The 115,343-nt window shown below is 43.6% G+C and carries 113 protein-coding genes and 1 tRNA gene (1 of these 114 only partly in view); 91 read left to right on the forward strand and 23 right to left on the reverse strand.

What is annotated here, in order from left to right; translation table 11 throughout:
• The 11 genes from lytC to H7F27_RS03215 form a co-directional block, all read left to right on the forward strand.
• Positions 1–1,276, forward strand: the 3' portion of a protein-coding gene (gene lytC / locus H7F27_RS03165; RefSeq protein WP_185848553.1) for an N-acetylmuramoyl-L-alanine amidase LytC. Its footprint begins 215 nt before the window's first position; 1,276 of the gene's 1,491 nt are visible here — the last part of the coding sequence; its start codon lies beyond the left edge, outside the window; it ends in the stop codon at positions 1,274–1,276.
• 138 nt (positions 1,277–1,414) lie between these two features.
• Positions 1,415–2,767, forward strand: a complete 1,353-nt coding sequence (locus tag H7F27_RS03170) for an IS1182 family transposase (RefSeq protein ID WP_185847898.1) — start codon at positions 1,415–1,417, stop codon at positions 2,765–2,767.
• Positions 2,768–3,083: 316 nt separating this feature from the next.
• Positions 3,084–3,740 (forward strand): sugar transferase, encoded by a 657-nt coding sequence (locus H7F27_RS03175; RefSeq protein WP_024123040.1) that lies wholly within the window; start codon positions 3,084–3,086, stop codon positions 3,738–3,740.
• Between the two features lie 49 nt (positions 3,741–3,789).
• A complete protein-coding gene (gene tuaB / locus H7F27_RS03180; RefSeq protein ID WP_103671370.1) occupies positions 3,790–5,241 on the forward strand; it encodes a teichuronic acid biosynthesis protein TuaB in 1,452 nt (483 codons plus the stop codon).
• Entirely contained in the window at positions 5,238–6,407 is a 1,170-nt protein-coding gene (gene tuaC / locus H7F27_RS03185; protein WP_101859861.1) for a teichuronic acid biosynthesis protein TuaC, read from the forward strand. Before tuaB ends, tuaC begins: the two co-directional genes overlap by 4 nt.
• A gap of 61 nt (positions 6,408–6,468) precedes the next feature.
• Positions 6,469–7,854 carry a UDP-glucose 6-dehydrogenase TuaD gene (gene tuaD / locus H7F27_RS03190; RefSeq protein ID WP_095712900.1) on the forward strand — a complete coding sequence of 462 codons (1,386 nt, stop codon included), beginning with the start codon at positions 6,469–6,471 and terminating at the stop codon, positions 7,852–7,854.
• A gap of 84 nt (positions 7,855–7,938) precedes the next feature.
• Complete coding sequence (tuaE, locus tag H7F27_RS03195; RefSeq protein WP_185848554.1) at positions 7,939–9,405, forward strand: teichuronic acid biosynthesis protein TuaE; 1,467 nt, start codon at positions 7,939–7,941, stop codon at positions 9,403–9,405.
• 29 nt (positions 9,406–9,434) lie between these two features.
• The gene (tuaF, locus tag H7F27_RS03200) at positions 9,435–10,115 is read left to right on the forward strand and encodes a teichuronic acid biosynthesis protein TuaF (protein WP_024123035.1); all 681 of its coding nucleotides are present in this window, start codon (positions 9,435–9,437) and stop codon (positions 10,113–10,115) included.
• A 23-nt stretch (positions 10,116–10,138) separates the two neighbouring features.
• On the forward strand, positions 10,139–10,897 hold the full coding sequence (gene tuaG / locus H7F27_RS03205) for a teichuronic acid biosynthesis protein TuaG (protein ID WP_185848555.1): 759 nt from the start codon (positions 10,139–10,141) through the stop codon (positions 10,895–10,897).
• A gap of 28 nt (positions 10,898–10,925) precedes the next feature.
• The gene (gene tuaH / locus H7F27_RS03210) at positions 10,926–12,116 is read left to right on the forward strand and encodes a teichuronic acid biosynthesis protein TuaH (protein WP_101860058.1); all 1,191 of its coding nucleotides are present in this window, start codon (positions 10,926–10,928) and stop codon (positions 12,114–12,116) included.
• A gap of 143 nt (positions 12,117–12,259) precedes the next feature.
• Positions 12,260–13,336, forward strand: coding sequence for a glycosyltransferase family 4 protein (locus tag H7F27_RS03215; RefSeq protein ID WP_010332075.1), 1,077 nt, complete (start codon positions 12,260–12,262; stop codon positions 13,334–13,336).
• A gap of 75 nt (positions 13,337–13,411) precedes the next feature.
• Here the strand turns inward: H7F27_RS03215 and H7F27_RS03220 are convergent, their stop codons facing one another.
• Together H7F27_RS03220 and H7F27_RS03225 are read right to left on the reverse strand one after the other, a co-directional pair.
• Positions 13,412–14,590, reverse strand: a complete 1,179-nt coding sequence (locus H7F27_RS03220; RefSeq protein ID WP_185848556.1) for an LCP family protein — start codon at positions 14,588–14,590, stop codon at positions 13,412–13,414.
• The gene (locus tag H7F27_RS03225) at positions 14,590–15,243 is read right to left on the reverse strand and encodes a YigZ family protein (RefSeq protein ID WP_101859864.1); all 654 of its coding nucleotides are present in this window, start codon (positions 15,241–15,243) and stop codon (positions 14,590–14,592) included. Before H7F27_RS03225 ends, H7F27_RS03220 begins: the two co-directional genes overlap by 1 nt.
• A gap of 216 nt (positions 15,244–15,459) precedes the next feature.
• Between H7F27_RS03225 and degS the strand changes: the two genes are divergently transcribed.
• The 30 genes from degS (at position 15,460) to H7F27_RS03375 (ending at position 41,609) form a co-directional block, all read left to right on the forward strand.
• Complete coding sequence (gene degS / locus H7F27_RS03230; RefSeq protein WP_024123030.1) at positions 15,460–16,617, forward strand: two-component sensor histidine kinase DegS; 1,158 nt, start codon at positions 15,460–15,462, stop codon at positions 16,615–16,617.
• 82 nt (positions 16,618–16,699) lie between these two features.
• Positions 16,700–17,389 carry a two-component system response regulator DegU gene (degU, locus tag H7F27_RS03235; protein ID WP_003219701.1) on the forward strand — a complete coding sequence of 230 codons (690 nt, stop codon included), beginning with the start codon at positions 16,700–16,702 and terminating at the stop codon, positions 17,387–17,389.
• 96 nt (positions 17,390–17,485) lie between these two features.
• Positions 17,486–18,331, forward strand: a complete 846-nt coding sequence (locus H7F27_RS03240; protein ID WP_101859865.1) for a DegV family protein — start codon at positions 17,486–17,488, stop codon at positions 18,329–18,331.
• A gap of 106 nt (positions 18,332–18,437) precedes the next feature.
• Positions 18,438–19,832 (forward strand): ATP-dependent helicase ComFA, encoded by a 1,395-nt coding sequence (gene comFA, locus H7F27_RS03245; RefSeq protein WP_185848557.1) that lies wholly within the window; start codon positions 18,438–18,440, stop codon positions 19,830–19,832.
• A gap of 56 nt (positions 19,833–19,888) precedes the next feature.
• Positions 19,889–20,185: a late competence protein ComFB gene (locus tag H7F27_RS03250; RefSeq protein ID WP_103671256.1), complete on the forward strand. Its 297-nt coding sequence runs from the start codon at positions 19,889–19,891 to the stop codon at positions 20,183–20,185.
• Positions 20,149–20,871 (forward strand): amidophosphoribosyltransferase, encoded by a 723-nt coding sequence (locus H7F27_RS03255; protein WP_024123027.1) that lies wholly within the window; start codon positions 20,149–20,151, stop codon positions 20,869–20,871. The genes H7F27_RS03250 and H7F27_RS03255 overlap by 37 nt, the downstream gene beginning before the upstream one ends.
• Positions 20,872–20,944: 73 nt before the next feature.
• A complete protein-coding gene (locus H7F27_RS03260) occupies positions 20,945–21,364 on the forward strand; it encodes a TIGR03826 family flagellar region protein (protein ID WP_024123026.1) in 420 nt (139 codons plus the stop codon).
• Between the two features lie 79 nt (positions 21,365–21,443).
• Positions 21,444–21,710, forward strand: coding sequence for a flagellar biosynthesis anti-sigma factor FlgM (flgM, locus tag H7F27_RS03265; protein ID WP_185848558.1), 267 nt, complete (start codon positions 21,444–21,446; stop codon positions 21,708–21,710).
• A 15-nt stretch (positions 21,711–21,725) separates the two neighbouring features.
• Positions 21,726–22,208, forward strand: coding sequence for a flagellar protein FlgN (gene flgN / locus H7F27_RS03270; protein ID WP_185848559.1), 483 nt, complete (start codon positions 21,726–21,728; stop codon positions 22,206–22,208).
• A gap of 18 nt (positions 22,209–22,226) precedes the next feature.
• Positions 22,227–23,750: a flagellar hook-associated protein FlgK gene (gene flgK, locus H7F27_RS03275; RefSeq protein WP_101864690.1), complete on the forward strand. Its 1,524-nt coding sequence runs from the start codon at positions 22,227–22,229 to the stop codon at positions 23,748–23,750.
• Between the two features lie 9 nt (positions 23,751–23,759).
• The gene (gene flgL / locus H7F27_RS03280; protein ID WP_095712912.1) at positions 23,760–24,656 is read left to right on the forward strand and encodes a flagellar hook-associated protein FlgL; all 897 of its coding nucleotides are present in this window, start codon (positions 23,760–23,762) and stop codon (positions 24,654–24,656) included.
• A 46-nt stretch (positions 24,657–24,702) separates the two neighbouring features.
• The gene (locus H7F27_RS03285; RefSeq protein ID WP_185848560.1) at positions 24,703–25,278 is read left to right on the forward strand and encodes a DUF6470 family protein; all 576 of its coding nucleotides are present in this window, start codon (positions 24,703–24,705) and stop codon (positions 25,276–25,278) included.
• A gap of 20 nt (positions 25,279–25,298) precedes the next feature.
• A complete protein-coding gene (gene fliW, locus H7F27_RS03290) occupies positions 25,299–25,730 on the forward strand; it encodes a flagellar assembly protein FliW (protein ID WP_185848561.1) in 432 nt (143 codons plus the stop codon).
• The gene (gene csrA / locus H7F27_RS03295; RefSeq protein WP_095712915.1) at positions 25,724–25,948 is read left to right on the forward strand and encodes a carbon storage regulator CsrA; all 225 of its coding nucleotides are present in this window, start codon (positions 25,724–25,726) and stop codon (positions 25,946–25,948) included. The genes fliW and csrA overlap by 7 nt, the downstream gene beginning before the upstream one ends.
• 146 nt (positions 25,949–26,094) lie before the next feature.
• Positions 26,095–26,958, forward strand: a complete 864-nt coding sequence (gene hag, locus H7F27_RS03300) for a flagellin Hag (protein ID WP_024123018.1) — start codon at positions 26,095–26,097, stop codon at positions 26,956–26,958.
• 230 nt (positions 26,959–27,188) lie between these two features.
• Positions 27,189–27,518: a flagellar protein FlaG gene (flaG, locus tag H7F27_RS03305; RefSeq protein WP_101859871.1), complete on the forward strand. Its 330-nt coding sequence runs from the start codon at positions 27,189–27,191 to the stop codon at positions 27,516–27,518.
• Positions 27,519–27,535: 17 nt separating this feature from the next.
• The gene (locus tag H7F27_RS03310; RefSeq protein WP_101859872.1) at positions 27,536–29,032 is read left to right on the forward strand and encodes a flagellar hook-associated protein 2; all 1,497 of its coding nucleotides are present in this window, start codon (positions 27,536–27,538) and stop codon (positions 29,030–29,032) included.
• Positions 29,033–29,053: 21 nt separating this feature from the next.
• On the forward strand, positions 29,054–29,455 hold the full coding sequence (gene fliS, locus H7F27_RS03315) for a flagellar export chaperone FliS (RefSeq protein WP_185848562.1): 402 nt from the start codon (positions 29,054–29,056) through the stop codon (positions 29,453–29,455).
• Positions 29,452–29,793 carry a flagellar protein FliT gene (locus tag H7F27_RS03320; RefSeq protein ID WP_101859874.1) on the forward strand — a complete coding sequence of 114 codons (342 nt, stop codon included), beginning with the start codon at positions 29,452–29,454 and terminating at the stop codon, positions 29,791–29,793. The genes fliS and H7F27_RS03320 overlap by 4 nt, the downstream gene beginning before the upstream one ends.
• A 9-nt stretch (positions 29,794–29,802) precedes the next feature.
• Complete coding sequence (locus tag H7F27_RS03325; protein WP_024123013.1) at positions 29,803–30,180, forward strand: DUF8042 domain-containing protein; 378 nt, start codon at positions 29,803–29,805, stop codon at positions 30,178–30,180.
• A gap of 191 nt (positions 30,181–30,371) precedes the next feature.
• The gene (hpf, locus tag H7F27_RS03330) at positions 30,372–30,941 is read left to right on the forward strand and encodes a ribosome hibernation promotion factor (RefSeq protein ID WP_044159437.1); all 570 of its coding nucleotides are present in this window, start codon (positions 30,372–30,374) and stop codon (positions 30,939–30,941) included.
• 168 nt (positions 30,942–31,109) lie between these two features.
• Positions 31,110–33,635: a preprotein translocase subunit SecA gene (gene secA, locus H7F27_RS03335; protein ID WP_103671263.1), complete on the forward strand. Its 2,526-nt coding sequence runs from the start codon at positions 31,110–31,112 to the stop codon at positions 33,633–33,635.
• A 68-nt stretch (positions 33,636–33,703) separates the two neighbouring features.
• Positions 33,704–34,805 (forward strand): peptide chain release factor 2 gene (gene prfB / locus H7F27_RS03340; RefSeq protein ID WP_099043490.1). Its coding sequence is split into 2 segments (ribosomal slippage): positions 33,704–33,775 and positions 33,777–34,805, totalling 1,101 coding nucleotides; the frame shifts between segments, so codons are not numbered across the junction.
• A 171-nt stretch (positions 34,806–34,976) separates the two neighbouring features.
• Positions 34,977–35,822, forward strand: a complete 846-nt coding sequence (locus H7F27_RS03345; protein WP_185848922.1) for a YitT family protein — start codon at positions 34,977–34,979, stop codon at positions 35,820–35,822.
• Positions 35,823–35,870: 48 nt separating this feature from the next.
• Entirely contained in the window at positions 35,871–36,209 is a 339-nt protein-coding gene (cccB, locus tag H7F27_RS03350; RefSeq protein ID WP_024123008.1) for a cytochrome c551, read from the forward strand.
• Between the two features lie 232 nt (positions 36,210–36,441).
• Positions 36,442–37,128 carry a cell division ATP-binding protein FtsE gene (gene ftsE, locus H7F27_RS03355; RefSeq protein WP_010332047.1) on the forward strand — a complete coding sequence of 229 codons (687 nt, stop codon included), beginning with the start codon at positions 36,442–36,444 and terminating at the stop codon, positions 37,126–37,128.
• Positions 37,121–38,011: a permease-like cell division protein FtsX gene (gene ftsX, locus H7F27_RS03360; RefSeq protein ID WP_024123007.1), complete on the forward strand. Its 891-nt coding sequence runs from the start codon at positions 37,121–37,123 to the stop codon at positions 38,009–38,011. The genes ftsE and ftsX overlap by 8 nt, the downstream gene beginning before the upstream one ends.
• Before the next feature lie 142 nt (positions 38,012–38,153).
• Positions 38,154–39,596 carry a carboxy-terminal processing protease CtpB gene (locus H7F27_RS03365; RefSeq protein WP_185848563.1) on the forward strand — a complete coding sequence of 481 codons (1,443 nt, stop codon included), beginning with the start codon at positions 38,154–38,156 and terminating at the stop codon, positions 39,594–39,596.
• Between the two features lie 384 nt (positions 39,597–39,980).
• Entirely contained in the window at positions 39,981–40,334 is a 354-nt protein-coding gene (swrA, locus tag H7F27_RS03370) for a swarming motility protein SwrAA (protein WP_015251121.1), read from the forward strand.
• A 78-nt stretch (positions 40,335–40,412) separates the two neighbouring features.
• Entirely contained in the window at positions 40,413–41,609 is a 1,197-nt protein-coding gene (locus H7F27_RS03375) for a cell division topological determinant MinJ (RefSeq protein ID WP_101859875.1), read from the forward strand.
• A gap of 48 nt (positions 41,610–41,657) precedes the next feature.
• Here H7F27_RS03375 and H7F27_RS03380 read toward each other — a convergent pair whose 3' ends face one another.
• The 3 genes from H7F27_RS03380 to H7F27_RS03390 form a co-directional block, all read right to left on the reverse strand.
• Positions 41,658–42,992, reverse strand: coding sequence for an MFS transporter (locus H7F27_RS03380; RefSeq protein WP_101859876.1), 1,335 nt, complete (start codon positions 42,990–42,992; stop codon positions 41,658–41,660).
• Positions 42,993–43,021: 29 nt separating this feature from the next.
• Positions 43,022–43,591, reverse strand: coding sequence for a TetR/AcrR family transcriptional regulator (locus H7F27_RS03385; RefSeq protein ID WP_024123004.1), 570 nt, complete (start codon positions 43,589–43,591; stop codon positions 43,022–43,024).
• 76 nt (positions 43,592–43,667) lie between these two features.
• A complete protein-coding gene (locus H7F27_RS03390) occupies positions 43,668–46,163 on the reverse strand; it encodes a PEP/pyruvate-binding domain-containing protein (RefSeq protein WP_185848564.1) in 2,496 nt (831 codons plus the stop codon).
• Positions 46,164–46,792: 629 nt separating this feature from the next.
• Between H7F27_RS03390 and H7F27_RS03395 the strand changes: the two genes are divergently transcribed.
• The 3 genes from H7F27_RS03395 to uvrA all read left to right on the forward strand — a co-directional run bounded on the left by H7F27_RS03395 (position 46,793) and on the right by uvrA (position 52,072).
• The gene (locus tag H7F27_RS03395) at positions 46,793–47,023 is read left to right on the forward strand and encodes a CsbA family protein (RefSeq protein ID WP_003228053.1); all 231 of its coding nucleotides are present in this window, start codon (positions 46,793–46,795) and stop codon (positions 47,021–47,023) included.
• Positions 47,024–47,205: 182 nt separating this feature from the next.
• On the forward strand, positions 47,206–49,191 hold the full coding sequence (gene uvrB, locus H7F27_RS03400; RefSeq protein WP_010332039.1) for an excinuclease ABC subunit UvrB: 1,986 nt from the start codon (positions 47,206–47,208) through the stop codon (positions 49,189–49,191).
• A 7-nt stretch (positions 49,192–49,198) separates the two neighbouring features.
• Positions 49,199–52,072 (forward strand): excinuclease ABC subunit UvrA, encoded by a 2,874-nt coding sequence (gene uvrA, locus H7F27_RS03405; RefSeq protein WP_101859878.1) that lies wholly within the window; start codon positions 49,199–49,201, stop codon positions 52,070–52,072.
• A gap of 43 nt (positions 52,073–52,115) precedes the next feature.
• On the opposite strand, the gene H7F27_RS03410 is transcribed toward uvrA, so the two are convergent.
• Positions 52,116–52,346, reverse strand: a complete 231-nt coding sequence (locus H7F27_RS03410; protein ID WP_024123000.1) for a hypothetical protein — start codon at positions 52,344–52,346, stop codon at positions 52,116–52,118.
• A gap of 218 nt (positions 52,347–52,564) precedes the next feature.
• On the opposite strand from H7F27_RS03410, the gene H7F27_RS03415 reads away from it, so the two are divergent.
• Genes H7F27_RS03415 through H7F27_RS03430 form a run of 4 tightly spaced genes read left to right on the forward strand, consistent with a single transcriptional unit; the run spans position 52,565 to position 54,575 of the window.
• Entirely contained in the window at positions 52,565–52,891 is a 327-nt protein-coding gene (locus H7F27_RS03415) for a hypothetical protein (RefSeq protein WP_095712926.1), read from the forward strand.
• 23 nt (positions 52,892–52,914) lie between these two features.
• A complete protein-coding gene (locus tag H7F27_RS03420) occupies positions 52,915–54,012 on the forward strand; it encodes a DUF4097 family beta strand repeat-containing protein (RefSeq protein ID WP_103671268.1) in 1,098 nt (365 codons plus the stop codon).
• Between the two features lie 4 nt (positions 54,013–54,016).
• Positions 54,017–54,214: a PspC domain-containing protein gene (locus tag H7F27_RS03425; RefSeq protein ID WP_024122997.1), complete on the forward strand. Its 198-nt coding sequence runs from the start codon at positions 54,017–54,019 to the stop codon at positions 54,212–54,214.
• 1 nt (position 54,215) lies between these two features.
• Positions 54,216–54,575 carry a phage holin family protein gene (locus tag H7F27_RS03430; RefSeq protein WP_010332033.1) on the forward strand — a complete coding sequence of 120 codons (360 nt, stop codon included), beginning with the start codon at positions 54,216–54,218 and terminating at the stop codon, positions 54,573–54,575.
• 26 nt (positions 54,576–54,601) lie between these two features.
• Here H7F27_RS03430 and H7F27_RS03435 read toward each other — a convergent pair whose 3' ends face one another.
• Together H7F27_RS03435 and H7F27_RS03440 are read right to left on the reverse strand one after the other, a co-directional pair.
• Positions 54,602–55,816: an MFS transporter gene (locus H7F27_RS03435; RefSeq protein WP_185848565.1), complete on the reverse strand. Its 1,215-nt coding sequence runs from the start codon at positions 55,814–55,816 to the stop codon at positions 54,602–54,604.
• Between the two features lie 18 nt (positions 55,817–55,834).
• Positions 55,835–56,344, reverse strand: a complete 510-nt coding sequence (locus H7F27_RS03440) for a MarR family transcriptional regulator (RefSeq protein WP_103671270.1) — start codon at positions 56,342–56,344, stop codon at positions 55,835–55,837.
• 603 nt (positions 56,345–56,947) lie between these two features.
• Here H7F27_RS03440 and H7F27_RS03450 point away from each other — a divergent pair.
• Positions 56,948–60,823 carry a lamin tail domain-containing metallophosphoesterase family protein gene (locus H7F27_RS03450; RefSeq protein ID WP_185848566.1) on the forward strand — a complete coding sequence of 1,292 codons (3,876 nt, stop codon included), beginning with the start codon at positions 56,948–56,950 and terminating at the stop codon, positions 60,821–60,823.
• 18 nt (positions 60,824–60,841) lie between these two features.
• Here H7F27_RS03450 and H7F27_RS03455 read toward each other — a convergent pair whose 3' ends face one another.
• The 3 genes from H7F27_RS03455 to nagA are packed head-to-tail and all read right to left on the reverse strand — an operon-like array spanning position 60,842 to position 63,501.
• A complete protein-coding gene (locus H7F27_RS03455) occupies positions 60,842–61,573 on the reverse strand; it encodes a GntR family transcriptional regulator (RefSeq protein WP_185848567.1) in 732 nt (243 codons plus the stop codon).
• A 12-nt stretch (positions 61,574–61,585) separates the two neighbouring features.
• Entirely contained in the window at positions 61,586–62,314 is a 729-nt protein-coding gene (nagB, locus tag H7F27_RS03460) for a glucosamine-6-phosphate deaminase (RefSeq protein WP_185848568.1), read from the reverse strand.
• Positions 62,311–63,501 carry an N-acetylglucosamine-6-phosphate deacetylase gene (gene nagA, locus H7F27_RS03465; protein WP_185848569.1) on the reverse strand — a complete coding sequence of 397 codons (1,191 nt, stop codon included), beginning with the start codon at positions 63,499–63,501 and terminating at the stop codon, positions 62,311–62,313. Before nagA ends, nagB begins: the two co-directional genes overlap by 4 nt.
• A gap of 182 nt (positions 63,502–63,683) precedes the next feature.
• On the opposite strand from nagA, the gene hprK reads away from it, so the two are divergent.
• Genes hprK through hprF form a run of 5 tightly spaced genes read left to right on the forward strand, consistent with a single transcriptional unit; the run spans position 63,684 to position 67,573 of the window.
• The gene (gene hprK / locus H7F27_RS03470) at positions 63,684–64,616 is read left to right on the forward strand and encodes an HPr(Ser) kinase/phosphatase (protein WP_010332023.1); all 933 of its coding nucleotides are present in this window, start codon (positions 63,684–63,686) and stop codon (positions 64,614–64,616) included.
• Between the two features lie 13 nt (positions 64,617–64,629).
• Positions 64,630–65,439: a prolipoprotein diacylglyceryl transferase gene (gene lgt, locus H7F27_RS03475; RefSeq protein WP_103671274.1), complete on the forward strand. Its 810-nt coding sequence runs from the start codon at positions 64,630–64,632 to the stop codon at positions 65,437–65,439.
• 23 nt (positions 65,440–65,462) lie between these two features.
• Entirely contained in the window at positions 65,463–66,401 is a 939-nt protein-coding gene (locus H7F27_RS03480; RefSeq protein ID WP_095712934.1) for a nucleoside recognition domain-containing protein, read from the forward strand.
• Positions 66,398–67,048 (forward strand): pyrophosphatase PpaX, encoded by a 651-nt coding sequence (gene ppaX, locus H7F27_RS03485; RefSeq protein ID WP_185848570.1) that lies wholly within the window; start codon positions 66,398–66,400, stop codon positions 67,046–67,048. Before H7F27_RS03480 ends, ppaX begins: the two co-directional genes overlap by 4 nt.
• A 3-nt stretch (positions 67,049–67,051) precedes the next feature.
• Complete coding sequence (gene hprF / locus H7F27_RS03490) at positions 67,052–67,573, forward strand: heptaprenylglyceryl phosphate O-acetyltransferase (RefSeq protein ID WP_095712936.1); 522 nt, start codon at positions 67,052–67,054, stop codon at positions 67,571–67,573.
• Positions 67,574–67,592: 19 nt separating this feature from the next.
• Here the strand turns inward: hprF and pelC are convergent, their stop codons facing one another.
• Together pelC and H7F27_RS03500 are read right to left on the reverse strand one after the other, a co-directional pair.
• A complete protein-coding gene (gene pelC / locus H7F27_RS03495) occupies positions 67,593–68,258 on the reverse strand; it encodes a pectate/pectin lyase PelC (protein ID WP_185848571.1) in 666 nt (221 codons plus the stop codon).
• A gap of 249 nt (positions 68,259–68,507) precedes the next feature.
• Positions 68,508–69,254, reverse strand: coding sequence for a C39 family peptidase (locus H7F27_RS03500; RefSeq protein WP_010332017.1), 747 nt, complete (start codon positions 69,252–69,254; stop codon positions 68,508–68,510).
• 247 nt (positions 69,255–69,501) lie between these two features.
• Here H7F27_RS03500 and H7F27_RS03505 point away from each other — a divergent pair, with 247 nt between their 5' ends.
• The 21 genes from H7F27_RS03505 (at position 69,502) to H7F27_RS03605 (ending at position 90,346) form a co-directional block, all read left to right on the forward strand.
• A complete protein-coding gene (locus tag H7F27_RS03505) occupies positions 69,502–70,677 on the forward strand; it encodes an ATP phosphoribosyltransferase regulatory subunit (RefSeq protein ID WP_024122984.1) in 1,176 nt (391 codons plus the stop codon).
• Positions 70,670–71,311 (forward strand): ATP phosphoribosyltransferase, encoded by a 642-nt coding sequence (gene hisG, locus H7F27_RS03510; RefSeq protein ID WP_024122983.1) that lies wholly within the window; start codon positions 70,670–70,672, stop codon positions 71,309–71,311. Before H7F27_RS03505 ends, hisG begins: the two co-directional genes overlap by 8 nt.
• A complete protein-coding gene (gene hisD, locus H7F27_RS03515) occupies positions 71,308–72,591 on the forward strand; it encodes a histidinol dehydrogenase (protein ID WP_185848572.1) in 1,284 nt (427 codons plus the stop codon). The genes hisG and hisD overlap by 4 nt, the downstream gene beginning before the upstream one ends.
• On the forward strand, positions 72,588–73,172 hold the full coding sequence (hisB, locus tag H7F27_RS03520) for an imidazoleglycerol-phosphate dehydratase HisB (protein ID WP_101864712.1): 585 nt from the start codon (positions 72,588–72,590) through the stop codon (positions 73,170–73,172). Before hisD ends, hisB begins: the two co-directional genes overlap by 4 nt.
• Positions 73,173–73,811, forward strand: coding sequence for an imidazole glycerol phosphate synthase subunit HisH (gene hisH / locus H7F27_RS03525; protein ID WP_185848573.1), 639 nt, complete (start codon positions 73,173–73,175; stop codon positions 73,809–73,811).
• Positions 73,808–74,545, forward strand: coding sequence for a 1-(5-phosphoribosyl)-5-[(5-phosphoribosylamino)methylideneamino]imidazole-4-carboxamide isomerase (gene hisA / locus H7F27_RS03530; protein ID WP_185848574.1), 738 nt, complete (start codon positions 73,808–73,810; stop codon positions 74,543–74,545). The genes hisH and hisA overlap by 4 nt, the downstream gene beginning before the upstream one ends.
• Complete coding sequence (hisF, locus tag H7F27_RS03535) at positions 74,542–75,300, forward strand: imidazole glycerol phosphate synthase subunit HisF (protein ID WP_185848575.1); 759 nt, start codon at positions 74,542–74,544, stop codon at positions 75,298–75,300. The genes hisA and hisF overlap by 4 nt, the downstream gene beginning before the upstream one ends.
• Complete coding sequence (gene hisIE / locus H7F27_RS03540; protein ID WP_024122977.1) at positions 75,297–75,917, forward strand: bifunctional phosphoribosyl-AMP cyclohydrolase/phosphoribosyl-ATP diphosphatase HisIE; 621 nt, start codon at positions 75,297–75,299, stop codon at positions 75,915–75,917. Before hisF ends, hisIE begins: the two co-directional genes overlap by 4 nt.
• Before the next feature lie 251 nt (positions 75,918–76,168).
• Positions 76,169–76,891 carry a lipoprotein YvcA gene (locus H7F27_RS03545; RefSeq protein ID WP_185848576.1) on the forward strand — a complete coding sequence of 241 codons (723 nt, stop codon included), beginning with the start codon at positions 76,169–76,171 and terminating at the stop codon, positions 76,889–76,891.
• A 1-nt stretch (position 76,892) separates the two neighbouring features.
• Positions 76,893–78,803, forward strand: a complete 1,911-nt coding sequence (locus tag H7F27_RS03550) for a DUF6792 domain-containing protein (protein WP_185848577.1) — start codon at positions 76,893–76,895, stop codon at positions 78,801–78,803.
• Positions 78,804–78,817: 14 nt separating this feature from the next.
• Positions 78,818–79,177 (forward strand): hypothetical protein, encoded by a 360-nt coding sequence (locus tag H7F27_RS03555; protein ID WP_044159330.1) that lies wholly within the window; start codon positions 78,818–78,820, stop codon positions 79,175–79,177.
• A gap of 178 nt (positions 79,178–79,355) precedes the next feature.
• Positions 79,356–81,119: an ABC transporter ATP-binding protein gene (locus H7F27_RS03560; protein ID WP_185848578.1), complete on the forward strand. Its 1,764-nt coding sequence runs from the start codon at positions 79,356–79,358 to the stop codon at positions 81,117–81,119.
• 127 nt (positions 81,120–81,246) lie between these two features.
• Positions 81,247–82,701 (forward strand): tetratricopeptide repeat protein, encoded by a 1,455-nt coding sequence (locus H7F27_RS03565; RefSeq protein WP_185848579.1) that lies wholly within the window; start codon positions 81,247–81,249, stop codon positions 82,699–82,701.
• Positions 82,702–83,082: 381 nt separating this feature from the next.
• The gene (gene cwlO, locus H7F27_RS03570; RefSeq protein WP_185848580.1) at positions 83,083–84,495 is read left to right on the forward strand and encodes a peptidoglycan DL-endopeptidase CwlO; all 1,413 of its coding nucleotides are present in this window, start codon (positions 83,083–83,085) and stop codon (positions 84,493–84,495) included.
• Between the two features lie 218 nt (positions 84,496–84,713).
• A complete protein-coding gene (gene trxB / locus H7F27_RS03575) occupies positions 84,714–85,664 on the forward strand; it encodes a thioredoxin-disulfide reductase (protein WP_024122970.1) in 951 nt (316 codons plus the stop codon).
• A gap of 318 nt (positions 85,665–85,982) precedes the next feature.
• Complete coding sequence (locus H7F27_RS03580) at positions 85,983–86,459, forward strand: 8-oxo-dGTP diphosphatase (protein WP_081638370.1); 477 nt, start codon at positions 85,983–85,985, stop codon at positions 86,457–86,459.
• A 24-nt stretch (positions 86,460–86,483) separates the two neighbouring features.
• Positions 86,484–87,371, forward strand: a complete 888-nt coding sequence (rapZ, locus tag H7F27_RS03585) for an RNase adapter RapZ (RefSeq protein ID WP_059334990.1) — start codon at positions 86,484–86,486, stop codon at positions 87,369–87,371.
• A gap of 1 nt (position 87,372) precedes the next feature.
• Complete coding sequence (gene mgfK / locus H7F27_RS03590) at positions 87,373–88,326, forward strand: gluconeogenesis morphogenetic factor (protein ID WP_024122967.1); 954 nt, start codon at positions 87,373–87,375, stop codon at positions 88,324–88,326.
• Positions 88,327–88,348: 22 nt separating this feature from the next.
• Entirely contained in the window at positions 88,349–89,299 is a 951-nt protein-coding gene (gene whiA, locus H7F27_RS03595) for a DNA-binding protein WhiA (protein WP_024122966.1), read from the forward strand.
• A 23-nt stretch (positions 89,300–89,322) separates the two neighbouring features.
• Complete coding sequence (locus H7F27_RS03600) at positions 89,323–89,580, forward strand: HPr family phosphocarrier protein (protein WP_024122965.1); 258 nt, start codon at positions 89,323–89,325, stop codon at positions 89,578–89,580.
• Between the two features lie 10 nt (positions 89,581–89,590).
• Positions 89,591–90,346 (forward strand): arylamine N-acetyltransferase family protein, encoded by a 756-nt coding sequence (locus H7F27_RS03605; protein WP_024122964.1) that lies wholly within the window; start codon positions 89,591–89,593, stop codon positions 90,344–90,346.
• A gap of 35 nt (positions 90,347–90,381) precedes the next feature.
• On the opposite strand, the gene H7F27_RS03610 is transcribed toward H7F27_RS03605, so the two are convergent.
• Positions 90,382–90,591: a hypothetical protein gene (locus H7F27_RS03610; protein WP_185848581.1), complete on the reverse strand. Its 210-nt coding sequence runs from the start codon at positions 90,589–90,591 to the stop codon at positions 90,382–90,384.
• A 148-nt stretch (positions 90,592–90,739) separates the two neighbouring features.
• Between H7F27_RS03610 and H7F27_RS03615 the strand changes: the two genes are divergently transcribed.
• The 4 genes from H7F27_RS03615 (at position 90,740) to H7F27_RS03630 (ending at position 95,296) form a co-directional block, all read left to right on the forward strand.
• Entirely contained in the window at positions 90,740–91,453 is a 714-nt protein-coding gene (locus tag H7F27_RS03615) for a response regulator transcription factor (protein ID WP_024122963.1), read from the forward strand.
• Positions 91,447–92,517, forward strand: a complete 1,071-nt coding sequence (locus tag H7F27_RS03620) for a HAMP domain-containing histidine kinase (protein ID WP_103671279.1) — start codon at positions 91,447–91,449, stop codon at positions 92,515–92,517. The genes H7F27_RS03615 and H7F27_RS03620 overlap by 7 nt, the downstream gene beginning before the upstream one ends.
• An 84-nt stretch (positions 92,518–92,601) precedes the next feature.
• Complete coding sequence (gene psdA / locus H7F27_RS03625) at positions 92,602–93,381, forward strand: lantibiotic ABC transporter ATP-binding protein PsdA (protein ID WP_024122961.1); 780 nt, start codon at positions 92,602–92,604, stop codon at positions 93,379–93,381.
• Complete coding sequence (locus tag H7F27_RS03630) at positions 93,356–95,296, forward strand: FtsX-like permease family protein (RefSeq protein ID WP_185848582.1); 1,941 nt, start codon at positions 93,356–93,358, stop codon at positions 95,294–95,296. The genes psdA and H7F27_RS03630 overlap by 26 nt, the downstream gene beginning before the upstream one ends.
• Positions 95,297–95,333: 37 nt before the next feature.
• Here the strand turns inward: H7F27_RS03630 and H7F27_RS03635 are convergent, their stop codons facing one another.
• On the reverse strand, positions 95,334–96,311 hold the full coding sequence (locus H7F27_RS03635; RefSeq protein ID WP_095712950.1) for a 2-hydroxyacid dehydrogenase: 978 nt from the start codon (positions 96,309–96,311) through the stop codon (positions 95,334–95,336).
• A gap of 403 nt (positions 96,312–96,714) precedes the next feature.
• On the opposite strand from H7F27_RS03635, the gene H7F27_RS03640 reads away from it, so the two are divergent.
• Positions 96,715–97,299 (forward strand): beta-class carbonic anhydrase, encoded by a 585-nt coding sequence (locus H7F27_RS03640; protein WP_095712951.1) that lies wholly within the window; start codon positions 96,715–96,717, stop codon positions 97,297–97,299.
• 18 nt (positions 97,300–97,317) lie between these two features.
• Complete coding sequence (locus tag H7F27_RS03645; RefSeq protein WP_024122957.1) at positions 97,318–98,928, forward strand: SulP family inorganic anion transporter; 1,611 nt, start codon at positions 97,318–97,320, stop codon at positions 98,926–98,928.
• Positions 98,929–98,956: 28 nt separating this feature from the next.
• Here the strand turns inward: H7F27_RS03645 and H7F27_RS03650 are convergent, their stop codons facing one another.
• Entirely contained in the window at positions 98,957–99,277 is a 321-nt protein-coding gene (locus H7F27_RS03650) for a MazG nucleotide pyrophosphohydrolase domain-containing protein (protein WP_024122956.1), read from the reverse strand.
• 116 nt (positions 99,278–99,393) lie between these two features.
• Here H7F27_RS03650 and H7F27_RS03655 point away from each other — a divergent pair, with 116 nt between their 5' ends.
• A complete protein-coding gene (locus tag H7F27_RS03655; RefSeq protein ID WP_024122955.1) occupies positions 99,394–99,969 on the forward strand; it encodes an LOG family protein in 576 nt (191 codons plus the stop codon).
• Positions 99,970–100,003: 34 nt separating this feature from the next.
• Here the strand turns inward: H7F27_RS03655 and clpP are convergent, their stop codons facing one another.
• Positions 100,004–100,600 carry an ATP-dependent Clp endopeptidase proteolytic subunit ClpP gene (clpP, locus tag H7F27_RS03660; RefSeq protein WP_003219849.1) on the reverse strand — a complete coding sequence of 199 codons (597 nt, stop codon included), beginning with the start codon at positions 100,598–100,600 and terminating at the stop codon, positions 100,004–100,006.
• Between the two features lie 280 nt (positions 100,601–100,880).
• Between clpP and H7F27_RS03665 the strand changes: the two genes are divergently transcribed.
• The 3 genes from H7F27_RS03665 to H7F27_RS03675 all read left to right on the forward strand — a co-directional run bounded on the left by H7F27_RS03665 (position 100,881) and on the right by H7F27_RS03675 (position 103,257).
• Positions 100,881–100,956 (forward strand) — tRNA-Arg (locus H7F27_RS03665).
• 151 nt (positions 100,957–101,107) lie between these two features.
• The gene (locus H7F27_RS03670; protein ID WP_024122954.1) at positions 101,108–102,451 is read left to right on the forward strand and encodes an FAD-binding oxidoreductase; all 1,344 of its coding nucleotides are present in this window, start codon (positions 101,108–101,110) and stop codon (positions 102,449–102,451) included.
• A 290-nt stretch (positions 102,452–102,741) separates the two neighbouring features.
• Complete coding sequence (locus H7F27_RS03675; RefSeq protein ID WP_024122953.1) at positions 102,742–103,257, forward strand: DUF3231 family protein; 516 nt, start codon at positions 102,742–102,744, stop codon at positions 103,255–103,257.
• A 44-nt stretch (positions 103,258–103,301) separates the two neighbouring features.
• On the opposite strand, the gene H7F27_RS03680 is transcribed toward H7F27_RS03675, so the two are convergent.
• From H7F27_RS03680 to sacB, 6 genes are all read right to left on the reverse strand, one after another.
• On the reverse strand, positions 103,302–103,616 hold the full coding sequence (locus tag H7F27_RS03680) for a DMT family transporter (RefSeq protein ID WP_024122952.1): 315 nt from the start codon (positions 103,614–103,616) through the stop codon (positions 103,302–103,304).
• Entirely contained in the window at positions 103,616–103,951 is a 336-nt protein-coding gene (locus H7F27_RS03685) for a DMT family transporter (RefSeq protein ID WP_044160350.1), read from the reverse strand. The genes H7F27_RS03680 and H7F27_RS03685 overlap by 1 nt, the downstream gene beginning before the upstream one ends.
• Before the next feature lie 77 nt (positions 103,952–104,028).
• Positions 104,029–104,613, reverse strand: coding sequence for a TetR/AcrR family transcriptional regulator (locus H7F27_RS03690; RefSeq protein WP_024122950.1), 585 nt, complete (start codon positions 104,611–104,613; stop codon positions 104,029–104,031).
• Between the two features lie 95 nt (positions 104,614–104,708).
• The gene (gene aspP, locus H7F27_RS03695; RefSeq protein WP_024122949.1) at positions 104,709–106,271 is read right to left on the reverse strand and encodes an aspartate/proton symporter AspP; all 1,563 of its coding nucleotides are present in this window, start codon (positions 106,269–106,271) and stop codon (positions 104,709–104,711) included.
• Between the two features lie 128 nt (positions 106,272–106,399).
• Positions 106,400–107,950: a glycoside hydrolase family 32 protein gene (locus H7F27_RS03700; protein ID WP_185848583.1), complete on the reverse strand. Its 1,551-nt coding sequence runs from the start codon at positions 107,948–107,950 to the stop codon at positions 106,400–106,402.
• A 79-nt stretch (positions 107,951–108,029) separates the two neighbouring features.
• Entirely contained in the window at positions 108,030–109,451 is a 1,422-nt protein-coding gene (gene sacB, locus H7F27_RS03705) for a levansucrase (RefSeq protein WP_024122947.1), read from the reverse strand.
• A 598-nt stretch (positions 109,452–110,049) separates the two neighbouring features.
• Here sacB and H7F27_RS03710 point away from each other — a divergent pair.
• The 6 genes from H7F27_RS03710 to H7F27_RS03735 all read left to right on the forward strand — a co-directional run bounded on the left by H7F27_RS03710 (position 110,050) and on the right by H7F27_RS03735 (position 115,248).
• The gene (locus tag H7F27_RS03710; protein WP_105990931.1) at positions 110,050–110,391 is read left to right on the forward strand and encodes an ArsR/SmtB family transcription factor; all 342 of its coding nucleotides are present in this window, start codon (positions 110,050–110,052) and stop codon (positions 110,389–110,391) included.
• An 11-nt stretch (positions 110,392–110,402) separates the two neighbouring features.
• Positions 110,403–111,701, forward strand: coding sequence for an arsenic transporter (locus tag H7F27_RS03715; RefSeq protein WP_185848584.1), 1,299 nt, complete (start codon positions 110,403–110,405; stop codon positions 111,699–111,701).
• Positions 111,702–111,723: 22 nt separating this feature from the next.
• Positions 111,724–112,143, forward strand: a complete 420-nt coding sequence (gene arsC, locus H7F27_RS03720) for an arsenate reductase (thioredoxin) (protein ID WP_185848585.1) — start codon at positions 111,724–111,726, stop codon at positions 112,141–112,143.
• Positions 112,144–112,471: 328 nt separating this feature from the next.
• Positions 112,472–113,038, forward strand: coding sequence for a C1q-like domain-containing protein (locus H7F27_RS03725; RefSeq protein ID WP_024122943.1), 567 nt, complete (start codon positions 112,472–112,474; stop codon positions 113,036–113,038).
• 132 nt (positions 113,039–113,170) lie between these two features.
• Entirely contained in the window at positions 113,171–114,535 is a 1,365-nt protein-coding gene (locus tag H7F27_RS03730; protein WP_101859905.1) for a serine hydrolase, read from the forward strand.
• A 5-nt stretch (positions 114,536–114,540) separates the two neighbouring features.
• Positions 114,541–115,248 carry an aspartate/glutamate racemase family protein gene (locus H7F27_RS03735; protein ID WP_044159244.1) on the forward strand — a complete coding sequence of 236 codons (708 nt, stop codon included), beginning with the start codon at positions 114,541–114,543 and terminating at the stop codon, positions 115,246–115,248.
• Positions 115,249–115,343 lie beyond the last annotated feature (95 nt).

The following is a 115,343-nucleotide window of genomic DNA, read 5'->3' on the forward strand; positions in this document are numbered from 1 at the left end:
TTATCAGAAGAATGCACCGCTGCTTTACACAAATGCTGATAAGCTCTCTTCTGAGACGAAAACAAGGCTAAAAGAAATGCGAACAAAAAATGTGATTATTGTAGGTGGTACGCCAGCTGTTTCTTCTAATACTGCCAATCAGATCAAAAGCTTAGGCATTAGTATTAAACGAATTGCAGGAAGTAATCGCTATGATACAGCTGCACGGGTCGCAAGAGCAATGAACGCAACCTCAAAAGCTGTCATTTTAAATGGGTTTTTATATGCTGATGCTCCAGGGATCATCCCTTATGCAGCTAAAAATGGCTATCCTATTCTGTTTACAAACAAAACCTCTATAAATAGTGCGACAACAGCAGTGTTGAAAGATAAGAGAATTACAAGTACTGTGGTTGCAGGAGGTACCGGAAGTATTAATAATACGGTGTATAACAAGTTGCCTTCTCCTACAAGAATTAGCGGTTCAAACAGGTACGAGCTTGCCGCTAATATTGTACAAAAACTAAACCTGTCAACGAGCACAGTATATGTAAGTAATGGTTTTAGCTATCCAGATTCAATCGCAGGAGCCACTCTGGCAGCAAAGAACAAGCAATCTCTTATTTTGACTAATGGTGAAAATTTATCTGGCGGCGCACGAAAAATTATCGGCAGCAAAAACATGTCAAACTTTACGATAATCGGAAATACTCCAGCTATAAGCACTAAAGTAGCTAATCAGCTAAAGAATCCTGTTGTAGGTGAAACAATTTTTATTGATCCAGGCCATGGAGATCAAGACTCGGGAGCAGTAGGAAATGGACTGCTTGAGAAAGAGGTAAACCTTGATATAGCGAAAAGGGTCAATACGAAGCTAAATGCTTCTGGTGCTCTTCCGGTAATGTCGAGATCTAATGATACGTTTTATTCTTTACAGGAAAGAGTAAGTAAGGCAGCCTCTGCCCAAGCTGATTTGTTCATCAGTATTCATGCGAATGCCAACGATAGCTCATCTCCAAACGGCAGTGAGACCTATTACGACACAACATATCAGGCAGCAAAAAGCAAACGATTAGCAGACCAAATTCAGCCGAAACTTGCAGCTAATCTTGGGACAAGAGACCGTGGAGTCAAGCAAGCCGGATTCTATGTTATCAAATATTCTAAAATGCCAAGCGTTTTAGTTGAGACTGCTTTCATCACAAATGCAGCCGACGCAAGTAAACTGAAACAAGCAGTTTATAAAGATAAAGCCGCCCAAGCTATTCATGATGGTACAGTTTCATATTATAGATAAAAATAAAGAGACAAATCTAAATAACAGATTTGTCTCTTCAGGCTGTCGAGAAAATCTCGACAGCCTTTATTTTTTCTTAAAATATCCATTCTCATGTAATAAAATAAAAGAAAGACTTACAAGGACGGTGTCTTTCTCATGTTGCACACAAGAAATTCTTCTCAAAATGCAGCCGAATTTGTTCTGCTTGACCAACTCGTCGAAGAGGATCATCTGCTTCGTAAAATTGATAAACACATAGACTTCTCTTTCATCATTGAAAAGGTGAAACCCTACTACAGCGAAAACAAAGGCCGCCCCTCACTTGATCCGCTAATTTTATTCAAAATGATGTTTATCGGCTACCTCTACGGTATCCGTTCAGAAAGACAGCTCGAAAAAGAAATTTACTACAATATGGCGTACAGATGGTTTTTGGGACTGAATATCAATGACCCGGTTCCGCACCACTCCACCATCAGCTGGAACAGACGCACACGCTTTAAAGATACAACCATCTTCCAAGACATTTTTGATGAGATCGTTCTTCAGGCCATCAATCATGACATGGTGGGCGGACGTGTCCTATTCACCGATTCAACTCATCTGAAAGCCAATGCCAACAAGCATAAATACACAAGAAAAACAATTGCGCAGGATACCCAAAACTATATCAAAGATTTAAATGAAGCCATTCAAGAGGATCGGGAGGAACACGGAAAAAAGCCATTAACAATCAAAGAGGAGGTGAAAGCTGAAAAAGAGATCCGCCATAGTACAACAGATCCGGAAAGTGGATATCTGTATCGTGAAAACAAACCAGAAGGTTTTTTCTATTTAGATCACCGCACAACAGATATGAAATACAACATTATCACAGATACCTATGTCACACCTGGAAATGTCCATGATTCTGTGCCCTATCTTGACCGATTGGATCACCAAATCGCACGATTTGGGTTTCAAGTAGAAGCCGTCGCCCTTGATTCCGGATATTTAACGACTCCGATCTGTAAAGGATTATCTGACCGACAAATCTTTGGTGTCATCGCACATAGACTTTATCACCCTATCCGAGGCTTGTTTCCAAAATGGAAATTTCATTACGACAGTGAACAAGACAGATATATTTGCCCGAACCAGCAAACCCTTACGTACTCAACAACTGACCGAAAAGGCTACCGGACATATAAATCAAATCCTGAAATATGTTCCTCATGCCCGCTGCTTGAAAACTGTACAAAATCAAAGAATCGGCAGAAAGTGATTACTCGGCATGTATGGGAAGACCATAAAGAAAAGGTCAGACAAAATCGCTTGTCTGTTTCAGGAAAAAACCTCTACAAAAAAAGAAAAGAAAAAATAGAGCGAAGCTTTGCAGATTCAAAACAGCTGCATGGGCTTCGCTATTGCAGGTTGAGGGGACAACGAAATGTGAGCGAACAAGTTCTCCTCACAGCCGCATGCCAGAACATGAAGAAGATTGCCACATACCTATCCAAGCAGGGATAGATATGTGGGAGCCTTTTTCTGTATCTAAAATACAATAAGCATCTAAAGAAACAAAAAAGCTTGTAGAAAAAACATCGTTTTCTCTACAAGCTGAAGAGACAAATCTAAATAACAGATTTGTCTCTTTTTTTTATCATTTAAATGATTAAAACAAGGGCTTGTACATAAAATGATAAAGAACATTAATATAATTTATCAGAAAAAACACGTAATTCACACTTCTTAACAATCCATTTACAACCAATTAACATCCGTCTGCTAAACTGACTGGCATAGGTCATCATAACATCCCAAACAAATCGTGAGGTGTGTGTCAGTGGGTGCAGAAAAAAGCATGAATGTGAGTCGCGAATTCTCAGTGCAGCAAGCATCATTTGCATTATCAGAAAAAACGGCTCGTTATTTGGCAGTAAAGCGCGTGATGGATATTTGGTTTGCGCTGATTGGATTGGTGGTTGCTCTGCCAATGATTGCGGTATTTTCAATATTGATTTGTTTGGAGACGCCGGGGCCTGCCATCTATACGCAGGAGCGTGTAGGAAAAGGCGGGAAACCTTTTAAGCTTTATAAGCTTCGTTCCATGAAAATAGATGCCGAGAAGTCTGGGGCGGTTTGGGCGCAGAAGCAGGATCCGCGGGTGACACGAATTGGAGCATTTATCAGAAGAACGCGAATTGACGAGCTTCCTCAGCTGTTTAATGTGCTGAAAGGCGATATGAGCATGATTGGACCTCGCCCGGAACGTCCAGTGTTTACGGAAAAGTTCCAGAATGAGATTCCGGGGTTTACACAGCGTCTGGCTGTCAAACCGGGATTGAGCGGCTGGGCGCAGGTGAACGGCGGTTACGACATGACGCCGAAGGAAAAGCTTATATTTGATTTATATTACATTCGCAATCTGACTTTCATGTTGGAATTAAAAATTATGTTAAAAACTTGTAAAGTAGTCTTGACAGGTGATGGTGCAAGATAAACATCTGCATTCGCCATCAAACTGAGCTTAAAAAGAAGTAGGGAATATGATGCCAAGTATTACAAAACAAATCATGAGCGGCGCAAAGTGGACAAGTGTTTCAACAATCTGTATTACAATCATTCAAATCGTTCAGTTTGCCTTGCTTGGAAATATGATGACCTTAACGGAATTTGGACTCGTCGGCATGATCACAACGGTTACAATATTCGCCCAGATTGTGCTTGATATGGGATTTGGCGCCGCGTTAATTCAAAGAGATGACGCCACGGAGCGCCAGCTGTCAACATTGTATTGGCTGAACATTATGACCGGCATTTTGCTGTTTGTGCTTTTATATGTGTGCAGTCCCGTCATTGCGGGATTTTATCAAAGAGAAGAGCTTGTGTTTCTCATCAGGATTTTGGGGATTATGTTTTTGATAGCTCCGATCGGACAGCAGTACCAGTATATGCTGCAGAAGGAGCTGCAATTTAATACGTTAAGCAAAATAGAGATTTTTTCAAATGTATTGTCCTTCGGATATTTAGCGATAGCGGTTTTTATGACGGATGCGATTTTGGCGTACGTGGTTTCTCAGGTGCTGCTGCAGTCCAGTAAAGGGATTTTATTCTGGGCTGTATACCAAAAAAAATGGCGTCCATCCTTTGTTTTTGATCTAAGGGGAATGAAGGAGTTCTTCTCCTTTGGAGCCTTTCAGCTTTCATCCCGTCTTGTGAACAGGCTGGGAGCGAACATCGATATGATCTTAATCGGCCGGTTTATCGGTGCCGAAGCACTGGGCATTTATAATCTTGCCTACCAGATTGTCACCATTCCGGTTTTGAAAATTAATCCGATTGTGACGCGGGTCGCGTTTCCCATTTTCGCCAAAAACAAATACGAAAACAGCGTGATCAGAGAAGGCTTTCTGAATATGACAAAAATGCTTGCGCTTGTATCGTTCCCGCTGTTAATCGGGCTCGTATCCGTGTCAGACGCCTTTATCGCAGCTGTTTTCGGAGAAAAATGGCTTGCTGCTGTCCCTGTTCTGAATGTTCTTGCCATCGTCGGGATACTCAGGGTGCTGATGAATCCGAATGGTTCTGTGCTTCTTGCTAAAGGAAGAGCGGATTTGGCTTTTTATTGGGACTCCGGCGTCATGCTGCTGTATGGTTTGTCGCTGTTTGCAGCTGTTCAGACGGGCAATCTTCTGACTGTAGCTTGGGTATATGCCGTCATCAGCGTTTTCAATTTTCTAATCGGTCGCTGGCTGCTGGCATATGTCATTAAGCTCAATCTTTCAGCTTATTTTAAAGCCGTTATGAAGCCGTTTCTGATCACAGCGGGTATGGCCGTTATCGCGTTCGGCGCGAGTTTAGGAACAGAACGCTTCAGCTTGCAGGCGGAAATGAGGCTGGCAATTTCAGTGGCGGCCGGGGCGCTCTGCTATCTCTTTCTTTTGGGTAAAGCGTACCCTCAGATGAAAAGCAAACTACTAAGAAAAGGACGTTTGTCATGAAGATTTTGTGGATCACAAGCGTATATCCAAGCAGTCTGAAACCCGGCGAGGGTGTGTTTCATGAAACACAGGTGCAAGAGCTGCTGAAGCTCGGGCTGGATATCACCGTGATATGCCCAAGACCTTTTCACCCTGCGCCTGTCCGTATGCTGAAAAAGGCATACCGAAAAAAGGATGCCAGACCAGAATATGAGATACGGAAAGGAATCCCGGTTTACCGGCCTTTCTATCCCGCTGTTCCCGGCCAGCTGAAATGGGCTCAGCCGCACCGGCGCATTGGGGCAGCTGTTTTAAAAACCATTAAACAGCATGACTTGAACCCTGATCTGATCCATGCGCACTTTGCTATGCCGTCGGGCGGGGCTGCGGCAGTCGTGTCAAAGACAATCGGGATTCCGTATATTTTAACTTTGCATGGCAGTGATGTGAATGTCTATCCTCACTACAGCAAAGGCGCGTTTAAAGCCTTCAAAACTGCGGTTAGTTCCGCATCCGCAGTTCTTGCAGTCAGCGAAAAGCTTCAGGAAGAAACCAAAAAACTTTCCGGCTTTGACAGTACGGTTTTACCGATCGGCATACAGCTCAGCCGTTTTCAGGAAAATGATCAGACAAAAGAAGAAATCAGAAAAAACCTCGGACTCCCGCTTGACCAGCGCCTTGCTGTCTATGTGGGCAGGCTCGTTAAGGAAAAAGGCATTTTTGAATTGTCAGAAGCCATTGAGATGATGGAGGAAGCGCCTCGAGCTGTTTTTGTGGGAGACGGCCCCGCAAAATCTTTGCTGATGCAAAAGGGACATATTGTAACAGGCCAAGTGCCGAATCACAGGGTGAGAGAGTATTTGCTCGCCGCAGATATGTTTGTGCTCCCTTCTTATAGCGAAGGAATGCCGACTGTTGTGATCGAGGCGCTGGCACTGCGGGTTCCTGTCATCTGTACAGATGTCGGTGGAGTGGCTTCATTATTCGGAAAGCACCGGCATTTGCTGATTGAACCGAAATCAGCTCAAGCCTTAGCAAACACGATCTCTTTATACGCACAAGATCAAATATGGCAGCCGGAAGTGGCAGATGAATTATATCAAATCATTCACACTCAATATGACGCCGGGAAAAATGCCAGGGCGCTGTATGATCAGTATCAGATGGTTCTGAAAACACCTGTTTAATCGTAAGTAACTGCGACCAATATAAATAGGAAGATGAATTTACAGGAGAGGGATGAGGGCTGTGAAAAAAATTGCTGTCATTGGAACAGGATATGTAGGACTCGTATCAGGCACCTGCTTTGCGGAAATCGGAAATAAAGTGATTTGCTGTGATATCAACGAATCAAAAATCAGAAGTCTGAAAAACGGAGTAATCCCAATCTATGAACCAGGGCTTGCAGATTTAGTTGAAAAAAATGTGTTAGAACAGCGCCTGTCTTTTACTAACGATATTCCGTCTGCCATTCGGGCTTCAGACATTATTTATATTGCAGTCGGAACCCCGATGTCTAAAACAGGCGAAGCTGATTTAACGTACGTCAAAGCGGCTGCGAAAACGATTGGTGAACATCTCACCGGCTACAAAATCATTGTCAATAAAAGCACAGTCCCAGTCGGCACCGGAAAACTGGTTCAATCTATCATTCAAAAAGCTTCGAAGGGAAGATGCTCCTTTGATGTTGTATCCAACCCTGAATTTCTTCGGGAGGGCTCAGCGATTCATGACACGATGAATATGGAGCGTGCCGTCATTGGGTCAACCAGTCATAAAGCCGCTTCCATCATAGAGGAACTGCATCAGCCTTTTCATGCTCCTGTTATTAAAACGAATTTAGAAAGTGCAGAGATGATTAAATATGCTGCAAATGCATTTTTGGCTACAAAGATTTCGTTTATTAACGATATCGCGAACATTTGCGAGCGAGTCGGCGCGGACGTCTCAAAAGTTGCTGACGGCGTCGGGCTCGACAGCCGGATCGGCAGAAAGTTCTTGAAAGCGGGTATTGGGTTTGGCGGCTCCTGCTTTCCTAAGGATACAACCGCACTGCTTCAAATTGCCAAAACGGCCGGCTATCCATTTAAGCTCATAGAAGCCGTCATTGAGACAAATGAAAAGCAGCGCGTTCACATTGTAGATAAGCTCTTAACTGTGATGGGAAGCATAAAAGGGAGAACCATTTCCGTGCTCGGATTGGCCTTCAAACCGAATACAAACGATGTGAGGTCCGCTCCAGCTCTCGATATCATTCCAATGCTGCAGCAGCTGGGCGCACAAGTGAAAGCATATGATCCGATTGCCATTCCGGAGGCATCAGCAGTCCTTGGCGACCAGACCGAGTATTACACAGATGTGTATGCTGCGATGGAGGGAACCGACGCATGCCTTATTTTGACCGATTGGCCGGAAGTAAAAGAAATGGAGCTTGTAAAAGCAAAAATGCTTTTAAAACAGCCAATCATCATCGATGGCAGAAATATATTTTCACTCGAAGAAATGCAGGCTGCGGGATACATTTATCACTCCATCGGCCGTCCTGCGGTTCGGGGAACAGAACCTTCCGACCGCTACTTTCCGGCTTTGCCAATGGAAGAACTGGCTAAGGATTTGGGGAGTGTCAATTTATAAAAAGAAAAAGGGTTACTTGTTTGAAGTGCCGGCTGCTTAGGCTCGGCCGCCGGCTCCTGAAACATCAGGAAAGGGGTTAAGCATGTGAGTATCAAACGTTCAGCGGTTCATACGCTTGCGTTACTGGCCGCTGTCATATTGGGGATCGTCCTATTGCTGGGAGCCATCCGCACAGATACAGGTCTTACGCAGATGGCTGCCGTTCTCGCTGTATTGGCTATCGGCCTGTTTGCGCTGACGCTTGCAGCATCATTTACAACAAAAGAACAGCTGTTTATGGCCGTCATCTATATTTTGATTGCCTGCACTTTTTTAAATAATGCTTTTTTCGCGATTCATCTTGGATTCTTTAGTTTGTTTCTTTATCGGCTTTTGCTCATCGCCGCCGGCTGCCTCCATCTTGTGGGGGTACTGCGGAGCCGAACACATATTGAAAAGTGGAACGGGCTGCAAGTAAAAGGGATTTTGCTCTTTTTCGCCTTTTGGTTTTTATATGGCCTTGTTTCCTTGCTATGGGCCAAATCAGTTACAGACGGTCTGAAATATTTAGCACTGCTGGCGATGGGGATATTTTTTATTTATCTTATTGTGATGTATGTGCAAAAAATGGAACGTCTGATGATTATTTATTCCATCTGGCTGGTGATGACGGTATTTCTGATGATCATCGGTTTTTACAATCATATAACCCATCATCATCTCCCGAGTTCGACTTTGTACAGCGGACCGGAATATAAGCAGCATTATCCGACCTCAGTCTTTTTTAATCAAAATGATTTTGCGACATTTTTGTCGATCAGTTTCTTTTTTTACATCGCAATGGTGAAAAACATAAAGAACGGTTACTTAAAGGGAATTGGCCTTGTGCTCTCGCTTGGTGCATTGTATTTAATCTTTGCGACTGGTTCTAGAGCCAGCCTGCTGGGCGTTTTTGCGGGAATAGCCGTCTACATTTTTATTGTCTTGCCTCCTGTTCTGAAAAAAATCGCTATTTGGCTGTCGGCAGCAGGAATTGCGGTCTTTGCGGCTCTTTTTGCCAGCCGGATTTTCGCAGTGTTTTGGAAGCTGTTCCTGGCTCCTCAGACGTCTCATTCATTCCAAGAGACGCTTCCGTCCAATGTGGCCAGGGCCAATCTGTTAAAAAACGCATGGCACTTCTTCCTTGACTCATACGGATTCGGAGTGGGCGCAGGAAATGTGTCTTATTATCTTGAGCATCATGCTTTATATGATACTGATAATGTGACAGAGGTGCACAATTGGCTGGTAGAGATTCTGGCAAACTTCGGCTTGCTTATCATGCTCGGCTATCTGGCCATTTATTTATACCTGATATGGGTGCTTTACAAGTTTTATGAAAGAAAAATGGAAAATCAGTCAAGACTGATCACAGAAGGGCTCATCACAGCTATGGTCAGTTTTCTGGTATCCAGCATCAGCCCAAGCTCTGTCTCAAATTTATTTTTCCATTGGGTATTTCTGGCGTTCGTCATCGCCGCGGTGAATGTCTTAAGGCGATCCAGGCAGCAGCTTGAGCCCATATACCGGTAAACAGACTACAAAAAAGCAGGGAGACTTATATGAAGGATATAGTGATAAGATTAGCCCGGCGCATAAAGAAAAATATCATCTGGATTATATTAGTGCCGCTTATTTTAGGTGCGGCAGGATATATACTGCCGTCCCAAATCGCGGATAAAAAGAGTTACACAGCTGAGGTTACTTTAGCTGTGGGGAGCTATGATCATCCGGTTTATAACAGTACAGAAGAGATTCCGCTCCTGCTGAGGAGTGATGCTTTTTTGAAGGAGGCGCTTCCTGACGAAAAAGATGAAGATCTTGCGGAGATCAAAGAGAAGCTCACCGTGAAATCGGAGTCTAAGTCTTTACTGTCTTTGAGCTATGCCGACCAGGATCAGGAAAGAACCGAATCGGTGTTAAATGCTGTTTCCTCCACCTTTCTCAAAAACGACCAAAAGCTGTTTGAGGAAAGAGAAGCCGTCATCCGCCGCAGCATAGACGCGCTGGAAGGTGAATCGGTGAGCGAGGATTCCAAGGTGGATAAAGAAAGATTTTTGTATGAGCTGAAAAACACACAGCTTAATCTGAAAGCGGCCAGTGCCGTTGATTCTGAAACCGTAAGTGAGGCATCAGGCGGAGGAATGTCCCCGAAAAAGAAAGCGGTTCTGGGTGTTCTGATCGGCATAACGATTGCCTTTATGTTCGTTGTCATTCCTGAATTTTTCAGAGAGTCCTTTTAAAATCATACGATGGAGATGTGATCATGACCAACTGGAAACCTCTCGTATCTGTCATTACACCTTCTTATAATGCGCGTGACTATATTGAAGACACGATTCATTCAGTGTTAGATCAGAGCTACCCTCATTGGGAAATGATTATCGTGGATGATTGCTCAACGGACGGCACACGCGACATTTTAAAGCAGTATGAGAAGATAGATGAAAGAATTCATGTGATCTTTCTGGAAGAGAACAGCGGAGCCGCGATAGCAAGAAATAAAGCGCTGGAACATGCTCAAGGACGCTATGTGGCATTTTTGGACAGTGATGACAAATGGAAAAAAGACAAACTGAAAAGGCAGCTTGATTTTATGATGGAGCGGTCCTGCGCGTTTTCCTTTACAGGCTACAGTTTAATGTCGCAGGACGGGGTGCCGATGGATAAATTCATTCATGCTCCCGAAAGCCTGACATATGATGATGCTCTTAAAAATACCATTATCGGCTGTCTAACGGTGATGATTGACAGGGAACAGACGGGACAGATCCAAATGCCGAATATTAGAACGAGGCAAGACTTGGCAACATGGCTGTCTCTTTTAAAAAAGGGTTTTACAGCATACGGAATGAATGAGTGTTTAGCTGAATACCGGCTTGTCAATAATTCGATTTCAAGCAACAAATGGAAGGCTGCAAAAAAAACATGGTTTGTCTACAGAGAGATCGAACGGCTCCATTTAATGAAAGCGACATGGTGTTTTGTTCAATATGCGAAAAACGCGGTGAAAAAAAGACTATAACCGCAAACAGAGAGAAAAGGTGATGAAGGTGGAAACAAAAGCAATGATTCACGTCATCGTGGCTACTGCTGAATGGGGAAAAGATCAATTGAGGTACAGACGGCATCGATTGGCTGAATTTTTAGCTGCTCAGGAAGAAACAAAGGAAGTCATCTGGGTCTGCCCGGCTCCGCGCACCCAAAGGATGGAATTTCAGCAAGTTCACTCCGGCATCCGGCAGTTTGCCGTAAAGGACTTGCTGCAAAAGAAAATGTTTCGCTTCGGACGGTATACCGATGTGTTTTATAAGCATAAGCTCTCACCTTTATTAGAAGAGCTGAAATCCGCTTCAGCCAGAGGTGAACGCTGCTGCTTATGGTACACGTTTCCCGGATTCCCGCTGCTGTCTTCCCTGTATCCTTGGGATCAGGTGATTTATGATTGCAGTGACTTGTGGGCGGCGCCGATCAGCGGACGTTCCAATATGCTTTCCGAGTTCAGGCGGAAAGTCATCAAAACAGCGGAGCTGCGAATTATCGAGCGTGCCGATTCCATTACTTGTTCATCAGAGTACCTGCACAATGAAGTTGACAAAAAGCTGACAGCGGGACAAGAAAAGGTTCATACCGTTGAAAACGGTGTTGAATATGACCTGTTTTCAGAACATAAAGCGGTTCCCGATCGAAGCATCTTGCAGGGAAGAGAGGGGGCTGTACTGGGATTTATCGGCGGGATTAAACCAAAGCTGGATTTTAAATTGATTGAAGAAGCGGCTCTGAGAAAACCCGATTGGACATTTTTATGGGTCGGCCCGGACGCCACCAATGGTGACACAGCGTTTCAAGAGCTTCTGAAGCTTTCCAATGTGATATGGACGGGGCCGGCAGATCCGAAAGAAGTTCCGCACTTTATGGAACTGATTGATGTCGGTATTATGCCTTATAAAAAGTCATCCTATAACCAAGCGGTTTTCCCGCTTAAGCTATTTGAATTTTTAGCAGCAGGAAAGCCGGTCGTCGGCTCTAACCTTCCGTCAACTTCTAAAATGCAAAAGCCGTATATTTACGAATATATGGAAGGCAATGACCATAATGATTTTATAACTGCGTGCGAGAAAGTGCTTGAAAAAGACGGAGACGAGACATACAAAGAGATGCGGCGAAACATTGCCCGCACACAAGATTGGAATGTTTTATTCAAACAAATCATGAAATATACAGGTATTCAAAAACATGCGTAGTCCTTTAATTGGGATGCGCGTTTTTTGATTATACGTGTTTCTTTTTGATGAAGCTTGTTATAATAACTAAGGAGAAGGTATAATGGAAGGAACGGTTCTCTATATAAATAAAGACTTCATATAATTCCAAAGGAGACTTCTTTATGCTTGACGAACGCATGATTCGCATTGTTGTTGCGTTTATTGTCTCGCTGCTAACGGTTTTAATCATAACCCCAATCGTAAAAAGGATTGCGATTAAAATAGGTGCAGTTGATCAGCCCGGCAATCGAAAAGTACATGATAAAATCATGCCCCGAATGGGCGGGCTGGCCATATTTATCGGGGTGGTTACAGGTGTGCTTGTATCCGGTATATACACAGAAACAAGAATGACGGCTATCACAGTCGGGGCATTTATCATTATTGTGTTGGGAATTCTTGACGATAAATATCAATTAAGCGCAAAAGTTAAATTTATCATTCAATTAGCCGTAGCTATTATGATTGTAAGCACAGGCTTAAAAATGGACTTTTTCTCAGTACCTTTTTTAGCTGAGCGATTTGAATTGGGCTGGATGGCATATCCGCTGACTGTATTATGGATTGTCGGCATCACAAACGCGATGAACCTGATTGACGGATTGGACGGCCTTGCGGCAGGTCTTTCTGTTATCGGCCTGTCCACGATTGCAGTTATGGCGCTATCTGGCGGAAAAGTACTCATTCTGTCACTTTCATTAGTTGTTATCGCAAGTACGCTCGGATTTTTGTTCTACAATTTTCATCCGGCAAAAATCTTTATGGGGGATACGGGATCACTGTTTTTAGGGTATGTCATTTCCATTCTCTCATTGTTAGGGCTGTATAAAAGCGTAACATTGTTCAGTATTGTCATTCCGATTATTATATTAGGCGTGCCGATTTTTGACACAACATTTGCAATCATAAGACGGATACTAAACAAACAGCCGATTTCGGCGCCCGATAAATCACATATTCACCATAGGCTGATGGCCTTTGGCCTTTCACATCGGATGTCGGTCATTGTCATCTACCTGATTGGATTTATTTTCAGCATCAGTGCAATCGTGCTGAAAAGCGCTACAATTTGGCTTTCCCTGTTTATTATCTTTATCTTAATTATATTTATGCAAATAATAGCAGAAGTTACGGGACTCGTGAATGAACGTTTTAAGCCATTTACAAAATTCTATAAACGTCTTGTGAAAAGAAATTAAAAATACCGGTTCTACTATGAGCCGGTGTTTTTTCTGCGCAAAAAAGCCCGATCCGTTAAAGGACCGGGCTTTTTTTCAATATGATGAGTCAGTTGTTGAATTTGTTGTGCCGTTTGAGCTTGTGCTGCTGTCATTTGTGTAGCCGCTTCCGCTCGTAGTGCCGTCTGTTGCAGTGTTTCCGTCAGTGCTTGAACTGCCAGTGCTGTCTGATGTTGAGCCATCGGTACTGGAGCTGTCAGTGCTTGAACTGCTCGTATCAGGAACATAATCTAGATGTTCTTGAAGCGTTTTTCTGACGTTTTCCAGATTCGCAGCATCCGGTTCAAAATAATACGTGTTGTTAGGCCCTAAATACAAATCAGAACCAGTAATTGACAGCGTGTCAATTTTCTTGCTGGTAAAGCCGCTGTAAATTTGCTGTAAGGCTAAACCTTCAGTAATGCGAATATTGGTTTCTACGTTTTCACTGGCTGTTTCTGCGATTTTATCAATTTTTGCAATATTGCTTGCGCTGGACATCCGATCGATCAACGCGTTTAAAATTTGTTTCTGTCTGTCATTACGGCCGAAATCTCCGCGTTTATCCTGCTTTCTCATGCGGGCATACGCCAAGGCTTTTTCACCATTTAAATGCATCTCGCCTTTTTTGAAATAAATACGTTTGCTTTCGTCCACATCGCTTTTTTCATCAAAGTCGAAAGGTACATCTACATCAATACCGCCAACTTCATTAATAACATCTTTAAATCCGTCAAAATCGACTGTTACATATTTATCGATTGGGATTTGCAAGAAGTTTTCAACAGTTTCAACAGTCTCATCTTTTCCGCCTTTGCTGTAAGCGGAATTGATCTTTGTTTTGCTGCCGGTTGTGTCACTTGCTAATTGCACACGTGTATCGCGCGGAATGCTCAGCATTTTCATGGTTTTATTTTTTGGATCAAGGGTAACTACAATAAGAGAGTCAGATCTCCCTTTTTGTCCTTTTGTCGCGTAATCTTCGATTCCCATAAATAAAATAGAAAATGGTTTTTTCTTCATATCTACAACTTCACTGCGAAGATTTGATTTATCTCCGCGGGAAAGCGCATCGTATGAATCATCCGCAGCGTTAATGGTTTTATATAGTTTATATCCACCGAGACCTACAACTACCAATAATGCAAGGACGAACAACAACATAATCCTTTTTAAAATTTTTCTGCGTTTGCTCTTTTTCTTTTTGCGCACACGCACTCTAACGCGTTCAGCCATTATTCAGTCTCCTTTATGTGATTGACGGCTTTTTCAAGATACGTCAACTCTCCCTCTGTAATATCACTTTTTCCATTTGTTAACTCTGTCATCCACTCAGAAAACGATTGTGTTTCTTTTTCTTCTACATATGCTTCGAATTCTACGTTTTCTGCATAATGAATTTCTTTTAATAGAAAAGGTGATTCCCTTAATTCATTTTCAATCTTGCCAAGCCAAGTATAATCTGCGGAAGTATGCATAACCCTCATAAGCTTCCGTTCTACAACACCTATATGGTTTAATCCTTCAGACACTGACTTCCCATAAGCGCGGATTAAACCGCCTGCTCCCAGCTTTATGCCGCCGAAGTAACGCGTAACAACAGCACAAGTATCCTTAAGTCCGCGTTTTTTTAGCACCTCGAGCATAGGTACTCCTGCGGTGCCGCTCGGTTCTCCGTCATCATTGGCTTTTTGGATATGATCGTTTTCGCCAATTACGTAAGCTGAGCAATTATGAGTTGCGTTCCAGTGCTGTTTCTTTATTTTCTGTATAAATTCCTGTGCTTCTTGTTCGGTAGAAACACGGCTTAAATGACAGATAAAACGCGATTTTTCTATAACAATCTCGTGTTCTCCTGTTTCTTTCACAGTAAAATAGCTGTGCAGCATGCTTGCTGACCCCCTGCTAAGCATAAAAGACCGCCTATACAAATTCGTACAGTCTTTAGAATTTTTGTGCGTATTTTGTTATCATAAAGAGTAAGAAGGTACATAAAATTGTTTTTTTCTAGAATATACGCATTCTTTCATTATAATTCGACACAATTTGCAGATCAATTACATTTATAATAAAAATATATGACAACACCGTGACGGAGGGAAATTATGAATAAAACAAAGATGGATTCCAAAGTTCTGGACTCTATTTTGATGAAGATGCTGAAAACCGTTGACGGGAGCAAGGATGAGGTTTTTCAAATCGGGGAGCAGTCACGCCAGCAGTATGAACAGCTGGTCGAAGAACTGAAACAAATTAAACAGCAGGTTTATGAAGTCATCGAGCTTGGTGATAAACTTGAAGTGCAAACCCGCCATGCGCGAAACCGTTTATCCGAGGTCAGCCGCAATTTTCATAGATTCAGTGAAGAAGAAATCCGCAATGCTTATGAAAAAGCCCATAAGCTGCAAGTAGAACTGACGATGATCCAGCAGCGTGAAAAGCAACTGCGCGAACGCCGGGACGATTTGGAACGCAGACTGTTAGGACTTCAGGAAATCATCGAACGCTCAGAATCACTAGTGAGCCAGATTACGGTCGTACTGAACTATCTGAATCAGGATCTTCGGGAGGTTGGGCTGCTTCTTGCCGATGCGCAGGCAAAACAGGATTTTGGCTTGAGAATTATTGAAGCGCAGGAAGAAGAGAGAAAAAGAGTCTCGAGAGAAATTCACGACGGTCCTGCACAAATGCTGGCAAATGTTATGATGAGATCGGAATTAATTGAACGGATTTTTCGAGACCGAGGCGCTGAAGACGGATTCCAGGAAATCAAAAATCTCCGCCAAAATGTGCGGAATGCTCTTTACGAAGTGAGACGGATTATATATGATTTAAGACCGATGGCCCTTGATGACCTAGGCCTGATTCCAACTTTGCGGAAATATCTATATACAACCGAAGAATATAACGGTAAGGTGAAAATACATTTTCAGTGCATCGGCGATACGGAGGACAAACGACTCGCGCCTCAGTTTGAAGTTGCGCTCTTCAGACTCGCACAGGAAGCTGTATCCAATGCGTTAAAGCATTCTGGATCTGAAGAAATTACAGTCAAAGTTGAGATTACAAAGGATTTTGTGATTTTAATGATAAAAGATAACGGCAAAGGATTTGACCTGAAGGAAGCGAAAGAGAAGAAAAACAAATCATTCGGCTTGCTTGGAATGAAAGAAAGAGTAGATTTATTGGAAGGAACCATGACAATAGATTCAAAAATAGGTCTTGGGACATTTATCATGATTAAGGTTCCGTTATCTCTTTGACTATGATTTGTAAAATAGAGCCAAAAGGCATATTGACCGAATACCAGAGTATATAGAACAATAATACAAGGAGGCGTGGCTTGTGACTAAAGTAAACATTGTTATTATCGACGACCATCAGTTATTTCGTGAAGGTGTTAAGCGGATATTGGATTTTGAACCTACCTTTGAAGTGGTAGCGGAAGGAGACGACGGAGATGAAGCGGCTCGTATCGTTGAGCACTATCATCCTGATGTCGTGATCATGGATATCAATATGCCGAACGTAAATGGCGTGGAAGCTACAAAGCAGCTTGTAGAGCTGTATCCTGAATCTAAAGTAATTATTCTATCAATTCACGATGACGAGAATTATGTAACACATGCCCTGAAAACAGGTGCAAGAGGTTATCTGCTGAAAGAGATGGATGCTGATACACTAATTGAAGCGGTTAAAGTAGTTGCCGAGGGCGGTTCTTACCTTCACCCGAAGGTTACTCACAACCTCGTAAACGAATTCCGACGTCTTGCAACAAGCGGAGTTTCTGCTCATCCTCAGCATGAGGTCTATCCAGAGATTCGCAGACCATTACATATTTTAACAAGACGGGAATGTGAAGTGCTGCAAATGCTTGCAGACGGAAAAAGCAACCGCGGCATCGGTGAATCATTGTTTATCAGTGAAAAAACTGTTAAAAACCATGTCAGCAATATCTTACAAAAAATGAATGTAAACGACCGGACGCAAGCCGTGGTGGTCGCCATTAAAAATGGTTGGGTAGAAATGAGATAGCATGAAATTGGACTTGCCTTTTTGAGGCAGGTCTTTTTTTAGGCTTCTGTTTCCCTTACAATAGAGTCATAAAGTGATAAGGCAGGTAACGAAGCTATGAATATTGCAGTAGTAACAGATAGTACGGCATATATTCCAAAAGACATGCGTGAACAAAATCATATACACATGATTCCTCTCCAGGTTGTTTTTGGGGATGAAACATATCATGAAGAAACAGAAATGGACTGGAGAAGCTTTTACCAAGAAGTGAAAAAGCATACAGAGCTTCCATCCACTTCTCAGCCTGCGATCGGCGAGCTGGTTGCTTTGTATGAAGAACTCGGCAAGTCATATGATGCGGTGATCAGTATTCATCTTTCTAGCGGAATTAGCGGAACGTTCAGCAGTGCAGCTGCAGCGAATACAATGGTCGATAATATTGAAGTATACCCGTTTGACTCAGAGATCAGCTGTCTGGCTCAAGGTTTTTATGCTCTGAAAGCAGCTGAATTGATCAGAAATGGAGCGTCATCGCCGGAAGATATTATAAAAGAACTGGAAGAAATGAAAAAAACCGTTCGGGCATATTTTATGGTGGATGATTTAACACATCTTCAGCGAGGCGGACGATTAAGCAGTGCCCAAGCCTTTATTGGGAGTCTTCTCAAGGTAAAGCCTATTCTTCATTTTGACAATAAGGTAATTGTGCCTTTTGAGAAGATCCGTACACGCAAAAAAGCGATTTCGCGGATTTACGAGCTTTTAGATGAAGACGCGAGTAAGGGCATGCCGATGAAAGCTGCCGTTATTCACGCTAATCGAGAAGAAGAAGCATCGAGTATTATTGAAGAGCTCTCTGCAAAATATCCGCATGTTGAATTTTATAACAGCTACTTTGGTGCGGTTATAGGCACTCATCTTGGTGAAGGTGCAATAGGAATCTGCTGGTGTTTTAAATAAATGATGAAATCTCCGTTTTAGAAGCGGAGATTTTTTTATATTCTTTTTTTAGCTGTTAGACAGAATATTTTCATTCCGGCATAATATCTCGCAAGGAGGCCGTACTATGCAGACTAAGACATCAAAATCGAACAGCCTATTCTCTAAAGAACTGCAGCAGCAGCTTCAGGGCCGTCATCTGCTTAGAACAGAAATCCCATTTTCTGACGAGATCATTGATTGGCATATCGAGCATGGTTATATATCTGCCGAGGAGTCTATATCAAAAAATAAATGGGGATATAGATGCAATAGATGCGGTCAAAATGATCAACAGTATTTTTCTTCGTATCATTCATCAGGAGAAGATAAAGTATACTGCCGCTCTTGTGTCATGATGGGCAGAGTGAGTGAGGATATTTCTTTATATTCCTGGTGCAAGGAGGCAGAGGCAAACTGGAAGCCTATAAAACTGACTTGGGATGGAAAGCTGTCAAGCGGACAGCAAAAGGCCGCTGACGTCTTAATTGAAGCAATTTCGAAGCAAGAAGAGCTCCTTATTTGGGCTGTTTGCGGCGCAGGTAAAACTGAATTATTATTCCAAGGTATAGAATCGGCATTAAATCTAAGACTGCGTGTTTGTATTGCGACCCCGCGCACCGATGTTGTATTAGAGCTTGCTCCGAGACTGAAGGCTGCATTTCAGGGTGCTGATATTTCAGTTCTATACGGAGGAAGTGATGACAAAGGGCGTTTATCTCCGCTTATGATTTCCACAACCCATCAGCTTTTGCGCTATAAAGACGCATTCGACGTCATGATCGTTGATGAAGTGGATGCTTTTCCATATTCCGCTGATCAAACCCTTCAATTCGCTGTTCAAAAAGCGAGAAAGAAAAACAGTACGCTTGTTTATCTAAGCGCCACACCTCCTAAAGAATTAAAAAGAAAAACATATAAAGGTGAGTTGAAGTCCGTTCGCATACCGGCCAGATACCACCGGAAGCCGTTGCCTGAACCGCGCTTTCAATGGTGCGGAAACTGGAAAAAGAAATTAATCCGAAATAAGATCCCAAATGCGGTAAAAAGATGGATAGAACAGCATGTAAAAGAAGGAAGGCCCGTTTTTTTATTTGTTCCGTCCATTTCTATTCTGGAAAAGGCTGCTTCTTGTTTTAAAAATATGAATTATCGAACAGCGTCTGTACATGCGGAAGACAAGCTCAGAAAAGAAAAAGTGCAGCAATTTCGAGACGGTCAGTTTGATCTGTTAATCACAACAACAATATTGGAAAGAGGTGTCACAGTTCCTATGGTCCAAACAGGCATCTTAGGGGCAGAATCGCCCATCTTTACGGAAAGCGCGCTTGTGCAAATCGCGGGAAGGACAGGACGGCATAAAGAACATGCAGACGGCGATGTCATTTATTTTCACTTCGGAAAAACAAAGAGTATGATAGAGGCAAGAAAACATATAAAAATAATGAATGAATTGGCTTTAAAAAATAAATTGATAGACTAGTTAATATTTAAAAACATGTTACAGTATACTCATATAACTAATGAGGAGCTGTAAAAATGCTTGTCAATTCAAAAGAAATCATGATGGAAGAACTTCTTGACCGATATATGGATCAGCTTCATATGACCTGCACTTGCCAAGTATGCAAAAATGATGTACTTGCACTTTCTTTAAACCAAGTAAGACCAGCTTACGTCACTGATGTAAAAAAGATTGCATATACGAAAGCTGAGCTGGTAGATAAACAGAAAAACACGGCTATGCTTGTAATTTTGGCTGAATCAGCTGCTGTGGTATCGGAGAATCCGAGTGATCAATGCGAAACGAGACAGGAGGAGGCTCTAAAAAACTGATCTGTCTATTATGTGATTCACAATTTTCTCAAGCTGTTTCATGGTGCTCACTATTCTTATTAAAACCTGACGACAGGGTCTGTCAGTCCTGCAGAAACAAATTACAGATCATCAAAGGGGCCATCTGTCCGCTTTGCGGCAGGCCTCAAACCGCTCATGAAGTGTGTGCGGATTGCGAGGCATGGAAATCAAGAATAGATGACGGCTTAAGGCTCAGTCAAAACCGTTCTGTTTACTTATATAATGACATGATGAAAGAAACGCTCGCCCGAATGAAATTCAGGGGAGATGCAGCGATAATAAGCGCTTTTAAAAATGACTTTTCCTCAGAATTCTCTGCTGTCTATCCAGATAAACGCCTTGTGCTCGTTCCCATTCCGTTAAGCGAAGAACGGAAAGCAGAACGCGGCTTTAACCAGTCACAAATGCTTGCTGAATGCTTAAACCGGCCCATCCTCAATCCTCTCATCCGCCTGAATAATGAAAAGCAGTCTAAGAAAAAGAAAACGGAGCGCCTGCTTTCAGAGCATGTTTTTGAAACAAAAAACAGCTCGGTTGAGGGTATGGATATCGTTTTAATCGACGATCTTTATACTACGGGCGCCACTTTGCACTATGCTGCCCGCTGTTTATTGGAGAAAGGCAAAGCTGGTTCAGTGTCATCTTTTACCTTAGTGAGAAGCTAAATGATTCAATTTTTGTGCCGATATAATGTCTAGAAATTACTGCAGGCATATTAATGAATAAGGAGTAAAAATGATGGGTGAACTGGCGAATTGTCCGAAATGCAATGCTTTATTTTTAAAAACAAAGCTGCAAACCGTGTGTCAGGCGTGTATTAAGGAAGAAGAAAAATCATTTGAGACTGTGTATAAATTTTTAAGGAAACAGGAAAACAGGCAATCAACACTGAGCCGCATAACTGAGGAAACAGGTGTGGAGGAAGAGCTGATTTTAAAATTCATCAGGCAAAAGCGAATCCAAATCACTCATCTGCCGAATTTGGCATACCCTTGTGAAAGGTGCGGGACATCGATTAGGGAAGGCAAGTTCTGCAAGGCTTGCCAGTCCGATATAAAGGATCAAATAGATCATCTGAACCAAGAATCCGCATTGAAAACAGAACGGGAAAATAGTAAAAAAGACACATACTATGCCTATAATACCAAAAACAGCTGATTCCCTAAACTAACTGAAAACGCAGTCGATAAAAGGGTTAGATTGTTTAAAGACTGCAACGGAAAGCGAGAGGAATCCTATGAAAATCAATCAATTTGGAACACAATCCGTTAATCCATACCAAAAAAATTACGAAAAGCAAGCAGTGCAAAAAAATGCTGCACAGCCTAAAGATAAAATAGAAATTTCATCGCAGGCTAAAGAGCTGCAAAATGCATCCGACGCAGTCACTGGTTCACGCCAGGAAAAAATTGAGCAGCTTAAAGCGCAAATTGAAAACGGGTCATACAAAGTAGACGCAAATCATATAGCGAAAAATATGATTAATTTTTATAAAAAGCAATAAAAAAGGAGAAAGCCCATGTCAGCAAAGCCAATTATTGAACAATTGAAGCGACTTTGCGTTCTGCATGAGCATCTGCTCACGCTGTCTGAGGAAAAGACGGAAGCGCTCAAAGCCGGCAAAACAAAAGAGCTTTCTAACATTTTGACAAAGGAACAAAAGTATATTCAAGCTATCGGGCAGACAGAAGATGACCGGATCAAAGCGTCTTCCGCCTTTCTCGGATTCAGCGAAAATAACACCATTTCTGCTTGTATCGCCAAAACTTCAGGCCGTGAAAAGGAAGAGCTGGAACAACTATATGAAGCTCTTTCTAACGTTCTCGGACATCTGAAAGAAGTGAATGAGATGAATAGGCAGTTGACGAGAGACGCGCTGCAATTCATCTCTATTTCGTACGATATGCTGGTTCCTAAGGAAAATAATTTCAATTACAGCAAATCAATTAAAGCTGAGCTTCCAAAGAGCAGCCGGATGAAACTTTTTGATTCAAAAGCTTAGCAGAAAGGAATTCAGAATATGACATCTACCTTTATGGGTCTTGAAACTGCAAGGCGGGCGTTAAGCGCTCAGCAAGCAGCGTTAAGCACTACTGCAAATAATGTGGCAAATGCCAATACTGATGGTTATACAAGACAGCGAGTCTCATTAGAGGCAACGGACTATTTCCCTGCTGTATCAAAAAATGCAGAAAAAACTGCGGGACAAATGGGAACGGGTGTACAAGGCAAGTCAGTTGAAAGAATCAGAGACATCTTTCTTGACTACCAATACCGCCTCCAAAACAGCAGTTCTGGATATTATGACACGAAGGCTAAAGCCCTGTCCCAAATGGAAGGGATTATGAATGAGACTGGTGGCAGCGGATTAAACAGTGTGCTAAATTCATTTTGGAATTCTCTGCAAGAACTATCCAATAATGCAAATGAGGACAGTGCGCGTTCTGTTGTCTCTCAAAAAGGACAGGCTGTTGCTGATACGTTTAATCATATTTCTGAGTCCCTTACAAAAGTTCAATCAAATTTAAAAGCAGAACTAGATACTAGTGTACTAGATGTTAATTCACTGCTATCTCAATTAAACAGTCTCAATAAGCAAATTGCACAGGTAGAACCAGTCGGTCTGCTTCCGAATGGTTTATACGATCAACGTGATTTGCTGATTGATAAATTATCTTCAATTGTTGATGTCAAAGTGAGCTACAACAAATCAGGCGGGAATGCGCTTGCTTCTTCGGAAGGAACTGTATCGATCGAAATCCTGGATAAAAATAAACAGTCGCTGGGAACTGTTCTGGACGGAAAAAATTATGAGGTTTCAGAGCTGAAAGCTAACTATGATAATGAAACGGGCTTAGTGACAAGTATTTCAATTGGAGACACTGCGGTTCAAGCTGAGTCGTTCAGCAGCAATGGATCACTGTTAGGATTTATACAGTCTTATGGATATGTCACGGCAGACGGCAAAGAAAAGGGCATATATCCGGAGATGCTTTCAGATTTTGATAATATGGCGCTCGAATTTGCAAAAGCTTTCAATGAAGTACACCGAAATGGTCTGACAGAGAGCGGTGAACAAGGCGGGGACTTTTTTGATTTTACCGGAGGTGAAACTGAGCCGGCAAAAGGCGCAGCAGGTAAGATTAAAGTCACTGACAGCATAAAAGATTCAAAAGGCGCGAATATCGCTTTCTCACTTACTGGAGCAGCAAACGATAATTCAAACGCAACGAATTTAGCAAATGTGTTAACTGGGGACATCACCATTAACGGAAAAGAAACGAGTGTGCTAGATTATTATGCTGGTCTCATTGGCGAGCTGGGGATCAAAGCTCAAGAGGCGAATCGGCTGGCATCTAATACAGAAACACAGCTGAATGATGCAGACATAAACCGTCAGCAAATGAGCGCTGTTTCTTTAGATGAAGAAATGACCAATATGATTCAATTCCAACACGCATACAATGCTGCCGCAAGAATGGTAACGTTACAAGACGAAATCCTTGATAAAGTAATTAATGGCATGGGTGTCGGGGGAAGGTAGGTAGATCAAATGAGAGTAACACAAGGGATGATTCAGCAAAACTCATTGAGATATATCGGTTCAAGCTACTCAAAGCTGGATAAACTTCAATCACAGATTTCTTCCGGAAAAAAAATCTCAAAAGCTTCCGATGATCCAGTAGTAGCTATGAAAAGCTTAAAGTACAATACGCAATTATCTCAAGTTCAGCAATATCAAAGTAATGCTTCTCAAGCCTTTACTTGGCTTGAAAACACAGAAACAAACATTACTGAAGGAATTGACATTATGTCAAAGGTCAGAGAGTTAGCTGTTCAAGCTAAGAATGACACAAATGGTGGAGCAGAATTGCAAGCTATTGGTGTAGAAGTAAAACAATTAAAAGAACAGCTTTTAAATATTGCTAATACACAAGTGAACGGCAGATATATCTTCAATGGCACTAATTCAGATACACCTCCAGTTAAAGACAACGGTGACGGAACTTATACGATTTCTGATACGGCTGACGTTATTGTCAATATATCGGATAATATGTCATTAAAGGTAAACTCAGATCCGAAGGCAGCCTTTGGCGGTACTTCTGGAAGCGGACAAAATGTGTTTGAAATGCTAAATTCATTTGAGACAGCACTTAATTCAGGCTCTTTGGACGATGTGGACAGCGTTTTAGATGATATTGATCAATTTTCTGACGGTATGAGTGCAGAACGATCTGATATTGGAGCGAGATATAACCGTCTTGAACTGATTAATACAAGACTTTCAGCTCAAGAAGAAACAGCTACAAAAGTGTTGTCAGACAATGAAGACGTAGAACTGGAAGAAATAATAACTGAATTTATTGCGCAGCAAAGCGTGCACAGGGCTACTCTGGCTGTAAATGCGCAAATTGTTCAGCCTACATTGATCGACTTTTTAAAGTAAGCGGCTCTCAGGAGTTCGCTTTTTTTATAGTTTAGGAGGTAGAGTGATGCAAATTCCCAGATTGATTATGCATAGTGTTCAAGGGAAAATTGGTTTAACAACGACGCCTGCCAGCTTAAAAATGGAGCAGCCGCAAGCCGACTTGGAAATTGAACAGCCAAGCGCGGAAATGGAAATATCGGTGACCCCGGGAAAACTCACGATTGACCAGACGCAAGCATGGGAAGAATTAGACAGAAAGCATATATCCAAAAGAATCGAAGAAGCTGCCCAACAAGGGCATGAGGATGTAATGGAGGGGATAGCCCGTACCGCAGAAGAAGGAGACGAGCTTATGAGAATTGAAAATAAGGGGAACCCAATCGCTTCACAAGCAAAGAGGAACTCTGAGATGCACCAAATTCAATTAGGCGAACATTATGCTCCTTCTCTTTCAAGGGTGAAAATACAATATACTCCGTCACAGCTTAATGTTCAGATTACGCCGCGAAAGCCTGTTATTCAGGCTGAACCGCATAAGCCGATTGTTGAATATATGCCGGGAAACGTTAAGATTGACATGCTCCAATACCCTGATTTAAATATAGATGTAGAATACCCGAAAAAATCACTAGAAAAGTAAAAAGAAAAGGATCGTGAACAATGATCATTCATACTAAGTACCATGGCCAAATGAACGTGAAAGAAGAACAAATCATTCTTTTTGAAAACGGGATTCCAGGTTTTGTTGAAGAAAAACAGTTTGTCATTCTTCCGCTTTCAGAAGACTCTCCATTCGTGGCGCTGCAGTCCGTCACTTCAGAGAATCTTGCGTTCATCGTTGTAAGTCCGTTTATCTTTTTTAAGAATTATGAATTTGACCTTGATGAATCAACTGCTGAACTTTTGGATATCGATAATATTGAAGACGTAGAAGTCATGACATTATTGACCATGGAAGAGCCATTCGAAAAAACTACTGCTAATTTATTGGCTCCTATTATTGTGAATCGCAAGAACATGCTGGCTAAGCAAGTCGTTTTACACGACTCCCTATATACGACAAAGCATCCGATTGGAGGAGAATCATGCTAGTTTTATCGCGGAAATTAAACGAAGCGATTCAAATAGGTGCTGATATTGAAGTGAAAGTCATTGCGGTTGAGGGTGACCAAGTGAAGCTGGGAATTGACGCCCCAAAGCATATTGATATTCACAGGAAAGAAATATATTTGACCATTCAGGAAGAAAATAATCGAGCGGCAGCGTTATCCAGCGATGTGATCTCCGCATTATCCTCACAAAAAAAGTGAGGATTTTTTTTATTTTTGTATTAACAAAATCAGAGACAATCCGATATTAATGATGTAGCCGGGAGGAGACGCAAACACTCCGCCAGTTACAAAAAAACAAGGCACAAGGACGTGCCTTAACAACATATTCAGGGAGGAACAAAACAATGAGAATTAACCACAATATCGCAGCACTTAACACACTGAACCGTTTGGGTTCAAACAACGGCGCAGCACAAAAGAACATGGAGAAACTTTCTTCAGGTCTTCGTATCAACCGTGCGGGAGATGACGCAGCAGGTCTTGCGATCTCTGAAAAAATGAGAGGGCAAATCAGAGGTCTTGAAATGGCTTCTAAAAACTCTCAAGACGGAATCTCTCTTATCCAAACAGCTGAGGGTGCATTGACTGAAACTCATGCAATCCTTCAACGTATGCGTGAACTTACTGTTCAAGCAGGAAACACAGGCACACAACAACCAGATGATCTTAAATCTATCCAAGACGAAATCTCCGCTCTAAAAGAAGAAATTGGCGGTGGAACTGATGCGAACGGGATTGCAGACCGTACACAATTCAACGGTAAAAACCTATTAGATGGTTCTTTTGCTAGCGGTACAGCAGACCTTACATTCCAAATTGGTGCAAATAAAGGACAGCAATTAACAGTAAATATTGACAGCATGAAAGCGGCTGACCTTGGAACAACTGTAAAAATCAGTGATATCGATGTAACAAAGTTTGATACTTCATCATTCGATGATCAACTTTCCGGAATTGATGAAGCAATCACTCAAGTTTCTAACCAACGTTCTAAACTTGGTGCGGTACAAAACCGTCTTGAGCACACAATCAACAACTTAAGCGCTTCTGGTGAAAACCTGACAGCTGCTGAGTCTCGTATCCGTGACGTTGACATGGCTAAAGAAATGAGCGAGTTCACAAAGAACAACATTCTTTCTCAAGCTTCTCAAGCGATGCTTGCTCAAGCGAACCAACAGCCTCAAAACGTACTTCAATTGTTACGTTAATTTTGAAAAAGACCTTGGCGTTTGCCGGGGTCTTTTTTTATATCCGTAACTCCAAATCTTTCCCCCTTGCTGTCTATAACCCGTGATATAATAATCGAATTCTCCACTATCTTATAAATGTATTTCCAAACAAGAATTCTAAAACAGATGAGTTTTTTTCCAAAAATATGTGTAATCTTATCTCGACTTAGTCGATATAAACGATAGATTGGGACATAGGGGATGATCAATTGAACATTGAAAGACTCACTACGTTAAAACCTGTTTGGGATCATTATGATACTCAAATACATAATCAGAAAGATCATGAGAGTGAGGTTCCTGTTCATCAAGTTTCATATACCAATCTTGCTGAAATGGTAGGGGAAATGAACAAGCTTTTGGAACCTTCGCAAGTTCACCTGAAGTTTGAGCTCCATGAGAAGTTAAATGAATACTATGTAAAAGTAATAGAGGACTCTACAAATGAAGTCATCCGCGAAATTCCGCCGAAACGGTGGCTTGATTTTTATGCGGCTATGACTGAATTTCTTGGGTTATTTGTAGATGAAAAAAAGTAGATGAGGAGTGGTTTGAAATGGTCACGAGAATAACAGGTCTTGCGTCAGGAATGGATATAGATGATATCGTATCAAAGCTGATGCAAACAGAAAGAGCGCCGCTTGATAAGCTGACCCAAAAAAAACAGACGTTAGAATGGCAGCGTGACAGCTATCGTGAAGTCAACTCAAAAATAAAAGAATTACAAGATTATATGTCTAAAAATACGTTGACATATCCGAGCACGTATCAGAGCAAAACTGTGACCAGCTCCAATGAGTCTGTGTTAACTGCTACAGGAAGCGCAAGTGCGCCAAACTCGTCTTCTACTGTTGAAGTAGCGAGTTTGGCAACTGCAGCAACGTATAAGGCAAATAATTATACGGGATACACACAAGGCGATTATAATTTGGCATTTAACGTTGTAGCACCTGGTGAGACAACGGCAAAAACAGTGAACATCAGTGTGACGAGCGCCGATACCATTGATAATGTGATTTCTAAACTTAACAGTTCAGATCTAGGAGTATCAGCATTTAAAGATAAAATATGGAACGGTACAGAGTATGTAGAAACGATTGCGTTTTCTTCTAAAGCAACAGGTGCAGGAGGCAGCATACAGGCAGCAGACTCTGCTACATCCGACTTTATGTCCGGTCAGCTTGGTTTTTCTTTAGACGCTGAAAATAAGCTCACTGCTTACAAAGAAGGAACAAATGCAAAAGTCACAATTAATGGTTTTGAAATGGAGAAGCTGACAAACAACTTTACGGTTAATGGCGTTACCTACTCGATCAAAAATACAACTGCAGCCACAGGCCCTGTTACCACATCTGTTTCTACTGATGTAGACGGGATTTATAACCAAATTAAAGAGTTTGTAGATAAATACAATGAATTGGTTGACAGCCTGAATGAAAAGCTTCAGGAAGAAAAATACAGAGATTATACTCCGCTGACGAGTGAACAAAAAGAAGCAATGTCTGATAAAGAGGTAGAACTCTGGGAGAAGAAGGCAAAAAGCGGTTTGCTGAGAAATGATTCCAGCATCAGCACCGGCACGAACCAAATGCGGACTGATTTTTATACTCAAGTTAATGCGGATGGGAAAACCTATCAATTAACTGAATTTGGCATCACAACCTCAAGTGCTTATCAATTGCGGGGCCATTTAGAGATTAATGAAGACAAACTGAAAGCAAAAATACAAGAAGATCCGCAAAGTGTTGCCGCCTTATTTACAAACGGAACGAACAGCAGTGCCTATAGTGATAAGGGGATTATGAAACGTATCGGCGACACACTGAGAAGCACAGTGAAAAGCATTGAAGCAAAAGCCGGCAATTCAACAATGGGAGCAAGCGACTATTTAATTGGGAAAAATTTGCGTTCCATCAGTACTGAAATCACCGATATGCAGGACCGATTGAACACAGTAGAAAACCGTTATTATAAAAAATTCAGTGCAATGGATTCTGCGATTCAAAAAATGAACGAACAAGCGTCCTATTTATCACAGCTTCTTGTACAATAAATGTAATTTGGAGGATGACACATGGCGATCCAAAATCCTTATGCAGCTTATCAGCAAAATTCAGTGAATACCGCTACGCCCGGGGAGCTGACCCTTATGCTGTATAATGGCTGTTTGAAATTTATAAAACTTGCATCTCAGGCCATTGATAATAATGATATGGAAGGTAAAAATGAAAATCTGATTAAAGCGCAAAATATCATTCAGGAATTAAATGGTACACTTAACCGCAACATAGAGCTTTCCGGTTCAATGGGTGCGATGTACGATTATATGTATCGAAGATTGGTACAGGCAAATATCAAAAATGATACGAGCATGCTGGCTGAGGTAGAGGGCTATGTAAAAGATTTTCGCGATGCTTGGAAACAAGCCATGCAAAGTGAACGAAAGGACCGGCACGGATCAGGCGGGATCGCATGAATAACATAGATCAACTATACACTGAGACGGAGAGTATGCTGTCACACATACAAAATACACCGGAAAGCGATGAACTTTTAAAGCAAATTGAAGACTTTGTGTCTAAACGGTCTGAACTTATTCAGGGGATATCTCTGCCGCTTTCAGAAGAAGAGCGAAAGCAGATGAAGCTTGTCTTGACATGGGATCAGCTTATTGTGAAGGAAATGGAAAGACTGAAGCAGTCAATCGCAGCAGAACTTCAGCAGGTGAAAAGAAAACGTGCGATGCATACGACGTATTTAAATCCTTATAACAACATCACGATTGACGGCAGATATTATGACAAGCGTAAATAGGTGAGTGCCTTGAAGAGCATTGAGGATTATACGCTTTTATCAGCTTATTATCATCTTCTTTTTACAATTGAGGAAGGGCTGTGCTATTTGATAGAGGCGGAACAGAATTTATCAAAAACAGAAGGGGATCGGATCTACCAAGATCTGATCCAAGCCTTTTTTTATTTGGATTCAACCCATTCAACTCTTCTTTTCGTGATGAACACACGTTGCGCAGAAGTATGCGTTAAGGCTTTTGACGAGATTTTTGCAGAATTTGATCAATTGGTTTCTTTCTCATTCCCCTCTCATGAATTCTGCGAGTACTTAAAAGGACATTTTCTGATTCACTATAGGAAATGGATGCTGTCCATTCATCGATGTATGGAGCCCTTTGTGATCAATTGACTTTGTGTAAGGTATTTTTTCTTATTACGAGCATATACATATACCTCCCGTAACCATAGAAACATCAGCTTAAAACGGCATAATTCGACAAAGTTCACTGAATTTTCACAAAAGGTTTACGTTTCAGCAGGAATTGTAAAGGGTAAAGGGGAAATAGATACATATCCTTAATAAAAGGGAGGCGTTCTTTGATGAACTATAACATCAGAGGAGAAAATATTGAAGTGACACCCGCGTTAAAGGATCATGTCGAGAAGAAGATCGGCAAGCTGGAGCGTTATTTTGAGCATAGTGTAAATGCCGATGTGAACGTCAACTTGAAGTTTTACAATGACAAGGAGTCCAAGGTTGAGGTTACGATTCCGATGACAGATCTGGCGCTTCGGTCTGAAGTGCATAACGAGGATATGTACAATGCAATTGATCTCGCTACAAACAAGCTGGAACGTCAAATCCGTAAGCATAAAACAAAGGTAAACCGCAAATTCCGTGAGCAGGGTCTTCCGAAATCTTCAGTGGCAAACGGCCTCGGCTCTGATACAGATATTGCGGTTCAGGACGAAATAGAAGAAGATGAAAGCTTAGAAATCGTCCGTCAGAAGCGCTTTAATTTAAAGCCGATGGATAATGAAGAAGCGATCTTGCAAATGAATATGCTCGGCCATAACTTCTTTGTTTTCACAAATGCGGAAACAAACCTTACAAACGTCGTGTACCGCAGAAATGACGGGAAATATGGCCTGATTGAACCGACTGAATAATGAAGAGAAGCCTTCCGTGATTTTCGCGGAAGGTTTTTGTTTTTTCTTATTTGCAAATTCTTTGGAAATAAGAGAAGGTATGATATGATAATGAGAGGTATACATGGACTAGTAAATTATTTATACATGCTTGTCAAACAGGCATGTGATGATAGAGGAGCGTTATAAATGCTTGGAATTTTAAATAAAATGTTTGATCCAACAAAACGTACGCTGAATAGATACGAAAAAATAGCTAACGATATTGATGCGATTCGGGGAGACTATGAAAATCTCTCAGATGATGCGCTGAAACATAAAACAATTGAATTTAAAGAGCGCCTTGAAAAAGGGGCGACAACTGATGATCTACTTGTTGAAGCATTCGCAGTGGTTCGGGAAGCTTCTCGCCGCGTAACCGGCATGTTCCCGTTTAAAGTCCAGCTTATGGGGGGCGTGGCTCTTCATGACGGAAATATCGCGGAGATGAAAACAGGGGAAGGTAAAACATTAACATCTACTCTGCCTGTTTATTTAAATGCCTTATCTGGAAAAGGCGTGCACGTCGTGACAGTCAATGAATACTTGGCGAGCCGTGACGCAGAGCAAATGGGGAAAATTTTCGAGTTTCTCGGCTTAACTGTCGGACTGAATTTGAACTCAATGTCGAAAGATGAAAAAAGGGAAGCTTATGCGGCTGACATCACTTATTCTACAAACAACGAGCTCGGCTTCGACTATTTGCGAGACAACATGGTTCTTTATAAAGAGCAAATGGTGCAGCGTCCGCTTCATTTTGCGGTAATTGATGAAGTCGACTCTATTTTGATTGATGAAGCGAGAACACCGCTTATCATTTCAGGACAGGCTGCAAAATCGACAAAACTGTACGTACAGGCAAATGCTTTTGTACGCACGTTAAAAGCAGAAAAAGACTATACGTATGATGTGAAAACAAAAGGTGTACAGCTCACAGAAGAAGGAATGACAAAGGCTGAAAAAGCGTTCGGCATCGACAACCTGTTTGATGTGAAAAATGTGGCGCTCAACCACCATATCAACCAGTCCTTAAAAGCGCACGTTGCCATGCAGAAGGATGTTGATTACGTAGTAGAAGACGGTCAGGTTGTCATCGTTGACTCTTTCACGGGTCGTTTAATGAAAGGCCGCCGCTACAGCGAAGGGCTTCACCAGGCGATCGAAGCGAAGGAAGGGCTTGAAATTCAAAATGAGAGCATGACCTTGGCGACGATTACGTTCCAAAACTACTTCCGGATGTATGAAAAGCTGGCCGGTATGACGGGTACGGCTAAAACAGAGGAAGAGGAGTTCCGTAACATCTACAACATGCAGGTTGTGACGATTCCGACAAACCAGCCGGTTGTTCGTGATGACCGTCCTGATTTAATTTACCGTTCAATGGAAGGGAAGTTTAAGGCCGTTGCAGAAGATGTTGCCCAGCGATATATGACAGGACAGCCCGTTCTTGTCGGTACAGTTGCGGTTGAAACGTCTGAATTGATTTCAAAGCTGCTCAAAAACAAGGGTATCCCGCATCAGGTATTAAACGCCAAAAACCATGAGCGAGAAGCGCAAATCATTGAAGAGGCCGGTCAAAAAGGCGCTGTGACGATTGCGACAAACATGGCGGGGCGCGGAACAGACATTAAGCTTGGCGAAGGAGTAAAAGAGCTTGGCGGACTAGCCGTTGTCGGAACGGAACGCCATGAATCACGCCGGATTGACAATCAGCTGCGAGGACGTTCAGGACGTCAGGGTGATCCGGGGATCACACAATTTTATCTTTCTATGGAAGATGAATTGATGCGCAGATTTGGTGCTGAGCGGACAATGGCAATGCTTGACCGTTTTGGTATGGATGACTCCACTCCGATTCAAAGCAAAATGGTATCCCGCGCGGTTGAATCATCTCAAAAACGCGTTGAAGGAAATAACTTCGATTCACGTAAACAGCTTCTCCAATATGATGATGTTCTCCGCCAGCAGCGTGAGGTTATCTATAAGCAGCGTTTCGAAGTCATCGACTCTGAAAACCTGCGTGAAATCGTAGAAAATATGATCAAATCTTCTCTCGAGCGGGCAATTGCGGCCTATACACCAAGAGAAGAGCTTCCTGAGGAGTGGAAGCTTGACGGTCTTGTTGAGCTTGTTAACACCACTTACCTTGACGAAGGCGCGCTTGAAAAGAGCGACATCTTCGGCAAAGAACCGGATGAAATGCTTGAGCTCATTATGGATCGCATCAAGACCAAATATAATGACAAAGAGGTAAAATTCGGCGAGGAACAAATGCGCGAATTTGAGAAAGTCATCGTGCTTCGCGCCGTCGATTCAAAATGGATGGATCATATCGACGCAATGGATCAGCTTCGCCAAGGGATTCACCTTCGTGCTTACGCGCAAACAAATCCGCTGCGTGAGTATCAAATGGAAGGCTTTGCGATGTTTGAGCATATGATTGAATCCATCGAGGACGAGGTTGCCAAATTTGTGATGAAGGCTGAGATTGAAAATAATCTGGAGCGTGAAGAGGTTGTACAAGGCCAAACCACGGCTCATCAGCCGCAAGAAGGCGATGAAAACAAAAAAGCAAAGAAAGCGCCGGTTCGTAAAGTGGTTGATATTGGCCGAAATGCGCCATGCCACTGCGGAAGCGGAAAAAAATATAAAAATTGCTGCGGCCGGACTGAATAGTTCGTTCGGGCAAGTTTGCTGACCGCGGCGCCTTGAGCGCCCGCGGATCTTTTAATGAGGTGAATGGAATGGAATTATCAGAAATCAGAGTTGAGCTCGAAAATATGGCTTCTCGTTTAGCGGACTTTAGGGGGTCTCTTTGACCTCGAATCAAAGGAGACCCGCATTGCTGAGCTAGATGAGCAAATGGCTGATCCGGAATTCTGGAATGATCAGCAGAAAGCTCAAACGGTCATCAATGAAGCAAATGGTTTAAAGGATTATGTCAATTCCTATAAAAAATTGAATGAATCCCATGAAGAACTGCAAATGACTCATGACCTTCTGAAAGAAGAGCCGGATCAAGATCTTCAGCTTGAGCTTGAAAAAGAGCTAAAGGCTTTAACGAAGGAGTTCAATGAGTTTGAGCTTCAGCTTCTTCTCAGTGAGCCGTATGATAAAAACAACGCAATTTTGGAGCTGCATCCGGGTGCGGGCGGCACTGAGTCACAGGATTGGGGCTCTATGCTTCTCAGAATGTACACCAGATGGGCTGAGCGCCGCGGCTTTAAAGTGGAAACGCTCGATTACCTTCCTGGTGATGAAGCCGGTATTAAGTCAGTCACATTACTGATTAAAGGGCACAACGCTTATGGATATATCAAGGCGGAAAAAGGCGTCCATCGTCTCGTGCGGATTTCTCCGTTTGACTCATCAGGCCGCCGCCACACTTCATTCGTATCTTGTGAAGTTATGCCTGAATTCAACGATGAGATCGATATTGATATCCGTACGGAGGATATAAAAGTTGATACGTACCGTGCAAGCGGAGCAGGCGGACAGCACGTCAACACAACAGACTCAGCTGTTCGGATTACCCACTTGCCGACAAACGTGGTTGTGACATGTCAAACAGAACGTTCACAAATTAAAAACCGTGAAAGAGCGATGAAAATGCTGAAGGCAAAGCTGTATCAGCGCAGAATTGAAGAACAGCAGGCCGAGCTGGACGAAATTCGCGGTGAGCAAAAAGAGATCGGCTGGGGAAGCCAAATCCGCTCTTACGTATTCCATCCGTATTCCATGGTAAAAGACCATCGGACCAATACAGAAATGGGTAACGTTCAAGCCGTAATGGACGGAGATATTGACGTATTTATTGACGCATACCTTCGTTCTAAACTTTCATAAGCAGGAAACACACCTGGTGTCTACAGGTGTGTTTTTTTATTGCCTGCATATCCTTGCTTTCACTGCTGCTTTAGCATATTACCACTGTGTTTGGGTGTTATTTACATCTAATCGGGGAAGGATTAAAATGCTATCGGAGAGCATAGGAAGAAACGGAGGAAGGTTGTAATGATGGATGTACGGAATAAAAGTCTTCGGGTTATAAGGGATTATGTATACATACTGATAGGGGCAGCAATTACAGCAGTGTCCTTTAATGTCTTTCTGCTTCCTAACAAAATAGCCGCAGGCGGTGTCAGCGGGATCAGTACCATTTTACAGTCATATGGTTTTGAAGCGGCCTATGTGCAGTGGATCATTAATATTCCCTTATTTATAGCCGGTATCATTTTGCTTGGCGGTAAATTTGGACTCAAGACACTCGCGGGTTCTGTCTTTTTGCCTTTTGTCGTGTTTTTGACGAGAGACATTCAGCCTGCTACACATCATGAGCTTCTGGCGGCGATTTTTGGCGGCGTCGGCATCGGGATTGGAATCGGCATTGTGTACTTAGGCAAAGGATCAACCGGGGGAACGGCATTAGCGGCTCAAATCATTCATAAGTACACAGGTCTCTCATTAGGGACCTGTCTCGCGATCATTGACGGTTTGATTGTTGTTACGGCGATGATCGTATTTAATATAGAGCAGGGGCTGTATGCCATGCTTGGGGTGTATGTATCAAGCAAAACCATTGATGTCGTCCAAGTCGGCTTCAACCGCTCTAAAATGGCGCTTATCATTACAAAACAGGAACAGGCCGTGAAGGAAGCTGTTTTAAAAAAAATTGACAGAGGCGTTACGAAAATTTCTGCAGTCGGCGGATATACTGACGATGAACGGCCGATTTTAATGTGTGTGGTTGGCCAAACTGAATTCACGAAATTGAAACAAATCGTCAAACAGATTGATGAGACTGCTTTTGTGATTGTAGCAGATGCAAGCGAGGTGCTGGGCGAGGGTTTCAAACGCGCTTAAACGGGGTTATAATATGGAAGAGATCGTAAAGGAGTTGTGCTTCTCAACATGAAATCAAAACTATCGATACTAATGCTTGTATTTGCCATTTCTGCCCTGCTGGCTGCCTGCGGTTCTAACGATGCAAAAGAAGAGAAGACAGACAACGGCAGCAAAACAGAAGCCTCTGCGTCAGAAGGGGAAGAATTATATCAGCAGAGCTGTGTAGGCTGCCACGGCAAGGATTTAGAAGGTGTCTCAGGACCTAATCTCCAAGAGGTTGGAGGCAAATACGACGAAGAAAAAATTGAAAGCATTATTAAAAACGGACGGGGCAATATGCCGAAGGGGCTTGTAGATGATAAGGAAGCCGCTTCAATTGCCAAATGGCTGTCAGAGAAAAAGTAAGAGGAGAAAATCTTTGCCGCGATTCAGGCAAGGATTTTTTTATGCCGAAATCATGATGAATGAAAAGAAACTGTAATAGTATTATGTCTAAATTTGACGTATAATGAAGTGTGTTGAAAATCAAACTTTCAGATTTTTCATCTTTTTACAAATGAATGGGTCATAAACTGTCGAATGCTTTCGAAGAGTATGACCGTGCGACATAAAATGATATAAAAGATTAGGTGATTTCATGATAGAGATGAAAGAAGTATACAAAGCCTATCCGAACGGTGTAAAGGCGCTAAACGGGATTTCAGTTACCATTCATCCCGGAGAGTTTGTTTATGTTGTCGGACCGAGCGGAGCGGGTAAATCTACTTTTATTAAAATGATATACAGAGAAGAAAAGCCGACAAAAGGGCAAATTTTACTCAATCATAAAGATCTCGCATCGGTTAAAGAAAAAGAGATTCCTTTCGTGCGGCGTAAAATAGGTGTAGTCTTCCAGGACTTCAAGCTTCTCCCGAAACTTACTGTGTTTGAGAATGTGGCTTTTGCCCTTGAAGTAATTGGAGAACAGCCGTCTGTCATTAAAAAACGGGTGCTTGAAGTGCTTGATTTGGTGCAGCTGAAGCATAAAGCGAGACAATTCCCTGACCAGCTTTCAGGCGGGGAGCAGCAGCGTGTCTCTATAGCCAGATCAATTGTGAACAGCCCTGATGTTGTCATTGCAGATGAACCTACGGGAAACCTTGATCCGGATACGTCTTGGGAAGTCATGAAGACGCTGGAGGAGATTAATAACCGCGGAACAACAGTCGTAATGGCGACACATAATAAAGAAATCGTAAACACCATTAAGAAACGTGTCATTGCAATCGAAGATGGTATCATTGTGCGTGATGAGTCAAGAGGGGAGTATGGTTCTTATGATTAAAATTCTCGGGCGCCATTTGCGTGAGAGTTTTAAATCTCTCGGGAGAAACACATGGATGACGTTTGCATCCATTAGTGCAGTAACCGTTACGCTGATTTTAGTCGGCGTGTTTTTAGTGATTATGCTGAATTTGAATAACATGGCTACGAATGCTGAAAAAGAAGTCGAAATCAAGGTATTGGTTGATCTGACTGCAGATAAGAAGGCACAGGACAAGCTGCAGAACGAGATAAAAGACCTGAACGGCATTCAAAGCGTCACTTTTTCATCTAAAGAAAAAGAGCTTGACCAGTTAGTTGACAGTTTTGGAGACAGCGGAAAATCCCTGACGATGCAGGATCAGGAAAACCCGCTGAATGACGCGTTTGTCGTGAAAACGACCGATCCGCATGATACGCCAAGTGTCGCGAAAAAGATAGAAAAAATGGATCATGTTTATAAAGTTACTTACGGAAAAGAAGAGGTCAGCCGTTTGTTTAAAGTGGTCGGCGTTTCCCGCAACATCGGAATCGCGTTAATTATCGGCTTATTGTTTACGGCGATGTTCTTAATTTCCAACACCATCAAAATTACGATTTTTGCAAGAAGAAAAGAAATTGAAATCATGAAGCTTGTTGGTGCGACGAACTGGTTTATCCGCTGGCCGTTTTTCCTTGAAGGATTGCTGCTCGGCGTATTCGGTTCAGTCATTCCGATCGCGCTTGTATTGAGCACTTATCAATATGTTATCGGATGGGTCGTTCCGAAGGTTCAAGGATCATTTGTCTCTCTTCTTCCATATAATCCGTTTGTATTCCAAGTCTCGCTTGTATTAATTGCAATTGGCGCAGTGATTGGAGTATGGGGAAGCCTGACTTCCATCCGCAAGTTTTTGCGGGTATAAACATAAGAAAAGCCATCCCGATTGCGGGACGGCTTTTTTCTTTTGCCTTCTTTTTCTTCTATGATTACATGAAATCTCCATCCTTTACATATACTATCTCTAGGTTTTGCAAAGACAGTCTGGCATACAGGAGGAGTAAAGGATGAATCAAAAAATAATCGCTGTGATAGCGGCGGGGAGCATGCTGTTCGGAGGCGCCGGCGTATATGCGCGAATGAACCTGCTGGAAGCCGAAAAGCCGGAAGCCGCAGCTGTTGCCGCAACGGCTCAAGCTGACTCTGATCGGGCTGCAGCTATGGATAAAATTGAAAAAGCATATGAATTGATTTCGAATGAATATGTAGAAAAGGTTGATAGAGAAAAGCTGCTTGAAGGAGCCATTCAAGGGATGCTGTCTACATTAAACGATCCTTATTCCGTCTATATGGACAAGCAGACGGCAAAGCAATTTTCTGATTCTCTTGATTCCTCTTTCGAAGGCATCGGGGCTGAGGTTGGAGTGGAAGAAGGCAAAATCATTATTGTGTCGCCATTTAAACAATCTCCTGCGGAAAAAGCCGGGCTGAAGCCGAATGATGAAATCATCAGTATTGATGGAGAATCGATGGCGGGCAAGGATTTAAATGACGCTGTCTTAAAAATAAGAGGAAAGAAAGGTTCCAGCGTGTCAATAAAGATTCAGCGGCCCGGGACGAAGAAGCAATTGTCATTCCGCATTAAGAGAGCTGAAATTCCGCTTGAAACGGTGTTTGCTTCAGAGAAAAAAGTGCAGGGGCATTCTGTCGGGTATATCGCCATTTCTACTTTTTCTGAGCATACGGCGGAGGATTTTGCAAAAGCATTGGGCAAGCTTGAGAAAAAAGGAATTGAAGGCCTTGTGCTGGATGTTCGAGGAAACCCGGGAGGATATCTTCAAAGTGTTGAAGAGATTCTTAAGCATTTCATTACAAAGGATCAGCCGTACATTCAGATTGCTGAACGCAATGGAGATAGAAAACGTTATTTTTCAACATTGACCCATAAAAAAACATACCCTGTCAATGTCATCACAGATAAGGGGAGCGCCTCTGCTTCTGAAATTCTTGCAGGCGCATTAAAAGAAGCGGGGCATTATGATGTAGTAGGTGACACGTCGTTCGGAAAGGGAACTGTTCAACAAGCTGTACCGATGGGAGACGGCAGCAATATTAAATTGACGCTTTACAAGTGGCTGACGCCAAACGGGAATTGGATTCATAAGAAGGGTGTTAAGCCGACCATTGCGATAAAGCAGCCTGATTATTTCTCCGCAGGTCCATTGCAGCTAAAAGAGCCTCTTAAAGCTGATATGAACAATGAAGATGTGAAACATGCACAGGTTTTGCTGAAAGGACTCAGTTTTGATCCGGGTCGGGAAGACGGCTATTTCAGTAAAGAAATGAAAAAAGCGGTTTTGGCCTTTCAGGATCAAAACAAGCTCGCAAAAACGGGTGTGATTGACAATCGCACCGCGGAGAAAATAAATCATTTAATTGAAATGAAAAAATCAGATAAAAAAAATGATTTGCAGCTTCAAACGGCGCTTAAATCATTATTTGTCAATTAAAGGAGATGGTGTTCCATCTCCTGTTTCTTTGTACTTAATGAATAAATAATCCATAAGTAACATAAAAATTGAGTTTTTGACAAGATATTAAAAAATTTTTCACAAATAAACATTTATAAAGGACCGAGATTACCCGATATCAATATATGAGAGAGACTTTCTAACGAGAAAATATGCATTTAAAATGAAACTTTTGCAAGTTGCCTAGTCTTTGTTTACTTCATACAATATAAGAAGGTTCTAAAAAGAACAGTAATCAGGTTTATGGCAGCTGAACTACAGGTATTTAAAAGAGAAACGTTAGCGAGAATGCTTGTTAGCACTCCAGTACTGCTGCTTATACTGGCCCGTGCTTATCTGTACAAAGAAAATGGGGGTTCACAATTGAAGAGGGCAAGTATTGTGCGTGAAAAAAAATATTATGAATTAGTGGAACAATTAAAAGACAGAACACAAGACGTAACATTTTCAGCTACAAAAGCACTAAGTCTTCTTATGCTGTTTAGCAGGTACCTAGTGAATTACACAAATGTTGAATCGGTCAATGACATTAATGAAGAATGTGCCAAGCATTATTTTAATTACTTAATGAAAAACCATAAACGATTAGGAATCAATCTGACAGATATAAAGAGGTCGATGCACCTGATCAGCGGGTTATTGGACGTTGATGTAAACCATTATTTAAAGGATTTTTCACTATCGAATGTCACGCTCTGGATGACGCAAGAGAGATAAACCCTCCTGAGGATATCCAAGCCATTTAATATTTGATAGAATATGAGTAACATGTTTGGCTTGAGGCGGTGAAAGATAGTGTCTGTTCAATGGGGATTTGAACTGTTAAAAAGTGCGGGCCTGTTCTTTTTGCACCCGCTATTCTGGTTTTTTGTCATTGTAAGTCTGGCTTTCGGATATGTGAGGATCAAACGTGAGCGAAAAACCTTTCATACAAGAATAGCAGACATTTATGATGAACTGAAATTTACATATACAAAAGGGTTAATTCCCGGTATCCTTTTGTCTATTGTTTTAGGGGTACTCGGAATTTCTATTCCTCTCGGTATGCTTGCGATTATTGCCGTTATGACTGCAGCGGCAGCGCTCACTCTTCGCGCAAACTGGATGTCTGCTGCATATATCGTCAGTGTGAGTATGCTGATAGGTTTTGGACTGCAAGTGAATCAGGCTGAACCTTTTCTGGATCGGTTTCCGCAAGGCTTTGCGGTCATGTGGCCGGCCCTGGCGGTGTTTTTGGGTTTATTGGTTATCGCTGAAGGAGCGGTTGCATATCGTTCTGCCCATGTGAAAACATCACCGGGATTGGTCGTCAGCAGCCGCGGTTTGCCGATCGGTCAGCAGCTTGCAAACCGTATATGGCTTTTACCGCTGTTTATTCTTGTACCTGGCAATGGATTAGAATCACACCTCAGCTGGTGGCCTGTGTTTTCTGTTCCCGGAGGGTCATTCCATTTTCTGTGGATACCTTACTTTGTCGGATTCGGCCAAAGGGTGCAGGGTTCCCTTCCTGAAACTAGTATAAGAATCACAGCGAAGCGAGTCTGTATACTCGGGCTTATTGTCTCCGCTCTCGGTGCAGCGAGTTTGCTGTGGACGCCGCTTGCGGGTGCAGCTGTCTGTGCGGCTGTATTAGGACGTATTTTTCTGTCCGTGAAGCAAAGGGTAAACGACAATGCAGCACCGTTTTATTTCTCCAAGCGTGATCAAGGCTTAATGGTGCTTGGCATTATACCAAATACACCGGCTGAAGATTTGGAATTAAAAATCGGAGAAATTATTACGAAAGTCAACGGCGTGCCCGTTAAGCACGTATCAGATTTTTATGAAGCGCTCCAGCGCAACCGTGCGTATGTGAAGCTTGAAATTATCGGTCTGAACGGGGAGATTCGCTTTGATCAGCGTGCGTCTTATGAGGGAGAACATCATGAATTGGGCATTCTGTTCGTAAAGGATGACCGTGAAGATGAAGCAGCCGCTTTGCCTGGATCATAAAAAACAGCCCGGCACCACATATTTTGTGTGGCGCCGGGCTGTTTTGTTTTACGCTGAATTTTGTTCCATGCGTGCCGTTTCGTCAGATTTGATGCCTAACGAAACAAAAACACCAATGATGGATACCGCGAAGAGAATAATAAATAACGTGTGATACCCAGAAATCAGGCCAATTAAGGCTGACGAAATAATGCTTCCGAAATAACGGAAGGTCGAGAAAATACCGGAAGCCACTCCGGACATCGCGGGCTCTACTGTGGCAAGGGATGACACCTGCATGCTGGTCAGTCCGACTCCGGATGCAAGCCCTCCGAGAATAAGAGAGATCATCAGGAAGAAAACGGAATGGGAGCTGCTCAAGAGCAAAAATAACAAATTGGCTCCGGCCATCATCGCAAATGAGAGAAATATGATTTTTTTCGCACCCCATTTATGATGGAGCTGAGCGCCTGCCCAATTGCTCGCCGACATAAATATCGAAAAGACGGAAAGCGCCATGCCGCTGTTAGACGTATTAAGCCCAAACTGGTTTGTCATGAATAACGGCATAATCAATAAGACGGCATACATCATTAGATTGCTTAACAAGACGGATAGATTGGCATTTGTAAAGGTTGAGCTTTTAAACAGCGCAAAATCAATGATTGGGTGCTTTGTGCGTTTTTCCCGTCTGAAAAAAAGCGGGACAAAAAGCAGTATCAATATGCTGTATAATGCATAGCCCCATGAAGATTCATTTTTCGTCAGCAGGATAATCGAAACGATGCTGCCTGCCAGCAAGAGAGAGCCGATAATATCCAGCGGCGCCTCTGATTTGTTTTCTTTATATTGAGGAAACATGGTCAATGCTGTAAATAAAGCAATGGCGAGAAACGGGATGTTGACCCAAAAAATCGAATGCCAGCTGAAGCTGTCAATCAAAAGAGAGCCGATAAACGGCCCGAGAGCGGCGCCCAGACCCGCGCCGAGCCCGAAATAGCCAAACACTTTCGGAAGGCGTTTCTCTGATACAACGTGCCGGATAATGGCAATGCTGTTTGGCGTGAGCAGTGCCCCGCCGACAGCCTGCAAAGCCCGAAATACAATTAACAAAAACAGGCTCGGCGATAGAGCGCAGCCTAATGAAGCAATCAGAAACAGGCCGACGCCCCATAAATACATGGTTTTGTTACCGTACATGTCACCGAGTTTTCCGGCTATTGGCTGTGTGACGGCCATGACGATTAAATAAACGGTAACCACCCAAGTGATGCTTGCGATGGATTCGTTATACGTATGTGATATAGATGAAAGCGCGACTGCGATCATCGTTGAGTTAATGGGAACCAGGATGGCCCCCAATAAAAGTGAGACGATCAGCGCCCATTCTTTTTTTGAGCTCATTGGGATCCTCCTTTTGTTTTGCCAAGGAGCTAACGGGCAGTAATTCCTTTGACGAATACAGCTGTACTATGTTCCAGCATTTTTTCCTGGGGCATTGTAATCACTCTGTCTCCTAAATGAAGACGGTGTACAAAGTAACCGAAAATCATCGAAATAAATACATCGGCATGTTCCGATTCATCTCCTGTCTGGATAGCCCCTTTCTCACCCATGCTTGTGAGATAATCAACTAAAAGCTGTTTCATAGATTGGGGATATTCAGTCACATGGTTGATGACATCCTGAAACATGGCCGGTTCACGAAAGCTGATTTTAATTATATCTTTTCTTTGTTCAAGTTCTTCCAGCAGACAGGTTCCGATATGCAGCAGGTCTTTATACAAATCTCCCTCTGTTTGCTCAAAGATGCGATTTCGATTTGCAGAATGCTGAGAAAGCAGAGCCTCGACAAGCCCCTGTTTGTTTTTAAAATTCCTGAAAATCGTCGCTTCACTTACATTTGCTTTTTCTGCAATTTCTTTTGTCGTCGTTGCACGATATCCTTTTTTGACGAGCAGCTGCATGGCAGCGTCAAGGATTCTGCGGTTTGTCGGTCTCAATACATTTCACCTCACGAATATACTGGCAGGACAAGTATACACCTGCCCCGCTTGTATAATAAAGAGGGTGGGCGCATCAGGACCGGCTGACAACTGTGATTTTGCCGCTGTTTCCGTCTACAGTGACGATGTCTCCATCTCGAAGCCTTTCTGTCGCTGCACGTGTGCCGAGAACAGCGGGAATGCCGTATTCCCGTGCGATAATCGCTGCGTGAGACAAGATTCCTCCTGTGTCTGTAATAATGGCTTTGGCATCTTGAAACAGGCTGGTCCATAGCGGTGTCGTCATTTTGCAAACCAGGATGTCTCCAGGCGCGAATTGAGAAAACTCACTGGCATCCCGAATCAATTTAACCGGCCCTGTTGCGATACCGCTTGATGCTGCAATTCCGAAAATATCATTCTCCGTGTTTTTTTCATCTTCTATGACAGCACCGACAATTTCTTCAGCCGCTTTCAGCTGCGCTTTTGTCGGTGTACCGAGATAAGCAGGCGCCTGTGCCAGCTCATACTCATGAAAGATTTGTCTCCGTTTTTCAGCCTTCTCTTGAAGGGGTACGGGATGAAGGAGCGCGTTTTCCACCTCGTCATCATATAAGAACCAAAGGTCTTCTCGATCTCGGATCACACCGCTTTTTGCCAGCAATTCTCCTACCTTCAGCAAAAAGACTCTTGCCTTGGCATCCAGCATAGCATCAATGTAAAAATGATGATCATCCTTAATATTGGACGAATTCAGCGTCCATTGATAATAACGTTCAAATTCTTTCTGCAAAGCGGAATCCTCAATGCTTTGCAAGAATTCATTGTACAACTTCTCACGTTTTTCAATGGTCTTCTTAAATTCGTTGTCAAAATGATAGCCATTGCGGACGTAGTTTTGAATATGAGTCAATGCGTAATATGGATTCTCTGCCCAAGTCTGTTCAATCAGATCGTGGCTTTTTACAGATCTCCATCCGTATTCCTGTAAAAATTCATTAACTTTTTGCAGGAAACGTCTGCCCTCGTCGATTTGTTCTAATTTCTTCTGCAGCTGTTGCGGCTCGGTATGCTCAAAAATGGCTGTCAGATTCGGATTTTCTCGTACTTCAACAGAGAATTGCCATAGGCGGCGGTCTGTTTCCAGCGATTTGTTCATGACTCCTGTCAGCATTTCATAAAAATGTGAGTTTTCAGCTTCACCCTGAATGTTTTGATACATTGCTTGCAGTTTGTTCGTCAACAGAATTTGCGGGAAAACGATATTGAAGTGTTCCTCATAGGCCGTGAGATAAAAGGCCTTCAGTTTTTTAAAGGCCTCCAGCGCACTTTCCGGAGTGTGTTCCGTTTGTGTGAGTTGGTCCAATGTCCGGTAAAACGGAAGGTACGTGTTATGAATGATGTCGTACATGCGCTCGGCCAATATCGGAAAAAGCTCTTCGGCACTGTCCTCAGGAGGCTGTTGTTGTCCGCCTTGATTTTTTGAATAAATATGTCCCCGGTAAACTTTTACTTCATCGACGATGACACCGATCGGGAACTGCTGCATACTTTTCTTTAAGCCGTATTCAAGTGCGGGCACAATAAAAGATGAAAATAGCGGACTGACCGGGCCTTCGATGTTGGACTCCATATTGAGCCAAAAATCATCCATATCCTCGCCGGTAATCATGAAGTTCCGTTCTTCCTCAGCCGCTTTTTTATCCTGTTCAATGGTGGTAATTGGCCGTGCCTGCAGAAGGTACAGTTTATGATCGGCGATCCCGAATTCTAAATCAACAGGATATCCGTATAGGGCTTCGGTTTTTTTTGTGATTTCAGTCAGCTCAATTACCTGTTCATCTGTAAGGCAAAAACGGCTGCGCATGTCTTCGCTCGTTTCTTTTTCGGCAATGCCTTCTGCTGCGGACTCCATGTAGATCTCTTTTAAACCCATTTCTTTCTGAATCTCAAATGAAGCTTTATGAACGATATACGTGTCAGGAGTGACGCTTCCTGATACGACCGCTTCTCCCAGGCCGTAGCTGGCGCTGATTAATAACTCTCTATCATCATGGGTAACGGGATTTTGGCTGAAAATCACACCCGATATTTCTGAATTGATCAGGCCCTGCACCACAACACCCATTAACGGCTCTGCGATTTGATTGTTCATTTTCTTCTTATAGCGGCTGACCCTGCCTGAGAAAAAGGAGGCCCAGCATTCTTTCACCTTAGCCAGAAATTCTTCTTCTGTTTTTATATTTAAATAGGTTTCATATTGACCGGCGAATGAAGCGCCCTCTAAATCTTCTGAGGCTGATGAAGAGCGGACGGCCACGGAACGATATGATTCTCTCAGCTCGTAAAAGGAGCTCGTCAGCTCGTTCTTTAGCTCATCTGAAAATGCTCCGGCAATAATGGCATTTTCGATATTTTCGCTTGAATCATGAAGCTGATTATCCTCCATAAAACGGGCGAGAGCGTTCGTTTGAATGATAAACCCATCTGGAACAGGAAGTCCGTGTTTGGTCAGTTTGATCAGATTCATGCCTTTTGCTCCAGCCAGCTGACTGGATTCTTCAGCTTGGCGAAATAACACAGAGTACATGTTTAAAACCCCTCTTTCCTTAGTATTTTTCTCTCTATCTTTTATTTTTGGGAGCCAATGTTCAAAAAATGATAGTGAACACTATCACTCAATTGTAGGTTTAAAGGAAAATGCTGTCAAACGCAAAAAGCCCTAAATAAAATGAATATTTAAGTTAGTTAGATGATCATGAAAAATAAAACTGAAGCGGGTCTACCTGCCTATTTTTTCGTATTCGCAAATCGTTTCACTGAGCTTTCAGATCACTGTTGGCCAAGTTTCCTTCATTAAACGAGACTTAATACCTATCTTCTTGCTGATTTGACAATCAGTACAGTTTCAGCTCTCATTCAGCCGCACTAAAATCAATTTTTCTTTATATTTGATACCGTCTATTTTGCCTGCCGGTAATCTATTATTTTATTATGAACATTTCTTCTGTCCGGGTTGAATAGCTGGATTTGGGTCTTGCCAAAAAATCGGATGAGGCATCTGTCTATCTATAAGAAGAGAGTTTTGCGGCAGGGCACGATGATTGAATTGAACTGAAAAAGGGTATGGTGTAGAAAGAGGGAACCATTGCACGATTGTCCGATTCTTCATTTTTTACTATAATCAAATCAGATGAAGAATCCCTGAGGAGGGTTTTTGTGATTACAAAAGCCGTTTTTGCATTATTTTTCCCTTTTATGCTTGTCGTCCTATTTACGAGAGTGACCTTTAACCATTACGTGGCGATCGCTCTTACAGCTGCACTGCTGTTTGCTTCTTATTTAAAAGGCTATACAGAAACATATTTTATTGTGGGATTAGATGTTGTCTCCCTTGTGGCCGGCGGACTTTACATGGCCAAAAAAGCTGCTGAGAAAAAAGAAGAATAAACCGGACATAATGAATATAAAGATGAATTCCTGCTTTTACGTTTTAAAAGCAGGTTTTTTATACATGAAAACAGCTGGAAATAAAAAACCACCGAACTTTAGTTCGTATTTTTGGTGATTTTGCTTTCCATTGTGTTACTATATCTATAGGAAGATTTCGTTAAAGAAACGGAGGCTTATTTGTGAAAGATCGCTTTGAGTTAGTCTCAAAATACCAGCCCCAGGGAGATCAGCCGAAAGCCATTGAAAAGCTTGTCAAAGGCATTCAGGAGGGCAAGAAGCATCAGACTCTGCTGGGTGCAACAGGAACGGGCAAAACATTTACGGTGTCCAATTTGATTAAAGAGGTCAATAAGCCGACACTCGTCATTGCCCATAACAAAACCCTTGCCGGACAGCTTTACAGCGAGTTTAAGGAATTTTTCCCGAACAACGCTGTCGAGTATTTTGTCAGCTACTATGATTATTATCAGCCGGAGGCGTATGTGCCTCAAACGGATACATTTATAGAGAAAGATGCCAGCATTAATGATGAAATTGATAAACTTAGACACTCCGCTACATCGTCTCTGTTTGAACGGAGAGATGTGATTATCATTGCGAGTGTGTCTTGTATTTACGGTCTCGGTTCGCCTGAAGAATACCGTGAAATGGTTGTGTCATTGCGTCCTGAAATGGAAATTGAGCGCAACGAGCTGCTTAGAAAGCTTGTTGACATTCAATATGCCCGTAACGACATTGATTTTCAGCGCGGTACATTTCGTGTGCGCGGAGATGTAGTGGAAATTTTCCCGGCATCCCGTGATGAACACTGTGTAAGAGTCGAGTTTTTCGGAGATGAAATTGAACGGATTAGGGAAGTGGACGCCCTGACCGGAGAAATTTTAGGCGACCGTGAACATATCGCGATTTTTCCGGCATCCCACTTCGTTACGCGGGCCGAAAAAATGGAAAAAGCGATTCAAAATATCGAGAAGGAGCTTGAGGAGCAGCTGAAGGTCATGCATGAAAACGGCAAGCTTCTGGAAGCGCAGCGCTTAGAGCAGCGGACGAGATACGATCTTGAAATGATGCGGGAAATGGGATTCTGCTCCGGCATTGAGAATTATTCAAGACATTTGACGCTTCGCCCGCCGGGTTCAACGCCGTATACGCTTCTCGATTATTTTCCTGACGATTTTATGATTGTGGTGGATGAGTCGCACGTGACGATTCCTCAGGTGCGCGGCATGTTTAACGGAGACCAGGCGAGAAAGCAGGTGCTGGTGGATCACGGATTCCGTCTTCCGTCAGCGCTTGATAACCGCCCGCTCCGGTTTGAAGAATTTGAAAAGCATATGCACAATATCGTCTATGTGTCAGCCACACCAGGGCCGTATGAAATTGAACATACAGATGAAATGATAGAGCAGATCATCCGTCCGACAGGGCTTCTTGACCCGCTTATTGACGTGCGGCCGATTGAAGGCCAGATTGATGATTTAATCGGTGAAATTCACGCGAGAGTTGAACGGAATGAACGGGTGCTTGTAACGACTTTGACGAAGAAGATGTCAGAGGACCTAACCGATTATTTAAAAGAAATCGGCATCAAGGTTAATTATCTGCATTCAGAAATTAAGACGCTTGAACGGATCGAAATTATTCGTGATTTGCGTCTCGGCAAGCATGATGTGCTCATTGGCATCAACCTCCTGAGAGAGGGGCTTGATATTCCGGAAGTATCCTTGGTTGCGATTTTAGATGCGGATAAGGAAGGCTTCCTGCGTTCGGAGCGTTCGCTTATTCAGACGATCGGACGGGCGGCGAGGAACGCGGAAGGCCGTGTCATCATGTACGCCGATAAAATGACGAAGTCTATGGAAATTGCAATTAATGAAACGAAACGCCGGCGCGAGCAGCAGGAGCGGTTTAACGAAGAACACGGCATTACGCCGCAAACGATTAATAAAGAAATTCGTGACGTGATTCGTGCGACTGTGGCTGCTGAGGACAAAGCGGAGTATAAAACAAAAGCTGCGCCGAAGCTGTCGAAAATGACGAAGAAAGAGCGTCAAAAAGTCGTCGAACAAATGGAGCACGAAATGAAGGAAGCCGCCAAGGCGCTTGATTTTGAAAGAGCCGCGGAGCTTCGCGATTTACTTTTAGAGTTAAAAGCGGAAGGATGATGAAAGAATGGCTATGGATCGGATTGAGGTGAAGGGAGCAAGGGCGCACAACCTGAAAAATATTGATGTAACCATTCCGAGAGATCAGCTTGTCGTTGTTACAGGACTGTCTGGGTCAGGGAAATCCTCCCTTGCCTTTGATACCATATATGCAGAAGGGCAGAGACGATATGTTGAGTCGTTATCCGCCTATGCCCGCCAGTTTTTAGGGCAAATGGATAAGCCTGATGTCGATGCGATTGAAGGGCTTTCTCCTGCCATCAGCATTGACCAGAAAACAACGAGTCGAAACCCGAGATCTACTGTCGGTACGGTAACGGAAATTTATGATTATCTGCGTCTTTTGTATGCGAGAGTAGGAAAGCCGCATTGCCCGGAGCACGGAATCGAAATCACGTCACAGACCATTGAGCAGATGGTGGACAGGATTTTGGAATATCCGGAGCGGACGAAGCTTCAGGTGCTGGCGCCGATTGTGTCCGGCAGAAAAGGCGCTCATGTAAAGGTGCTTGAGCAGATCAGAAAACAAGGCTATGTCAGAGTCAGAATTGACGGCGAGATGGCCGAGCTCTCTGATGAGATCGAATTAGAAAAGAATAAAAAACATTCAATCGAGGTTGTCATTGACCGGATTGTGGTAAAAGAAGGCGTAGCAGCCCGTCTGTCGGATTCATTGGAGACATCGCTTCGATTAGGTGAAGGGCGTGTCATGATTGATGTGATTGGTGAGGAAGAGCTGATGTTCAGTGAGCATCATGCCTGTCCGCATTGCGGATTTTCAATCGGTGAACTTGAACCGCGGCTTTTTTCATTCAACAGCCCATTCGGAGCGTGTCCAACGTGTGACGGTCTCGGTATGAAGCTCGAAGTTGATGCAGATCTTGTTATTCCCAATCAAGATTTGTCATTGAAAGAGAATGCAATTGCCCCATGGACGCCGATCAGCTCACAATATTATCCGCAGCTTCTTGAAGCGGTCTGCACCCATTACGGCATTGATATGGATGTGCCGGTAAAGGATCTGCCGAAGCATCAGCTGGATAAAGTCCTTTATGGAAGCGGAGATGACCTGATTTATTTCCGTTACGAAAATGATTTCGGGCAAATACGCGAAGGTGAAATCCAATTTGAAGGCGTATTGCGCAACATTGAAAGACGTTACAAGGAGACAGGCTCGGATTTCATCCGTGAGCAGATGGAGCAATATATGTCCCAAAAGGCTTGTCCGACTTGTAAAGGTTATCGGCTAAAGAAAGAGGCGCTTGCGGTACTGGTCGACGGACGTCACATCGGAAAAATTACCGAGCTGTCTGTCGGAAATGCCCTTGATTTCTTCAAAGACCTTACGCTTTCTGAAAAGGATATGAAGATTGCCGATCTGATTTTGCGGGAAATTGTGGAGCGTTTAAGCTTTCTGGATAAGGTCGGACTTGATTATCTGACACTGAGCCGGGCAGCGGGAACATTGTCCGGGGGAGAGGCGCAGCGGATCAGGCTGGCAACTCAAATCGGTTCGCGGTTATCCGGTGTGCTTTATATTTTAGATGAGCCATCAATTGGTCTGCACCAGCGTGATAACGACCGTTTAATCAGCGCGCTGAAAAACATGAGAGACCTGGGGAACACACTGATCGTCGTAGAACATGATGAGGATACGATGATGGCAGCCGATTATTTAATTGATATTGGCCCGGGTGCCGGCATCCACGGAGGACAAGTTATTTCCGCGGGAACTCCGGAAGAAGTCATGGCAGATCAAGATTCGTTAACAGGCAGTTACTTATCAGGGAAGAAATTTATCCCGCTGCCTCCCGAAAGAAGAAAACCGGACGGCCGCTATATTGAGATTAAAGGCGCTTCAGAAAACAATCTGAAAAAGGCAAATGCCAAGTTTCCGCTAGGGACGTTTACAGCGGTTACGGGTGTATCAGGATCGGGGAAAAGCACTCTCGTCAATGAAATACTTCACAAGGCATTAGCGCAAAAGCTTCATAAAGCAAAAGCGAAGCCAGGCAGCCATAAAGAAATCAAAGGCCTCGAACATTTAGACAAAGTCATTGATATTGATCAGGCGCCGATCGGAAGAACGCCGCGGTCAAATCCTGCGACATACACCGGTGTTTTTGATGATATTCGCGATGTATTCGCACAGACAAATGAAGCGAAAGTCCGCGGCTATAAGAAAGGCCGTTTCAGTTTTAACGTGAAGGGCGGACGATGTGAAGCCTGCCGTGGAGACGGGATTATAAAAATTGAAATGCATTTCCTTCCTGACGTATACGTGCCATGTGAAGTGTGCCACGGCAAACGCTACAACCGGGAAACACTTGAAGTGACATACAAAGGAAAAAGCATTTCTGATGTGCTTGATATGACGGTCGAAGATGCTCTTTCTTTCTTTGAAAATATCCCGAAAATTAAGCGCAAGCTCCAAACCCTGTACGATGTTGGTCTTGGTTATATTACGCTCGGCCAGCCGGCGACTACCTTGTCAGGCGGTGAAGCGCAGCGGGTGAAACTTGCATCTGAACTGCATAAACGCTCAACCGGCCGCACGCTGTATATTTTAGATGAACCGACAACAGGTCTGCATGTCGACGATATCGCCAGACTTCTTGTCGTGCTTCAGCGTCTGGTTGATAATGGGGATACAGTGCTTGTCATTGAGCATAATCTTGATATCATCAAGACGGCTGATTATATTGTTGATCTGGGGCCCGAAGGCGGAGCCGGAGGCGGCACCATTGTCGCGTCGGGAACACCGGAGGAAATCACTGAAGTGGAAGAGTCGTATACAGGGCGTTATTTGAAGCCTGTTATGGAGCGTGACAAAAAACGCATGAAGTCACTCTTGGAAGCGAAAGAAACTGCAACATCTTAAAACCCTCTTTTCAGAGGGTTTTCACTTTTCTTTGCAGTATTTATTAAAACGTCTTCTTATACAGCTGCCGGCTCACATTCATTAAATCTTGAACAATATGAGTGCTGCTGCTGTCCAGAAGAACTTTTATATATTGAATGTCATGAGAGATGGGAAGAGGCCCGTGAATCTGTTCAAGCTCGGCTAACATTTCACGGTTCATTCTTTTTTGTTCATGAATCAGTTTTAAAACGGATTCTTGTGTTACTGTATAGTCACTGGGATCTTTCTCCATTGCTTGTCCAGCCTCCTTGATTGCCGTAAGCTTTTTACATATTGTAATCGGTACGGCTGAAAGATTCTACTTCTAAAACTTTTTAAAATCCAATTTCCGTAAATGGAAGCATGTCTAAAGGATGATTTTGAAACCTCTGGAGGTTTTATACGTATATCTATCTAAGTAAAACGTCCTGACTTATAATCACGGATGATTAACGATGGGAGTGGAATAAATTGAACCGTAATCAAGCCATAATTGCATCACTTTGTTATTTCAGCGTCTTTATCGCGCCGGTCATTGTGCCGATTGTCGCTTACTTTGTTGTTGATGAGAAAGAGACGAAACGTCACGCGGTGCGTTCTCTCATTTCCCACATTGTTCCCTTTGTCGGCTGGCTGATCTTATTTATCGCTTTTCTTGGCGGAGCCATTGCCATTGATGGGGAAAGCGTTTTGCCTGTCTTTGTGATGATTGGCGGAGTCATCGTCTATTTCTTAGTTGTACTCGGTATTATCATTTGGAACGTCATTCAGGGCATTAAGGTGCTGCGTGCAGCATAAATAGATCATAGGGAGGAGATCGAATGAAGCAGGAAAAGGAACGAATCCTCAAGCTTGTGGAGGAAGGGAAGCTGACGGCACAGGAAGCATTAACGCTGATTGAAAAGCTCGACAGCGACTATAAGGAAAAAGAAGAAAAAATCACGGCTCTGTCAGTTAACGTTCATGAAGAGGATGAGCCATTCACAGCGGCCAAAAAAGAGGGCAGCAAGCCGTCTTTAGGGGCGAAGCTGTTCGATTGGATTGATTCTGCTGTGAAAAAGGTTAAAGAAGTTGATCTAGATTTAAACTTCGGGCACTCGTTTGACGTACAGCATATTTTTCAATTTAAGGATACTGATTTTTCCAGTGTAGAGCTCCAGATCGCAAACGGCAGCGTAAATATTGTTCCGTGGGAAGACGAGGATATCAGAGCGGAATGCCAGGCGAAGGTATATCGCACTGACAGCCAAGAAGCAGCAAGAGACGCTTTTCTTCAGCATATTGAATGTGAAATCAAAGGAAATAAGTTTTTTATCCGTACAGAAAAGAAAACGATGAAAACCAATGTCACATTGTATATTCCTCAGAAGGAGTATGATAAGATTCGGGTGAAGCTGTTTAACGGACCGATCAGAGGGGAACATTTACATGTAAAAGAGTTCTCGGCGAAAACGACAAATGGCGTGCTGTCGTTCTCGAATTTGACGGCTGAAAAAGCTTCGGCAGAAACGGCGAACGGCCAAATTAAGCTAGCCAATCACAATTGCGGCACGATAGAAGCGGAAACCATTAACGGGCTGATTGATCTGCGCGGAAAAAGCGAATCCATTGATGTTCAAAGCTTTAACGGAAATATCGCGATTACTGTAACAGAATCAGACTGCCGCTCGATTTACACAAAAACGACGACTGGAAATGTGGAGCTGTCGATTCCGGATGATCTTGCGGTGAAGGCTGAACTGAAAAGCAATCTCGGCTCGCTGTCCCACGAATTAATAGATGTTGACATGCTGAAAGAAAAAAATGATACCATTCAAAAAGAAATGATGTTCACTTCTAATCAAGCACATGATCAAAACATCGCCGTTTTCTCCGAATCATTAACTGGCGCCATCAAATTAAAGTATACACAGAGGTGATCGAATGAATAGATTATATCGTTCAGAAAAAAACAGGAAAATGGCCGGCGTTATCGGCGGCCTGGCGGAGTATTTCAACTGGGATGCGTCACTCCTCAGAGTGATAACCGTCATTTTAGCCGTTATGACAAGCGTTATTCCTGTTCTGCTCATATATATCATTTGGATTTTTATTGTTCCGTCAGAAAGGGATATGAAGTAACATGGTCAAATGGGCAGTCAGCATTTTAGTAAATGCTTTATTATTAATCGTCATTGACGGTTACATTGATTCCATTCATATCAGCAGCATCGGGGCAGCGATTATTGCCAGCCTCATTTTATCAATCTTAAACGTGCTGATTAAACCGCTCTTGATTATCTTTACGCTGCCTGTCACAGTTGTGACGCTGGGTCTCTTTTTGTTTGTGATTAATGCCATCACCTTGATGATGACAGCGTCCATTATGGGTGACAGTTTTCAAATTGACGGCTTCGGATCAGCCATCTTGGCATCTGTTGTCCTGTCGGTGTTCCATTTGCTGATTCAAAAAGGCATTTTAGAACCGCTTCGAAAAAAATAAAAGCTGCCATACAAATGGCAGCTTTTTTACATAAGATGTTTTTCTTGTTTGATGTCATGTTTCGCCTGATGCATATACGGCAGAAGGCAAAAGCTCAATATGGCAAATGCGATACCCAAAAGGCCAAAGGACATGACAGACGGCATCCGTGTCAACAGATAAGCTGATATCATCGGGCCGGCCGCCATACCTGTATATCTGACAAAGTTAAAGATTCCGATCGCGCTCCCCCTGTTGTGTTCAAACTCATTGGTGATCATCGTGGAATACAGGGGAGGAATAACCCCCATCGAGACACCGAACAGCGCCAATGTGAGAGCCATAAGAATGATCGAGACGGAATGGGTAAAAGCAAATAAAATGATGCTGACCGCTGCAATTGAATTGCTGTAGACAAACAATGTACTTAGAGGAACTTTTGCCTGTATGTTTTTAAACAGAAAGGTACCAGCGATTGTGCTTAACGCCAGAGGCAAATATAACAGTCCCGCTATCTGTACATCCATATGATAATGTTCCGTCAGCAATATCGGAAGATAGACAATAACCGCAAAATAAATGAAAAAGAGAAAAAAGCTTAAGGTCAAAATGACATTTCCAGCTCTGTTTGTGAAAATGGATTTATAATGAGCAAGCAAACTGCCTGATTTTGCATCTTGCTTTGGTGCGCTATGAGAATCCTTAGGGAAGAAAATGCTGTTTGTTGCTAATAAAATAACAGAGATCACCGTCAGCATCCAAAAGATCCCTTCGTGTCCGAAAGCACCGCCGAGAAACCCCCCGAGAACAGGAGCAATAGCCGGGGCGGCCGAAAGAAGCATTTGATACGTACCCATGGCATTTCCGCGATCACTGCCTGTAAATAGCTGGCCGATTGTGGTGGCTGCAATGAGAGGGAGTGCTGCGGAACCGGCTGCCTGTACGATTCTGAAAATAAGAAACAAAGTAAAATCAGTGGTGACGGCACATCCGAAACTGGCTGCCGCCGTTGCCAGTATTCCGGCAAGCAAGACATAACGCGCGCCTTTAAAATCGATGATGGCGCCCAAAATAATCTGCATAATGGCTGTCACAATCATAAAAACTGAAATTGTCAGGTTTACGAGGGTTACAGAGACATGGAAAGATTCTTTAATAATCGGGATGATGGGTGAATACATATTTTGGCTTAAAGAAGCAAAAAATGCGCTGAAACAAACAATATACAAGATCAGCATTGCTTTTGATTTCGTTTGAGCCATAAAGAACAACCCCCTTTTTTACTTTACAGGTTTCTCTGAAGCATCATCTGTTTGCTCAGCTTCAAGTCTGGAGGTAAGCTGTTCTAAAAATTTCAATACAGCATTCTGTTCATCTTGTGAGAATGAATCAAGGAATTGGTAAAATGCCAGCTCCTTTTTTTTGTGCAGTTTTTCATGCAAATCAAAAATCTGTCTGCCTTTACGGGTTAATTTGAAATAGACTTCTTTTTTGTTATCAGTCAGCTGATAGCGATTGATAAATTCTTCTTTGATCAGTTTTGTGCTGATTTTCGTTACGTTCGCTTTTGATAAGTTCATTTTTTTGGCAATTCCCGTATTATTAATCGGTTCATGTTGGCCAATACAGTCAATGACATGGATGCTAGTGATGTTTTTGGGAACATCAATCACATCTTCTTCTGCGGCCTCCTTAAAGAACTGCCGAAGTGAAGTATTCGCTTTTTGTTCATTAAGATGCAGGAGCCGAACGTATATGTCGTATATCAGCTGTTTTGTCAGACCGGACATAGGCTACCTTCTTTCTTTGAATGAATGGTGTACCAGGAAATAATAAAAATTGTTTACCGGTGAACGATTTTATTTTATCTGTACTTGTTTTTGTTGTCAATTGCTGGTGCTTAAGGAAGCTGAAAAATGACCAGTAAAAATAGTGTAATAACCATGGCATTTACACTTATTTTCAATTTTTTAGGGCTGATGATATTGACACATGGCAGAATAAGGGATGGAATGACCGATGTTTACTGATAAACATTAATTATGATAATCGTCTATGAAACGAAAAAAGGTTATTGCTGAAAATGATCCGTTGAAGCTTTAAGTGCTGTCTATCAATAATCCATCTCATTTTAAGAGGTAAATGAGATGGAAGCTGTACCGTGCTTATCTCTTTTTAATGCGAACTCTTGTATCGCTTGAAATCATTCATTATGAATGCTGTTATTCATCAATCTGCCTCTCTGATTTTATCGTTAACCGGTTTAACTAACCTCGGTTTATTGGATAATAGTGGAACTTCAAGGTGCAGATATCTTTTTGTTCTTTTTGCACAAAAATTAACTCATAAGCTTCCCTGTTCAGACGCAAAATACGTAAAAGGGAGGTGTCGTGATGAGAAAATACACAGTCATCGCTTCTTTATTATTGTCTTTTCTGTTTGTTCAGTCTGGCGGCCATCATGAAGCGAGGGCCTTGCCCGTCATAAAGCAGGAGCCGTTTCAAACGCCTCATTACATACCCTTGCTTGAAAACCCTCCTCAAATTGAAGTGAAGGCTGAAATGAAGGGCAACCTGATCATTCAGGCGCACGTGCGTGACAGTGAGTATCAATCGTTTTCTGCCTTTTTGTTTTATAAACAAAGCAATGAACTGGGCTATAAAATGGTGCCGATGGACCCAACCCCTGGAGCTATCCGCCAGTTTTTGGCGCAAATTCAGAAGAGGTCAATCTGGAATAGCGAGCTCGAGTATTACATTGTGTTCTCGAATGGAAAGCAGCAGGTGGAGTCAGAAACGAAGACACTGAAGCTGGATGGATTTCAGGCTGATCTCGCCCATATCCCGGAGCTGCTGATCACCGAGCTTGCGGTTGATACAAAAAATACCGGGCGTACAGACGGTTATGAATTTATTGAGGTATATAATACAACCGACAGAACAATTGATTTTAAAGATTATCACATCCGCTATCGCTATCCGAAGGAAGGGCCGGACTCCGATTTGATTTGGAGACCTGATCAGCGGGTCGTCATTCCTTCTGGCGAAACCTGTGTATTTTGGCTCAAGCCTGCCGGACATCCTGAGTTGACAGCGGATGATTTTAACCGGCACTATCAGACACATTTGAGAGAAGGGGAAAATCTGTTGGTGCTGGAAGGAACAGAGGGCATGGCGAATACCCGGCCGCGTGCGGTTGCGATATCGACGAATACAGGGAAGGATATTTCAGTTGCGCACTACAGAAAGCATGCGCTGCGCCGCCTGTCGTCTGTGCTTTATAAATATCCTCTCGATGGAACAGCGGAACTGCTCAACATTTCAATAGCAGAAAAAAATCCGTCGCCAGGCTCGGTTTTACAGGCGCAGGTTCCAGAGCAAAAACGAAAAATGATGCTTGATAAAGAAAAGCCGGTTATAGAGGATTTAACAGACCGCAAGCCTGTCCGTCCGGCTGAAAGCATTGAACTGCGGGCTGACATACGTGACCGCAGTTTAGTGAAAACGGCCGCCTTTTATTATCGGACAGATGAAAACAAACCGTTCAAACGCATTTTCGCTGAAAAAGACCGCAACGATCATTTGTACCATTATATTGTCTACTCACCTGAGCTGATCGGGAAGGATCAGCTTGAGTATTACGTCGTAGCCGGTGACGGGATTAATGAAGCGAAGACGCCTGTCAAAATGATTGATATTAAGCAAACAAGCAAGTCGCACGGTTTGCGGATGAATATAGAAAACAGAGATACACTTTCGGGGACACAGTTTCTCAAAGCGACTACGGATGGGCGGACTGACAGCATTAAGTTGTGGATTGACGGAAAAAAACAACTGACAGAGCCCGCCATGGAAAAAGAAGTATATTTTGCGTTCGATACCCGAAAAACGAACCTTTACTTTAAAAATGCTGTAACGATGGACGGCAAGGTGCTAAAAGTCTTCGATGATACGACAAATAAATACCGCACCTATTCTGTCCCTCTGCCGGAGACGCTGCTTCAAAAAGGGAAGCAGTTGCAGCGTATCACGATACGATCGGGTTCAAAGGTATCTCCGTTTGATACGGCTGAAAACCGTGATGACTTTTTAGTCAAAAATGCCCGATTGGTATTATCGGATGGAACGGTGATCAGGGATGAGCGTATTTCTCCCGAGAAGGAGCTTTTTATTGGGGATAATCAGCGCTCAAATAAAAGCTGGCCGTTTCAATTTCATTTGCCTGACGGACTGTTTACGTCACAGCTGCTGAAGTGGGATACAGAGAAGCTGACTGAAGGAGCCCATCATATTGCAGTAAGCGACGGGAATGAAAACCTGAGTTTTGTAGTGCGGGTTGATAATTCAGGGCCGCACATCGAACCGAATGTGACGGACGGACAGACGTATAAAGGAAATCTGGTTCTGCAGGCAGATATGTTTGATAAATGGAGCAAAATAGAGGAAACAGAGGCATTTTTAGATGGTGACAGCATTACGCTCCCATATCATACGTCAACTTCTGAGCTGTCTCCAGGCAAACACACGCTGAAAGTCTCAGCAACAGATTTGGCTGGCAATAAAACGGTTATTGAGCGGACATTTAAGACAGAGCGGGAGCATCCGGACCAGCCGGAAATCGTAAATAGCGATGCCGATACGCACAAAGCCAAGCTTTCGGTGCGGGTGAAGGATCCGACGAATGACGCGATGGATGTGTCTTTTTACAGAGGCTTTCAATATACGGCGCAAAACAGAAATAATGTGAAAATTTTTAAGCATGCGTCACTGACTGAACCTCCGAAGAGCTTTGTCCCGGAAAGCGAGACGCCGTTTACCAATGAAGAAATGAATCGGGTGTCAGGAGCTGACGGAAAAACAGTGTCAACTGAAGAGAAGGAGCTTTTTCCTTATCACCGTTTTGAAGTGACGGTTGACCCGTCCATTGATGAGAATGATTTAGCTGAAGCCGTTTGGAGAGGAAGCTCTCTGCCGGGGAGGAAAGTGACAATGTACGCTTGGAATTACCGGACAAGCCAGTGGCAGCCGATTGACAGCTTCGTTGCCAAAGATGACAAACAGTTCACGCTAAAGGCGTCTGTCATCGCTTCCGATTATGTACGGAAATCTAAGGTGAATATCATTGTTCAGGATGAAATTCCTCCTGCGAAGGATATGTATACCTTTGTCTGGATGTCAGACACGCAGTATTATGCAAAAAGCTATCCGCATATTTTTGATAAGCAGACTGCATGGATCAAAAATACCCAAAAGAAGCTGAATACGAAATACGTGTTTCATACAGGGGATATTGTAGATGATTCCGCGGATATCAGACAGTGGAGAAACGCTGATCAATCAATGCGTGTCCTGGACAACAGCGGAATTCCTTACGGCGTGCTGGCCGGAAACCACGATGTCGGTCATAAGGACGGCTCCTACAGGGCATTTGGCAAATACTTTGGCAGCCACCGTTTCGATAAGAGACTGTATTATGGCGAATCGTACAAAAATAACCGCGGGCATTATGACCTCATATCAAGCAGCGGCAATGATTATATCATGCTGTACATGGGCTGGGGCATCACGGACGAAGACATCGCATGGATGAATCAAGTGCTGAAGAAGCACCCTGACAGGACAGCTGTCTTAGCTTTTCATGAATATTTACTCGTAAGCGGAAACAGAAGCCCGATCGGCGAGAAAATTTTCAAGAAAGTTGTCAAGCCGAACCCGAATGTCGTGATGGTGTTAAGCGGACATTATCACAGCGCGATGAGAAAAACAGATGAGCTGGATGATGACGGAGACGGAAAACCGGATCGTCTCGTACATCAAATGCTTGCTGATTATCAGGGCGGGCCCGAGGGCGGCCAGGGATATTTGCGTTTGATGCAGTTTGACCAGGCAAACAATGTGGTGCATGTATCCACATACTCTCCGTATTTGGATGATAAAAACTTTTATGATACAGATAGTTACGGCAACAAGGATGAGTTTACGCTTGAGCTTGATCTGAAGCCAAGAATGAAAAGAGTAGAAACCGATTATTTTGAATGCAATGTCTATACAAACGAACAGCTCGGAAAACGCGAGAAAGTGAAAAGCGGGGAAACCGCCGAATTCCTTTGGGAGAATCTAGAGCCGAGTTCTGTTTATTATTGGTACACCATTGTGGAAGACAGCTTTAACGGAAAAACGAAATCACCGATCTGGAAGTTCAAGACGAAAAAAGAAACCTATCGTCCAGCGCCAGACCAGTTTGATTTTCGCCGTGTCTCCAATCCTTAAAAAGGGGTTGGAGATTTTTTATGACAGCCGATCCATGTAGTGAACAAAAGTATAACGGTCGCCCCTGTATACAGACTTTACATGCTCAAAAGCAGTCCCGTTCTGCAAATACGTTGTTCGTTTAATCAACAGGACTGGCGCCCCCTCTTGGATGCCGAGCATGCTTGCTTCATCCTGTGTTGCGGCGCTCGGTTCAAGCTCTTGTTTGGCGCGGGAAATCGGCGTGCTGTTGTACCTTTCGATATGCTCGTAAATCGACGACTTGAAATGAGACTGATTTAATTCACCTGCCAGCTCAAATGGGATGTGTGAGGCTTCGATCGCCATAGGAATATCATTCGCCAGCCGAACCCGTGTGATTTTGTGGATGCGGGACGGGTGCCCGCATCCTAGTATGGCGGCCAGCTCCTCAGTCGAATCGATAAGCTGATAATCGATGAGCCTGCTGCTCGGCCTCATACCGCGGCTTTTCATATCTTCGGTAAAGCTTGTAAGCCCTTGGAGCGCTTGATCCATTTTTAGCTTGCTGACAAAGGTGCCCCGGCCTTTCTGGCGATAGAGAAAACCTTCATTGACCAAATTAGAAAGCGCTTGGCGCACTGTCATCCGGCTGATCCCGAATTGCTCGGCATATTCCCGCTCGGAAGGAAGCGGCATATCCGGCTTCAGCTCTCCGCTCTTTATTTGGGCTTTTAATTGCTCCATAATCTGATAATAAATCGGGATAGGAGATTGTTTATCGATATTCATAGCGAAAATCTTTCAATGCCTGAATCCCGCGGCTTCTTGATCAATCAAAACCGAAACGTTAGGATGCAGATGCAAAGCAGACGCAGGGAATTCCTCGCTGACTTGTCCGTCCAGCAGCCGTTTGGCAGCTTCGGCTTTGCTTGTGCCGGAGATAAGCAGAAGAATCTGCTTGCTTGAGAGAATCGTTTGAATCCCCATTGTAACGGCTTTTTTTGGCACACTGTCAATGGAGGGAAAATATCTGGCATTGGCCTGACGGGTTTGTTCATTTAATGCCACGACATGTGTGCGGGACTGGAATGATGTACCTGGTTCATTAAAGCCGATATGCCCGTTCCGGCCGATGCCGAGAAGCTGAATGTCCGCTCCGCCAAGTGATTCAATCAATTGTTCGTAGCGTTTGCACTCGGCTTCCAGGTCACCTGCGTTTCCATCAGGAATAAAATGCCGGCTCGGTTGACTGTCGATATGCTGAAAGAAACGGTCATTCATATAGCAGTGATAGCTGTTTGGGTCATCACCGGAAAGCCCGGCGTATTCATCTAAATTAATCGTGGTGATGTTTTGAAAAGAAAGATTCTCTGTTTGGTGCAGGCGGATTAGCTCGCGGTACGTGCCTTCCGGTGTCCCGCCTGTTGCTAAACCGAGAACGGCATCAGGCTTTTCCCTGACTGTTTCAGCCACAATGCCGGCAGCTTTTTGGCTTAATGCCTCATACGATTGACATTCGATTACTTTCATATATGATCAGCCTCCTTGGATTTAAATGCAATGTTTCCGCGGCAAACGGTGAGAAGCACCTCACATTCACTGCTGACAATTACAAGATCCGCATCTTTTCCCTCTGTTATACTGCCTTTTCGGTCAAAGATGCCAAGCTGTTTGGCCGCGTTTGCTGAAGTTATATTTGCTATATCCGTCCAAGAGCAATTCGTAAACGCGCGCATATGCCGGGCGCCTTCATTCATTTTTAAAATCGAACCGGCAAGCGTCCCGTCCGGAAGAAGAGCTGTTTTTCCCTTTACTGTCACACTTTGTCCGCCGAACTCGTAGACTCCGTCTTTCAGCCCTTTCGCCCGCATTGAATCGGTGATCAAGATAAGCTTGCTGCTGCCTTTTGCTAAAAAAGCAAGCTTTGCCGCTAACGGATGGGAGTGGATACCGTCAGCAATAAGCTCTGTGACATACCCCTCATGTGCGAGGGCTGTCCCGATTACTCCGGGTTCACGATGATGAAACTGGCTCATCGCATTGTATAAGTGAGTCATATGGCTGGCGCCTGCTTCAAAGGCTTCCAAAAGTAATGCGGAGTCTGCATCCGTGTGTCCCATTGACGCGATAATTGACTCATCTTTTAAATAACGGATCAGCTCAAATTGCTGATCCTCCTCCGGCGCAAGCGTGACGATTTTGATCAGTCCGCCTGCCTCCTGCTGCCACTTCTTGAAAAGTGCAAGATCTGAGGGCCTGATCCATTCCTTTGGCTGCGCTCCGGCCCTTTTAGGTGAAACAAAGGGACCCTCCAAATGAATTCCGATCAATTCCGCACCTAAGGAAGAGGATTCCTCCGCAGACTTCCAATCTCTCGCATTTACCAGAGCTTGAGAAATTTGGCCGTGCTCCTGTGTGATGGTTGTCGCTAAAAAACTCGTTGTGCCTTCCTCAGGCAGTCTTGAGGACATGGCATCGAGCGCGGAAAAGCTCGCATCCATTGTATCTGCGCCATAGCCGCCGTGAATATGAATATCAATCATCCCCGGAAGCAATACGGCATCCTTTGGGCCTTGAATTTCCTTTGAGTATTGCTCTTTTGGCCGTTCTGTTGAGACAGCGCTGATTTTTCCGTCCTTGACCCCAACATAGCCGTTTTTAATCACTTCATTTTCTGTCACGATATTGATTCCGCTGAGAAGAAGACTATCTGCCATAAATGATCCGCCTTTCTGGAATATGAATACGTTTATTTTACTCTTTTTCAGACTAGTGATCTAGACCAGCTGACACGTTTGCCAGTCTTTTATAAAATCTGTTTTAGGTTCAAGCCCGAAAGTGATAAAATGAAATTATTGTTGAGCAAGCTCGGGTTATCCCGGAACAGGAGGAACATATCGTGGCAAAGGTTCGGACAAAAGATGTAATGGAACAGTTTCATTTGGAATTAATCAGCGGAGAAGAAGGAATTAACCGCCCGATTACGATGAGCGATTTATCAAGACCAGGCATTGAAATTGCCGGATATTTTACATATTACCCCAGGGAGCGCGTACAGCTTCTGGGGAAAACAGAGCTCTCTTTCTTTGAACAGCTGCCGGAAGAGGATAAAAAGCAGCGAATGGACTCTCTATGCACGGATGTAACACCAGCTATTATTCTGTCTAGAGATATGCCTATCCCGCAGGAGCTCATTGACGCTTCCGAGAAAAACGGCGTGCCTGTCCTCAGATCGCCTTTGAAAACGACAAGACTGTCAAGCCGATTGACCAACTTCCTAGAAAGCAGACTTGCGCCAACCACAGCCATTCACGGTGTGCTTGTCGATATATATGGAGTAGGGGTGCTGATCACAGGGAAAAGCGGCGTCGGAAAAAGTGAAACCGCGTTGGAGCTTGTGAAAAGAGGCCACCGCCTTGTTGCTGATGATTGTGTTGAAATTCGGCAGGAGGATCAGGATACCCTTGTCGGAAACGCCCCTGAGCTCATTGAGCACCTGCTTGAGATTAGAGGGCTCGGCATTATAAACGTCATGACGCTGTTTGGTGCCGGTGCGGTCAGAAGCAATAAACGAATTACAATTGTCATGAATCTTGAACTCTGGGAGCAGGGCAAGCAATACGACCGTCTTGGACTCGAAGAAGAAACAATGAAAATCATTGATACAGAAATTACAAAACTCACGATCCCTGTCCGTCCAGGACGAAATCTCGCGGTCATTATTGAAGTGGCTGCTATGAACTTCAGATTGAAGCGGATGGGCTTAAACGCCGCTGAGCAATTTACGAACAAGCTGGCGGATGTCATTGAAGACGGTGAACAAGACGAATAGGAGTTGGCAATAAATGAATGAAGCGATAGAACCACTCAATCCGATAGCGTTTCAGCTGGGGCCGTTAGCCGTCCATTGGTACGGAATCATTATCGGCCTCGGTGCTTTGCTGGGGCTTTGGATTGCCATGAGAGAAAGTGAGAAACGAGGACTGCAGAAAGATATTTTTATCGATCTCGTCCTTTTTGCGATCCCAATCGCGATTATTTGCGCACGGATTTATTACGTTGCATTTGAATGGGATTATTATGCCGAACATCCGGGGGAAATCATAAAAATCTGGAAGGGCGGCATCGCGATTCACGGCGGCTTAATCGGTGCCATTTTGACAGGCTATGTCTTTTCGAGAGTGAAAAACATTTCTTTCTGGAAGCTTGCGGATATCGCGGCGCCAAGCATTTTGCTCGGTCAGGCGATCGGCCGCTGGGGAAACTTTGTCAATCAAGAGGCACACGGGGAGGCGGTCAGCAGAGCCTTTTTAGAAAACCTGCACCTGCCTGAGTTTATCATCAATCAAATGTACATCAACGGCCAATATTATCATCCTACTTTTTTATATGAATCACTATGGAGCTTTGTCGGCGTTATTATGTTGCTGCTTTTGCGCAGAGCGAATTTGCGGAGAGGCGAGCTGTTTTTAACCTATATCATTTGGTATTCAATCGGAAGGCTCTTTATTGAAGGAATGCGGACTGACAGCTTAATGCTGACAAGTTCGCTTCGCATCGCTCAGGTGATCTCAATCGTATTGATTGTTTTGGCTGTAGCAGCCATCATCTTCAGACGCGTCAAGGGGTACTCGGCGAAGCGTTACGCAGAGTAGACGGTAACAAAGGGGGATGAGGGATGAAGAAGATTTTTCTGGCCGGTCTTGCGGCAGGTCTTCAAACAACATGGACACTCGGCAAAGTCATTTTTCCGGTAACGCTGGTGGTCACTTTGCTTCAGCATACGCCTGTCATGGATTGGCTGGTACGGCTGATTACACCGGTGATGGGCCTGTTCGGGCTTTCCGGTGAAGCGGCGATCCCGCTTGTTCTTGGGAATATGCTGAATCTGTACGCGGGGATTGCCGGGATATTGACACTGGATTTATCCGTGAAGGAAGTTTTTATCTTAGCGGTGATGCTTTCATTCTGTCATAACTTGATTATCGAATCGACAGTCGCAGCAAAGGTCGGGATCAGGATTGGCATCATATTGGCAGTGCGCATTGGTTTGGCAGCTGTTTCTGCAATCGTCATCAATCTCATCTGGCATGGCGGGCAGGAAACAGCGCAGTACGGTTTTATCGCTGCAAGGGGTGATGCGCCTGACGGCTGGCTGGCGATGCTGGCCGAGGCTTTAATGAAAGCCGGTCTTGGCGTTTTGCAGCTGGCGGCAATTGTGATCCCGCTGATGATCATCATTCAATTTATGCGAGACTTAGGCTGGCTGCACACGTTTTCGAAGTGGCTGTCTCCGTTTACGCAGATGCTCGGCATGAATAAAAATACCTCGATGACAATGGTGGCCGGCTTGACAATCGGTCTGGCCTACGGAGCGGGTGTCATGATTAAAGCAGTCGAAGATGACGGCGTTGGCAGGCGCGACATGACACTGGCCTTTATTTTTCTCGTTGCCTGCCATGCCGTCGTTGAAGATACACTTGTCTTTATTCCGCTTGGCATTCCAGTCTGGCCGCTTCTGCTGATCCGGGTTACTACGGCTGTGCTGCTGACGATGGCTATATCGTATACGTGGAAAAAATGGAAACCCTCAGCGGTTGGAAAGGAAGCAGTATGACTGATAAACAAGTTACGACAATTCTGTTTGATTTAGACGGAACCCTTATTAATACGAATGAATTAATTATCGCGTCATTTTTGCATACGCTGGAGCATTATTACCCGAGCCGCTATAAACGTGAAGATGTGCTTGCGTTTATCGGCCCGTCTCTTTTTGAAACGTTTTCTTCAATGGATGCTGAGAAAACTGAAGATATGATCAGCATGTACAGAACTTACAATCACCAGATGCATGACACACTTGTCACCGAATATGAAACGGTTTATGAAACGCTGGATGAACTAAAAAAAGCAGGCTTTACATTAGGAATTGTGACAACAAAATTAAGAGATACTGTTAATATGGGCCTTAAGCTGACGGGAATCGGCGAATTTTTCAAAACCGTTGTTACACTTGATGACGTCACGATGGCAAAACCTGATCCCGAGCCTGTTCTGCTGGCGCTGAAACAGCTGGGAAGCGAGCCTGCGGAAGCCATCATGGTCGGCGACAACTATCATGATATTCTGGCGGGTAAAAACGCCGGCACAAAAACAGCCGGGGTCGCTTGGACGATTAAAGGCCCGGAAGCGCTGGCGAAACATGAGCCTGACTATATGCTTGAGAAAATGAGTGATCTATTACAAATCGTTGGAGTGAAGTAATCTGTGAGAAAAACAGACCGACATCCGGTATCAGGTGCTAACTCACTGTGGCATGTCTATCAAACGGTACCTTTTTTGAAGGTAGTGAAGAATTTCATGATCATTCAAATCGCGAGATACACACCGTTTATAGGGATGAAAAACTGGCTGTACCGTACATTTTTGCGGATGAAGGTCGGAAAGCAGACATCCTTTGCCCTCATGGTGATGCCCGATATTATGTTTCCGGAAAAGATCTCAGTCGGAACGAATTCAATCATCGGATACAATACGACCATTTTGGCCCATGAGTATTTAATTCAGGAGTATCGAACCGGTAAAGTCCTGATCGGAGACGAAGTGATGATCGGAGCCAACACGACCATTCTGCCAGGCGTAGAAATAGGGGATGGCGCAGTCGTGTCCGCCGGAACGCTTGTCCATAAGGATGTGCCAGCCGGAGCATTTGTCGGCGGAAATCCGATGAAAATCATATACACAAGGGAAGAAATGCAGGAAAGAATAAAAAGCCCGCTGAATAAATAGCGCGGGCTTTTTCTGTATATTAAAATTGGGTATTGTTTTTTTCCGTTACGTGCTGGACGCCGATCCATTTCTTGCCGACGTTGGAGTATCTTGTGTTCGTCATGGTGACAGTGCTCGTTTTACTGTCCGTACGGAAAATCGCTTCCTTCATGTTTGTGATGGTGCATCTGTCGATAATGACATCGGTATGGAAGGTCGACCCGCCCAGCTGTCTAATAAACTTTCCGCCGTTATCCGCAGTGAAGTTTTTCACTATAAACGTGCTGGCTTTATTGATTTGAAAGATTTTATCAGAAGCTTTTTGAGCAGAACCGCCGTCAATGGTTACTTTTCCTTCCTTCTTCACAGTTAACGCGTCCTCACCGACATCTTCCCACGTCACATTCTGAATGTTAACGTTTCCATAAGTGTGCACGCCATCAGCAGCAGGAGCTCCGAGCACTACATTTTTCAGAGTTGCTCCGTCTTCCACACGAAAAACAGGCTTTTGGTTTTCGGATTGGCTTCCGTCACCCAATTCTTTTCCTGCTACAAACCGCTGTCCCTTCCCGTCATATGTTGTATTTTTTGGCACTATAATTGTTTCATGAACCACTTTGTCAGCTGCAAAAGCAGTTGATGTCTGAAACTGGCTGAAGCCCATAACCAAACTGAACATAAATAGGATAGACACGATTTTTTTCAATGATAAAATCCTCCCCGGGTATCTTTAGTTTTGTAAGAGAAGCGTCAGCATCTTGCACCGGCTTCTCTCACATAGATCGGGGCAAGGCTGAATCTGTTTTAATCATAAAAATAGCCAGCCTGAAAGTAAAGACAAATTTGGATGGAAAATGGAAAATGCGTCATTGTTACCTGATTTAAACATCAAGCATGAGTATTGGCGTATTTGCTCAGGAGAGAGCATAAGAAAAGCTTGTGAAAGCGGGCAGCTTTACTTTTGAACGACGATGGCTTGGCTGCCCATTTGCACCCACGCTTTTTCGAAGCTGGTCCGGTCTGTTTTTCTGTTTTTATAGCCATAAGGGTCATTCACATACACGTAATTTTCATCATAACCCGTGACGGCGACACTGTGTTCGCTGTACGTGATATCGATCGTTCCGTTTGGCGTTTTCCATGTCTGCATGTTGTCAACCGGCGTAAAGTTGGCTGTCGTGATAACCCAAACCGGGTTGCCTTTCTCAAGCTGCTCATAAACAGCAGAGATGCTTTTTCCTGTCAGATCAGAAACGCTGTCCCCCGCATAGGTTTTAGCGAGCTGATAGATCGGGCCGTGATAGACACCTAGCCCCGGGCCGTTCGCCATATCACCGACAAATCCGTCATTCGGATCACCTTTTAATCCGCTGCTGTATGTCAAAGGCACTGTTGCGATCTGGTTTGCCAGTGTATTCTTTGTCACGTTGTATCCCGCATAGTGCAGCACCATCGCAAGGCTCGTCACCTCACAGCCATTATAGAGCTTTGGGGCATCCATCTGATTGAAAAGCGTGACGTCCATCGGCTCAGCGCTTCCTTTCAGTTTCTTCTCTTTGTTTGCTGCTTCAGATTCATTCTTCGTTGCACCTAAATCAATTTTGAAAAACGAAATATCTATATCTTTTGCATATATTTTGATGCCGAAGAAAATGACAGCAGAAAGTATGATCAGTACACATAACGTTCGCAGTGTTTTCATCTTTAACTCCTTGTTCTCTATTTGATTTGTATTATAGCATGCCAAACATCAAGAATTTGAGATATGACCTACCTTTCATCATTTATTCATGACTTTTTCATATTTAGGAGGAGGATTTCTGAACGAAAAAGATTCGTGCGAAAGTTAAGCATTGATTTCCATTCTTTCATCTGCTAACATATTATCATATTAGCGAACTAAAGGATTCGGAATTTTCCTTCAAACAATTACGGAGGTGCTCGGGTTGATGTTTATGTTTGAAAAACCGCACGGCATGAGAGATACACTGCCCGGTTTATATGAAACGAAAAAAAAGGTGAGGCAATCGTTAACGGATATGATAGATAAATGGGGCTATCAATTTATGGAAACACCGACGCTGGAGTTTTACGATACGGTTGGTGTGCAGTCAGCAATTGAAGAGCAGCAGCTGTTTAAGCTTCTGGATCAGGATGGAAAGACACTGGTGCTTCGCCCGGATATGACAGGGCCGATCGCAAGGGTGGCGGCATCAAAGCTGCTGAAACATGATCATCCCCTCAGAGTCGGCTATGCGGCAAATGTGTTCAGAGCCCAGGAACGCGAGGGCGGACGTCCTGCCGAGTTTGAACAGGTTGGAGTGGAATTGATCGGTGATGGCACGACAAGTGCGGACGCAGAGGTCATTGCCTTAGTAGTCGGTGCGTTAAAAAATGCCGGCTTGACTTCATTTAAAATTGCAATCGGCCACGCAGGCATTGCAGATGCCCTGTTTGTCGAGGTGCTCGGGAATGTTGAACGAGCGGACGTGCTGCGGAGGTTTTTATATGAAAAGAATTATGTCGGCTACAGAGAGCACGTCAAATCTCTTCCGCTTTCCTCCATTGATAAAAACAGATTGCTTGAGCTTCTAGAATTGCGAGGGAGCATAGAAGTATGCAGACGTGCTGAAGAAATCGTCGATTCAGCGCAAGGTAAAAGTGTGGTTGATGAACTGAAGGCGCTGTGGGAGATTCTTGAGGACTACGGATGTACGGAAAATGTCCGTCTTGATCTGAATATGGTCAGCCATATGAGCTACTACACTGGGATTTTATTTGAAGTGTACGCGAATAATGTCGGCTTTGTGATTGGCAGCGGCGGCCGTTATAACAAGCTTCTGGGACATTTTAATTCACCGGCGCCGGCGACGGGTTTTGGGCTTCGGATTGACCGGATGATTGAAGCGCTCCATATGAAAGACGAACCTTGTGAAATGGATGCTGTCATTTTCAGCAAAGAACAGCGGGTGCAGGCCATCGCTTTTGCAAATGAAGAGCGTTTGAAAGGTAAAAAAGTTGTTCTTCAGGATTTACTGGGGATTGAAAATATTGATCAGATGACAAAATCATTTGCGAATGTCACCTATTTTATCGGTGCCAGAAAGGAAGAGCAAAATGGGTAAGTTACTCACAATGGCAATGCCGAAGGGGCGAATATTTGAAGAAGCAGCAGGGCTGCTGCGGCAGGCGGGATACAAGCTGCCGGAAGAGTTTGAGGATTCCAGAAAGCTGATCATCGATGTGCCGGAGGAAAATCTCCGCTTCATTTTAGCAAAGCCGATGGATGTCACCACATATGTGGAGCACGGCGTGGCAGACGTCGGAATTGCGGGGAAGGATGTCATGCTGGAGGAAGAACGCGATGTATATGAGGTACTGGATTTGAAAATCAGCAAATGCCATCTGGCGGTTGCCGGACTTCCAGATACAGACTGGAGCGGCGTCGCGCCGAGAATCGCCACAAAGTATCCGAATGTGGCTTCCAGTTATTTTAGGGAGCAGGGAGAGCAAGTCGAGATTATTAAACTGAACGGCTCTATCGAGTTGGCACCTCTTATCGGGCTTGCGGACAGAATAGTCGACATCGTATCTACGGGACAGACGCTCAAAGAAAACGGACTCGTTGAAACAGAGCATATTTGTGATATCACCTCCCGCTTTATCGTCAACCCAGTAAGCTATCGCATGAAGGACGATGTCATCGACGAAATGGCATCCCGTTTATCTCTTGTTGTGGAAGGAGAAACGGCAAAATGAAAATCAAAACGATCAGCGGCGCGGACCGGCTTTCTCTCAAGCGGTCAATTGACTCCGGAACGGAAGAACAAAGAAAAGCGGTCCGATCCATTATTGAACATGTAAAAGCAAACGGTGATCAGGCCGTTCGTGACTACACGGCCAAGTTTGACGGCATCAAGCTGGACAGTGCATTGGTCACAACAGAAGAAATTGAAGAAGCATACAGCTTGCTGGATCCCCAGCTGCTGCAGGTGATCAGGCAAGCGATCAAAAACATTACTGAATATCACGAAAGGCAGCTTCAGTCTTCCTGGTTTTATTACAGAAAGGATGGCACAATGCTGGGACAGAAAGTGACAGCACTTGATTCTGCCGGCGTTTATGTGCCGGGCGGAACTGCCGCATATCCGTCATCTGTTTTGATGAATGTCATTCCGGCGCTTACAGCGGGCGTGGAAAGAATTGTTCTTGTCACACCTCCGGGAAAAGACGGACGGCTGTCTCCGGGAGTATTAGCTGCCGCTGCCGAGCTGGGCATTAAAGATATATACAAAATGGGAGGGGCTCAGGCAATTGCGGCGCTGGCGTATGGAACAGAAACCATTGAGCCGGTGGATAAAATCACAGGCCCGGGAAATATTTATGTCGCGCTTGCCAAACGAGAGGTGTTCGGTGATGTCGATATTGATATGATTGCCGGACCGAGTGAAATCGTCGTGCTGGCTGATGAAACAGCTATCCCGCGGGAAATTGCCGCTGACCTGCTGTCACAGGCGGAACACGACATGCTCAGCTCATGTGTGCTTGTCACAGATTCCATGCCGCTGGCTGAGGCCGTTTCAGCCGAGGTGAACGAGCAGCTTAAAACCTTGCCGCGCAGAGATATTGCGGAAGCTTCAGTGAGAGATTATGGATCTATTTATGTGGCTGAAACGATAGATGAAGCGGTCAATACAGTCAATACGCTCGCCCCGGAGCATTTAGAAATCATCACACGGTCTCCCGAAGCTTTGCTTGGCAATATCAAGCACGCAGGTGCGATTTTCTTAGGCCGATACAGCCCTGAACCGGTCGGAGATTATTTTGCCGGACCGAACCATGTGCTCCCGACAAATGGAACGGCCAGATTTTCAAGCCCATTAAACGTCACGGATTTTCAAAAGAAATCGAGCATTATTTCATACAGCCAATCAGCCTTTGAAGAACATGCGGATAGCATTGCGGCTTTTGCCAGACTGGAAGGATTAGAAGCGCATGCGAGATCAATCGAAGCGAGAGAACGGAGGAATTCAAAATGAGAAAAGCGGAGCGCGCCAGAAAAACAAACGAAACGGATATAGAGCTGGCATTCGCAATAGACGGTGAAGGGCAAGCAGAAATCAAAACAGATGTGCCGTTTATGACGCATATGCTGGATCTGTTCACAAAACACGGGCAATTTGATCTTTCCATTCATGCAAAAGGCGATGTCGATATTGATGATCACCATACAACTGAAGATATCGGCATTTGCTTAGGGCAGGCTTTGCTTGAAGCACTAGGCGATAAAAAAGGAATTAAACGCTACGGCTCGGCGTTTGTGCCGATGGATGAGGCGCTTGCTCAGGTGGTGATTGATTTAAGCAATCGGCCGCACTTAGAAATGCGTGCTGACTTTCCGGCAGCGAAAGTCGGAACTTTCGATACTGAGCTTGTACATGAATTTTTATGGAAGCTGGCGCTTGAAGCACGGATGAACTTGCACGTGATCGTTCATTACGGCACAAATACGCACCATATGATAGAAGCTGTTTTTAAAGCATTAGGACGCGCGCTTGATGAAGCGACAACGATTGACCCGCGTGTCAAAGGGATTCCGTCAACGAAAGGGATGCTGTAAATGATCGGTGTGATAGATTACGGAATGGGCAATTTATACAGCGTCTCAAAGGCGCTGGAGCGTGTCGGCGTGCCGTACTTTGTTTCTGGCATGCCAGAGGAGCTGAGGAAAGCAGATGCTTTCATTTTGCCGGGAGTCGGGTCATTTGGGGATGCGATGGACAATTTGCGCAACGCCAAACTCGATCAATTCATTCACGATATGGTATCAGAGGGGAGACTGCTTCTTGGGATCTGCCTTGGCATGCAGCTATTGTTTGATGAGAGCGAAGAGCATGGAACCGCTGCAGGCCTCGGTTTGTTAAAGGGAAAAGCAGTCAGGCTGAAGCCGGAAGATCAGGTGGGAAACAAGCTGAAGGTTCCGCATATGGGATGGAACCGCCTTTCCTTTCATAACGAATCTCCGCTGCTGGCAGGAGTGGAGGAAGGCTACGCTTATTTTGTCCATTCCTTTTATATTGACGGAATGGATGGCGGCGCGCTTTTGGCAAGCGCCGAGTACGGTGTTCGGGTGCCTGCGGTTGTCGGAAAAGAGAATGTCTTCGGCGCCCAGTTTCACCCGGAAAAAAGCAGCACGGTCGGAATGTCTATCTTAATCCAATTCACAAAAATGGCAGCAGAACAGAAGGTGAAAAAATGAGTGTTTTTACATTATACCCGGCCATTGATATGAGAAACGGCAAATGCGTACGCCTCGTTCAAGGTGATTACAGCAAGGAAACTGTATACGGTGATTCACCGTTCGACATGGCCTCTTTATTTGCGAGTGAGGGGGCTGAATGGATTCATCTTGTTGATCTTGACGGCGCGAAGGAAGGAAAAAAAGTAAATGACCGTCATGTCATCGAAATTGTACAAAAGCTCAATCTGAAAGTCGAAATCGGCGGCGGCATTCGTTCGGAAAGCGACGTCTACGATTACTTATCGGCAGGAGTCGATCGCGTGATCCTGGGAAGCTCTGCTGTTTCTGATCCGCCGTTTGTAAAAAAAATGCTGAAAGAGTATGGCGAAAGGATAGCCATCGGGCTGGACGCAAGAAACGGCTTTGTTTCAACAGAAGGGTGGCTGGAAACATCAAGTCTTAAGGCGACTGAACTCGGCAAAGAGCTCGCCAACGAAGGCGCAGAAGTTTTTATTTTTACTGATATCGCGACAGACGGGATGCTGTCAGGCCCCAATCTCGAAAGCACAGTGGAACTCGCAAAGGAAACCGGAAAATCTGTCATCGCCTCTGGCGGAGTCAGCTCCGTTGCGGACCTTGAAGCTCTTGCCCGTTATCATGCGAATGGGGTTTCTGGAGCGATTATCGGAAAAGCACTGTATACCAACCAGTTTACACTTGGCGAGGCGCTTGAAAGGATGAAGGGGAAATGATAACAAAACGGATTATCCCATGTCTTGATGTGAAAGAAGGGCGCGTTGTCAAAGGGATTCAATTTCTTGAGCTGAAGGATGCCGGCGACCCTGTCGAGCTGGCGGAAGTATACGATCAGGAAGGCGCGGATGAACTGGTGTTTCTTGATATTTCTGCCTCGCACGAAGGCCGCAAAACGATGGTTGACGTCGTAGAGCAGGTTGCTGCAAAGCTTGCGATTCCGTTTACAGTCGGAGGCGGCATCAATCAGCTTAGCGATATGAAAATGATTCTGCGTGCCGGCGCGGACAAAGTTTCTGTAAACACGGCAGCTGTTCTCCGTCCCGAGCTGATTACCGAAGGCGCGGCGTTTTTCGGCTCTCAATGTATCGTACTCGCCATAGACGCCAAGTACGACGAAGAGTCTGACACGTATAAAGTTTACACGCATGGCGGCAGAAAGAAAACGGATTGGGAAGTTACAGCATGGGCGAAGGAAGCTGTCAAACGCGGAGCCGGAGAAATCCTCCTGACCAGCGTGGACTCAGATGGGGAGAAAAAGGGCTTTGACCACAGGCTGACAAAGCTCGTGTCAGAAGGTGTTCCGGTTCCTGTCATCGCCTCAGGGGGAGCAGGAAACGCGCAGCATATGCTCGAGGCTTTTACAAAAGGGGAAGCGGACGCCGCGCTGGCTGCCTCCATTTTTCATTATAAAGAAACATCAATTAAAGAAGTGAAATCATATTTGAAAGAGCACGGGGTGAATTTGAGATGAAACAGGCAGATGAACTGCGTTTTAACGAAGACGGATTAATCCCTGCCATCGTGCAGGACGCGTCAAGCAAAGAAGTGCTGACACTTGCATACATGAACAGGGAATCATACGAAAAAACACTGGAAACGAAAGAAACGTGGTTTTACAGCCGCTCGCGGCAAGAGCTATGGCACAAGGGAGAAACATCGGGGAATACGCAAGGCGTCAAGGGCATTCGATATGACTGCGACCAAGATGCACTGGTCGTGCTTGTAGAGCCGTCCGGTCCGGCATGCCACACAGGCAGCTACAGCTGTTTTACAAAGGAACAGACAGAAGAACAAACTTCCGGCCGATTTGACATCTTAAGCGAGCTGGAGCGCGTCATCGCAGAACGCCAAGCGGAAATGCCTGAAGGAGCTTACACCACTTACCTTTTCGATGAAGGCGTCGATAAGATTTTGAAAAAAGTCGGTGAAGAAGCATCAGAAGTCATCATCGCCGCCAAAAACCGTGATCACGAGGAACTGAAATGGGAAGCGGCAGACCTGCTGTATCATCTCCTTGTCCTGCTCAGAGAACAAGCATTACCGCTGGATGATGTGCTGGAAGTGCTGAGAAAACGCCATTCTGAATAGTAAATGGAAAGAGCCTATGGATAACGGCTCTTTTTTTTATTGTAAGAAAAATGTAATGGGTATTTAGTAATGGGATGAGTGTTTCACATTCCGAATGGATAAAAGAAGGTCAAAACCAAGTCTGATTTCCTATTTATCCAAATTCCGCCATGATGTAACATGGAAAAGGATAATATAATCACCCTGCAACCGGGTCAATAGTATTACTTTTGAAAAATAGAATGATCCCACAAAACCCTTGGAGGTTCGTAATGAAAAAGATTATCTTTATTTGCTTCAGCTTATTACTTGCCCTGACAGGAGGATGCAGTATGAACGACAATGATAAAAACACAAATGACAATAAAACAGAAGCCGTAAAACCAAAAGACATGGATCCAAAAGACCTGCCGCAAGTTCCCGCGTTTCAGGATGAGAAAACGAGAGAGTACATGGTGTCAACGAAGGAAGAGGAGCCTGGGTACTATTTGCTGGAGTCTAAGCTGAAGGGGTTTAGGATGTTGTTTCCGGAGGATGGGGAGTATCTATCAAGAAGGTCATCTTTAACTGGGAAAAACAAAGAAAGTATTGGATTTAATAGTTATGATAAAGACACCAATGTAATGTTTGATGGCCATATAACATATTACAAAGAAGAAAGTTTTGTGAATGAACCTGAGACAATGCTAGATATTGTTAGTGGAAAAAATGATTATAAAGGTGAATACAAAAAAAGTAGCAAAAAGAAAACGGATATCTACTTTGCTAAGAAAAAAGACATCTTTGACGATATTGATAGAAAATATAATTATTCATACAGTTACTTCGGGTATGTGAAATCTACAGAAGAAGATAACTTAGGATTAGAATACGCCTTTACTTTCGGATGCAAAAATGAAAATCAACCATGCTCCTTAGATGAAGAAAAGGCTAAAAATAAAGTAGAGAAATTAATTAATTCTATCACCTTTTTAATAGATAAAAAGGAGAAATAAGATGGAAAATAAAAATGTATTTGAGAATGAGAACGTAAAGTTACGGCTAATTGATTTAGAATATGACTATAAACAAAAGTTTGCCTCAATCAATGCAAGTGAAGTTAAGGAAGCCAAAGCGGATTTCGAAGCAGATGTACGGAGAATTTATAAAGAGGAAACCCGCCACGATCTTCCGGAGAATACAAAAATTGAAATATATACCTCCAGTGAACTTGTAAACCAGAATACAAGTATAGAAAGTTCGACCAGAGAATCAGGTTACGATGGGACGGCAATCCATATAATAGATAAGAAAAAACATATCGATCAGCTTCATATTATTTCAGAAGGCAGTGCTGATAATAAGGATTGGTCGTATAACTTTTTTGGTCTTTTTTTAGGAATCGATCATAGTCAGTATGAGGCTACAAAGGAGTTTACTAAAAAAGCAAAGAAAGCAGCAGGTGACTCGGAGGATTTAAAAACATTCGCCTTAGGACATTCCCTTGCTAATAATAACCAAGTAATGGTGCAATTGATTAATGGAGACTATGATGAGGTTTATGGTGTAAATGGGGCTCAAGTCAATATCGATCAATTACTTGAAACTGATGAAAGTTTATATAGATATGTTATTAGGAAATTTAGTTATAAATACGAAGATATTGATTCTATCCCACCAGAAAAGCTAAAAAAAGAAATCCAAAAATATTATGAAGACAAAGGCGTCACAGCAAACATCACCCAACGCATATCAAAAGATGACCCGCTGTACGGAGTCAGCGGCAAGGCGGATTTCATTACATTCGGCGATGTGAAGATGGCGGATACGAACACAAGTGTGAAAGGCATCAGAAACATTATGGATGGGATTCCTGATGAAGACGTAAGGTCGATGCAGGAATACCTTCAAAAATATAAGGACGACTATGAAAAAGACGGCTTAAACGGTTTTGTAAAGGCAGCCAGCGGAATAGACATAGAATTGATAGAAAAAGTAAAGCATACAGACGGCGTTTTAGCGAAAGCAAGTGTTGTTTATGAAAATTTTGATGATGTTAAGCAAATGTATGGCCGAATTAAAGAGCAGCTGCCAGCCTTTTTAGGTTTTCTTCACACCCTGTTGGGAAACAGCGGGCCTATTGTAGATCAGCTTGCTGAAAATGGTTATATTGATGATACACAGAAAAAAGTCATAAAAAAAGAGTTATCTAATCTTAATGCGAGTATGAAAGGTATAGAATTACAATACGATGATTTCATTGATCATCTAAAGCATGGCCAATTCACGCAAGCTCTAAATGATGTTGGTAAAATTGTGGAGTATGTAAAATCAATGATTTCTTCTTTTGAAACACTCGACACAGAAACAAAAGACGCATTAAAACTCATCGTCGACGGCCACAGCATCGTTCAAATGCTGAACGCATTATCAAAGGAAAAAGGATTTAGCTATAAGGGTTCTGATATTTACTTTACAGGGAAGGGCGGCTTGGGAGAAACGATTAAAGTCAATATCTCTTCCGCTGTCAGAATCTATCAAAACGGCATGAAGATAGTTGAAGATATGGAAGATGCGATTTCTGCGTACCAAAAGGTATTCCGTCAGGAAATCGATGAGGAGTTTATAGACAAAAAACAGGCAATCATCACGTCGATTCAACATATGGAAGAAAACCCTTCGCATTATGCCTTCGATCTTCAATTCCGGCTTGCGGCCGGTTTCAGTCACACATTCGATAAATTAGAGAAAATATCAGTTCATGAATCGTTCCATACAGGTGCTCTCCCTGCTAATGACGGAATTGTTGCAGAACTAAAAAAACAGACATCGGAAAAAAAGAACTTTATCAAAAATATCCGCGAGAGCATCGAAAAGCTATTTGAAAAAGAAGAAATGATCTCACAGTTATTCGATTTTCAGCCTTAGGAGGAATAGACAGAGTGACTTCCTTATTTTCAGAAAGTGAAACAGAAGTTGTATCAACCACCTATATGTTTCTAACCCATGACGAAATGAAGGGGAAAGCAGGCAGTCTCAATAAACCCATCAACGACATTCTCAGCCTGACTAAAAAATTTGAGTCTGCATTAAAAGAAGAAATCAAAGGGCAAAAAGGAATGATTGTCAAAAAAATAAAAGAAGAGCTTGAATCGAAAAGCGAAAAGCAGAAAACTGCACTTCAAACGATAAAAGAAGAGCATACTGCAAAGGTTGACCGGTTCAAGATGATCATTGAAGACCTGAGGCAGCAAGAGGTTACCTTAACGTATCGAAAAAAGAAGCCCGAAAAGGATCTATAAGATGAAACGTCTCCTATTCGAGTCATGAATAGGGGATTTTTATTTTCAGTGTACAAGAAAAATATACTGAAAAAGTCTCTCTCCATTGTTATGATTTAGAAAGAGTAAAAATAATCCTATTATATTCCGTTCAACCTTGCTGACCGCGTAAAGGGATTGAAACAGGAGGAAAAATACTATGTCAACACAGCAACCTAAAAGAAAATTCAAAGCCTTTTTTGCATTAGTGAAACAGACAAACCCATCCTATGGAAAGCTCGCTTTTGCGCTGATTCTCAGTATTGTGACAACACTGGTCAGCCTGCTGATTCCTTTATTAACGAAACAGCTTGTCGACGGTTTTTCCATGTCAGCGCTGTCCGGCACGCAAATCGGGCTGATCGCGCTCGTTTTTTTTATTCAGGCCGCTTTAAGCGCCTACGCTACATACGCGCTAAACTATAGCGGGCAAAAAATCATCTCTGGGTTAAGGGATTTATTATGGAAGAAATTAATTAAGCTTCCTGTATCTTATTTCGATACTAACGCTTCCGGTGAGACTGTCAGCCGGGTCACGAATGATACGATGGTGGTAAAAGAGCTGATCACCAGCCATATCAGCGGATTTATAACAGGTATCATTTCGGTCATTGGATCACTAACCATCTTATTCATTATGAACTGGAAGCTGACGCTGCTTGTTTTAGTAGTTGTTCCATTAGCGGCGCTGATTTTAGTGCCAATCGGCCAGAAGATGTTCTCCATTTCTCGGGAAACTCAAGATGAAACCGCACGTTTTACAGGGTTGCTCAATCAAATACTTCCGGAAATCAGGCTTGTGAAGGCTTCAAATGCAGAGGAAGTCGAATACAAACGCGGAAAGCTGGGGATTTCTTCATTATTCCAGCTGGGGGTTCGTGAAGCGAAGGTGCAATCGCTTGTTGGGCCGCTTATTTCTCTCGTATTAATGGCCGCACTCGTGGCTGTTATTGGATACGGCGGTATGCAGGTGTCATCAGGCGAATTGACTGCCGGAGCACTCGTGGCTTTTATTTTATATTTGTTTCAAATCATAATGCCGATGGGCCAGATTACAACGTTCTTCACACAGCTGCAAAAATCAATCGGTGCAACGGAACGGATGATTGAGATATTGGCAGAGGAAGAGGAAGATACCGTCACAGGAAACCAAATTGACAACGCGCATCTGCCTATCCGCCTTGATCAGGTGTCCTTTGGCTATAAGCCTGGGCAGATGATCTTGAAGGATATCAGCGCCGTGATTGAAGCGGGGAAAGTTACAGCAATTGTTGGGCCGAGCGGCGGCGGGAAAACCACGCTGTTTAAGCTGCTTGAGCGTTTCTATTCTCCGACTGAAGGGACCATTCGGCTGGGAGACGAGCCGGTGGATACGTATTCGCTCGAATCGTGGCGTCAGCATATCGGCTACGTGTCACAGGAAAGTCCGTTAATGTCGGGAACGATCAGAGACAATATTTGTTATGGGCTGGAACGTGAGGTAACGGATGCCGAAATCGAAAAAGCAGCGGAGATGGCATACGCTCTTAATTTTATACAGGAGCTGCCGAATCAGCTTGATACTGAAGTGGGTGAACGCGGTATTATGCTGTCGGGCGGACAGAGACAAAGAATTGCGATTGCCAGGGCGCTTCTCCGTGATCCGAGCATCCTGATGCTTGATGAAGCCACCTCCAGCCTCGACAGCCAATCTGAAAAATCAGTGCAGCAGGCACTTGAGGTGCTGATGGAAGGCCGGACAACTATTGTTATCGCTCACCGCTTATCGACTGTTGTAGATGCTGATCAGCTATTATTTGTTGAAAAAGGGGAAATTACGGGACGCGGCACGCACCATGAATTAATGGCTTCCCATGACCTTTACAGAGATTTTGCTGAACAGCAGCTTAAAATGAATGCGGATTTAGAAAACAAAGCCGGGTAAATTCTGGTCGATTCAGCCAATAAAAAAAAGAGGAGGGATTTTCCCAATCCTTCCTTTTGAACTATTGAGAGGCTTACGATTTATGGTATACTACTGACGGTAATATTGTATAAAACGGAGGGTAGTTGTGGGAAAACACACTTCTGAACATAAAAATCACGCACAAATTGTCCAGCTGCTTCAAGATGGACATTATTTTTTTCATAAAGGTTTGAAAGCGTATAAAGAACGCAATTTGAAGCGGGCAAGCAAACTGATCCAGCGTGCGGTTCATTTGGAGCCGAGGGATTCAGAGATGCTTTCGCAGCTTGCGGTCATTTATTCTGAGATGGGGCAATACCAGGAATCAAACGATTTGCTTGATTATATTTTGGCGAATCTTGAGACGGAAATGCCGGAATGCCATTATTTTAAAGCAAATAACTTTGCCCATCTGGGACTCTTTCAGGAAGCTTATAAAGAAGCTGCTGCTTATTCAGACGCTGATCCGGACGGTGAATTTTCCGAAGAGAATGATAGTCTGCTTGAACTGCTTGATTTAGGAGACGGCGGGCCTGAGGATTCTTTATATGATCAGGATGAATTGCTTATCAAACAGGACCGGGCGAAGTCCTTGCTTGAAAGCGGTCAGCTTGCTGAAGCCGTTGCGGCCCTTGAGGAAATCACACACGAATATCCTGAGCTTTGGTCCGCTTATAATAATCTCGCCCTTGCCCACTTTTATTCCGGCAATGTTGTGAAAGCGAAACAAACGGCTTATCAAGTGCTGAATAATAATGAAGGAAATCTTCACGCATTATGTAATCTTCTCGTTTTCTACTATTATGAAAGAGAAGATGAAAAGGTGGCAGAGCTGAGTGATCAGCTTTCAAATGTATATCCGATGTTATTTGAACAGCGCTATAAACTGGGTGCCACTCTGTCGCTTGTCGGCCGGTATGATATTGGGTACAAATGGCTCAGATCACTATATAAAAGCGGTTTTGAAGGAGACGACACATTCTACTACTGGCTCTCGTGCTCTGCTTACTTTACGGGCTATAAAGAATTTGCCGAAACGGTATGGAGAAAAGTCGAGTCGCAATATCCAGGAGCAGACCGTCCGGCTCCGTGGATTGAGCGGCGGGAAGTACTTCCTTCGTCAGTAGAACAGCGATTGGCGGCCTATTATATCAGCAGCACCAAGGGTGAAACGGAGCATCTTGAGGCCGTGATACGCTCGAAGCGCATCACCGCTCCTTTTGAAAACCATTTTGTTAAGCTGCTCTTGAACGGAGATTCCGCAGCAGCAGATGTGTCAGAGGATGCGCTTTTCGCTTATCAAACGGTTAAATTGCTGGAAGAAGCAGAACAAGATGAGATGAAAACAGAAGTCATGAGCTGCTGGGTATTCCATGTGATACAGCAAATCCGCGCAGCGGGGCCGCTGAAAAATGTGAGCGGATGGGCTGCGGCTATCTACTATATTTGGAAAGAAGCCCATGGCAAACATGACACCAAAAAAGAAACAGCAGCCCAATTTGGCATCTCTCCGGCTACTTTGACGAAATATATGAAATATATTGATGATATTTTAGAATAGTATATTGATTGAGAGTTGATTCTGTGAATCAACTCTCTTTTTATTCTAAGAAGTATATTAAGAAAGTAATATCGACAGGTTTTTTATCAATTTAAGAAAAATGACAAATGATGTGCAACCTGACATCTGTTTGAAACACAAATGTAATAAAATTTATCGCTAATTTGTCGAAACTTGATGGTATAATGATTCTCGTACATAAGGAATTAGTGTTTTTTACATATGATGTGAAATAAACGCTATACACCCAGATTAAGAGATGCACAGAATAATTAACCATAAACAATCATCATTCCTCGTAGAGTATGAGGAACGAAACTTGATGTTCAAAATACAATTCCAAATGAGAACAGGTTCACAGTAAAAGGGAGGATATAAAAAGTGAGAAAGAGTTTATTGACACTTGGTTTGGCTTCCGTCATCGGGACAAGCAGTTTTTTGATCCCATTTACAAGTAAAACTGCATCGGCGGAAACATTAGATGAAAAGAAACAAAAAATCGAAAGCAAGCAATCTGAGGTTGCTTCCAGCATTGAAGCGAAGGAAAAAGAATTAACTGAGCTTCAGGGAAATCAATCAAAGATTGAAAAAGAACTGAAAGACATTAACGCGAAGGCGCTCGATACAAGCAACAAAATTGAAGATAAAAAAGAAGAAAACGATAAAACAAAAGAAGAAATCAAAAAACTGAAAAAAGAAATTAAAGAGACTGAAGCCCGCATCGAAAAACGCAATGAAATCCTGAAAAAACGTGTTCGTTCTTTACAGGAAAGCGGCGGATCTCAAGGGTACATAGATGTCCTTTTAGGATCAACGAGCTTTGGTGACTTTATCTCTCGCGCGACTGCGGTTTCATCTATTGTGGATGCAGACAAAGATTTAATCAAGCAGCAAGAGCAGGATAAAGCGAAGCTTGAAGATTCGGAAGCGGATTTGAATGACAAGCTGAAAGAAGTTCAAGCTGCACTGGCTAAATTAGAAACAATGCAAAAAGATCTTGATAAACAGCTTGATGAAAAAGACAAGCTTTTCGACGAAGCAAAGGACAGCCAGAAGAAAACAGCTGACGCGATTTCCGAATTAAAATCAGAAGCAGCTGACCTTGCAAACCAAAAAGCAGATACTGAAGAAGAACAAGCGCGTATCAAAAAACAACAAGAAGCTGCGGCTGCGCTGATCAAAAAGCAGGAAGAAGCACAAAAAGCATCTGATGAAACACAAACAGATGACAGCCAAACGGCTACAACTGAAACAGCAAAAGCAAGCTCATCTGATGATGATTCTTCAGACAACTCTTCTAAGGGTTCATCTAACAGTTCGTCTAACGGCTCATCTTCTAAGAAGAGCAGCAGCTCAAGCAATAACTCAGGCGGCACTGTCATCAGCAACTCAGGCGGAATTGAAGGCGCGATCAGCGTTGGATCAAGCATTGTCGGACAATCTCCGTACAAGTTTGGCGGCGGACGCTCTCAGTCTGATATCAACAACCGTATTTTTGACTGCTCATCATTCGTTCGCTGGGCTTACGCTTCTGCAGGTGTCAACCTTGGACCTGTCGGCGGAACAACGACTGATACTTTAGTTGGAAGAGGACAAGCTGTAAGCGCGTCAGACATGAAACGCGGAGACTTAGTTTTCTTTGACACATACAAAACAAATGGTCACGTTGGAATCTACTTAGGAAACGGTACGTTCCTTAACGACAATACATCTCATGGTGTATCTGTTGACTCTATGAACAACGTGTACTGGAAAAAAGCATTTAAAGGCGTTGTAAGACGTGTTGTTCAATAATAAATAAGACAAGGGCCTTCTATGGACAGAAGGCTCTTTCTTTATTAACATACATACCCTTTTGAAATATATTTAATCGCGTTTCGAAAAAAATGAGCAAAAAAATGGCGTATCACCATGAGATTTTATAGGATATGGGTAAGGAATACGTTTGATGGGGATTCTTATCATATAAGGAAGAGCCCAACTCGAAAAGACGTTTTAAGGAGTGAATGAGTGTGTCAGAAGAAAAAATATATGACGTGATTATTATCGGCGCGGGTCCCGCTGGGATGACGGCCGCTGTATACACATCTAGAGCAAACTTATCGACATTAATGATTGAAAGAGGAATTCCGGGCGGCCAAATGGCAAACACGGAAGATGTGGAGAACTATCCTGGTTTCGAAAGCATCCTCGGACCTGAGCTTTCCAACAAAATGTTTGAACACGCGAAGAAATTCGGCGCGGAATACGCTTATGGCGATATTAAAGAAATTGTGGACGGCAAAGAGTACAAAGTTGTGAAAGCCGGTTCAAAAGAATATAAAGCACGTGCTGTTATCATCGCCGCAGGTGCAGAGTATAAAAAAATCGGCGTGCCTGGCGAAAAAGAATTGGGTGGCCGCGGTGTTTCGTATTGTGCAGTATGTGACGGCGCTTTCTTTAAAGGCAAAGAGCTGGTTGTTATCGGCGGAGGAGACTCAGCGGTTGAAGAAGGCGTGTACTTAACACGTTTCGCTTCAAAAGTAACGATTGTACACAGACGTGACAAACTCCGTGCGCAAAGCATTCTCCAAGCGAGAGCGTTTGATAATGAAAAAGTAGATTTCTTATGGAATAAAACCGTGAAGGAAATTCATGAGGAAAACGGCAAAGTCGGCAAAGTGACGCTTGTAGATACGGTAACTGGTGAAGAAAGTGAATTCACAACAGACGGCGTATTCATTTATATCGGTATGCTTCCTCTGTCTAAACCGTTTGAAAACCTTGGCATCACAAATGAAGAAGGCTACATCGAAACCAACGACCGAATGGAAACAAAGGTTGAAGGGATTTTCGCAGCCGGAGACATTCGCGAAAAATCATTGCGCCAAATCGTAACGGCTACAGGTGACGGAAGTATTGCCGCACAAAGCGTCCAGCATTATGTCGAAGAGCTCCAGGAAACGCTGAAAACCTTAAAATAAAAAGGGCTGTCATACGAGTTTCACATAACGTTACTGGGTTTTAATTCCGCTGTAACAGTTGTGTAAAACTTATCGGTTATGATTAATAAAGTAATTGACCCCCTTTTTATAATGAATACACTTTTGGCACGGATTCTCTAGTTATCCGTGTCCTTTTTTTGTCCAAAAATAAAAGACAATTTCCTTTCACAATAAAATCATCTGAACGCGGGAAAGAATATGCTGTAAAATAGAAGAAAAGATTGTCAATGTCTCTTCATTGTGAGAGGCATCTTGAAACGGTATAATAAAGAGACGATGACAGGACGAGAAGGTTAGGTGACGTACTTGCAAAGAGTGACAAATTGTGTTCTCAAGGCGGATGACAAAGTTCTTCTTCTTCAAAAGCCAAGACGCGGCTGGTGGGTTGCGCCGGGAGGCAAGATGGAGAGCGGAGAATCAGTCAGGGATTCCGTCATCAGAGAATTCAGAGAAGAGACTGGTATCTATATCATAAATCCCCAGCTAAAAGGCGTTTTTACCTTTATTATTAAAGACGGTGACCACATTGTGTCTGAGTGGATGATGTTTACGTTTGTTGCTGATTCCTATACGGGAGAAAATGTGTCAGAATCAGAAGAAGGCATTTTGCAGTGGCACAATGTGAAGGATATTCAAAACCTGCCTATGGCCCCGGGAGACGGCCATATCCTCGACTTTATGATGAAGGGACAAGGGCTGCTGCACGGCACATTTACGTATACACCGGAGTTTGAGCTGCTCAGTTATCGTTTAGATCCGCAGCACATCAAATAGAAAGACAAGTCAGGGGGGAGAAAGATGAGTGTTAGTGAATCACATGATATTCAGCTTGTCATTATAACCGGCATGTCGGGCGCGGGAAAAACCGTTGCGATTCAAAGCTTTGAGGATCTCGGCTATTTCTGCGTCGATAATCTGCCGCCTTCATTGCTTCCGAAATTTTTAGAGCTGATGAAGGAATCAAATTCGAAAATGAGCAAGGTCGCGCTTGTTATGGATTTGCGCGGCCGTGAATTTTTTGACCGGCTGATTGAGGCGCTGGATGAAATGGCGGAAAATCCGTGGATTACACCGCGAATTTTATTTTTAGACGCGAAGGATTCGATTCTCGTGACAAGATATAAAGAAACGAGACGTTCGCATCCTCTGGCAGTGACTGGTCTTCCGCTCGAAGGCATCGCGCTGGAACGTGAGCTGCTTGAGGAATTAAAAGGCCGCTCTCAAATGATTTATGATACATCAGACATGAAGCCGCGCGATCTGCGCGAGAAAATTGTAAAGCATTTTGCGACAAACCAAGGAGAGACATTTACGGTAAATGTCATGTCATTTGGTTTTAAATACGGTATTCCGATTGATGCCGATCTCGTCTTTGATGTCAGATTTTTGCCGAATCCATATTATATCGAAAGCATGAGGCCGCTGACCGGAAAAGATGAAGAGGTATCCTCTTACGTCATGAAATGGAATGAAACACAAAAGTTCAATGAAAAATTAATCGATTTACTCAGCTTCATGCTGCCGTCCTACAAAAGAGAAGGAAAGAGCCAGCTCGTCATTGCGATTGGCTGCACAGGGGGCCAGCACCGCTCTGTGACACTTGCCGAGTATTTAGCTGACTATTTCAAAAAGGATTACTATACTCATGTTACTCACCGGGACATTGAAAAGAGAAGCCGGAAATAAGATGGGACAAAAACCGAAAATCGCAATCTTTGGCGGCGGAACGGGCCTTTCTGTATTGCTTCGGGGCTTAAAGCATAAACCCGTTGATATTACGGCGATTGTCACAGTTGCTGATGACGGAGGAAGCTCGGGGCGGCTGCGGAACGAACTGCAAATCCCGCCACCAGGAGACATCAGAAATGTACTTGCCGCTTTATCCGATGTGGAGCCGCTAGTTGAAGACCTCTTTCAGCACCGCTTTAATAAAGGGAACGACTTAACGGGGCATTCACTCGGAAATTTAATTTTGGCAGCGATGACGAATATAACCGGTGATTTTTTTCACGCTGTCACAGAAATGAGCAAGGTGCTGAATGTAAGAGGAAAGGTGTTGCCGGCAGCCAATGCCAGTGTTGTTCTGCATGCCGAAATGGAGGACGGCCGCGTGGTCTCAGGCGAGTCCACTATTCCGGAGTACGGCCAGCGTATTAAGCGTGTTTTTCTGACGCCTGAAAACATTGATCCGCTGCCGGAAACGATAGAAGTAATCAGAGAAGCGGATCTGATTATTATCGGACCGGGAAGCCTTTATACCAGTATTCTTCCTAATTTACTCGTCCCGAAAATTGGAGAAGAAGTGATCAAGGCGCCGGCGAAAAAAGTGTATATCTGCAACGTGATGACACAGCCCGGAGAAACGCTGCATTATACCGCTGCCGATCATGTGAAAGCGCTCAATCAGCATATGGGCTGCGGCTTTATCGATACCATATTAGTTAACAGTGAAGACATTCCTGACGAAATAAAACGTAAGTACGCAGTAGAATCGGCGCGTCCTGTTGATTTTGATATCGAAGAGCTGAAAGCGATGGGGCTTGAAGTTATCAGAGATCAAATCGTAACACATAAAAATGACGTAATTCGTCACGATACACATAAAGTGGCTTCTCTTCTTGTCGATTTACTGAAAGAATGAAGCCTTGAAATGAGGTGGCTATATGTCATTTGCATCGGAAACAAAAAAAGAATTAACGAACCTGGAAGTGAAGGACTGCTGCATTAAGGCAGAGCTGTCTGCACTTATCCGAATGAATGGATCTTTATCATTTGCTAACCGCCATCTCGTACTTGATGTTCAAACTGAAAATGCAGCGATTGCCCGCCGCATCTATACATTGCTGAAAAGACAATATGATGTGTCGGTTGAGCTGCTGGTCAGAAAGAAAATGCGGCTGAAAAAGAATAACGTCTATATTGTGCGTTTTTCAGAGAATGCAAAGTTCATCTTAGAGGATTTAAAAATACTCGGCGAGAATTTTGTGTTTGAGCGAAATATTTCAAAAGAGCTTGTCAAAAAGAGATGCTGCAAGCGTTCTTACATGAGAGGGGCATTTTTGGCGGGAGGTTCAGTCAATAACCCGGAAACCTCCTCGTATCATTTAGAAATTTTTTCTCTCTATAAAGAGCATAACGATTCATTATGCGACCTGTTAAATGAGTTTCATTTAAACAGCAAAACGCTCGAACGGAAAAAAGGCTATATCACTTACTTAAAAGAGGCAGAAAAGATTACTGAATTTCTGAACGTAATCGGTGCACATAATTCGCTGCTGCGTTTTGAGGATGTCAGAATCGTCAGAGACATGAGAAATTCGGTTAATCGCCTTGTCAATTGTGAAACAGCCAACTTAAACAAAACCATTGGGGCTTCGCTCAGACAGGTAGAAAATATTAAATACATCGATGAAAGAATCGGCTTGGAGGCGCTTCCTGAAAAACTTCGGGAAATCGCGCAGCTGCGGATTGATTACCAGGAAGTGACGCTGAAAGAGCTGGGAGAAATGGTAGCGAGCGGAAAAATCAGCAAATCAGGGATCAATCACAGGCTGAGAAAACTTGACGAAATCGCAGAACAGCTGCGGACAGGGCAAACCGTCACTTTAAAATAACCGTAAAGAAAAGGGGAGATCTTATGGTTCAGCAGAAAGTGGAAGTTCGATTAAAGACAGGACTGCAGGCGCGTCCTGCTGCTTTGTTTGTACAAGAAGCAAACCGGTTTACGTCAGATGTGTTTCTTGAGAAGGATGGGAAAAAAGTAAATGCGAAAAGCATCATGGGACTGATGAGCCTTGCAGTAAGCACAGGCACAGAAGTCACATTGATTGCCGAGGGAGAAGATGAACAAGAGGCGCTGGAAAAGCTTTCGGCGTATGTTCAAGAGGAAGTTTAGGTGATGCAAAATGAATGATTTTCTGAAAGACTGTTTTAAGAAAATCGGCTGGAAGAAGGATCATGTCAGCTTCGACGATCTTCCCCTTTTTCTAAAAGCAATGGCGTACCGATACCCTTTTGAAAACCGGGCAGTTCTTGCAAAAGAGAATTATAAGGTAACCAAAGAAGAGCTTTGGCGCCGTCTGATCAAAGAGCAGCATGGGGGACTATGCTACGACCTGAATGGTTTTCTTTACTATGTCTTACGCGATGCCGGTTTTCATGTGAAGCTCATTCGCGGAACAGTTTATGCAGGAAAGCAAGAAGAGTGGGCATTAGAAGGAACCCATGCTGCTGTATGGCTGTCGGCAGAAAAGGGAGATTACATCGTTGATATTGGTTTTGGCATCAACCTGGCGCTGGAGCCGATACCGCTTTCCGGAGAAACGGTACAATCTCCTGTGGGAGCATTCCGAATCAAGGAAAAAGCGACGGAAATGGGTACCCATCTTCTGTTGATGGACAAAGGAGAAGGCTGGCAAATCGGTTATGCCTTTACCCTTGAAGAGAGGGATCCCGGTGATTTAGATGACATGAAGGACCTGATTCATTCTCATGAAAAATCTCCTTTTAACAAATCACTGCTCGCCTCAAAGTTGACACCGAACGGGCGGATGGTCATGTCAGACCGCCATTTTACGATTCATGAAAACGGCGGAGAAGGCCAAAAAAGTGACATCGCCCCTTCAGAGTTTGAAGAGAAATTAAACACTTATTTTTTGTAATGTGAAAAGCTTGCAGACATACTGCAAGCTTTTTCTTATGAACAAGTATTGATTACTACATCAAATGCATCTTCCGGGATATACAGTTTCCCTTTTTCATATTGATAAGGAATGTGATTCTCTTTAAAGCACTCTTTTTCGTATTCAGTCAGTGAATCTCCAATTTCTATGTATTCCCCGGTATAGTTCGGCTGGCATGCTGAAAGAATTGACGTAATGGTCACTAGTAGCATGATTTTCTTCATAATGACACCTGCTTATCATGAAATTTTTTCCTTTTTTATTCTACCATAATGAACAGAAAAAGACCGATTTACTACTCCGCCACATGCTATAATGAATTTTGGAATCTTCTAGAAAAATCAACGCGCTAGACATATAAGGGGGATAAACGTGTACCGGATCTTACTCGTGGAAGATGATGAACGGATTGCGTCATTGCTGGGCGGCCATCTTCAGAAATACGGATATCATATAAAAATAGCTGAAAAGCTGAATGACATAAAGGAAGAATTTGCGGAAATGAAACCGGATCTTGTGCTGCTCGATATTAATCTCCCTTTTTTTGACGGGTTTTATTGGTGCAGGCAAATCCGGACGGTTTCCAATGCCCCGATTATTTTTATCTCGGCGCGGACTGATGAACTGAATCAGGTGATGGCGATTGAGAACGGGGGCGATGACTATATCACAAAGCCGTTTCACTTAGAAGTCGTCATGGCCAAAATCAAAAGCGTGCTGCGCCGGACTTATGGTGAGTATTCTCCTTCTTTGTCTCAGGAATCAAGACTGGTGGAGCTTGGCGGTCTAACCATATATCCAGATCAATATGAAGCGGAGTGGAAGAACAGCCGCATTTCGTTTTCACAAAAAGAATTTCAGCTGCTTTCGATTTTCATAAGAGAGCATAAAAAAATTGTCTCGCGTGATGAATTGCTGGAGGCATTATGGGACGACGTCGATTTTGTTGATGATAATACATTAACGGTTAATGTAAACCGGCTGCGGAGAAAGCTGGAGAATGCCGGATTGAAAGACGCCATTGCAACCATCAGGGGGCAGGGCTATGTATTTGAAGTCAATCGGAAGGATGAACGGGAGTGTTAAAGACTTATATAATCGACCGATTAGCCATTATTCTTTTTTCGTTATTAAGCATAGGTGCCGCTATGTTTATTGCCTATTTAAGCATTATAGAGAGCGGTGCCGAGCCTTCTGCAGAAAATATGATGTACATATGGGTTCTGCCTGGTGTCCTTTTGGCGGCCGGTTTTACTGCCGATTACATCCGGCAAGTGTCCTTTCTGGCATTTTTGAAAAAACTGGCCGACCAGGCACCCGCTTCAAATGACATAGGGCGGTCGCTTGAAGCCCGCAAGCCAAGAACAAGAGAGCAAGCCCTTTGGACAAAAATGATTAACGCGCTTGGTGATCAATATGCCGGAAAGCTCTCACAATATATCAATAAACAAAAACAGCATTATACATTTACGAATCAATGGATTCACCATATGAAAACACCCGTATCCGTCATTTCCTTAATGATTCAAGAAGGAAAGAACGGGACCGCTTCTTCCTTTCAGACATTTTTAGAGGAGCTGGAAGATGAAAATGAACGGTTTCGCCATGGGCTGGACATGATGCTGCAAACAGCCCGGCTGGAGGAGTTCGCTTTTGATGTAAAACCAGAAACCTTTGATTTGACAGAGCTTGTCCGCTTATTGATCAATCAGGAAAAACGGCAGTTTATTAAACGGCGCCTTTTTCCGAAATTACATGTGCCATCAAACGCCGTCCAGGTTTCCAGTGATCAAAAGTGGCTCTCCTTTGTTGTGGAGCAAATCCTTTTCAATGCCCTGAAATATTCAAAGCAAGGCGCTGGGGACCATATTACCATCCGGATTGAAACGCAAGGCCGTGAAACGCGTTTATCAGTTGCAGATGACGGTATCGGCATACCGGTGCAGGATCTTCCCCGGATTTTTGATCCGTTTTTTACTGGTGAAAACGGGCGAAGCATGACGCAGGCGACAGGAATGGGCCTATATTTGGCGAAAGAGGTGTGCAGCCAGCTGGGCCATAAACTGTACGCACAATCAAAAGAGGGAGCGGGCACCGTGATGACAATCGTCTTTTCAAGTGACACCCTGGCGAATGTGACAGCATTGTAAGGTTCGAAAGCGAGATTGAAAGAAAGTTCGATGGGAGGCTGCTGACTTCCTTTTTATAATAAAGAAAAAAGGAGGATCAGAGGCATGAACGTGCTGCAAACAACGAAGCTGTCAAAAACATATTATTCAAATAAAGGAACGATGTCATATCAGGCGCTTAGCGATTTTGACCTCAGTGTAAATAAAGGAGAATTTGTCGGCATCATGGGGCCGTCGGGAAGCGGAAAAACCACGCTCCTGAATTTGCTGGCCACCATTGATAAGCCGACCCAGGGCGAGATGATGATCAACGGCATTCAGCCGAAAACGTTAAAGGATCAAGAGATGGCTCTGTTTCGCAGAAGAGAGCTGGGCTTTGTCTTCCAAGACTTTAATCTGCTTGATACGCTGACGATTCGGGAAAACATCCTGCTTCCGCTCGCGTTGGACAAGGTAAAGCTGAGTGAAATGGAAAACCGCTTAGATGAACTGGCAGATACATTGCAAATCAAACATATTCTGGACCACCGTACATACGAAGTGTCCGGAGGCCAGCAACAGCGTGCGGCCTGTGCAAGAGCCATTATTCATAATCCGGCTCTGATATTGGCGGATGAACCGACAGGCAACCTTGATTCAAAATCTGCAAAACAGGTCATGAACACGCTGGCTCAGCTAAATGAAGAAAAGGAAGCAACGATACTATTGGTTACGCATGATGCCACAGCGGCAAGCTTCTGTAAACGGATCGTCTTTATTAAAGACGGAAGATTTTTTTCAGAGATCCGCAGGGGAACGAATCAGCAGGTGTTTTATCAAAGTATCCTAGATACCCTGAGCGTGTTGGGAGGCGATTTTCATGAATTTGAGAACCATCGCCCGTAAGAACATTATTGGGAATCTGCAAAGATATGTTGCTTACTTTTTAAGCTGTGTGTTTGCCGTCTCGGTCTTTTTCGTCTTCACATCTTTTATTTTTCACCCGGATGTGACGGAAGACAATGTGTATGGCGGAAGCCTTGTGAAAACGTGTTTGAGCGCGGCTCTTATCGTCATCATCGTGTTTTGTATATTCTTTATTTCCTATTCAAATTCAGCATTTTTACAAGCGAGAAAGAAAGAGTTTGGCTTGTTTACGCTGTTTGGGACATCAAAGCAGCAGCTCCGAAAGATGATTTATTATGAGCAGTCGCTGATTTCTCTTGCGGCGATTGCGGCCGGTATCGGCACGGGGCTGTTATTTTCAAAACTGTTTTTTATGGTCATGACATGGATGCTCAGTGTGAAGGTGCCGATCTCGTTTGCGATTGTACCGAAAGCATTTGTGCTGACGGCGGTCGGTTTTCTCATATTGTTTCAAGTCCTGCTTATTTTATCGCTGGGGCAGATTCGCAAGCTCGAAATCATAGATTTGATTAAATCAGCTCAAAAACCTAAAAATTTACCGGCCTATTCAAAATGGCTCACTGTGCTGTCTTTGCTTTGTCTGGCTGGCGGTTATTATCTGTCTGCCACAGCCAATGCGATCGACATGATGTTTCGTGTCTTTCCGATTTTGATTTTAGTGTTAATCGGCACGTATTTCTTTTTTACACAAAGCAGTGTCGCGTTTTTCCGCATGCTGTACAGAAAGAAACACAGCTTTTACAAAGGAACCAATATCATTGTGCGTTCCAACATGATATTCAGGCTGAAAGATCACGCACGCATGCTGTTTTTAACCTCTGTGATTACAGCAGTCATTTTAACCGCTACAGGTGTGATCTATATGTTTTATGCTGATTTAGAAAGGCAGGAGGAGCAAAGCATTCCTCAATCTGTTGCCTGGGTGGAAAAAGACGCTTCCCGCTTTCAGGTTATGAAGCCTGAGACGGCTGAGAATACATTGAAAAGAGCAGATGCTGAGATTAAATATAAGGTGAATGCCACAGGTATTCCTGTTACATTTCAATCAGACTTGCCGTATGGAAACAGGAAAGCGGAAACAGAGGCCTTGCTGATTTCAGAGAAAATCTATAATCAAGTCGCAAAGGAAAAAGGTTTTCCCGTTATTCATTTACAAGAAAATGAAGCGTTTATCAATGTTCCGTTTCAAATGATGGTGAAAGATACGTTCAGGGAAGGGGAAAAAGCAGCGTTTCATATGAAGTCAGGAAAATCACTTTCCTATGTCATGAAAAAGCAGCAAAACAAAGGGATATTGATGTCAGTCGGAGGAGTCAGCCGTTTATTGGTTGTCGGCGAAAAAAGCTTTGACAGCCTGACACAGGAGGTGCCGCTGAAGGATCAGACGAGAGTGGTAGGCTATGAGCTTGAGCATTGGCAGGAGACGGTGGACGTCTCTGAGAAGCTTGAAAACATGGTGCCGAAAGAACATACATCTGATTTTCAAACGCGTGCTCCGAGTTTTCAAGTTGTGAAGCAGGGAGTCGCACTAATGCTGTTTATCGGTCTGTTTGTCAGCGTACTGTTTTTTATTGTTCAAGGAAGCATGCTGTATTTGCGGATGTTTACTGAAATAGAAGATACGAGAGTGCAAGTGTTAGCATTAAAGAGAATGGGGGTTACGGACAATGAGATTCACTCCATCCTTGGAAGACAAATTGGATTTTTGTTCTTCATCCCGTTTATCGCGGGCACGATTCACGCCGGTTTTGCGTATGTGGCGTTAAGCAACATGCTGAATGCTAACTTATTTCTTGAGGCCGTGATTGTCATCTTCATTTATTTTGTATTCCAGACTGTTTATTATATCGTCACACGTCATATTTATAAGCGTGCTGTACTCCAGCATATGTAATATGGAATCCGGTCTTCATCAGACCGGATTTTTTGATTTACTGAAATTCTCTTGTCAGATTTTTCGGTGTTTCCCCTTTGATAGCTGCGATCATGTTTTCAGCGGCCTGTTTACACATATTGAAGCGCACTTTCGCTGTTGCTGAGCCAATATGCGGCAGTAGGGTGACATTGTCGAGCTGCAAGAGCGGGTTGTCTTTTGCGACAGGTTCTTCTTCGTACACGTCTAAACCGGCACCGCGAATCCAGCCTTCTTGAAGAGCGCGGATGAGGGCTTTTTCATCAACCGTCTTTCCCCGGGAAATATTGACGAAAATTGCAGAATCCTTCATCAGTTTAAATTCACGTTCCCCGATCATGTGATACGTTTCGTCAGTCAGCGGAGTAATCAGCAGAACAAAATCTGATTGCTCCAGCAGTGTGTCAAGCTCAGCGTATTTGACGCCGATGCTTTCTTCAGTTTCTTGTTTGCGATGGCGGTTATGATAAAGCACGTCCATATCGAAACCGAATTTGGCGCGTCTGGCCGCTTGCTCGCCGATTCTGCCCATGCCGATAATGCCTAATGTTTGATGATGGACGTCAATGCCGAAAAGGTCTTCTTCTTCAACCGTACCCCATTTACCGGCCCGGACGAAACGGTCCAGTTCAGCAACACGTCTGGCCGATGATAGAATTAAAGAAAAGGCCAGATCGGCCACTGTGTCATCCAGTGTATAAGGCGTATGAGTGCCGACGACGCTTTTTTCTTTCATCGCTTCTATATCAAAATTATCGTAGCCGACGGATTGATTGCTGACGACCTTCAGCTTAGGAGCATGTTCAAGCAGCTCGCTGTTGATGGACGGCCCAGATGTTCCAGTAGTTAAAAGCCCTTCAGCATCTTTCATTTTTTCGAATAGCACCTCTTGCGGAAGTGTATCCTCCTGCCATATCTCATAGCGGCAATGCTCACTGATCATGTTTTCAATCTCTTCAGGAATCGGTTTGGTGATAAATACAAATGGTTTCAACAAGGCTCCCCCTTTATGGCTGTTGTCTATTTTATTATATCGGAAAGAAATAGAAGTTAGAAATATTGCTGCGTTTGTTTAAATTTCTGGTTCTTTTGAACTTAAAATGATCGAGATGACTGAAAAAACAGCAGCCGCTGCTTAAATAAGTTTTTTAATTATCTGAATTCGCCTATATTTTTTGTCAGACAAATCACCAAAATATTAGCAGAACCTGGATTATAGGATTCAATAAATATAAATTTTATTATCTTTGAAAGATATAAATTTTTACGTATTTATTTTACAGTCCAATTAGATCGTCTTTTGTTGAAAGCCTTTTCGCAGCCTGTTCCTATGCTATAATTCCTTACTGTAAGCTGGGTAAGAAGGCTTGCAATAACATAGGGATGGGAGATGAATAAAAATGGTTTCTTTAACATCAATTTTGGAACACAATCAGCAGTTTGTCAGAGAGAAGAAGTACGAACCCTACAAAACGACAAAATTTCCTTCAAAAAAGCTCGTTATTGTTACCTGTATGGATACAAGACTCACAGAACTTCTTCCGCAAGCAATGGGGCTTAAAAACGGCGACGCTAAGATTGTAAAAAACGCGGGAGCCATCGTTTCTCACCCATTTGGAAGTGTTATGCGCAGCATATTGGTCGCCATTTATGAATTGCAGGCTGAAGAGGTTTGCATTATCGGCCACCATGAATGCGGGATGTCAGGCCTGAATGCGGCCTCGATTCTTGAAAAAGCAAAGGAACGCGGGGTAGAAGCAAGCTGCCTGAGTTTGCTTGATAGCGCCGGATTAGATTTGAAAACCTGGCTGACCGGTTTTCACAGTGTGGAAGAAAGCGTTTCCCACAGTGTCAATCTGATCAAGAATCATCCGCTGCTGCCAAAAAAGCTGCCGGTTCACGGGCTTGTGATACACCCGGAGACAGGCAAACTTGACGTCGTGATTAACGGTTATGAAACTGAGTTCATAAAGACTAATTCATAAGGGAGGTTTTAACAAAATATGCGATTCTCTGGGAGATTCAAGGGATACAATTTGCAGAAATTTCAGAAAGACCTAATTGCAGGTATCGTAGTAGGAGTCGTGGCAATTCCTTTAGGGATGGCGTTTGCCATTGCCTCGGGAGTCGAGCCTGAATACGGGCTGTATACTGTTGTCGTGGCGGGGATCTGTATTTCTTTGTTCGGGGGATCTAAATATCAAATTGGCGGTCCGACTGGCGCGTTTGTCCCGATTTTATTCGGTATTGTGATGCAGTACGGGCTGGAAAATCTGCTGATAGCGGGATTTATGGCAGGCGTCATGCTGGTGCTGTTCGGATTGTTTAAGCTCGGCAAAATTATGAAGTATGTGCCGAAGCCAGTTATCGTCGGATTTACGGCTGGAATCGCCGTGTTAATCTTCACTGAACAAATCGCTAATTTTCTCGGTTTGAAAAACGTAGAAAAACATGAGAACTTTCATCACAACATGTTTGAAATTGCACAGAAGCTCGGCACCTTTAACGGATATGCCATTTTGACAGCAGTCATAGGACTTGTCATTTTGCTTGTATCCGCCAAAGTGATGCCAAAAGTACCCGGAGCTTTATTGGCTCTTCTCATTTCTACGCTTGTTGCGGTTGTGTTTTTCCCTGACCGCATGGCAACGATTGGCTCAACCTATGGAGATATTCCTCGCCATTTGCCTGAATTTCAGTTTCCGGAGCTGACAATAGATAAAATGGTCATGCTGTTTCCGGCAGCGCTTGTCATCGCGCTTCTTGGCGGCCTCGAGTCAATATTATCCGCGATGGTTGCCGATAATATGAAAGGGTCAAAGCACGACAGCAACAAAGAGCTTGTCGGCCAGGGGATTGCGAATATGGCCGCGCCGCTGTTTGGCGGAATCCCGGCTACCGGAGCGATTGCGCGGACGGCAACCAATATTAAAAACGGAGCGGTTTCACCTGTCTCAGGTGTCGTTCACGGCGTCGTGGTTCTTCTTGTTCTGCTTGTATTCGCGCCTTATGCTTCCCACGTTCCGCTTGCAAGTATGGCGCCGATATTGATGGTTGTCGCATGGAATATGAGTGAGCGGAAGGAAGTCGCAAACATGCTGAGATTGAAAAACGCCGATTCCTTCATTTTAGCCGCTACCTTTGTCCTGACCGTTCTGTTTGATTTAATCGTCGGTGTGGCGACCGGATTGCTGCTCGCATTTGTGTTCTTCATCAGAAGAATGAGTGAAGCGACCCGTATTCACAATCAGGAGTCTCATCCAGCTCTTGCGAAAGCGGCTAAGAGTGAGCAGGGGACAGATCCTTCCGTCAGCATGTACTCCATAGAAGGACCGCTGTTTTTCGGATCGATTGATTCGCTTGAATCGTCACTGTTAGAGCATGTACAGAAAAAGCCGAAGACCCTCATTTTACTCATGAATAAAGTGCATTACATGGATACATCTGCAGAAGCGGTGCTTGTGAACATCATGAACAGAATTAAGCGCCACAACGGAAAGCTGATGATCGTAGGGCTGCAGTCTCAGCCTAAAGAGCTCCTGCATAAAACAGGCCTCTTTCACAAAATAGGAAAGCAGCATTTCTTTGATCATCATGATGAAATCACAGGATGAAAAAAACGGCCGACTGCGGCCGTTTTTTTTAGGCATGCTCAAATCGCTTTGTCAGTTTTTCTTGGTGGGCTATCATCACGTCTTCTAAAGAAACGCCGTACATATCAGCAAGGATGGCGATATTTCCGATGACGTCTCCCATTTCTTCAATCAATTCTTGTTTTTGCTCAGCTCGTGTCGATTCTTTCTCATCCGGCCGGTCTCTGCCGATTTCGTACGCCCTGACAGCCCGTGCCAGCTCTCCGGCTTCCTCCATTAAAAACCCGACTCGAATAAACGGTCCGTATTCCGTCCAGCCCCTTTTTTCGTAAAACTCTTTCATCCATTTTTCAGCATCAGCCAGCTGCAACATCATCACTCCTGCATTCTTTATGTATTTCATATTGATATTATCACATGAAGGTGGGACAATATATAGTGTGTTTTTTGAATGTTAACACGATATATAGATGCGGAGATGACGAGATGAAAACAATTTGTGTATTTGCGGGCTCAAACCCGGGGGGAAATGAAGCGTATAAAAGAAAAGCGACAGAGCTTGGCGTGTATATGGCAGAGCAGGGAATCGGCCTGGTATACGGGGGCTCTCGTGTAGGGTTGATGGGCGCGATTGCCGATGCGTTAATGGAAAACGGCGGCACTGCAATTGGAGTGATGCCAAGCGGCCTGTTCAGCGGAGAGGTTGTCCATCAAAACTTGACAGAGCTGATTGAAGTCAACGGTATGCACGAACGGAAGGCAAAAATGAGCGAACTGGCTGACGGCTATATCGCCATGCCGGGCGGTTTCGGTACATATGAAGAATTATTTGAAGTGCTTTGCTGGGCGCAGATCGGCATTCATCAAAAGCCGATCGGACTGTATAATGTCAACGGATATTTTGAACCGATGATGAAAATGGTCAAATACAGCATTCAAGAAGGATTTTCTAACGACTCTCATCTTAAACTGATTCATAGCTCTTCACGGCCCGATGAGTTAGTTGAGCAAATGAAGAACTACTCATATCCGATTTTAGAGAAAAAGTGGACAGAAATTTAAAAAAGAGCCCTCCGAAAGGAAGGCTCTTCTCGTTTTACTTTTGCTCTTCAGTGTTGCGAGTCAGAATTTTGTCAATCAGGCCGTATTCAAGCGCTTCTTCAGCAGACTTGAAGTTATCGCGGTCTGTGTCGCGTTCGATCACTTCAAGCGGCTGGCCAGTACGTTCAGCAAGCACTTTGTTTAATTTGTCGCGAAGCAAGAGAATACGTTTCGCGGCAATTTCAATTTCTGTCGCTTGACCTTGAGCTCCGCCAAGAGGCTGGTGAATCATAACTTCACTGTTCGGAAGTGCATAGCGTTTGCCTTTTTCTCCGGCAGCAAGCAAGAACGCGCCCATTGACGCAGCCATACCGATACAAATTGTAGATACCTTCGGCTTAATAAACTGCATGGTATCATAGATCGCCATACCGGCCGTGATAGAGCCGCCCGGGCTGTTGATGTAAATAGAAATATCTTTTTCAGGGTCTTCCGCTTCTAAGAATAAAAGCTGTGACACGATGGAGTTCGCAACGTTGTCATCAATCGCAGATCCAAGCATGATGATACGATCCTTTAATAAACGAGAATAAATGTCATACGCTCTTTCCCCGCGGTTCGTTTGTTCAATGACTGTAGGTATTAAATTCATAATGCTCCTCCTTCACCTTTTAGGTAAGTATGTAGTTACATGATACATTTTTGGTCAATAAAGGTCAAACAAAAAGCTGGCTTGACATGCAAACTCTTCTCTTTTTCCCATTTTCCCCAAAAATACAACGGTTCAAACCATCGTATGTGAGCTTCTGAAAGAAGATGATGTGTCTTCTTAAAAAAACAGCCCTTTAAAATAGAGGGTTGTTATTTCGGCTGAAATACCGTATAATGAGTTATGCTGACGTTATCATCACACAGTGAAAATATGTCAATATGCGCTCGTAGCTCAGTTGGATAGAGCGGTGGTTTCCGGTACCACGTCTGCCGGGGGTTCGAATCCCTCCGAGCGCGTCCAATAGAACAACAGGAAAGACAAGGGTTTGGCATTTTGCCGCTCTTGTCTTTTTTGTATGTTTTTAAGTTCGTAGAAAATTTGTCTAAGAATTTATCCAGATCCTACATATGCTGATATCGGAATCAAATTTTATTGGGAGTGAAATATATGGGATCAACACAGTTAACAGGGCGTGTAATCTTCAAAGGGGACCCCGGCTATACACAGGCAGTTAAGAATTGGAACCCTTATGTTGATGTCTATCCCCTTGTCTTTGTTTTTGCACAAGATTCATACGATGTAAGTAATGCTATTAAATGGGCTCGTGAGAATAATGTGCCCTTACGTGTCAGAAGTGGTCGCCATGCTCTAGATAAGAACCTTTCAGTAGTAAGTGGAGGAATTGTTATTGATGTGAGTGACATGAATAAAGTTTTCTTAGATGAAGAAAACGCGATTGCAACCGTTCAAACTGGCATTCATGTTGGCCCGCTTGTAAAAGGATTAGCTCGAGATGGTTTTATGGCTCCGTTTGGAGACAGCCCAACAGTTGGAATCGGAGGAATTACGATGGGCGGTGGATTTGGAGTAGTCTCACGATCGATTGGCCTTATAAGTGATAACCTTCTCGCACTGAAAACGGTAGATGCAAAAGGCAGGATTATTCACGCAAATCAATCTTGCAATGAGGATTTACTATGGGCTTCTAGAGGTGGCGGCGGAGGAAACTTTGGATATAATACCCAATATACTTTCAAAGTTCATCGTGCCCCTAAAACAGCAACTGTCTTCAATATTATTTGGCCATGGGAACAATTGGAGACGGTTTTTAAAGCCTGGCAGAAATGGGCGCCGTTTGTAGATGAACGATTAGGATGCTACCTTGAAATTTACAGCAAAGTAAATGGTTTGTGTCATGCAGAAGGAATTTTCCTCGGTCCAAAAAATGAATTGATTAAATTATTAAATCCTTTATTAAATGCTGGAACTCCAACACGAGCAGATATCAAAACATTATCCTATCCAGATGCTATAGATTTCTTAGACCCTGACGAACCCATCCCTGGCAGAAATGATCAGAGTGTTAAATTCTCCTCAGCCTGGGGACATGATCTTTGGTCTGACGAACCCATTTCAATCATGAGAAAATTCTTGGAAGAGGCCACTGGAGCAGACTCCAACTTCTTTTTTATAAATTGGGGGGGTGCTATAAGAAGAGTACCTAAAGACGAAACAGCCTTTTTTTGGCGCCATCCACTGTTTTATACGGAATGGACGGCTAGTTGGCAAAATAAATCACAAGAAGCTTCAAACCTTGCCTCAGTTGAAAGAGTACGTCAGCTGATGCAACCATATGTAGCAGGTTCATATGTTAATGTTCCAGATCAAAACATTGAAAATTTCGGAAAAGAATATTATGGTGCAAACTTTGCAAGGCTTCGAAAAATAAAAGCGAAATATGATCCCGAAAATTTATTTTGTTTTCCACAAAGCATCCCGCCAGCTCGTTAAAAATTAATTCGTTTCGAAAATAAAACCCCCTGAGTTTATAACTTTAATTAAAAAATAGATGGAATCAATAACTCATACTACAAAAGCATTTGAATGGTTTCCGGTACCACGTCTGCCGGGGGGGCGAATCCCTCCGAGCGCGTCCAATAGAACAACAGGAAAGACAAGGGCTTGGCATTTTTGCGCTTTTGTCTTTTTTTGTTTTATAAAAATTTCCCGCTGAAACATAAATATTCCTCCTCTCGGGCACGTTATGAGATGTACGATATGAATTTGCAAGGAGGATGAACATGGGTATTTTAAGCGGAAACCCGCAGGAAGAACCGATGCATTACGGTGAGGTATTCAGTTTGTGGAGTTATGTGATGGCGGGAAATAAAATGATCGGCAATTACCAGATGTTATTGCATCATGTTGGTGATGGCGATTTAAAGAAGCTGCTTCGTGAGTCCATCGAGAAATGCCAAGATGAAATCAAACAGGTCAGCAATATCCTGAAAGAAAATGGCGTGGGGCTTCCGCCCGCTTCTCCTGAGCCGCCGGATGCAGATCTTAACGACATTCCGCCGGGCGCGCGGTTTCTCGATCCGGATGTGGCCGCATCTGCAGCGGCGCAAAATGCAGCCGGTCTTGTGACATGCAGCAAAATTATGGGGCAGTCGATTCGCGAAGACATCGCCATGATGTTTGGGCAATTTCATATGACCAAGGCGGCAACAGGGGCAAAATACTTAAGGCTGCTGAAAAACAAAGGCTGGCTCATCCCGCCGCCGCTTCATCTTCATAAACATCAAGATGATGAGTAAAAGATAAAAGGCATATACAGCTTTCTGTATATGCCTTTTATGATCTAAGACGTAAGACGCAGGCCGATGACGCCGGCAAGTATCAGGCAAAGAGAAATCAGCTGAGAAAGCTGAAACCGTTCCTTAAACCAAATTAGGCTGACTGCTGTTACGCCTATGCTGCCTATACCGGTCCAGACGGCATAAGCGACACCGGAAGGCAGGACTTGCATGGCCTGTGAAAGACAGTAAAAAGATAAAGCAAATCCGGCAGTCATCACAATAATCGGCCATTTTTTCTTTGTGCCGTCTATATATTTCATGGCGATGGCAGCTATAATTTCTTCTATACCCGCAATAAATAATAAAAACCACGCCATTATTTTTCACCTCTCGGCTGAGTTTTATTTTCTTTTGTGAAAAGCTTCATTCCTAAAATACCGGCTAGCAGCAGCATCAAAAAGAAGATTTGCGCTGCTGAGAAGGATTCGCCTAAGAAGATCCCGGTCGTGTAGGTTCCGACCGTTCCAATTCCGACAAATACGGTATACGCCGCGGCCATAGGAATTTTTCGATAAGAGCGGATTAACAGTATAAAGCTTATCGCTATTAATAGAAAAACGATAATCCAATCAAAAAGCGAATCCGCATGTTTGAGGGAGGAGGCCCAAACCACTTCTAGAAGCCCTGCTATCAAAACAAGTACCCAATACAACAGTAACACCTCTTTTTATGAATGAACGTCAGTCATTTTTAGGTATTAAAAAATGAGCGGTGTCACCCAGTCATTTTTTAAGCTTTACCTAAGCTCCGTTTTAAGAATGTGAAAATTTCTTTTTTAGATACTTCAAGGTTTTCATCTTGTTCAAACCCGATATAAAACCGTTCTGCTGTGTTCTCAACCAAATTGATGATGGTTCTTGCCGTCCACTTTGCATTGATGCCTTCGATCACATCTTGGCTGTCGATCGCCTTGTTGATGATGTTCTCAAGCCAGGAATAATAAGGCTGATAAATGGTCTCCCATTTTTCCATGGAATGGTCGATGGCAAGCCCCGAATAGCAGAGGACGATAATATCTTTATGGCGCTCTGTGATGTGAAACGTCTCATCAATTAAGGTTTGTAAGACGGTCCAAAAATCTTCCTCGCCATTCAGTCTTCCTTTGATTTGCTCTAGCGTATGAGTGAGAAGGTTTTCCGCAATGGCCGGAATCAGAGCATTTTTGGATGAAAAATATAAATAAAACGTTCCTTGGGCAGTGCCGGCTTTTTTTACGATCTCTGAGATGGAGGCTTTATCGAGTCCCTTTTCAGAAATGACTTCAATCGCCGCCTGCAGAATCTTTTCATATTTTCCTGATGTTTGTTTTGGCACGAGGAACACCTCCTTTAATGACTGACTATCATTCATTTTATCTCGAGTGATGGCGTTTGTAAAGCGAAAAAAGAAGCAAGAGAAACTCCTGCTTCTTATTTATCATAATCAATCGCGGCTTTCGGGAGCCCGGTATACTTTGCCCAATAGTAAATCGCAAGCGAGCCGATGGCAACCAATATGAGATCGACGGGATTGCTGATAATGCCTAAGCCATGCCCGAAAGAGCCGATATAGGAAAAAATCAGCATCATGACATAAAATCCGACGAGCCACCAGGCTGATTTCAGCTGCTGGGCCAGGCTGACGTCTTCTTTAGGCGCGTATTTGCTGAAGCAGAGATAGATCAAAAACATGACGAGCTGTGAGCCGAGAAGCCAGGAAACGGTTGTCCATCCTGACCAGTACACAATAAAAGCTGTGAAAATAAATGAAAGCGGCCCGATGATGCTCATTCCTTTTAAATAAAACGGCCTGTTTAAGTCCTTCGCATTTACTCTCAGTGCGGCTGAACAAATTGGTGCAATCGCATAAGAAAGGATGAGAGCGACAGAACAGACATTGACGAGCGCGTTCCACGAAGGGAAGGGGAGCGTCCAGAAAATCGACATGGCAAATGAAAGCCAGAGTGAAGCACGGGGTGTTCCCGTTTCTTTATTGACCTTTGAAAATATGCCAAATAATGTGCCGTTCCGCGCCCAAGCGTAAACGAGGCGAGATGTCGTATTCATAAAAATATTCCCGTTTCCTCCCGGAGACAGAATGGCGTCTAAAATGACAAGCGTTGCAAGCCATCCTAAACCGAGCATGACCGCAATGTCTTTAAACGGCAATGAAAATTCACGGCCTATTGCCGGCCAGCCGTTTTTCAGCGTTTCTGTCGGAATCGCACCGATAAAGGTGATTTGTAAAATCGTGTAAATAATGGTTGAAACGATAATACAGATAATTAAAGCGATCGGGATATTGCGTTTCGGATTTTGTACCTCACCGGCAACAGACACAATAGGGTGCAGCCCGAGATATGCAAACATGACACCCCCGGTCGAAATGGCGGCCTGTATGCCTGTAAAACCAAAAGGCGCAAACCCTTCAACCGACAAGTTTCCCGGCTGAAAATGAAAAAACAGCACAATAATGATCGTGACCGGTACGATATATTTAAAAATAGAAATAATGAAATTGGCTTTTGCAAAGGTTTTAACGCTCCAGTAATTCAGCAGGAAAAACAAGCAGAGCAAGGCAAACTGCAAAATCCAGCCTGCAATGGTCGGTGAGTCAGAGCCCTCTTTGGTCAGGCCAGGAAACCAATAGGCCACATATTGCCGGACGGCTGTGACTTCAATCGAAATCAGGCTTGTGTAAGCGACAATTGTGACAAATGAAATTAAATAGCCGACCAAATGGCCGTGTGAATAGACCGGATACCTGATGATGCCTCCAGTGCGGGGTAAAGCGGCTCCGAGTTCTGCGTACACCAGTCCGATTAACAGAATAATGGCTCCTCCGATAATCCAGGAAAAAGCGCCGGAGGGTCCTGCTTTTGAAGCGACATTACTGACAGCGAACAGCCATGCTGATCCAAAGATAGCTCCCATCCCGATCAGAATCAGATCAAACAGCGACATCGATTTTTGAAAATTTCCTTGTTTAGACATCCGCTTCCTCCTTAGAAACAAGCCTTATATTTCTTACAATGCCCAATATGAAACAGACAATACGCACAGGCTGACTGCTGTTTCGGCTCTCATAAAAAAAACAGATGCAGCAAGCGCTGCATCTGTTTTTATTGATGAATCGTATCAAAATGTTTCACTTTTATATTTTTAAAGGAAGCTGAGCCGCCTTCAGAAAAAAGAGTAATGCCTTTATCCTCGGATTTTGGGAACACTTCATTTGAAAAAACGGTTTTCCCGTCACCGACAAACACTTCTATCGTTGTTTTATCAACGAGAATTTTTAAGTGCACGTTTTGTTTGCTGGTGTCATAGGGCGCTTTGCTTTCAACGTACATTTTGCTTTTATCCGGCTGGTCTGTGAAAGCTCTGTTGACATACGCATAGCCGCCTTCAGCGAATATGCCGACATCAATATGGCGTGTTTTGTTTGCCGATTCTCTCAGCCGGACGCCAGCGTTTTTCATATCTGTCCAAGAAAGGTCCATATCCAGCTGATACGTATCGCCTGTTATGGACAGGGTTTTGGAGCCGCTGACACTCAGTTCTTTCACTTCGTCAGTGGAAGCGGAAAGCTGCTGCAATGCTTCGACAGGCTGTGAGACGAGGCTGTATGTGCCGTCCTGCTGCTGGAGCCGGATTTCACGCACGATTGAGTCTGTGCCGTTAAAGCCATTTTTTCTGGTCGGCGTGTTATTGGCGTAATCCCAATTGTTCATCCAAGCCAGCGCGTAACGCTTATTCAATTGATCTGTGTTTTTCCCGTCCTCAAATGTTACGCCTCCGTACCAGTCAAATCCGTAATCAAGCCATTGGGGTTCGGTTTGATCCGCAGAAAATTCTTTTCCGTCAAAGCCTCCGGTCCAGTAGGCGTACGTATTGGGTTTGCCCCACGGTTTCCCGTTTGCGCTGGCGCCGAGAATCCATTTCGTCGTCCCGTCACTTGCCCGCATCATGTAAAGGTCGGGGCATTCGATAATGCCTGCCTGCTCCGTAAAGAAACCGCTTGTGTACTGCCAGTCCTTTAAATTATCGGATTCGTAAAAGCCGATTTTTGTTCCTTCAGCCATGACCATTACCCATTTATTATGCTGATCATCCCATATGACTTTTGGGTCTCTGAAATCCTTTGTCCCCGGGTTGGGCATAATGGGGTCGTTAGTGTAGGGCTTAAATGTTTTCCCTTTGTCTGTGCTGTACCATAAATGCTGCTCCTGCTTTTTGTCTTTGGCTGAAGGCTGAGTCACAATGGCGACAAGTGCATTTTTGCCAAAGCCGGCTGTATTTTCTTTATCGATGACGAATGATCCGGTCCAGATGTCGCCGTTTGGATTTGTGTATTTGGGAATTGCCACGCCTTCATCTGTCCAATGCACCAAATCCTCTGATACGGCATGCCGCCATTCCGTGCCATTGCCGTTTGGATAATCACCGTTATACAGATAGTAGTAATGATACTTTCCATCGAAGTAGATGGGTTTTTGGGGATCATTTTTCCATTTGTCAGGAGCCGTAAAATGATATGCCGCCCGGTAGTCCGGTCTATGGGCAGATTTTGATTTTTTGTCGGGCTCCTCGTTTGACCATAAGTCTATAAACAAAAGTATTCCTGTAAAGATGAGGAATACGGCTGACCATTTGCATGTTTTTTTATATTTCATTTCGGTTTCTCCGCTTTAGATTTTAATATAAAGAAATAAAAGAAAATGCCAATAGGGTATCGGCATTTTCTTTTGCGTTTTATTTGTTAACTGTTAGTTGGCCTTGTTCAAGGATGCTGTTTTTCACAACAGATGTCTTTTTGCCTTTGATGTTCAGTAAGAAGCTTGGCGCAAACGTTGCCTGTTTGTCTGCGTAGAATCCTCTGTTTGTCATGTAGCTTGTAATCACGACATTGTTTCCTTTCGCTTGAGGTACAGCGAAGTGTGAGTAAGTAAAGGTCACATCGTTAGGATCAAGGTCCATTTTTAACACAAGGCCTGTTTTGTTCAGCGGCTTGTATGGGCCAGTTAAAGAATTAGAAACATAGCCAAGCATGTAAATATCGTTAGAAGTGATGCCGTCAATCGTCATTTTTGACCCGCGGGAGTCAGTGAACAGATACCATTTGCCGTTCATTTTGAAGACATTCGCACGTTCGATTTCGTCAGTTACTGTGTTAGATGTGATCAGCGGCTTCATGACTTTCTTCAGTGTGTAGTCATCGTTAAGCTCAATCATGCCAAGTGCGCCGTTAGCTAATTCTGCAGTGCGTTTTTTATCGCTTTGCAGAAGTTTTTGACTTTCTTGACGGAAGAATGATGAGCTTTTGCCATAATAAGCTTTGTTAAATAAAGATTCTTCGCCTTGGTAGCCGTCTTCAGTTCCTGTGTTCGCTTCAAATACCAGGTATTTGCGGCCGTGATCTTCCACGTAGTGAGGGTCTCTCAGCGTATGGTTATCGCCTGAACTATAGTTGCCCTCATCAATGAACTGCTGAACATTTTGATATGTTTTGCCGTCGCCATCAAAAATGGACTTGTGATCTTCTACACCGTTAATCGTAAGAGAACTGTCTGAAGTTGACACGTTAACCTGTGCAGTTGTCAGTGTTTGTTTGCCGTAATGTTTACCGGAAAAGTCAGTGTAGAATAAACGGATTTTGCCGTCAGATGTAAATGTAGCTGATCCTGACCATTCTTGTGTCTGATCTTTTAAGATGGGATCATTTGCATCAAACTTGTCACTGTCTTTAAAGACACGGCCTGCGTTCTTCCAGCTGTCAATGGAAGTCTCGCCAACTTTTTGATAGAACATGTAAATCGATGTGTCATCCGCGTTTTTAGGGTCTCCGGCTAATGCAAAGACAACATGGTAGCCATGGTAGTTTGCGACTGTGCCGTCAGCGTTTTGCAATGGCCAGCTGTCCCACACGTCCAAGCCTTTTGCGGAAGAGATGTTTTTAATCTTCGATTGGTCAAATTCAGGCACCTGATATTTTTCATTCTTTTGCTGTTCAGGGATTTGCAGCATGTCGTGGCGGGTAATATGGGAAATGCCGTACGTTTCTTTATACGGTTTGTGATCTGCTTCTTTCGCAAACGCTTGAGTCGCGCCTCCTGCCAGCAGTGCGGTTGTAAAGGTTAATACTGTTGCTTGTTTGGCAAACTTTTTGATGTTCATCGTTCTTGTCTCCTTTTTTATGTACTGTGTTAGCGGTCTGCTTTCTTCCAGCCCTCCTGTTGATAATGGCAAGTCGATTACGTGCAATAAAAAAAGACCTAAAATATGTAAAGGGATGACGTCAAAGAATACACTTTGCCCTTAACACATTTTAGGTCTTGCCTGCTTTATCAGTAACAAACCTGCGTAATTTGCTTTTCGACATTATTCTATTAGACACTGAATCTTATTTCAACGGGTCTATTTTCCTCTTTTGTTTGATAGAAAATGAATAAAAAAAATTTAAGAGTACAGGTCTTATGGACTAATCCGGCTGATTGTTTCTTTACATCTTCTATAGGTTATAACAAGCTTTCGCATGGGCACAAAGTTCCTTTTTATCAGGCCTATCCGAACAACACAAAAGTGATAAAGAAATGTAAATTCATAAATCATTCACAATATGTGACAGTATAAATAAAGCCATTTTAGCTTCATAAGGGAAGGAATGATAATAAAAAAAGATTTTAAACGGTGATCCTTTTTCTTCTATGATATAAGCATTGACTTATATAATCGGTGAGTTATACAATGAACGCGGAAGGGAGCTGATGCTTTCATGAAGCATGCCTTGACATCTGCTGAAATCAGTCACTGCCTGAAGCTTCTTCATGATCAAACCAGGCTTTTGATCATGAAGCTGCTGGAGGAAAAAACATACTGTGTCTGCCAGTTTGTCGATATGTTTGACATGAGCCAGCCAGCTATCAGCCAGCATTTACGGAAGCTGAAACAGGCTGGATTTGTGAAGGAAGAGAAAAAGGGACAGTGGCGGTTTTATTCAATTAATTCGGCTTGTCCTGAATATGGATTGATTCAATCGATTCTCGGTCACATCAGCTCAGATGATGACGTGTTGCAGTCTATTCAGAAAAAAGAAACTCAAGTTTCTTGTAAGTAGGAGGTTCTCGTTTGAGTTCAGCAGTTTTAGCAGCAATTATCTTTATCCTTACACTTATTTTTGTTATTTGGCAGCCGAAAAATCTGTCTATTGGCTGGTCAGCCTGCGGGGGAGCGGTTTTGGCTTTGCTTGCGGGGGTTGTGAGCGTAAAGGATGTGGCGGACGTTACCGGCATTGTATGGAATGCGACTCTGGCGTTTGTGGCGATCATTCTCATCTCGCTCATTTTAGACCACATTGGCTTTTTCGAATGGGCTGCTTTGCATATGGCGAAGGCGGCTAAAGGCAGCGGCCTGCGTATGTTTATTTATATTTCCGTTTTAGGCGCCGTCGTGGCGGCGTTTTTTGCCAATGACGGTGCGGCGCTTATTTTAACGCCAATTGTGCTTGCGATGATGCGGGCTTTGCGTTTTGAAGAAAAGCTGGTGTTCCCATTCATTATCGCGAGCGGGTTTATCGCTGATACAACATCGCTTCCGCTTGTGGTCAGCAATTTGGTGAATATCGTGTCGGCCGATTTCTTTCACGTCGGGTTCATTGAATATGCGGCACGGATGATTGTCCCGAATCTCTTTTCGCTTGCGGCAAGTATACTCGTCTTATACTTATTTTTCAGAAAAGGGATTCCGAAACATTATGATCTCAGTCAGGTGAAGAAACCGGCTGACGCCATTAAAGATATAAACATGTTTCGTATGTCATGGCTTGTGCTGGGCATGTTATTAATCGGTTATTTTGTAAGCGAGATATGGTCCATCCCCGTATCCTTTATCGCCGGTGCGGTGGCTGTTTTCTTTCTTATTATGGCGAAGAACAGCCCGGCCGTTCATACGAAGCAGGTGGTCAAAGGGGCACCGTGGGCGATTGTGTTTTTTTCCATTGGGATGTATGTCGTCGTGTACGGGTTAAGAAACGCCGGCTTAACAGACCTTCTGTCCAGCCTTATACAGGCAGCCGCAGATCAGGGGCTATTGGCGGGAACCATTGGAATGGGCTTTATCGCGGCTATTTTATCATCGATAATGAATAACATGCCGACCGTCATGATTGATGCTATTGCGATAGCCGGTACAGATACACATGGAATGATGAAAGAAGCCTTAATTTATGCAAATGTCATCGGTTCTGATCTGGGGCCAAAAATCACGCCGATTGGGTCGCTGGCGACGCTGTTATGGCTTCATGTTCTCGCCCAAAAAGGAGTGAAAATCTCTTGGGGGACATACGTGAAAACAGGGGTGATCCTGACGGTTCCGACCCTGCTGATGACTCTTTTTGGCCTTTATATCTGGTTATTGATCATTCACTAAAACATCTGGGAGATGAACAAACATGTCTAAAAAAACCATCTGCTTTTTATGCACGGGCAACTCCTGCCGCAGCCAAATGGCTGAAGGCTGGGCGAAACAATATCTAGAAGATGAATGGAATGTATACAGCGCGGGAATCGAAGCGCACGGGCTCAATCCGAATGCTGTAAAAGCGATGAAGGAAGCGGGGATTGACATCTCCGGCCAAACATCAGATATCATCGATCCGGCTATTTTAAACAGTGCTGATCTTGTCGTGACGCTTTGCGGGGACGCGGCTGATAAATGCCCGATGACGCCGCCTCACGTCAAGCGCGAGCACTGGGGCTTTGATGACCCTGCAAAAGCGGAAGGATCGGAAGCGGAAAAATGGGTGTTCTTTCAGCGAGTTCGTGACGAAATCGGCGAGCGGCTCAAGCGCTTTGCGGAAACAGGTAAATAAGCTGGAAAAGCCGGGAGGATGGTCTCCCGGCTTTTTTGTGGCTCTCATCGCGGTGATGATGATGGCTGTACCCCAGGTAGGGGATACCAAACGATATTGCCATTGGTAATTCTCGTAATCGCAATTTAAAATGTGGATTGATCTTCTATCTTTTTTATGGTCTTGTAATAGAAGCGGTAATCCGTTTCGGAACTAGAAGCTTTCATTTTTGTTTTGAGTTTAGTCGGGCAGATACCGTTTCAAAGCTTGTAAGGATCAATATAATAATGTATTGCGAAAGCAAACAAATGATAGAAGCGAAAGAAAACGTATAAGGAGGAATAAGTCAATGCCGCCCAGGCCAACTAAATGGATTAAGAGAAACGATCGACCGGAACCTCTTTTATCACCAAGTGTCATGCAAGGCAGAAATGGAAATACCCCATCCACTCAACAAAACCAGCTCTTCGCACCAATTACATCAGATACGAACCAGCCTATTTCTGCTTTCAGAGCCACCAGCAATGCGAATCTGTCAGTGGCTGCAAATGCAGCTAGCGGAGTTCGATTTCAAAATGTACAATTTGATTTGGCGAATGAATATAACCCCAACACATCTACATTTTCACCGAGAACAGCAGGCGTATATTCTTTAAATGCATCAGTTGAGTTTCAAACGAATGCGATTGTTGACTTCAACTTAGAAGTCGTATTTCTCGTGAATCAAGATGTGATAGGCGGAAATAGCCAATTTCAAGCAGGAAATCTTCCGGCAGTCGTAGCCATTACGGAAATTCTTCAGTTAAACGCCGGAGATACGGTGACAGTTGCAATGAGAAGTACTGCCGCCGGATTCATTCAAGCGACTCCGAGAACCCGTTTTGCAGCCGCCAGAGTTCCTTCTCCGACTGCGTAAAAAAGAGATTTTGATTCAATGTAAATCTAAAGTTGATTTTTCCTGCTAGAGGATTGATCAGCTTTTTTTATATTTTCAAAATAATCGAAACATTAATAGCTCAGTATCGTATGAAAAAGGGGAGGTGGAGCAATGAAGCAGAAGAAAAGGAAGGAACTTAAGACTTTATTTGAAACATTAGGTGAAAGAAAACATTTCAACGGGGCGGTTTTAGCCGCAGAGGATGGCGACATATTATATCATCACGCTTTCGGTTATGCGGATTTGCCGGGAAAACGGCTTTTGCAAGAGAATTCTTTGTTTGAGCTGGCATCACTATCAAAGCCTTTTACAGCAATGGCAGTTGTTCTATTGGAGGAGAAAGGGATGCTTGGTTATGAGGATATGGTGGAGCGCTGGATTCCCGGATTTCCTTATGAGGGCGTTACGATTCGGCACTTATTGAACCATACATCCGGGCTTCCGGAATATATAGAGTGGTTTTTTGTCAATTGGGATAAAAGCAGGATCGCAGTGAATCAGGATGTAGTGGATATGCTGATGAATGAGCAGCCTCCTTGCTATTTTGCTCCGAATGAAGGCTGGCTGTACAGCAATACGGGGTATGTGTTGCTGGCAGTTTTGATCGAGAAGGCATCCGGCATAAGCTATGCGGATTATTTGAAACAGCATATTTTCACCCCGGTCAGCATGGCGAACACGAGAGTATATAACAGGAGGCTGCGTCCTGAGCAGATTGAAGGCTATGCGTATGGATATGTGTATGATGTGCATTCCGGACAGTACGTTCTTCCTGATGATCTGGAGGAAACCAGCTATGTTGTGTATCTGGATGGAATACAGGGAGACGGTACAGTGAATTCTGTCACAAGCGATTTATTTCGGTTTGATCAGGCTTTATATCAGGACAAATTGATCAGCGAGGTTTCTAAGGAAGCCGCGTTTTCTCCTGTACAACTGAACAATGGGGAAACGGTTGACTACGGATTTGGCTGGGTGCTGCAAAACAGCCCTGAAAAAGGACGAATTGTCAGCCATAGCGGAGGCTGGCCCGGCTATTCGACGATGATGATCCGATATATAGACCATCGTAAAACGCTGATCTATTTGAGCAATATGGAACAGGATGCCGAATATGAACAAGCGATTCTGAAGGCGGCGGAGAATATTTTATTTGACCAGCCATATGAAATCCCGGAACGTCCTGCTGATAAAAAGAAAAAAGACATTGATACAGCGATTTACAGCCGCTATGTTGGCAGCTACTCCATTCATGATGGGACAGCTGCGACGGTGACAGCCGAGAACGAGCGGCTTTATCTGCAAATTACCGGACAGATGAGGTTTGAATTATTTCCTTCCTCGGAAACCCGTTTCTTTATCCAATCATTGCCTGTTGAAGTTGAATTTATGTTAGGGGATGGTGCTGCGAAGAGCTTTATCATTTATCAGGACGGAACAGAGGAAGAAGCGGTCCGGACGGATAGAAAGGAATGAATTTGATGATTGGCATATTAGCTGGAATGGGGCCAAAATCGACCTCTCCGTTTTTAGATAAGGTCATTGATTACTGTCAGAAGCTGTATGGCGCTTCACATGATATCGACTACCCGCAGATGATGATTTATTCCTGTCCGACACCCTTTTATGTCGATCGTCCAATCGATCATGATGAAATGAAAAAAGCGATTATTGATGGAGCCGTCAAGCTGGAGAAGACCGGTGCGGACTTTATTTCTCTTCCTTGTAATACGGCGCATGCCTATTTTGAAGACATCCAGCAGGCATTGTCGATTCCTTTGTTACATATCATTGAGGAAACAGTGAAGGAGCTTCCGGATTCAGCACAAAAAGTGGCTGTTTTAGGAACAGATTCAACCATACAATCCTGTATTTATCAAAAAGGGTTGAAGGCGGGCGGACATGAGTTTATTCATGAGAAACATTGGCAGCGGGAAGTCAATCAGCTCATCGCCGCGATCAAACAGCCGAATCATGTTCACAAGACTCAGGACATATGGCGGGAGCTATATTTGGAAATCAGTAAAAGAGCGGATCTCATCATTTCGGCTTGCACAGATTTGAACACGGTGTTAGATCATTTTCACGGTGATATCCCGATTATCGATTCCTCTGATTGTCTCGCAAAAAGCACGGTCAGCACGTATCTTGCCTATCAAAACGAACCATTCAACAAGGGCTGTATGTAATCGGCTCTTGTTTTTTTGTGTTCTTATCGTTTGACAGCCTCATGCAATGTTGTTAAAGTAAACATGTAAATAGTTACATGATCTCTTCTGAAGGT

Origin of the sequence: Bacillus sp. PAMC26543, assembly GCF_014250375.1 — a bacterium.
GTDB classification, from domain to species: domain Bacteria; phylum Bacillota; class Bacilli; order Bacillales; family Bacillaceae; genus Bacillus; species Bacillus halotolerans.

Coding starts and splice junctions, on each gene's coding strand:
- flgN (WP_185848559.1), top strand. CDS start 21,726: ATGTCAGCAAAGCCAATTATTGAACAATTGAAGCGACTTTGCGTTCTG.
- tuaF (WP_024123035.1), top strand. CDS start 9,435: ATGAAGGATATAGTGATAAGATTAGCCCGGCGCATAAAGAAAAATATC.
- fliS (WP_185848562.1), top strand. CDS start 29,054: ATGGCGATCCAAAATCCTTATGCAGCTTATCAGCAAAATTCAGTGAAT.
- hisF (WP_185848575.1), top strand. CDS start 74,542: ATGATAACAAAACGGATTATCCCATGTCTTGATGTGAAAGAAGGGCGC.
- sacB (WP_024122947.1), bottom strand. CDS start 109,451: ATGAACATCAAAAAGTTTGCCAAACAAGCAACAGTATTAACCTTTACA.
- H7F27_RS03480 (WP_095712934.1), top strand. CDS start 65,463: ATGAAGAAGATTTTTCTGGCCGGTCTTGCGGCAGGTCTTCAAACAACA.
- rapZ (WP_059334990.1), top strand. CDS start 86,484: ATGAGTGTTAGTGAATCACATGATATTCAGCTTGTCATTATAACCGGC.
- H7F27_RS03250 (WP_103671256.1), top strand. CDS start 19,889: ATGCTTGTCAATTCAAAAGAAATCATGATGGAAGAACTTCTTGACCGA.
- ftsX (WP_024123007.1), top strand. CDS start 37,121: ATGATTAAAATTCTCGGGCGCCATTTGCGTGAGAGTTTTAAATCTCTC.
- clpP (WP_003219849.1), bottom strand. CDS start 100,600: ATGAATTTAATACCTACAGTCATTGAACAAACGAACCGCGGGGAAAGA.
- H7F27_RS03670 (WP_024122954.1), top strand. CDS start 101,108: ATGGGATCAACACAGTTAACAGGGCGTGTAATCTTCAAAGGGGACCCC.
- H7F27_RS03435 (WP_185848565.1), bottom strand. CDS start 55,816: ATGGCTCAAACGAAATCAAAAGCAATGCTGATCTTGTATATTGTTTGT.
- degS (WP_024123030.1), top strand. CDS start 15,460: ATGAATAAAACAAAGATGGATTCCAAAGTTCTGGACTCTATTTTGATG.
- H7F27_RS03730 (WP_101859905.1), top strand. CDS start 113,171: ATGAAGCAGAAGAAAAGGAAGGAACTTAAGACTTTATTTGAAACATTA.
- H7F27_RS03240 (WP_101859865.1), top strand. CDS start 17,486: ATGAATATTGCAGTAGTAACAGATAGTACGGCATATATTCCAAAAGAC.
- cccB (WP_024123008.1), top strand. CDS start 35,871: ATGAAATCAAAACTATCGATACTAATGCTTGTATTTGCCATTTCTGCC.
- H7F27_RS03260 (WP_024123026.1), top strand. CDS start 20,945: ATGGGTGAACTGGCGAATTGTCCGAAATGCAATGCTTTATTTTTAAAA.
- H7F27_RS03225 (WP_101859864.1), bottom strand. CDS start 15,243: ATGCTGCACAGCTATTTTACTGTGAAAGAAACAGGAGAACACGAGATT.
- hisD (WP_185848572.1), top strand. CDS start 71,308: ATGAAAATCAAAACGATCAGCGGCGCGGACCGGCTTTCTCTCAAGCGG.
- H7F27_RS03390 (WP_185848564.1), bottom strand. CDS start 46,163: ATGTACTCTGTGTTATTTCGCCAAGCTGAAGAATCCAGTCAGCTGGCT.
- H7F27_RS03645 (WP_024122957.1), top strand. CDS start 97,318: ATGCGATTCTCTGGGAGATTCAAGGGATACAATTTGCAGAAATTTCAG.
- H7F27_RS03610 (WP_185848581.1), bottom strand. CDS start 90,591: ATGAAGAAAATCATGCTACTAGTGACCATTACGTCAATTCTTTCAGCA.
- H7F27_RS03500 (WP_010332017.1), bottom strand. CDS start 69,254: ATGAAAACACTGCGAACGTTATGTGTACTGATCATACTTTCTGCTGTC.
- H7F27_RS03285 (WP_185848560.1), top strand. CDS start 24,703: ATGCAAATTCCCAGATTGATTATGCATAGTGTTCAAGGGAAAATTGGT.
- comFA (WP_185848557.1), top strand. CDS start 18,438: ATGCAGACTAAGACATCAAAATCGAACAGCCTATTCTCTAAAGAACTG.
- H7F27_RS03320 (WP_101859874.1), top strand. CDS start 29,452: ATGAATAACATAGATCAACTATACACTGAGACGGAGAGTATGCTGTCA.
- H7F27_RS03640 (WP_095712951.1), top strand. CDS start 96,715: ATGGTTTCTTTAACATCAATTTTGGAACACAATCAGCAGTTTGTCAGA.
- lgt (WP_103671274.1), top strand. CDS start 64,630: ATGAATGAAGCGATAGAACCACTCAATCCGATAGCGTTTCAGCTGGGG.
- flgL (WP_095712912.1), top strand. CDS start 23,760: ATGAGAGTAACACAAGGGATGATTCAGCAAAACTCATTGAGATATATC.
- H7F27_RS03560 (WP_185848578.1), top strand. CDS start 79,356: ATGTCAACACAGCAACCTAAAAGAAAATTCAAAGCCTTTTTTGCATTA.
- H7F27_RS03220 (WP_185848556.1), bottom strand. CDS start 14,590: ATGGCTGAACGCGTTAGAGTGCGTGTGCGCAAAAAGAAAAAGAGCAAA.
- psdA (WP_024122961.1), top strand. CDS start 92,602: ATGAACGTGCTGCAAACAACGAAGCTGTCAAAAACATATTATTCAAAT.
- H7F27_RS03310 (WP_101859872.1), top strand. CDS start 27,536: ATGGTCACGAGAATAACAGGTCTTGCGTCAGGAATGGATATAGATGAT.
- flgM (WP_185848558.1), top strand. CDS start 21,444: ATGAAAATCAATCAATTTGGAACACAATCCGTTAATCCATACCAAAAA.
- tuaB (WP_103671370.1), top strand. CDS start 3,790: ATGCCAAGTATTACAAAACAAATCATGAGCGGCGCAAAGTGGACAAGT.
- H7F27_RS03425 (WP_024122997.1), top strand. CDS start 54,017: ATGAATAGATTATATCGTTCAGAAAAAAACAGGAAAATGGCCGGCGTT.
- hisB (WP_101864712.1), top strand. CDS start 72,588: ATGAGAAAAGCGGAGCGCGCCAGAAAAACAAACGAAACGGATATAGAG.
- H7F27_RS03680 (WP_024122952.1), bottom strand. CDS start 103,616: ATGGCGTGGTTTTTATTATTTATTGCGGGTATAGAAGAAATTATAGCT.
- uvrA (WP_101859878.1), top strand. CDS start 49,199: ATGGCTATGGATCGGATTGAGGTGAAGGGAGCAAGGGCGCACAACCTG.
- nagB (WP_185848568.1), bottom strand. CDS start 62,314: ATGAAAGTAATCGAATGTCAATCGTATGAGGCATTAAGCCAAAAAGCT.
- H7F27_RS03410 (WP_024123000.1), bottom strand. CDS start 52,346: ATGGAGAAAGATCCCAGTGACTATACAGTAACACAAGAATCCGTTTTA.
- secA (WP_103671263.1), top strand. CDS start 31,110: ATGCTTGGAATTTTAAATAAAATGTTTGATCCAACAAAACGTACGCTG.
- H7F27_RS03450 (WP_185848566.1), top strand. CDS start 56,948: ATGAGAAAATACACAGTCATCGCTTCTTTATTATTGTCTTTTCTGTTT.
- hisG (WP_024122983.1), top strand. CDS start 70,670: ATGGGTAAGTTACTCACAATGGCAATGCCGAAGGGGCGAATATTTGAA.
- hisIE (WP_024122977.1), top strand. CDS start 75,297: ATGAAACAGGCAGATGAACTGCGTTTTAACGAAGACGGATTAATCCCT.
- hpf (WP_044159437.1), top strand. CDS start 30,372: ATGAACTATAACATCAGAGGAGAAAATATTGAAGTGACACCCGCGTTA.
- H7F27_RS03550 (WP_185848577.1), top strand. CDS start 76,893: ATGGAAAATAAAAATGTATTTGAGAATGAGAACGTAAAGTTACGGCTA.
- H7F27_RS03505 (WP_024122984.1), top strand. CDS start 69,502: ATGTTTATGTTTGAAAAACCGCACGGCATGAGAGATACACTGCCCGGT.
- tuaG (WP_185848555.1), top strand. CDS start 10,139: ATGACCAACTGGAAACCTCTCGTATCTGTCATTACACCTTCTTATAAT.
- arsC (WP_185848585.1), top strand. CDS start 111,724: ATGTCTAAAAAAACCATCTGCTTTTTATGCACGGGCAACTCCTGCCGC.
- H7F27_RS03215 (WP_010332075.1), top strand. CDS start 12,260: ATGCTTGACGAACGCATGATTCGCATTGTTGTTGCGTTTATTGTCTCG.
- fliW (WP_185848561.1), top strand. CDS start 25,299: ATGATCATTCATACTAAGTACCATGGCCAAATGAACGTGAAAGAAGAA.
- H7F27_RS03345 (WP_185848922.1), top strand. CDS start 34,977: ATGGATGTACGGAATAAAAGTCTTCGGGTTATAAGGGATTATGTATAC.
- ftsE (WP_010332047.1), top strand. CDS start 36,442: ATGATAGAGATGAAAGAAGTATACAAAGCCTATCCGAACGGTGTAAAG.
- tuaC (WP_101859861.1), top strand. CDS start 5,238: ATGAAGATTTTGTGGATCACAAGCGTATATCCAAGCAGTCTGAAACCC.
- H7F27_RS03170 (WP_185847898.1), top strand. CDS start 1,415: ATGTTGCACACAAGAAATTCTTCTCAAAATGCAGCCGAATTTGTTCTG.
- hisH (WP_185848573.1), top strand. CDS start 73,173: ATGATCGGTGTGATAGATTACGGAATGGGCAATTTATACAGCGTCTCA.
- hag (WP_024123018.1), top strand. CDS start 26,095: ATGAGAATTAACCACAATATCGCAGCACTTAACACACTGAACCGTTTG.
- H7F27_RS03630 (WP_185848582.1), top strand. CDS start 93,356: ATGAATTTGAGAACCATCGCCCGTAAGAACATTATTGGGAATCTGCAA.
- mgfK (WP_024122967.1), top strand. CDS start 87,373: ATGGGACAAAAACCGAAAATCGCAATCTTTGGCGGCGGAACGGGCCTT.
- hisA (WP_185848574.1), top strand. CDS start 73,808: ATGAGTGTTTTTACATTATACCCGGCCATTGATATGAGAAACGGCAAA.
- H7F27_RS03380 (WP_101859876.1), bottom strand. CDS start 42,992: ATGAGCTCAAAAAAAGAATGGGCGCTGATCGTCTCACTTTTATTGGGG.
- aspP (WP_024122949.1), bottom strand. CDS start 106,271: ATGTCTAAACAAGGAAATTTTCAAAAATCGATGTCGCTGTTTGATCTG.
- H7F27_RS03655 (WP_024122955.1), top strand. CDS start 99,394: ATGAAAACAATTTGTGTATTTGCGGGCTCAAACCCGGGGGGAAATGAA.
- whiA (WP_024122966.1), top strand. CDS start 88,349: ATGTCATTTGCATCGGAAACAAAAAAAGAATTAACGAACCTGGAAGTG.
- ppaX (WP_185848570.1), top strand. CDS start 66,398: ATGACTGATAAACAAGTTACGACAATTCTGTTTGATTTAGACGGAACC.
- H7F27_RS03255 (WP_024123027.1), top strand. CDS start 20,149: ATGCGAAACGAGACAGGAGGAGGCTCTAAAAAACTGATCTGTCTATTA.
- H7F27_RS03440 (WP_103671270.1), bottom strand. CDS start 56,344: ATGTCCGGTCTGACAAAACAGCTGATATACGACATATACGTTCGGCTC.
- H7F27_RS03365 (WP_185848563.1), top strand. CDS start 38,154: ATGAATCAAAAAATAATCGCTGTGATAGCGGCGGGGAGCATGCTGTTC.
- H7F27_RS03605 (WP_024122964.1), top strand. CDS start 89,591: ATGAATGATTTTCTGAAAGACTGTTTTAAGAAAATCGGCTGGAAGAAG.
- H7F27_RS03430 (WP_010332033.1), top strand. CDS start 54,216: ATGGTCAAATGGGCAGTCAGCATTTTAGTAAATGCTTTATTATTAATC.
- csrA (WP_095712915.1), top strand. CDS start 25,724: ATGCTAGTTTTATCGCGGAAATTAAACGAAGCGATTCAAATAGGTGCT.
- H7F27_RS03455 (WP_185848567.1), bottom strand. CDS start 61,573: ATGAATATCGATAAACAATCTCCTATCCCGATTTATTATCAGATTATG.
- H7F27_RS03545 (WP_185848576.1), top strand. CDS start 76,169: ATGAAAAAGATTATCTTTATTTGCTTCAGCTTATTACTTGCCCTGACA.
- H7F27_RS03725 (WP_024122943.1), top strand. CDS start 112,472: ATGCCGCCCAGGCCAACTAAATGGATTAAGAGAAACGATCGACCGGAA.
- H7F27_RS03710 (WP_105990931.1), top strand. CDS start 110,050: ATGAAGCATGCCTTGACATCTGCTGAAATCAGTCACTGCCTGAAGCTT.
- H7F27_RS03420 (WP_103671268.1), top strand. CDS start 52,915: ATGAAGCAGGAAAAGGAACGAATCCTCAAGCTTGTGGAGGAAGGGAAG.
- H7F27_RS03600 (WP_024122965.1), top strand. CDS start 89,323: ATGGTTCAGCAGAAAGTGGAAGTTCGATTAAAGACAGGACTGCAGGCG.
- H7F27_RS03675 (WP_024122953.1), top strand. CDS start 102,742: ATGGGTATTTTAAGCGGAAACCCGCAGGAAGAACCGATGCATTACGGT.
- H7F27_RS03735 (WP_044159244.1), top strand. CDS start 114,541: ATGATTGGCATATTAGCTGGAATGGGGCCAAAATCGACCTCTCCGTTT.
- H7F27_RS03700 (WP_185848583.1), bottom strand. CDS start 107,950: ATGAAATATAAAAAAACATGCAAATGGTCAGCCGTATTCCTCATCTTT.
- nagA (WP_185848569.1), bottom strand. CDS start 63,501: ATGGCAGATAGTCTTCTTCTCAGCGGAATCAATATCGTGACAGAAAAT.
- flgK (WP_101864690.1), top strand. CDS start 22,227: ATGACATCTACCTTTATGGGTCTTGAAACTGCAAGGCGGGCGTTAAGC.